Raw genomic sequence first — 112,377 nt, 5'->3', positions numbered from 1 at the left:
CAAATTCAGCGGCCGGGCTTGGTAACCCGAGGTAAATCACTGCGCAACAGTGCCATGCGTTCGCAGGCGCTTTTTTTTCGCCTGCGGTCTGCGTTATGGCGGCTGTGCGTGGGACGTCTTCGGACGTGCCGGTTTCCTTGATTTCCCGGTTTACCAACCTGCGCACAGCTGCCACCCATTCGCTTGGTAACGAATTGTGGCGGCTCTTAAAAATTAAGGAGCTTCACAATGCGCTGTATGGATACGTACAAAATCTGGCTTTTCCCTCAACGCGACTCTCTGTTGCGTAACGCCCCACCATCCACCCTCTCCCACCGCCTCTCCGTGATCGGAGGTGGCCAATGACCGATCCATCAGAGCTGAAAACCATCGGCCTAACACCTGCCATTTACTGCGCAGACCAACCACTCTTCCACGTTACTCGTGGCGTTCCCCTAGGCGATGCATTAGCCATGGCTTCTGACTTTCTGTTTCTTGCCAAAAAGCTGAACGAAGATGCGGCGTACGCCACGGACACCGACCGCCACGCCTGGGCTGCGCATTATTTGACGGCGATGAGCAAGGCGGTGGTTGATGATGCGGTGAAGGTGCTTGGGCGGGGTCGGGGTTCTGCGGCGGCGGCTGAGCGGGCGGCGGATTCGTCTGAGGGGTAGTGGTTGGAAAATGGGGAGTGGGCTGCTTGATGGCGGCGGTAGGTTCAGCATTGATGTTGGCTGGTCTGGCGCTTTCGCGAGCAGGCTCGCTCCCACATTGGGTGTGTGTTTAGTCAGTTGGGGCCCCGAGTTTTTCGGGGCTTTTTCGTGTTGGGGTCAGAGGACGTGTTGGGAGATCAGTTTTGAGATTTCCACCATCGAAGTTCTGCCGGTGAATTCGAATTTCACTTTGCCCAGTGACGAGAAATAGATCTCCAATTCGGAATCCAGGTCGAAAGTGCCGGACGTTTCCACCGAGTACGCCACGATGTTTTTATACGGAAGCGAGGTGAAGTCTTTTTTGCTGCCGGTGAGGCCCTGCACGTTGACGGCGATGATGCGCTTGTTGGTGAACACCACGCCGTCGCGCATGGATTTATAGGAGTCGATGACCTGTTCCCCTTCCAGCAGCAGCGCGCTGACGCGTTCGGCGTATTCTTCGTTTTGCTTGAGTTTGAAGAAGCCCTTGTTGTTGAAATCAATCATGTGTCGCTCCTGTTATTCAATCTGTATCGGTCCTTTGGTCCCGGCATCGCTGTCCGTCCAGTAGTCCTGATTCTGCAGGCTCCGATCGCCCTGGAGGATGAAGAGGATTTTGCCCTGGCGAAACTGTAGCGTGCCGTCGGTACGCTTGGCTTTGACCGGTTTTCCGTTGACCCACACCTGTTCCTTGGCATCGATGCGAACGGTGGCGACGGTCGCGCCGGCATCGTTCTTGGCCACCCATTGCCCGACGTAGGGGGTTGGGGTGCTTGAGCTGTCCGCGGCGGGGTTGCTGAAGCCTGCCTTGGCGTTTTCTGCCTTGCTCTTGTGGATATCGCAGCCTTGGGTTTCGCTGACCTGGGTGCAGCCGGATTGCTCCAGTTGTTTGCGGTATGTGTCGTTGATGGCGTAGGCCGGGGATTGCGCCGCGATCAGGATGACCAGCGCAGGCAGGATGAGTCGGTTCATGTGTGCTCCTTTGCGATCTCGTCGGATGGCATCGTACGTCCACTGTAGCGGGCGGGTGTGCCGCGCTTGTGCCACAAAACATTTCAGACAATGCGCGCCGTGGTCAGTGCTCTTCTAGACTTAACGGGTAGTCGTGGAAAGAACCAAACACGTCGCTTTGGTGCAGTCGAATCAATACCAGCGTGGCAAGCTCCCTTAATGCCCTATAAAAGGTGCGGCAAAGACCGCGCCGGGCACAACAAGATGCCCGCTCAGGGTGCCCTGGCCAACGGCCTGACAATGCCACGATACCGTGACGTGGTGTGAATGCCGCAGCCGACACTTTCGGACGACCGACAACCGCCAGGTTTGTCCGTGACCGTGAGGAATGCTGTATGCCTGATGAGATGTTGCAATTGCCTATGGTCAACAGCGTGCTGGAGCGCCACAAGGGCTCTGCGGGTGCACTGTTGCCGATCCTTCATGAGATTCAGGCCGGTATCGGTTACATCCCCGATGCCGCCATCCCCGAGATTGCCCACGCCCTCAATCAGAGTCAGGCCGAGATTCGCGGCGTGATCAGCTTTTACCATGACTTCCGTATCGCGCCGCCGGCCCGGCATATCCTGCGTCTGTGCCGGGCGGAGTCGTGCAAGAGTCGTGGTGCCGAGCAGTTGGCCGCGCAGTTGCGTGAACGTCTGCAATTGGATGACCACGGCAGCAGCGCCGATGGCAGCATCAGTTTGCGTCCGGTGTATTGCCTTGGTGCTTGTGCTTGTTCGCCGGCCCTGGAGCTTGATGGTCAGGTGCATGCGCGGCTGAGTGCCGAGCGTCTCGATGCCTTGCTCGACGCTTGCCGGGAGGACGTATGAGCCTCTATCTATCCTGTGATTCCCTGGCCCGTGCCGTGGGTGCCGATGCGGTAGCGTCAGCCCTTGCCAGCCAGGACCTGCAACGCACCAGCTCTCGCGGCCTGTACTGGCTGGAACCAATGCTCGAAGTGGACACCGCGCAAGGCCGAATCGGCTTCGGCCCGCTGACTGCTGCCGATGTGCCGTCGGTGCTCGATGCGCTGCAAGGCGAGCCGTCTTCTCATCCGCTGGCCTTGGGGCTTGTAGAAGAGTTGCCTTATCTCAAGTCTCAACAACGTTTGCTGTTCGCCCGCGCCGGCATCACCCGGCCGTTGTCGCTGGACGATTACCGAGCCCACGGCGGTTTCGAGGGTTTAACAAGGGCCGTCACGATTGGCGGCGATGAAACCGCGACTGCGGTGTTCGATTCAGGCCTGCGTGGCCGTGGCGGCGCAGCCTTCCCCGCCGGGATCAAATGGCGCACGGTGCGCGCTACCGAGGCGGCGCAAAAGTACATTGTGTGCAACGCCGACGAAGGCGACTCCGGCACCTTCGCCGACCGTATGTTGATGGAAGGCGACCCCTTCCTGCTGATCGAAGGCATGGCCATTGCCGGCATCACCGTCGGCGCCAGCTACGGTTACATCTATGTGCGCTCGGAATATCCACAGGCCATCGCCACGTTAAATGGGGCGTTGGAGATTGCCCGTTCGAACGGTTACCTCGGCGCCAACGTCGGCGGCAGTGGCTTGGCCTTCGATATGGAAGTGCGCGTCGGGGCCGGTGCTTACATCTGCGGTGAAGAAACCGCGCTGCTGGACTCGCTCGAAGGCAAACGCGGGGTCGTCCGCGCCAAGCCACCAATTCCTGCCTTGAAGGGGCTGTTCGGTCTGCCGACGCTGGTGCACAACGTGCTGACCCTGGCTTCGGTGCCGCTGATTCTGGCCAAGGGTGCGCAGTTCTATCGCGATTACGGTATGGGCCGTTCCCTCGGCACGATGCCTTTCCAACTGGCGGGCAATATTCGTCGTGGCGGCTTGGTGGAACGGGCCTTTGGCCTGACCCTGCGCGAACTGGTGGAAGACTACGGCGGCGGCACCGCCAGTGGCCGACCGCTGAAAGCCGCACAAGTCGGCGGCCCGCTGGGCGCCTGGGTGCCGCCGTCGCAATTCGACACGCCGCTGGATTACGAAGCGTTCGCCGGCATCGGCGCGATGCTCGGTCACGGCGGCGTGGTGGTGGCGGACGACACGCTGGACATGGCCCACATGGCGCGCTTCGCCATGCAGTTTTGCGCCGAGGAATCCTGTGGCAAATGCACGCCGTGCCGCATCGGTTCGACCCGGGGCGTCGAGGTGATCGACCGGTTGCTGGCCGCACCGGACCAGAACGTTCGCGATGAGCAGGTGATCATCCTCAAGGACCTGTGCGACACCCTGCAATACGGTTCGCTGTGCGCCTTGGGCGGCATGGTTTCCTTTCCGGTCGCCAGCGCCCTCAAGTACTTCCCCGCCGACTTCGGTCTGCAATCTTCGGAGGCCGACCAATGATCACGCTCTTCGACCCGAACACCGACATCGATCTGGGCACGCCGGCCCGCGAAAGTTCGGTGCAAGTCACGCTGAACATCGACGGTCGCAGCATCAGCGTGCCCGAAGGCACCTCGGTGATGCGCGCCGCTGCGCTGATGGGCACTACGATTCCGAAACTGTGCGCCACCGACAGCCTGGAAGCCTTCGGTTCTTGCCGCATGTGTCTGGTAGAAATCGACGGCATGCGCGGTTACCCGGCGTCCTGCACCACGCCGGTCAGCGAAGGCATGAGCGTGCACACCCAGACGCCGAAACTCGCGACGCTGCGCCGCAACGTCATGGAGTTGTACATCTCCGATCACCCGCTGGACTGCCTGACCTGCTCGGCCAACGGCAACTGCGAACTGCAAACCGTCGCCGGTCAGGTCGGCCTGCGGGAAGTGCGTTACGGCTATGAAGGCGACAACCATTTGGCCGATGTGAAGGACACGTCCAACCCCTACTTCGACTACGACCCGAGCAAGTGCATCGTCTGCAACCGCTGCGTGCGCGCTTGCGAAGAAACCCAGGGCACGTTTGCCCTGACCATCACCGGACGCGGCTTCGAATCCCGTGTGTCCGCTGCCGGTGGCGATAACTTCCTCGACTCGGAATGCGTGTCCTGCGGCGCCTGCGTGCAAGCCTGCCCTACCGCGACGCTGATGGAAAAAAGCGTGGTCGAACTGGGTCAGCCTGAACGCAGCGTGATCACCACATGTGCCTATTGCGGCGTGGGCTGCTCGTTCCGCGCCGAGATGAAAGGCGACCAACTGGTGCGCATGGTTCCCGACAAAAACGGTCAGGCCAACCACGGCCACTCTTGTGTCAAAGGGCGCTTTGCCTGGGGCTATGCGACCCACCCGGATCGCATCACCAAGCCGATGATCCGCCAGAACATCAACGACCCCTGGCAGGAAGTCAGCTGGGATGAAGCGGTGACTTACGCCGCCAGTGAGTTCCGTCGGTTGCAGCAAAAGTACGGCCGCGATTCCATTGGTGGTATCACCTCCAGCCGCTGCACCAACGAAGAAACCTATCTGGTGCAAAAACTGGTGCGCGCCGCGTTCGGCAACAACAACGTCGACACCTGTGCGCGGGTCTGCCATTCGCCGACCGGCTATGGCTTGAAACAAACCTTGGGCGAGTCCGCCGGCACCCAGAGTTTCGACTCGGTGATGCAGGCCGACGTGATCCTGGTGATGGGCGCCAACCCCAGCGATGCCCACCCGGTATTCGCCTCCCAGCTCAAACGTCGCTTGCGTGAAGGCGCACGGCTGATCGTCATCGACCCACGCCGCATTGATCTGGTGGACTCGGTGCATGCCCGCGCTGAATATCATTTGGCCCTGCGTCCGGGCACCAACGTCGCGATGCTCAACGCCTTGGCCCATGTCATCGTCACTGAAGGCCTGCTCGATCAGGCCTTTATCGACGCTCGTTGCGAGGGCAACGATTTCGCCCGCTGGAGCGAGTTCGTCAGCCGTGCGGAAAACTCGCCGGAAGTGCTGGCCGCCATCTGCGGCGTAGACGCTGCCGACATCCGCGCCGCTGCCCGTCTGTATGCCACCGGCGGCAACGCGGCGATCTACTACGGCCTCGGCGTCACCGAACACAGCCAGGGCAGCACGGCCGTCATGGGCATCGCCAACCTCGCCATGGCCACCGGCAACATCGGTCGCGAAGGCGTAGGCGTGAACCCGCTGCGGGGGCAGAACAACGTTCAGGGTTCCTGCGACATGGGCTCCTTCCCCCACGAGTTGCCCGGTTACCGGCACATTTCCAACGAGGTAGTACGCGCGCAGTTCGAACAGGCGTGGAACGTCACGCTGCAACCCGATCCGGGCCTGCGTATTCCGAACATGTTCGAATCTGCACTGGCCGGCAGTTTCAAAGGCTTGTATTGCCAGGGCGAGGACATCGCCCAGAGCGACCCGAATACCCAGCATGTCACCGCGGCCCTGTCGGCCATGGAATGCGTGGTGGTGCAGGACATTTTCCTCAACGAAACGGCCAAGTTCGCCCACGTATTCCTGCCGGGCGCTTCGTTCCTGGAGAAGGACGGCACGTTCACCAACGCCGAGCGGCGCATTTCGCGGGTACGCAAGGTCATGGATCCCCTGGGCGGCAAAGCCGACTGGGAAGGAACGGTGGCTCTGGCCAACGCCTTGGGTTACCCGATGAACTACAAACATCCGTCAGACATCATGGATGAAATCGCCAGCCTGACGCCGACCTTCACCAACGTCAGCTACGCCGAACTGGATCGCCACGGCAGCCTGCAATGGCCATGCAACGCGGCGGCACCGGACGGTACGCCGACCATGCACATCGAGGAATTCGTGCGCGGCAAGGGGCGCTTCATGCTCACCGGTTATGTGCCCACCGAGGAGAAGGTCAACAGTCGCTATCCGCTGTTGCTGACCACCGGGCGCATCCTCAGCCAGTACAACGTCGGCGCTCAGACACGGCGGACAGAAAACGTCGCCTGGCACGACGAGGATCGATTGGAAATCCACCCGACCGACGCCGAGAGCCGTGGTATCAACGAGGGTGACTGGGTCGGCATCGGCAGCCGCGCCGGGCAGACCGTACTGCGTGCGCGGGTCACCGAACGGGTCGCGCCGGGCGTGGTGTACACCACGTTCCACTTCCCGGAATCGGGGGCCAACGTGATCACCACCGACAACTCCGACTGGGCCACCAACTGTCCGGAGTACAAGGTCACTGCCGTGGAGGTCAGCCGCGTCTACCACCCTTCCGAGTGGCAAAAACGCTATCAGGCCTTCAGTGATGAACAGGACCGTCTGCTCAAGGAACGCCGGCATGCCCGTGGCGCTAAAGCGGAGGTGCGCCGATGAGCACTGAAAACCTGATCAAGATGGCCAACCAGATCGCCCAGTATTTTGCCACTGAACCGGACCAGCAAGCGGCCGTGCTCGGCGTGCGCAATCACATTCAGATGTACTGGACACCCGGCATGCGCATGGAATTGCTGGCCTGGCAGACGGAGCATCAAGGGGCCGACATGCATCCACTGGCGCAGGCGGCGGTCAGTGGGGCGGGCTGGGCGGCTTAGGTTCACACAATCCTTGGCCTGCTGACTGAAACCTGTGGCGAGGGAGCTTGCTCCCGCTGGGCTGCGTAGCAGGCCCCTGTTCTTTGAAGATTAGGGGGCCGCTTCGCGACCCAACGGGGGCAAGCCCCCTCGCCACATTGGTTTCGCGCTGCTGCTCAATCAAGTCGATATAAATCCACAACGTCCTTCAGCTCAGAGCCACTGATTTGATATCGTGCCTGCCATCGCCTGACCTCATCAAAGGCCCACGACGTTGTTAACAGGGAAGATTGAATGCAGTTAATCAGTATCTTGATGTTTTTCGCTGCATCAGCAGGGATGTGGATTTGGGTCGTGAAGAGCCGTGGCCCGTTGAATATCTGGCTCGCGAACCTCGCGGGTGCCGTGGCCAGTTTTATCGTCGGCACTGCGGTGCTGATTCTTTGCTCGAGCTGGTTAACCCCGGACGCCCCCGTCTCGCGAGCCCCGGCCTTTGCGCTTTATACGCTGATGGCATTTTTGGGCGCTCTGATCGGGACCTGGCTCTTGGTATTCACCAAGTGCAACCAGGAACAATCCCCCGCTTATCGACATTTTGCTGCGGCAGCGTGCAGCCTGGTGAGCGCATTGATCACGCTGGTGGTGGCGACCACGATCTTTCCCCTCAAGTGACCCCATCGGGCAATTGATGCAGTTCGGCCACGGCTCTGCGCTATCATCGCCGACCTGTGCGCCAAGAGCCTTGAACCCGGATGCCCGTATCTCTGCCGTTGTCTGACGATTGCAACTCACTGCCACCGGTGCTGGTCGGCCCGCTGTTGCGGCGGCTGGAACCTGCGCGGCTGGTCATGTGGCTCGTGGGCTCCCGGGCGCTGTCGCTGACGTTGCGCCTGCAAGACTGCGCCGACATCCGACTGGATGCCGGACAGTGCACCGTCATCCCGATTGGCACTCACGCGTTTATCCACTTGATCGATGTGCCGCTGGCGACCGCCCTGCCCTGCGACACCGTGATCGAGTACGACCTGTTGATCGACGGGACGGGCATCGCCGACTGGGCCCCGCATTTACTCTACGGCGACGCGCGCTGCCCTAACTTCGTCCTGCGCTCGCGCATTGATCAGTTACTGCATGGCTCCTGCCGTAAACCCCATCACCCGGCCACCGATGGTTTGCTGTGTGTCGACGCTTTATTGGCAACGGAACATGACGCATCGCAGCGGCCGGCGCTGTTGATGATGAGTGGTGATCAGGTTTACGCAGACGATGTGGCGGGACCGATGTTGCGGGCGATCCACGCCTTGATCGAGCGCCTGGGCCTGTTCGAAGAACACCTCGAAGGCGCCGTGGTCAGCGACAGCGCCAAGCTTTATGAGCACCCGGCCAGTTACTACCACCGTGCGGATTTGTTACCGGCGCTTGAGAGCAACGAAACCCTGCGCGAGCGATTTTTCGGTGGCGCGCGCAAGCCGATTTTCACCAGCAGCAGCGCCGACAATCATCTGGTGACGTTCGCTGAAGTGATGGCCATGTATCTGTTGGTGTGGTCGCCGACACCGTGGACGTTGATCGCCCCGCAACCGCCCGCGCTGACGCCTGAAAGACTCAAGCGTTATACCGTTGAGCAAACGCATATCGATGGCTTCAAGGCCGGATTGGGCGGGGTCGCTCGGGCCATGGCACATCTGCCGTGCCTGATGATTTTCGACGACCACGACATTACCGATGACTGGAACCTTTCTGCGCAATGGGAAGAAACGGCCTACGGCCATCCCTTCTCCAAGCGCATCATCGGCAACGCCTTGATCGCCTACATGCTCTGCCAGGGCTGGGGCAACAACCCCGACGCGTTCAGCGACGTACTGGAAAAAACCCGTTTGCTCAGTGTCACCGGGGCCGACCGTTACCTCGACAGTCCGGTGCAGGACGACTTGATCGATGCGCTGTTGAGCTTCCAGCAGTGGCATTACGTGCTGCCGACCACGCCCGCACTGGTGGTGATCGACACCCGCACCCGACGCTGGCGCAGCGAGATGAACCTCAAGCAACCGTCGGGCCTGCTGGACTGGGAAGCCCTCAGCGAACTGCAACAGGAACTGCTCGATCATCCGTCGGCGATCATCGTTTCACCCGCGCCGATCTTCGGCGTCAAACTGATCGAAACCGTGCAGAAAGTCTTCAGCTGGTTCGGTTATCCCCTGCTGGTTGACGCCGAAAACTGGATGGCCCATCGCGGCGCGGCGCAAGTGATCCTGAATATTTTCCGACACTCACGCACGCCGGGTAACTACGTGGTGCTTTCCGGTGATGTGCATTATTCCTTCGTCTACGAAGTGCTGATCCGACACCGCAAGGCCGGCCCGAAAATCTGGCAGATCACCAGTAGCGGCATCAAGAACGAATTCCCGCCGAGGCTGCTCGAATGGTTCGACCGCCTCAACCGCTGGCTCTACTCGCCGCGCTCGCCCCTCAACTGGCTGACCAAACGCCGCCGCATGCGCATCGTCCCGCATATCCCCGAACATGCCGAGGCCGGCGAACGGCTATGGAACTCGGCGGGCATCGGCCAGGTGTACTTCAATGAGAAAGGGCAACCCCAGGATATCTATCAGCACAACTCAAACGGCTCGCCCAAGACCCGGATGGTTGCGCCTGAACATGACGACTGAAACGGCGAGTCACCATGAACCTCACCCGCACGCTGATCATCGGCAACTCCGGCGCCGGCAAAAGCTGGCTGGCGGAACGATTGGCCGCACAACTCAAGGCGCCATGGATCGATCTCGACCTGATTTACTGGGTCTCGGACGAACACAGCATCGCCCGCCCGCACGCCGCGGCACTGGGCATCGCGCGGGTGGCGGCCGATGAAGATGAGTGGGTGATCGAAGGTGTTTATGGCTGGATCGTCAGAGAACTTATCCACAGGGCAACGGCGCTGATCTGGTTGTGTGTGGATGACGACAGCTGTGTGGCCAATATTCGTCAGCGGGAACAAAGACCGGACGATGACGAGTTGCTGAAAGCGTTGCTGGAATGGGCTGGCAGTTATCGGATGCGCGAGGACGCCAGTGGATTTACCGTACACCGGCAATTGTTCGCAACGTTCACGGGTTCAAAAATAAAACTTATGGATCGAGGTGAAATCAGCACTTTTGCGAACGCCGATAGACCATCCCATATCCCCTAATGCCGCAATACTTGTGGGGGCGAGGCTGATGCCTCGACCGTGGATTCACTATCGCGATGGGTGCTCGGAGCCACGACGTACAAGATCTGTGGGAGAAATCGGATTGGGACTACGTCGGTCTCGGAAACGTCTTTTGGTTAGTCGATAGATACTCAGCCTCTATCGCTATCAATGAGGAGAAACCCATGCAAAACGTCAAACACCGGATAAATTGCAAAAACAGTGAAGACATCGCTTGGGCTGAATCCGAAGCAACGGATGAAACAGTTTATCTTCTGAACTCCGCAGCCAACGCTGAACGTCTACTCACGTCGATTGATAACTTTCGTGCTGGGCGAACCAAAGCAAGAAGGTTAGTTACGTTGACGGAGATGCCGATTCTGTAGGCACTGTCGAAGACCTCTTGGAGCTCGGCAGTTCCTACAGGAAACGTGTATCAGGCAATGGTCACGGCCCGACATACCCCTCTGACAATCATCTCCACCTCCCGCTCATCAATCGTCAGCGGCGGAAGCAACCGAATGGTTTTCCCGCGTGTCACGTTGATCAGCAAACCATGATCCCGCGCAGCGATCAGGGTCAAGTCGCGTATCGATTGCTTGAGTTCGATGCCGATCATCAAACCTTGACCACGGATGGCCAGGACGTTCGGATTGTCCGCCAACTCGCTGCGTAATCTGGCGAGCAGACGTTCGCCCTGAAGCCTGGCGTTCTCCAGCAGACCTTGTTCTTCGATGATGTCCAGCACGGTGCAACCCACACGGCAGGCCAGTGGATTGCCACCGAACGTGCTGCCATGACTGCCAGGTGTGAACAGATCGGCGGCTTTGCCCCGGGCCAGGCAGGCACCGATAGGGATGCCATTGCCCAGCCCTTTGGCCAGGGTCATGACGTCCGGGACAATGCCCTCGTGCTGGAAGGCGAACCATTGGCCGGTGCGGCCGATGCCGGTCTGGATTTCGTCGAGCATCATCAGCCACGAGCGCTTGTTGCAGAGTTCGCGCACCGCTTTGAGATAGCCCGGCGGCGCCAGCTGCACACCGCTTTCGCCCTGGATGGGTTCCATCAGGATCGCTACGATTCGTTGGCCGTGGGTTTGTTGAACATCATTCAGAGCGCGGAGATCACCGAACGGAACCTTGACGAAATCCCCCGGCAACTCATTGAATCCCAGGCGCACCGCCGGGCCGTCGCTGGCGGATAACGTGCCCAGCGTCCGACCATGGAAAGCGTTTTCCATGACCACCACCAGCGGTTGCTCGACGCCTTTGTGCCAGCCGTAAAGCCGTGCGAGCTTCAGCGCGGTTTCGTTGGCTTCGGCTCCGGAGTTGTTGAAGAACGCTCGCTCCATGCCGGACAACGTCGTCAGCCGCTGCGCCAACCGTTGTTGCCAATCAATGCTGTAGAGGTTGGACGTGTGCAGCAGTAAACCGGCTTGCTCAGTGATCGCCGATACGATTCGAGGATGGGAGTGGCCAACGTTGGTCACCGCGACACCCGCCACCGCGTCCAGGTATTCACGACCCGCCTCATCCCAAAGGCGCGTGCCCATCCCTTTGCTGAAACTCAGGGCCAGCGGTTGGTAAGTGCTCATCAGGCAGGCGGCGGTCATGGGATCAAGCTCCATCTATGGTCGGTGTTTTTGCAGTATGGTTAGCCACCTGAGCTGGATAAACGCTGTAATACTTCATTAATCTTAAAGCCGAGCTTGATAATGGATTTGTTCCAGGCAATGACCGTTTACGTACGCGTGGTAGAAGCCGGCAGCATGACCGCCGCCGCCCAGCAGTGCGAAATGTCCACGACCATGGTCGGCAATCACCTGCGGGCACTGGAGCAACGCCTGGGTGTGCGCTTGCTCAACCGTACGACACGGCGCCAGCGCCTGACAGAATTCGGCTCGGCCTATTACCAGCGCTGCCTTGAAGTATTGGGGTTGGTGGCCGATTCCGAACGTCTGGCCGAACAGAGTCAGGACGCGCCCAGTGGCACCTTGCGCATCACGGCACCACTGACCTTCGGCACGGAACGGCTCGCGCCGGCCCTTAGCGAGTTTTCACTGCAATGCCCGCAAGTCAAACTGGACGTGGTGCTCACCAACGGGCGCCCTGACCTGCTCGAAAACGGCCTCGATGTCGCATTTCGCCTGGGCGCCATTGAGCCGTCCAACCTGATCGCCCGGCCATTGATCGATTACACGCTGACCATGTGCGCATCACCGCAATACCTGGCACGCCGCTCAACGCCGGAAAAACCCGAAGACCTGCAACATCACGATTGTTTGTCCTTTGCCTACCCGGTCGGGGACGACTGGCAATCGGTGGAAAAACAATGGCGCCTGAGCGGGCCGGAAGGTGAAGTGATGGTGGCCGTCACGGGTCCGATGCTGATCAACAGTTCGGCGGGGTTGCATCAGGCGGCCCGCACCGGGATGGGCATCGTGATGCTGCCCGATGCGCTGGTGGAACAGGACCTGCTCAGCGGAAAACTGGTGGCGTTGATGCAGAGCTATCAATTGCCGAGCCGGCCCATGCACCTGGTGTACGCCCAGGATCGCTATCGGTTACCGAAATTACGCCACTTCGTCGACTTTGCCATGCAGTTGTGGGGCAAACACTAGCCGTGGCAATGCGCCATGAACTAATCTCGACGCCAGGCGAATCAATTGATATCTGTGCGTCAGGGAGAGCGGTGATGGGGGAAGCATCAAATATCACGCCGTTGAAATTCAATGTGTCAGATTTTAGCGAAGACCTGCTCCACACCATTCTGGAACTGGTCAGCGATGGCATTTGGGACTGGAACGCCAACACAGGTTTGGTCTATCGCAACCCAGGTTGGTACAAGATGCTCGGCTACGAGCCTCATTCCCTGGACAACACCGTGTTGACCTGGGAAAACATCATCCACCCTGACGATTACCCCGGCGTCATGGCCGTGTTTGATGACTACCTGAAACAGCGCGCGCCCACCTATCAAGCCGAATATCGCTGCCGCATGCGGGACGGCAGCTACACCTGGATCGAAGACCGCGGCTATGTGCTGTCTCGCAACGCAGACGGCACGGTAGCGCGGATGGTCGGCGCGCACCGCAGCATCGACGATAAACGACGTCTGCTCGAAGAGTTGGAACGCCGCGCTCACTCCCTTGAAGCGATCGTTGAAGAGCGGACCCGCGAGTTGTCGCGGGTCAATCAGCAGCTTCAGATTCAACTCGAAGAAAACCGCAAACTGGCGGAAACCGACACGCTCACCTCCATCGCCAATCGCTACCTGATGGAAAAAAGCCTGCCTCAGGAATGCGAACGAGCCCAACGTTTTCGACGACCGTTGTCATTGATCGCGATGGACATCGACGACTTCAAGATCATCAACGATCACTACGGACATGCCTTGGGTGACGCCGCCATCGTGCAGGTGGTCGAGGGCGTGAAGCACTTCGTGCGCGAAGGTGATCTGCTGGCGCGATGGGGCGGTGACGAGTTCATCATGATCCTTCCCGATACTTCGTTGGCTGACGCCAGACTCTTGGCCGAAAAAATCCGCGAGGGCCTGTCGAGCCTGCCCCCCGTGGGTGCGTTTCAAGTGACCATGAGCTTTGGCGTGGTCCAGCGTTTTGAGGAGGAACAGCAGACCGGGTTGCTGGCTCGGGCTGATCAGGCGCTGTATCGGTCAAAGGTGGCAGGCAAGAATGTGATTTCGGGGTAAACAAAACCCGTTATCGCATTCCACTCACATCCCCGCCTTCACCAGTACCGGTTTCTCCTGATAACGCTCGGGATACAACTGCTTCAACTGCGCCACTTTCGGTAGATCGTTGATCACGATGTACGGATAGGTCGGGTGCTCAGTCAGAAAATCCTGGTGCTCCTCCTCTGCCGGGTAGAAACCGTTGTAGGTTTCCAGCTTGGTCACTATCGGTTTGTTGAACGAATGAGCAGCGTCGAGTTGGGCGATGTAAGCCTGGGCGACGCGTTGCTGTTCGGTGTTCTCCGTGAAAATCGCCGACCGGTATTGAGTGCCGCTGTCGGGGCCCTGGCGGTTCAGTTCGGTGGGGTTGTGGGCTACCGAAAAATAGATCTGCAGCAGCGTCCCGTAACTGACCTGAGCCGGATCGAAAGTGACTTCGACGGACTCCGCGTGGCCGGTATCGCCCTCGCTGACCCGTTCATATTGGGCAGTATTGGCCGCACCGCCGGCGTAACCGGAGACCGCTTTCTTCACGCCTTTAACGTGCTGAAAAACACCTTGGACGCCCCAAAAACATCCGCCGGCAAACACCACTTTTTCGCTGTGGGCCTGGGTCGTTTCATCCAGCGCTGGTGGAGGGATGATGACGGCGTCTTCGGCTCCGAACGAGAATGCCGAGCACTGACTGATAACGCCGGCAGCGGCCATTCCCAACAGGGTGCGGCGCCAGGTGAACAGGGTTTTCATGGAGCAGACTCCTCAACAAATGAAATGACTTCAACCGAACGTAAACGCGTAGGCCGAGACACCCGGATCGAGAAACTCGATGCTGAATGTCCGGTCTGTCACGCCGCCGCTCTGGCGTACCAATTGATACAAACGCTGTGAATTCACACTGCCGCTGCCATCGGGTGCCACATCGGTGCCGTGGGCATCGCCAGGGGCTTTGCCGTCAATGAGCACTTTGAATCGCACCGGTTTACCGTCGGCACCGGGGCCCAGCACCAGGTGCAGATCACGGGCATGGAAGCGATAAACGATGCGACTGGCTGGCGCACTGGAGGTCGCACGCTCTGAACCCACATTCCATTTTCCGTCCAGGCTCCAGTCGTTGAGGGCCAGTTCGGCAGGTGGGCTGTACGCGGCCACTTTGTCCGGCACAAGGCCGGTTTCGGGGACGAAATGCTCCGCCCGCTGGAAACCGACATAGGTTTCCGGTGATTGCACTTCGCTCATGTCCGGCGCGAGTTGAACCCCGGTTGCATCCGCGTTGATCAAACCGTCCGCGACTTTCACCGCGCCCGCTTCACGCAGCAGTTGCTGGATGACCCTTTCCGATTCGGCGTAATCGCCTTCACCAAAGTGGTGATAACGAATGCGCCCCTGAGCATCGGCAAAGTAGTGGGCCGGCCAGTATTCGTTGTTGAAGGCGCGCCAGACTTTGTAGTCGTTATCGATGGCCACCGGATACGTGATGCCCAGGTCCTTCATGGCCTTGGTGACGTTACCGACGTCGCGTTCGAAGGCGAATTCGGGGGCATGAACACCGATCACCACCAATCCCTGATCGCGATACTTCTCGGCCCAGGCTTTCACATACGGCAAGGTGCGCAGGCAGTTGATGCAGGAGTAAGTCCAGAAATCCACCAACACGACTTTGCCCTTCAAGGCTTGCACAGTCAGGGGTGGGGAATTGAGCCATTGCACCGCGCCATCCAGCGGTGGGAGATTGCCTTCAATCGGCAGCGCGCCCGATGCCTTGTCACTCGCTTTCATCGCGCCACCCGCGGCCATCATCGCTCCGCTATTGTTCGGCGACTTGCCGGCCAACCGGCCCACCAGGGCTTGTTCGATCCCGCCGGTGGACGCGGTCGAAACCCGTGCCAGAATCCCGGTGTCCAACCCCAGGGCTATCGCGGCGACACCCGCCAGCATGGCGGCGCCCAGACCGCGCCGAACCCATTCGCCGGCGCCAATCGAGCGCTTCATCGCCGCGAAGACTTTACCGCCGAGCAGCAGCGCCACGGCCAGCGACGTGGCGGCACCGGCCGCGTAAGCCAGCAGCAACAGCGTGGTTTGGATGCTTGCCCCTTGCAGTGCCGCCCCGGTCAGCAACAGGCCCAGAATCGGCCCGGCGCAAGGCGCCCAGAGCAGGCCCGTGGCGACGCCGATCAGGAACGAAGCGCCGGGACGCGGCCGGGCATCGGCGCCAGCGGCTTCCGACAGTCGGCTGCCGGCCGCCACCACTGGCCGTGTCAGACGCTCGGCCAGTTGCGGCAGCAGCAGCGTCAGCCCGAACAGTGCAACGAACAGCAACGCGAGCCAGCGACCGTACTGATTGACTTGCACCACCCAACCGCCGCCCACCGCCGCCAACGTGGCGACCAGGGCGAAGGTCAACGCCATCCCCGCCAACAGCGGCAAGCCACTCTTCATAAACGGCTGCCCGGTTCGAGCGAAGACAAAGGGCAGCACCGGCAGAATGCAGGGGCTGACAATCGTCAGTACGCCACCGAGATAAGCGAGAACCAAAAGCCACATAGCGTCGACCTGCATCAAGTGAGTGAAAGGAAATGCCCATGAATCAAGCCGCCTGTGGCTCGAACGTCAGCGCCAGACCGTTCATGCAATAACGCAGGCCGGTAGGCTTGGGCCCATCATCGAAGACATGCCCCAGATGACCGCCACAGCGCCGGCAGTGGACTTCTTCACGCAGCACGCCAAAGGACCGGTCCTGACGAGTGGCCACCGCTTTGTCCAGGGGCGCCCAGAAGCTCGGCCAACCGGTGCGACTGTCAAACTTGGTATCGGATGAGAACAGCGGCAGATCACAACCGGCGCAGGCGAAAACGCCCTCGCGATGTTCATTGTTCAAGGGGCTGCTGTAAGCCCGCTCGGTGCCCTCTTCCCGCAGGATTTCGTACTGCTCGTCGCTGAGCATGGCGTGCCATTCGCTGTCGCTGTGGGTCACCTCGAATACCTCCGCCGCGCCGGCATCACTGACCAGTGCGGTACTGGCGGCAAATTTTGGCAACACACCGATCACCAAGGCTGCAGCGCCCAGCCCGCCGCCCGCTACAAGAAACTGTCGCCGTGAAAACATGGTCTTCTCCAAAATTCCCGATGCCTGATAAGGAACACAGCCTAGGCTTGGGTTGATCGCCAAATCCTCACGAGCAGTTAAACAATTCGTGATAACTCGGACTGAGGAAAACCCGCACAATGTGCCCATTGCGCTACAAAGGATTGAGCTTTATGGAACAGACCAAACGCGTCCTGGTGGTCGAGGACGACCTGCACATCGCCGACCTTATCTGCCTGCATCTTCGTGATGAGCAGTTCGAGGTGGTGCACTGCGCCGACGGTGACGAAGGCATGCGCCTGTTGCAGCAAGGAAGCTGGGACGCGTTGATCCTCGACCTGATGCTGCCCGGTGTCGACGGCCTGGAAATCTGCCGTCGGGCACGGGCGATGGCCCGCTATACCCCGATCATCATCACCAGTGCACGCTCCAGCGAAATGCACCGGATCCTGGGACTGGAACTCGGCGCCGACGATTACCTCGCCAAACCCTTTTCGATGCTGGAACTGGTCGCCCGGGTCAAAGCGCTGTTGCGCCGGGTCGACGCCATGGCCCGCAACCTGAAGATGGACTCGGGCAGCCTGATGACGGACGGCTTGTCCATCGACCCTATCACCCGTGACGTCTCGCTCGATGGTCGGCGCCTGGACCTGACGCCACGGGAATTCGACCTGCTGTATTTCTTCGTCCGCCAACCCGGCAAAGTCTTCTCGCGCATGGATCTGCTCAACGCGGTCTGGGGTTACAGCCATGAAGGTTACGAACACACGGTGAACACCCACATCAATCGTCTGCGGGCCAAGATCGAAGCCGATCCGGCGCTACCCGCGCGCATCCTCACGGTGTGGGGCCGAGGCTACAAATTCGCCGTCAAGGAGGAGCAGCCATGAGGCTGACCCTGACACAACGTCTGTCCTTGGTGTTCGCCATTCTGTTGCTGGTGTGCTGTGGCACATCGGCCTGGATGCAGGTGCGCTCCAACAAGATGCATGAGCTGGAAGTGGTCCAGGGGCTGTCGCGCGATCTGGCGCAACACATCGCCCATGACACGGTGCTGATGGACAGCAGCGGCCTGATGCCCAATGCCATTCGTGAATTGTTCAGCAAACTCATGCAGGTCAATCCCAGCGTCGAGGTTTACCTGCTGGACACCGAGGGCAAGATTGTCGGAAGCGCCGCACCGGAGGGCCGGATACATCGGGAGCGGATCGATCTGGTTCCCGTCCAGCGCCTGCTCAAAGGCGATGCCCTGCCGATTCTCGGCGATGACCCGCGCAGCGTAGATGGCCGCAAGGTGTTCAGCGCCGCACCGTTGCGGGTCAACGGCCAGCCCGCCGGTTATCTATATGTGGTACTGCTCAGCGAAGAACACGACCGCTTCGCCGAACGCGGCGCCACCAGCGCCGCGCTCAATACCGCCCTGTTGTCCATCGGCCTGGTGGCGTTGCTGTGCCTGATTGCCGGTCTGACGGCATTTGCCCTGATTACCCGACCGCTGCGACGCTTGACCGAAAGAGTCAGTCAGTTCGACATCGACGGCGTGCCCTCTTCACCCCCTCCATCGGAGCCGGTGGAAAAAGCCGCCAGTCACGATGAAATTGCCGTGCTGGACGCCGCCTTCCGGCAGATGCAATCCCGGCTCAGTGAACAGTGGCGCTCGCTGACACGTCAGGACCAGGAGCGCCGCGAACTGGTGGCGAACATTTCCCACGATCTGCGAACACCACTGGCCTCGCTGCATGGATACCTGGAAACCCTGTCGCTCAAGGACGCCACGTTATCCCCCGCCGACCGGCGTCGCTATCTGGGCATCGCCCTGGATCAAAGCCGCAAGGTGGGTGGCCTGGCGCAATCGCTGCTGGAACTGGTCAGGCTGGAACACGGCTTTGTACAACCGGTGCTGGAGCGCTTCTCACTGACCGATCTGGTGCAGGACATTTTTCAGAAATTCGAGCTGACCGCCGAAGCACGCCAGATCGAACTGAAGGCTACTTTCGCCCCAAACGTTTCCGCGGCCTGCGCCGACCTGGGATTGATCGAGCGGGTGCTGACCAACCTGTTCGACAATGCCCTGCGCGATACCCCGCAAGGTGGAGAAATCGAGCTGAGCCTGCGCCCGCAAGGGCCGTTTATCGAAGTCACGGTCAGCGACACCGGCCCCGGTATTGCGGCGCCCTTACGCGAAGGTCTGTTCCTGCGCCCTTTCAACATTGGCGGCGCACGACGCGATGGCGGGTTGGGGCTGCGTATCGTGCACCGGATCCTGCAATTGCACGGTCGCGAGATCCAGTTGATCGACTTACCCGGACGAGGCGCGACCTTCCGCTTCTCCTTGCCGGTGGATCAGCAAACGGCGGAACAATGGGCGGTTCACTCAATGAATCTGAATTCGATGGGGAAATAGCCGAAGTTCCGGCAACGCACCAAAATGCCTTCTCGCAAAAATCATGACCAACTGCCTGTTCATCCGTGACAACTCAGCGTGGGTCCAATAGATTAGGCGACCTGAAAAGGCCCTGTGCTTTCTCGCCTCAATTCAAGTTAAAAGAAGTAGTGAAATTTCAATGTCCGATTCCAACACCGCTGAATCCGTAGTCACCCTGTCGTCCAAAGCGGAATACGAAAACTCCATCAATCTTTCACAGCACGTGCCACAGGCCAAGACCATCAGCGAGATGGTCCTGGACGCTTTCCAATCCACCCGGGAAAGCGACCAGATCCGCGAGCTGCGCGCCGCGATTCGCCAGGCACATGACAGCTTCGACGACGATAAAGCCTATGAACTGATGGGTGAACTCAAGCAGTTGAAAGACGCGGAAGCGTCTGACATCGCGGCTCTCGAAGACCTGAGCAGCAAATTCCCGATCAGCCGGATTCTCTCCAGCTTCAAGGATGACCCGGCGTTTCAGGAAATCGTCTACGGCCTCGCGCTGAAAGTGCTGAACCAGACTCACCAGGCCATCAGCAACCCGAGCAGTGGCAAAAGCAAAGTGGCTCGCGCCAAGAAAGATCTCGAAGTGTTCACCATCAGCAAGGACGGCATAAACGTCACCCTGCCGCTGCGCACCCCGCGCTCAAGCCTGAACGTCGACCGCAAGGCGCTGGAATTCCTCGGCTTTACCTTCGTCGGCGAAGGTGAGGACGCAGTGATTGAAAGCGAGACGTTCCTGGATAACGCCGGCGTCGAACAAGCGGTCAACCGCAAGAACATCATCACCGCATTGCAGCAGCAAACCGCGTTCGACGGCTACAGCATCGCCGCGCAGTAACACGCGTCACCCCAAAGCCCCGCCGCTTGCAGCGGGGCTTTTTATAGCCTGCAAAAATCAGGAAATCGAAGGATGCAGCGCCGCGATCATGTCCACTTCCACCGGCGCGTTTTTCGGCAATTGGTAAACACCCACCGTTGTCCGCGTATGTTTGCCGGCATCGCCCAACACATGGGTGAAGACATCCGAGGCGCCGTTGGCCACCTCACTGAGGTCGACGAAATCGAACGTGGATTTCACATAAACGGTGACACGAAGCAGTGCCTTGACGTTATCCAGTGAACCAACGGCCTCGCGGATCAATGCCAGACCGCGTATCGCGCTGATGCTCGCGGCCTCTTGCGCATCGGCCAGATTGAGCTCCAGGCCCACCCGGCCCGGGTACTGGATTTTGCCGTTCATGCGCGGCACCAGGCCACTGACATACAGCTCATCGTCATGCCGAAGCAGTGGCGCGTAATGCCCCCCGGCCGCGTTCTCGTCGTAGATATCGAAGCCGTGCTCTTTCGCCATCTCGAGGAAACGTTCGTCGCGGGTTATTTGCTTAATCATCACTTGTTCCTCTTGATCCACCATGCAAACGCGATTTTGATGGTAGAGACAGACGCTTCTCTTGATCAGGGCAAGTTCGTATAGAATCCAGCGAACTTTACTGCCAGGGAGACCAGTAAAATGCAGGCTCAGCGCGCTGTGATCGCCGCCATCGAGTTCCAGCAGGGAGTGCCGCTGGTGCAGCAGATTGTCGATCAGCTGTCCGAGGCAATCCGCCAGGGAGGCCTGCCGCACGGGGCCAAGTTGCCGCCGATTCGCGAGCTCTCCGAGTTGATGAACGTCGGAAAATCCACCGTTGTGGACGCCCTCGACCGATTGCGGGCCAAGGGGCTGGTGGTCTCACGCCAGGGCTCGGGACATTACGTCCACCGGGCAAGCACCCAGCCCCCAACCGCTATTGCCCCGGATCTGCAACCGCAAGACACCCTCAGCCGTGTCCGCCGTGCGATTCTTTTGGATAACGGCGCGCTACGTCCCGGCTGTGGATTTCTGCCCGGTTCCTGGCTGCCCGCCGAAGATCTGCTCAAAGCCGTGCGCGGCACCCTTCGCGCGACATCGCTGCGCATGGGCGAATACGGTGAGGTCGGTGGTTATCGGCCGCTGCGCGAGGCATTGCGGGTCAAGTTATCGGGCTTTGGCATCGAAGTGCCGGTGGAACAAATCATCACCACCGCCAATACCATGCAGGCCATCGACCAACTGATGCGCCTGTTGATAAAACCCGGCGATACGGTGCTGCTCGACGATCCGTGCTACTTCAACCTGCACACCAATCTGGCGTTGCACGGCGCCAAGGTCATCACCGTTCCCCGCGATTGCAACGGGCTGGATCTGGAGGCGTTCGAGCACAGGCTGATCGCCCATCGCCCTGTGCTCTACATGACCAACAGCACCCTGCATAACCCGACCGGGCACTCGTTTTCGGCGGCGCAGGTGTATCGCCTGCTGGAGTTGAGTCACCGCTACGGTTTGCACATTGTTGAAGATGACCTGTATGGCGATCTCCAGCAACGACGCACCCCGCGCCTGGCTGCGAGCGGGCTGGACAATGTCAGTTACGTGTCCGGTTTCTCCAAGACCCTGACCGCCAACAGCCGGGTCAGCTACGCCGTGTTGTCACCGCAACTGGCGGCCCGGATGATCAACCTGAAGATGAGCATCGGCGGCGTGACCTCGGAACTGGCGGAACAGATCATCTGCACCATGCTCAGCAATGGCAGCTACGCCAAACACATCCGGCGCACGGTGGATCGCTTGTATGAATCGAGCAGTCGCGTGGCGCGCTGGCTGGTGGAGGCTGGGTGCTCGGTGTCGTCGGTGCCGGGTGAAGGGCTGTTCATCTGGGCTCGTTTGCCCAACGGGTTGAATGCCGAAACCCTTGCCGACAAAGGCCTCAAGAATGATCTGGTGCTGGCGCCCGGGGCTATGTTGAGCAAAGCGGCCGACGCCAATGGTTTTCTGCGTTTCAATGTTGCGCATAGCGATGATCCGCAGGTGCGGGAGCGGTTTTTCCGGTTGCTTGATAGATGAGGTTCCCGACAGACCGAGGTGCGGCCTTCGCGAGCAGGCTCGCTCCCACATTGGACCGCGTTTCCCCAGCTGGAATGCGGTCTAGTGTGGGAGCGAGCCTGCTCGCGAAGGGGGCGACACGGACCAAAAGAAGCCCCCAACAAAAAGCCCCGCACTTCTCTCGAAGGCGGGGCTTTTGTTTACAGCATCCGACGCTTAAGGCGCGTACGTCAGCAGCAGCTCGGTCGGCACTTTGAAGTCCAGGGACATCATCACGCTCAACGCGGTAATGGTGAAGATCGAGAACACGAACAGCTTACGTGCCCAGACCGTGTCATCCACTGCCTTGTAACCGGTCCAGGCCATGTACAACCAGTACATGCCCATGGCCGCGGCGACGGCGAGGTAGCTCATGCCGGCGTAGCCGCTGAAGGTCAGCATCAAGGTCGCCACGAGGAAAGCCAGGATGTAGATCAGGATGTGCTTCTTGGCCACCTGAATCCCGCGCTTCACTGGCAGCACCGGAATCGATGCGGCCAGGTAATCGTTGAAGCGGAAAATCGCGATGGCGTAGGAATGCGGCATCTGCCACAGGCTGAACATCACCAGCAACGTCAGTGCGGCCATGTCGAAGCTGTTGGTCACAGCGACGTAGCCAATCACCGGCGGCATGGCGCCCGACAGACTGCCCACCAGCGTGCCGTGAACCGACTTGCGCTTGAGGTACAGGCTGTAGAAGCCGACGTAGATGACGAAACCGATCACTGCGAACAGCGCGGCCAACGGGTTGGCCACCTTGTACAACAACGCAACGCCGGCAACACCCAGGACGGTCGCAAAGGCCAGTGCCAGTTTCAGGGAGATCAAGCCCTGGACCAGCACCCGGTTCTTGGTGCGCTCCATCTTCAGGTCGATGTCGCGGTCGATGCAGTTGTTGAACACGCAACCGGAAGCCACCACCAGGGACGTGCCGATCATGGCGGCCAGGAAAATGGCCAGATCGACATGCCCTTTCGAGGCCAGGAAAAATCCGCCCGCCACAGAAAGCACGTTACCGAAAATGATCCCCGGTTTGGTGATTTGGATAAAGTGCTTAAAGGACATCCGGACTTTCCTCAGTGCGCCATCATGACGGTGTGGATGCTGAACATGATCCACAGCGACAGGCCTACCAACAGGACGATTACCAGTGCAGCGAAGACAAACGCGATCACGTTGTTACGCTGGGCAGCGGAGCGGTCCAGGTGGAGGAAGTACACCAGGTGCACGAGCACCTGGATCACTGCGAAGGCCAGTACGATCCACAGGGTCATGGCTTTCGGCAGCGACGGGTACATCACCAGGCCGAAAGGAATGATCGTCAGGATCACAGACAGGATGAAGCCGATGGCGTAGGACTTGACGCTGCCGTGGCTGTCGTCGTGGCCGTGGCCATCGTGGGAGTGTGCGTTAGCCATTACAGGGTCCCCATCAGGTAAACAACGGTGAATACGCAGATCCACACCACGTCCAGGAAGTGCCAGAACAGGCTCAGGCAGCTCAGACGGGTCTTGTTGGTCGCCGTCAGGCCGTTTTTCTGCACCTGATACATCATGATCGCCATCCAGATCAGACCGCTGGTCACGTGCAGACCGTGGGTACCGACCAGGGTGAAGAACCCGGACAGGAAGCCGCTGCGGTTAGGACCGTAGCCTTCGGAGATCAGCATGTGGAACTCGTTGATCTCCATGCCGATGAAGCCCAGGCCGAACAGGAAGGTGATGGCCAACCAGCCCAATACCGCCTTCTTGTTGCCCTTGAACAACGCCAGCATGGCGAAGCCGTAGGTGATCGAACTGAACAACAGGCAGGCGGTTTCGCCCAGCACGTATGGCAGCTCGAAGATGTCGTGGCCCGACGGGCCACCCGCTACGTTGTTAACCAGTACCGCGTACACCGCGAAGATCGACGCAAACAGAATGCAGTCGGTCATCAGGTAGAGCCAGAAACCGAATACGGTCATCTCGCCCGAGTCGTGGTGATGGTCATCGTGCCCATGTCCATCGACATGGGTGTGTCCAGCATTGGTCACTAAGTTCGACATGGTTTAAGCCTGTTCCAACGAGGTTTCAACACGGGTGGCAGTGGCCGGGATTTTCCCTGCGGCTACCAGACGTTTGCGCTGCTCGGCTTCGGTGCGCTCGATCACGTCGACCGGCACCATGTAGCCCTGGTCATCACGGGCAGCGTGGATCACGAAGTAGATCACGGCGCCGGCGAGGCCGAAGATGGCCATCCACCAGATGTGCCAGATCATCGCGAAACCGAACACGGTCAACAGAGCACCCATGACCAGGCCGGTCGCGGTGTTGTTTGGCATGTGGATCGGCTCGTACTTGACCGGAGTCTGGTACGCAGTACCGTCTTCCTTGGCTTCAGTGAACGGGTCGATGCAGTCGGCTTTTGGCAGTACGGCAAAGTTGTAGAACGGTGGTGGCGACGAGGTCGACCATTCCAGCGTGTGGGCATTCCACGGGTCACCGTGTTCGCACATGTTTTCCGGCTTGTTACGGTCACGAACACTGACGTACAGCTGGATCAACTGGCAGGCAATACCACAGGCGATCATGACCGCACCGAACATTGCAACGTACAGGTACGGCACCCACTCAGGGTTGGTGGTGGCGTTCAGACGACGGGTCATGCCCATGAAGCCCAATGCATAGAGCGGCATGAACGCGACGAAGAAGCCCGAGATCCAGAACCAGAACGCTGCCTTGCCCCAACCTTCGTGCAGCTTGAAGCCGAACGCTTTAGGGAAGTAGAAGCCGAAACCAGCGATGTAGCCGAACACGGCGCCGCCGATGATCACGTTGTGGAAGTGAGCAATTACAAACAGGCTGTTGTGCAGAACGAAGTCAGCACCCGGAATGGCCAGCAGTACGCCGGTCATGCCGCCGATGGCGAAGGTCACCATGAAGCCCAGGGTCCACAGAACCTGGCTGGTCATGCGCAGACGGCCCTGGTAGATGGTGAACAGCCAGTTGAATAGCTTCACCCCCGTCGGGATCGAGATCAGCATCGTCGCCAGACCGAAGAAGGCGTTGACGTTGGCACCCGAACCCATGGTGAAGAAGTGGTGCAGCCAAACCATGAAGCCCAGGATCGAGATCGCGCCCGAGGCGTAGATCATCGAGTGGTGGCCGAACAGTTTCTTGCCGGAGAACGCCGAGATGACTTCGGAGAAGATCCCGAACGCCGGCAGAATCAGGATGTAAACCTCGGGGTGACCCCACGCCCAGAACAGGTTGACGTACATCATCGGATTGCCACCAAGTTCATTGGTGAAAATGTGGAAATCCATGTAACGGTCAAGTGTCAGCAAAGCCAGGGTAGCGGTCAGGATCGGGAAGGAAGCGACGATCAGCACGTTGGCCCACGTGCAGGTCCAGGTGAAGATCGGCATGTCCATCAGTTTCATGCCCGGGGTACGCATTTTCAGCACGGTGGCCAGGAAGTTGACCCCGGTCAGCGTCGTACCTAGCCCGGATAGCTGTAGCGCCCAGATGTAGTAGTCCACACCCACGCCAGGGCTGTAGCCCAGTTCCGACAGCGGTGGATACGCAACCCAACCGGTACGGGCGAATTCGCCGACACCCAGCGACACGTTCACCAGCACGACGCCAGACATCAGCAGCCAGAAGCTCAGGGAGTTCAGGAACGGGTAGGCAACGTCACGCGCGCCGATCTGCAGCGGCACTGCAAGGTTCATCAGGCCGGTGAAGAATGGCATCGCCATGAAGATGATCATGATCACACCGTGAGCGGTGAAGATCTGGTCATAGTGTTCAGGCGGCAGGTAGCCAGGCGAACCCTCGGTGGACATGGCCAACTGGGTACGCATCATGATGGCGTCGGCAAAACCGCGCAGCAGCATGACCATGGCGACGATGATGTACATCACGCCGATTTTCTTATGGTCGACCGAAGTCAGCCACTCGGACCACAGGTAGGTCCACTTCTTGAAATAGGTGATTGCAGCGAATACGCCCAGACCGCCGAGGGCGATCATGGCGATGGTCACCATCACGATCGGCTCGTGGAACGGGACCGCTTCCCAACTTAATTTACCAAACATCGTTTACTCCTCTGCCCCGGCAGCTGAATGCGAACTCATGTCCATCCCTTCCATCTGGGCCACTTCTTTCTCTTTCTTCTCGTGGTCCACTTTCGGACCCGGTTTCATGCCTTCGTACTTGTCGACGATGGTCTGGAACAGGTTCGGCGTGAACGAGGAGTAGAGCGCTACTGGATTGTTCTGGCTTGGTTTGGAAAGGGCTTCGTATTCAGCTTTTTCAAGCTGTTTAGGTGCCTTCTTGACATCACTGACCCAGGCATCGAAGTCCGCCTGAGAGGTGGCGATTGCTTTGAACTTCATGCCGGTGAAACCCGCGCCGCTGTAGTTGGCGGAGATCCCGTCGAATTCAGCATTCTGGTTGGCGATCAGGTGCAGCTTGGTCTGCATGCCCGCCATCGCGTAGATCTGACCGCCCAGGCCCGGAATGAAGAACGAGTTCATCACGGTGTCGGAGGTGATCTGGAAGTTGATTGGCGTGTTGGCCGGGAAGACGATCTTGTTGACCGTGGCAATGCCTTGTTCCGGGTAGATGAACAGCCACTTCCAGTCCATCGACACCACTTGGATGGTGATCGGCTTGACGTCGGATTCCAGAGGTTTGTACGGATCCAGAGCGTGGGTCGACTTGTAGGTGACGTAACCCAGGGCAATGATGATCAGGACTGGAATGGCCCACACCGCGATTTCAATCTTGGTGGAGTGCGACCACTTCGGCGTGTAGACGGCGTCAGTGTTGGAGGCGCGATATTTCCAGGCGAACAGGAAGGTCATGACGATGACCGGTACCACGACAAGAAGCATCAGCAGCGTTGCGGTGATGATCAGGTTTCGCTCGTCCAGGCCAACCTGGCCCTTGGGATCGAGCAAGGTCATGTTGCAGCCTGACAGCAACAATGTGCCAATCAGCGGCAATAAGCCTAGTAGTCTGGGGTACCTGTTTTTACTCATCTCACGACCTCTAAAGCAGCTTGCGCAATGCAGTTGGGTTTTGATCGCCAACACTTCACCCTGCCAAGGGTTGGCATTTTTCTTGGATTGAATAAGGGCCGCCCGTCGCGCGTCAGACGCTGCTCGACAAATCCTGGGACAGCGGTAAGTTCTTATTCGAATTCGTGGTCAAAGGCCTTGTTACAGACCAATTCCATTTGGTGCGGATAGTTGGAAGGCTCCGACACCTGGGAGTCGCATGAGGCGTTCAAGCCTCTCGACGCCCTACTTTCTGCTCATGCTGAGCAGTGCCGGGAATTCAGTGCGGGCGATTGTAGATATGTAACGATTCATAAACCATGTCTCATCCCGAAATAATTTTTATCCATTCCAGCAACAATCATTAACGGATTTCGCAAAAGTCCGGCATGGTATCGAAATCTATTCTCAACAAAAACACCAAAATTAGTAGGTCTACCTTGCGCAGTTCAGACAGCTTCGGGGCTGCTGCGCCCTCCCACGACACTGCTCAACCCCCTATGAGACAAGGGCTAGGGCAATTCGCCAGCCCCTGTTAAAACTGCCTGTTCCTGCATTGCCGGGGTCAGATGATGAGCCGCCGCAACAGTCCAATTTTGTTGCCCGACCCCATGCCAATTCAGCCCCTTGAAATGCCTTGCGACACTCGCGCTGTGACAACATGTCGCACACGTGTCGCACCCTTGCTTGTCGCGCATCACGGTCTTTTTACCTGGCCTCTGAAAATGCAAAACGCCCCGGCCCCCTCAACGAGGGCCGGGGCGTTTTCATGGACTACCCAGCAGTGCGGCGAAGCGCCTCAGCGCAGCGCTTTACGGTTACGCGAGGTGAGCAACGGCACCAGAATCACGATCAGCACGAACGCCACCAGCGCCCATTGTGCCAGCGACAGACCGAGGATCGGCGGGTACGGCGTGGAGCAGAAGCCATCCACCTGGAAGCCCAGCGGGAAGATCTTCGCCAGCGGCAGACCATCGACAATCGGCTGCAGCACATCGATGCCGCAGCTGACCGCCGGGTAGAACTGGGTGTAGACGTGATGCCCGGCCACCGCTGTGCCTGCCAGGGCACTGATGACCACCAGCGTCTCGAACACGGTAATGCTGCGACGGGTGCGCGTGGCCGCGCCGATGAAGGCAAACACCGCGATAAACAACAACGCGTAGCGCTGGAGAATGCACAGCGGGCATGGCGCCTCGCCCAACACAATTTGCATGTACAGCGCGCCGCCGATCAGCGCCAGGCAGATGATGCCCAGTAACACCAGATAGCGCCGTTCGCGCCCCAATCGCATTGTTTCCTCGCTCATCGCGTTTCCCTTTTAGATAGCAGTTGCCGCCAGTCTACACGCAGGCTCCGACGTTTGAGAGCCTGGCGCGTGCCGGTGGATTTGGGGGAATAAACGATAAGCCGGTTAAGAAGGGATTAACTTTTCTAACTGTAATCAACAATTGAGACCGTGGTGCGGCCATTCGCGAGCAGGCTCGCACACAGTTGACCGCATTCCCCTGAGAGAACTCGGTCAAGTGTGGGAGCGAGCCTGCTCGCGAAGCAGGCGACTCGGTCTCCCGAGTCGCCCCAATGAATTACTCCAACGCCGAAGCCGGCCCGAAGAACTCATAACGGCTCTGCTTCTCCGGAACCCCCAACGCCTTGAGGTGGCGCTTGATCGCCGCCATGAACCCTTTCGGCCCCAGGAAATAAGCATCCAGGTCACGCTGCTCGGGCAGCCACTCGCCCAGTTGCTCCCGGCTCAACAACCCGACCTTGTCCGCTGCCGGACTCACACCATCATCTTCGGCGTAGCAATAGAAGCGCTTGAGTTGCGGATGACGCTCAGCCATCCCGTCGATCCAGTCACGGAAGGCATGCACGCTGCCGTTGCGCGCGCAGTGGATAAAATGCACCGGGCGCTCAGTGGCCAACGCGGCTTCGAGCATCGCCAGTGTCGGAGTAATGCCGACACCGCCGCTGATCAGCACCAGCGGCTTATCGCTGGCCGTCAGGGTGAATTCACCGGATGGCGGGAACAACTGGATGCTCGACCCGACATGCAACTGATCGTGCAAATGGTTGGACGCCCGCCCACCGGTTTCACGCTTGACGCTGATGCGGTACTCGCCTTTGTTGGCCAGCGCCGACAGTGAGTAGTTGCGACGGATCTCTTCGCCGTCGAGGATCAGTTTCATGCCGATGTACTGGCCAGGCTCTGCCTCAAGAATCGGGCCTTTGTCAGCAGGTTCGAAGTAGAACGAGGTGATTTCCGCGCTTTCTTCAACCTTGGCCGTGACGATGAATTCCCGCGCCCCGCGCCAGCCACCGGGCGCCTGTTCTTTCTGATCGTAGATACTGGTTTCGGCACCGATCAGAATCTCGGCGAGTTGCCCATAAGCCGCACCCCAGGCCGCGATGACTTCAGGGGTGGCGATTTCTTCGCCCAGTACCTCGGCGATGGCACGCAGCAGGCAGGTGCCGACAATCGGGTAGTGTTCCGGCAGGATCTGCAGGGCCACGTGCTTGTTGATGATCTTGGCCACCAGGTCGCCCAACTGGTCGAGCTGGTCGATGTGCCGTGCGTACATCAACACACCGTTGGCCAGCGCGCGCGGCTGATCACCGCTGGCCTGGTGGGCCTGGTTGAACAGCGGGCGGACTTCCGGGTATTCGGAGAGCATCATGCGATAGAAGTGAGTAATCAGCGCTTCGCCGCCGCTTTCCAGCAACGGTACGGTGGATTTGACGATGGCACGGTCTTGAACGCTAAGCATAAGGACGACTCCGGAGCTTGATGTGTATTTCCTTAGACTTATCAGTTTCCATGCCAAGTAATAAAACCATGTAAATCAATAGGTTGAAAACATAGTAGTCATATCGACACACGCTGATTTATAGTCATGTCGACTACACGGAGTCACTATGACTGCAAAATCTCTGCTCACCGCCCTGCTGCCCCTGGTCTCTGACCTGTCCCGCGAACTGCCCGAAGGCGAGCGTTATCGACGCTTGCTCGAAGCCATGCGCGCCCTGCTCCCCTGCGATGCCGCAGCCCTGCTGCGCCTTGATGGCGAATGGTTGGTGCCGCTGGCCGTCGACGGCTTGAGCACGGACACCCTGGGCCGGCGCTTTAAAATCAGCGAGCACCCACGATTCGAGGCCTTGCTCAGCAGTCACGGCCCGACCCGCTTCGCCGCCGACAGCGACTTGCCCGACCCTTACGACGGACTGGTCGAGGGTCTCGACGATCATCTGGAAGTCCATGACTGCATGGGTTGCCCGCTGTTTATCGACGAGCGCCCATGGGGCTTGTTGACCCTCGACGCCCTCGACCCGGAGCAATTCGAGCCGATCGAACTGGATGCCCTGCAAGCCTTTGCCAGCCTCGCTGCGGCCACGGTCAACGCCGCCGAGCGCATCGAACGCCTGGCCAACCGCGTCGAAGACGAACACCAGCGCGCCGAGGTTTACCGTCAGGCCAGCGGCCAGCAGAACCGCGAGATGATCGGCCAGAGCAAGACCCACAAACGCCTGGTGGAAGAGATCAACCTGGTGGGCGGCAGCGACCTGACCGTACTGATCACCGGCGAAACCGGGGTCGGCAAGGAACTGGTCGCGCAGGCGATTCACGCCGCTTCTGCCCGCGCCGACAAACCGATCATCAGCCTCAACTGCGCGGCGCTGCCGGACACTCTCGTGGAGAGCGAATTGTTTGGTCATGTGCGTGGCGCGTTCACCGGCGCGATGAATGATCGTCGCGGCAAGTTCGAACTGGCCAATGGCGGCACCCTGTTTCTCGATGAGGTCGGTGAGCTGTCGCTGACGGTACAAGCCAAGCTGCTGCGCGTTCTGCAAAGCGGTCAGTTGCAACGCCTGGGTTCGGACAAGGAACACACGGTTGACGTGCGCCTGATCGCGGCGACCAACCGCGACCTGGCCGAAGAAGTGCGCAACGGTCGCTACCGTGCCGACTTCTACCATCGCTTGAGCGTTTACCCGTTGCTGGTCCCGGCACTGCGCGATCGCGGGCGGGATGTATTGCTGCTCAGCGGCTTCTTCCTGGAACAAAACCGTTCGCGCATGGGCCTCAACAGTCTGCGTTTGAACAGCGATGCGCAGGCTGCCTTGCTGGCCTATAGCTGGCCGGGGAACGTGCGAGAGCTGGAGCATTTGATTGGTCGCAGCGCGCTTAAAGCGTTGGGTAATTGCAAAGATCGGCCGAAGATTCTCAGCTTGAGTGCGGCGGACCTGGAGTTGCCTACTGGCGGTGATGAGGTGCTTACCGAACAACCCGTCGTCAGCGCCGTGACATTGGTGGCCGGTGATCTGCGTGAAGCCACGGAGAATTATCAGCGGCAATTGATCAGCGCTTGCCTGGAGCGGCATCACAACAACTGGGCGAGCGCGGCGCGTGAGCTGGGGCTGGACCGGGCGAATCTTGGGCGCATGGCCAAGCGATTGGGGATGAAGTGACGGCCCCTTCGCGAGCAGGCTCGCTCCCACACTGGACCGCGTCGTACGCCGATCAAATGTGGGAGCCAGCCTGCTCGCGAAGGCGGCAAACGGTTCATCCGAATTTCTAAAGCCTGCCCGCTACAAGTCGATAACCCGATATCGATAGTTTTTGGCAATCCCGCGATCGCCCATCACCTTTTTCCAGAAGGTACATATGTCTTCCAACAAAGCCCGCGCAGATTCACTTTCGCTTCTGCTGTTTACCTTGCGCAGCGGCAAGCTGATGGCGATCAACCTGCTCAAAGTCAGCGAAATCATTCCTTGCCCGCCGCTGACCCGGCTGCCGGAGTCGCATCCCCACGTCAAAGGCATCGCCACCCTGCGCGGTGCTTCGTTGTCGGTGATCGACCTGAGCCGTGCCATCGGCGAGCGCCCGCTGGAAGACCCGAACGGTGGCTGCCTGATCGTCACCGACGTCAGCCGCTCCAAGCAGGGCCTGCATGTTCAGGCCGTGAGCAAGATCGTCCACTGCCTGACCACCGACATCCGTCCGCCACCCTTTGGTTCCGGCGGTGTGCGTTCGTACATCACCGGCGTAACCTCGGTCGACGGCACGCTGGTGCAAGTGCTGGACATCGAAAAAGTCATCCACGGCATCGCCCCGGCACAGATCGAAACGGCCCCGACCGAGCTGAGCATGGAAGACGCCGAAGTCCTGGGCAGCGCGCGCATTCTGGTGGTCGATGACAGCCAGGTCGCCCTGCAACAATCCGTGCACACCCTGCGCAACCTCGGCCTGCAATGCCACACCGCCCGTAGCGCCAAGGAAGCCATCGACTGCCTGCTCGACCTGCAAGGCACGGCCCAGCAGATCAACCTGATCGTCTCGGACATCGAAATGTCGGAGATGGACGGCTACGCCTTCACCCGCACCCTGCGCGAAACACCGGACTTCTCGCACCTGTACGTGCTGCTGCACACCTCCCTGGACAGTGCGATGAACAGCGAAAAAGCGCGTCTGGCCGGGGCTAACGCGGTGCTGACCAAGTTCTCTTCACCTGAACTGACCAAATGCCTGATCGAGGCGGCCAGGGCTGTCGCTGAACAAGGTCATTAAGAGGTGGCCGAGGACTTTTGCTATTTGATGCGGCGCAACCTCGCCGAGGCTGTGCCGACGATCACCTGGCCTGAAGGCATCGTCCTCAGCCAATACCGCCCTGAATTGGCAGCAGCCGTCCATCACTTGATGGAATTGGGTTATCAGGAAGGTGGTGGCCGCGTGCCGGCGCTGGAGGTGTGGCAACAGCGCTTTGAAACTGACCCGGAATACGATCCCGCCCTGTGTTTCATTGCGCTGGATGCCGACGGTATCGCTGGTGTGTGCCAGTGCTGGACCAGCGCCTACATCAAGAACCTGGCGGTCCACCCGCGCGCGCAACGCCTCGGGCTGGGCCGCGCCTTGTTGCTGCAGGCGTTTCACGTATTTCAGCAACGTCGGGAAGGGTTTGTTGATTTGAAGGTGCTGGAAGACAACCTTCGGGCACTGCGGCTGTATGAAAGTGCCGGGATGTATGTGGTCCGCCGGGAACCGGTTCCAGCCTGATACACCGCCTTCGTCGGAACGCCGCCCGGAGCAGGCTCGCTCCCACACTTGATCTGCGTACAACATGGATCCCCTGTGGGAGCGAGCCTGCTCGCGAAGGCGTCAGCATTAACAATATCAACCCTTCAGGCATACTCGGCCAATCAAGCCAACGGATGCCCGAACCATGAAAGCCGCACCCCTGATCGCCCTCTGTCTCACCGCCCTCGCCTCCCAGGCCCACGCCTCCAGCCCCGACGCCTGGGCCGCCTACGACAAAGCCGTCCTCACCAGCTGCACCAAAGCCAGCGGCCTGAAAAACGCCAAGCCCGTCGGCACCCCTGCACAATTCGATGACCGGGTCGACTACACCGCCCTCCTGCTGCAAGGCCAATACCCGCAAAAACACATGAAAGGCCAGCAAGGCACCGAGCTGTGCCTCTACAACAAGAAGACAAAAACCGCCTACGTGACCGAATGGGACTCCATTCGCCCGACCGCCAAGGCCCAGTGAGTGGCGCATAACTTGCTTCATCGCTGCCCAGTGCGGTGACATTCTGTCGCCGTTTCCTGCCCTCACATGCGGCCCGGCGATCAATGAATACAAGGTTTTCCTGCGTAGGTTGCGGCAAGTGCTGCAACGACCACCACGTCCCCCTGACCCTGGCGGAAGCCCGCATGTGGGCGGGCGATGGCGGTCAAGTGATCGTGCTGGTCGAGGGTTTTCTGGGTAACGGCCTGGGCCTGCCGGTGCAGCAACGCGAACACGCCGAACGCCGTTCGGTGGTGGTTCGAAGCGGCGCGTCCGAGGCGCACGTGGCAATCACCTTTGCCGCCTATAACGTCGGTCCCTGCCGGAATCTTGACGAAGACAACCGCTGCGGCATCTACGAGCGCCGACCGCTGGTGTGCCGCATCTACCCGGCGGAAATCAACCCGCACATCCTGCTGAACACAGCGACCAAGGATTGCCCGCCCGAATCATGGGAACAGGGCCCGGATCTGATCATCGGCGGTCAATTGGTCGATCAGGAGCTGGCGCAGTTGATCCAGCGTTCTCGTCAGGCGGATCGCGATGACATTCAGGCCAAGGACGCTATTTGCGCGTTGCTGGGGATTCGCACGACTGCGCTGAAGGGTGACGGGTTTACCGCTTATCTGCCGGACATGAACGCGTTTGCCACGGTCATTGATCAGGTGTCAGCGCAACCACTGGCGGCGCCGGAGAGTGACTGGCTGTTTCATGTGTCGGGGGATGACATTGCCGGGCAAGTGCAGGCGGCGGGTGCGCAACTGGTGACTGAAGCACCGGTGAACTATGCGTTTATTTCGTTGCGGGCGGCTTGATCCAAGGGATTAGTTGCCTGTGATGACCCCTTCGCGAGCAAGCCCGCTCCCACATTTGATCTCCATCTGACACAGATTTTGTGTATGTCGACGATCCACTGTGGGAGCGGGCTTGCTCGCGAAAGCGGTAGATCAGGCACCGCAGAAACTGAAACTCAGCGCTTGCCCATCGAACGACGAGTACCCGGAGGTGCCGCCCCAGGTGTCTTGGTATGGCCATTCTTCGCGCCATTCTTGTACCAAGGCTGACTGGCGTTCTTCGCGGCCGCCAGATCACCCGGTTTGAACGGGAACTTGAACGCCGGGATTGCGGCTTTGGTTTCGCTGTCTGCGCTGGAGTCGACGCTGTCTGGCAGGTCTGCCTGGTCGTCGCTCAAAGCGTCGGCAACCGGCGGTTGTGTCGGGGAAGTCATGAAAGCTCCGGGTGATGCACATAGAGTCGGGCCCGGTCAGCGAGCCGCGAAAGGCGGCAGTATACCTGTGTCTAGAGCTGCAAGCTTCACACCGCGCGTGAGTCCGTCGGGTTTGTGCTGGCGAACCCATCGCCGCTGAATCTCAAACTGACAGCCCCGTCAGTTAGCAGTCACCTTCCTGACGGGCTGACAGGGTTATAAAGAAGGGTATAAACCTGAAATACCCCAACCTCTCAGCCCGGCGCCCCACTCGCATGCGAATTCAGAAAAAACCCGCCTTGATCGCAGGTCTGCTAATTGCCTTGGCAGCGCTGGGCACCTGGTACCTCGTCAAGCCTGCCACGACCAAACTCGCCGCCCCGACCGCCATCCCGGTGCGCGTGGTCAACGTCGTTGAGAAAGACGTGCCGCGTTATGTCAGCGGTATCGGGTCGGTGTTGTCCTTGCACAGCGTAGTGGTGCGCCCGCAGATCGACGGCATCCTCACCAAAATCATGGTCAAGGAAGGCCAACTGGTGAACAAAGGTGACCTGTTGGCCACCATCGACGACCGCTCGATCCGTGCCAGCCTCGATCAGGCCCGCGCTCAACTGGGAGAAAACCAGGCGCAGTTGCAAGTGGCACTGATCAATCTCAAGCGTTACAAATTGCTGAGTGTTGATGACGGCGTATCCAAGCAGACCTACGACCAACAACAAGCGCTGGTCAATCAGCTCAAGGCCACCGCCCAGGGCAACCAGGCTTCAATCGACGCCGCTCAGGTGCAACTCTCCTACACACAGATTCACTCGCCGGTCACCGGGCGCGTCGGTATTCGTACAGTGGATGAAGGCAACTTCCTGCGCATGACCGACGCCCAGGGCCTGTTCACCGTGACGCAGATCGACCCCATCGCCGTCGAGTTTTCCCTGCCGCAGCACATGTTGCCGACCCTGCAAGGGCTGATCGGCGACCCGCAACGCGCCCAAGTGAAAGCCTACATTGGCGCCGACACCGACGGTGAAACCGGCAACTTGCTGGGCGAAGGTCACTTGACCCTGATCGACAACCAGATCAACGCCAACACCGGGACCATCCGCGCCAAGGCCGAATTCAGCAACGCCGGGCAGAAACTTTGGCCGGGCCTGCTGGTGACGGTAAAAATTCAAACAGCCCTGGAGAAAGATGCACTGGTGGTACCGCCCACCGTCGTACAACGCGGCCTCGATCAACACTTCGTGTATCGGGTCAACGGCGACAAAGTGGAAACCGTGACCGTGCAGGTGGTTGCCCAAGGCAGCGGTCAGGACATCATCAAAGGCGTGAAACCGGGCGACGTGCTGGTCAGTGATGGCCAGTCACGGCTCAAACCGGGGTCGACCGTGCAGGTCATGACCGAGCCGCCGCAAGTGGTGCAATCGGAGCCGAAGCCATGAAGGGCCACGGCTCGGTCTCTGCCTGGTGCATCGATCACCCGGTCGCCACCATCCTGCTGACCTTTGCGCTGGTGCTGCTCGGCGCCATCGCTTTCCCGCGCCTGCCGATTGCGCCGTTGCCGGAAGCCGAATTCCCGACCATTCAGGTGGCCGCGCAATTGCCCGGTGCCAGCCCGGAAACCATGGCGTCGTCGGTGGCCACGCCGCTTGAAGTGCAATTCAGCGCCATCCCCGGCGTGACCCAGATGACGTCGAGCAGCGCCTTGGGTTCGACCAACCTGACCCTGCAGTTCACCCTCGACAAAAGCATCGACACCGCCGCCCAGGAAGTCCAGGCCGCGATCAACACCGCCGCCGGCAAGCTGCCCAAAGACATGCCGACGCTGCCGACCTGGCGCAAGGTCAACCCGGCCGACAGCCCGGTGCTGATCCTCAGCGTCAACTCCACGCAAATGCCCGGCACTGAACTCAGCGACCTGGTGGAAACCCTGCTCTCGCGTCAGATCAGTCAGATCGATGGCGTAGGCCAAATCAACATCACCGGTCAGCAACGTCCGGCGATTCGCGTTCAAGCCTCGGCGGACAAACTCGCGGCTATCGGCCTGACGCTGGCGGACATTCGCCTGGCGATCCAGAACACCAGCCTCAACCTGGCCAAAGGTGCGCTGTACGGTGAGTCGAGCATTTCCACGCTGTCGACCAACGACCAGTTGTTTCACCCTGAGGAATACAGCCAACTCATCGTTTCCTACAAGGACGGCGCCCCGGTTCATCTGCGGGATGTCGCCAAAGTCGTCAACGGTTCGGAAGATGCCTACGTTCAGGCCTGGGCCGGCGATAAACCCGGGGTGAACCTGGTGATCTCCCGGCAACCGGGCGCGAACATCGTCGAGACCGTGGATCGCATTCAAGCCGCGTTGCCGGCGCTTGAAGCCATGCTCCCCGCCTCAGTGCAGGTCAAGGTGCTGGTCGACCGCACCCAGACCATTCGCGCGTCTTTGCACGAAGTGGAAATCACCCTGTTGATCGCGATCATGCTGGTGGTCGCGGTGATGGCGCTGTTCCTGCGCCAATGGTCAGCGACGATGATTGTGTCCGCGGTGCTGGGCGTGTCCCTGACCGCCAGTTTCGCCCTGATGTACATCATGGGCTTCAGCCTGAACAACCTGACCCTGGTGGCGATTGTGGTGGCCGTGGGGTTTGTGGTCGACGATGCGATTGTGGTGGTGGAGAACATTCACCGACACCTTGAGACCGGTGACGGTATGCGCGAAGCGGCGATCAAGGGTGCGGGCGAGATTGGTTTTACCGTGGTCTCGATCAGTTTCTCGCTGGTGGCGGCGTTCATTCCGCTGCTGTTCATGGGCGGCGTGGTCGGGCGGCTGTTCAAGGAGTTCGCCTTGACCGCCACTTCAACCATCATGATTTCGGTGGTGGTGTCGCTGACCCTGGCGCCGACGCTGGCCGCGCTGTTCATGCGTGCGCCGGTGCATCACGCCCACAGCAAACCGACGTTCGGCGAACGCTTGGTGGCCGGCTATGAAAAACTGCTGCGCCGCGCCCTCGCCCATCAGAAATTGATGATAGGTGTGTTCGGTCTTTCCCTGTGCCTGGCCATCGTCGGTTACATCTTCATTCCGAAAGGTTTCTTCCCGGTACAGGACACCGGTTTTGTCCTCGGTACGACCGAAGCTGCCGCCGATATTTCCTATGGCGACATGGTGAAAAAACACCTGGCGATGGCCGAAATCGTCGCGGCGGATCCCGCAGTTGCAGCGTTTTCCCACTCTGTCGGGGTGTCGGGCAGTAACCAGACCATCGCCAACGGTCGCTTCTGGATCTCCCTGAAAAAACGCGGCGACCGCGACGTTTCGGCCAGCCAGTTCATCGACCGGATTCGCCCGCAACTGATGAAGGTCCCGGGCATCGTGCTGTACCTGCGCGCCGGGCAAGACATCAACCTCAGCTCTGGCCCGAGCCGCGCACAGTACCAATACGTACTCAAGAGCAACGATGGCGCGACCCTCAGCACCTGGACCCAGCGGCTGACGGAAAAACTGCGCAGCAACCCGGCGTTCCGCGACATTTCCAACGACCTGCAACTGGGCGGCAGCATCACCCACATCAGCATCGACCGCAGCGCCGCGGCGCGTTTCGGCCTGACCGCCAGTGATGTCGACGAAGCGCTGTACGATGCGTTTGGCCAGCGCCAGGTCAATGAATTCCAGACCCAGATCAACCAGTACAACGTGATTCTGGAGCTGGACACCAAGCAACGCGGCAAGGCCGAAAGCCTGAATTACTTCTACCTGCGCTCGCCCCTGAGCGGGGAAATGGTGCCGCTGTCAGCGCTGGCCAAATTTGACGCGCCCACGGTCGGCCCGTTGTCCATCGCCCACGACGGCATGTTCCCGGCCGCTAACTTGTCGTTCAACCTGGCGCCCGGCGTCGCACTGGGCGATGCAGTGATCATGCTCAACCAGGCCAAGGCCGACATCGGCATGCCAGCGGCCATGAGCGGCAACTTCCAGGGCGCGGCCCAGGCGTTCCAGAGTTCGCTGGCCAGCCAGCCGTGGCTGATTCTGGCGGCGCTGGTGGCGGTGTACATCATTCTCGGCGTGCTCTACGAGAGCTTCGTCCATCCGCTGACCATCATCTCGACACTGCCATCGGCGGGGCTCGGGGCGGTGATCATGTTGTGGATCTGCGGCCAGGACTTTTCGATCATGGCGTTGATCGGGCTGGTGCTACTGATCGGCATCGTGAAGAAGAACGGCATCCTGATGATCGACTTCGCGCTGGACGCCCAGCGCAACCGTGGCTTGCCGCCGGAAGAAGCAATTTTCCAGGCCTGTATCACGCGGTTCCGGCCGATCATCATGACCACCCTCGCCGCCCTGCTCGGCGCGCTGCCGCTGATGCTCGGCTACGGCACCGGCGCCGAACTGCGCCAGCCATTGGGTATCGCGGTAGTCGGCGGCTTGCTGGTGAGCCAGGCGCTGACGCTGTTCACCACTCCGGTCATATACTTGTGGCTTGAGCGGCTATTTCACAGGCCCAAACCTTCGCCCGTACCGGCGTTGGCGACCACAGACTGAGGCGGGGTCATGCGCGTTCTGATTATCGAAGACGAAGAAAAAACCGCGGACTATTTGCACCGCGGCCTGACGGAACAGGGTTACACCGTGGACGTGGCGCGCGAAGGCGTTGAAGGCCTGCACCTGGCGCTGGAAAGTGACTACGCGGTGATCGTCCTCGACGTCATGCTGCCGGGCCTCGACGGCTTCGGCGTGCTGCGCGCCTTGCGTGCGCGCAAGCAAACCCCGGTGATCATGCTCACCGCCCGCGAGCGCGTCGAAGATCGCATCAAAGGCTTGCGCGACGGCGCTGACGATTACCTCGGCAAGCCGTTTTCCTTCCTTGAACTGGTGGCGCGCCTGCAAGCGTTGACCCGGCGCAGCGGCGGTCACGAACCGGTGCAAGTGAGCATCGCCGACCTGTGGATAGATTTGATCAGCCGCAAAGCGACCCGCGCCGGCACACGCCTGGACCTGACCGCCAAAGAGTTTTCTCTGCTCAGCGTGTTGGCCCGTCGGCAAGGCGAAATCCTCTCGAAAACCGCGATTGCCGAGATGGTCTGGGACATCAATTTCGACAGCGACGCCAACGTCGTCGAAGTCGCGATCAAGCGTCTGCGGGCCAAGCTCGACGGGCCGTTCGACGAAAAACTGCTGCACACGATTCGTGGCATGGGTTATGTGCTGGAGAGCCGTGGTGTCCAGTAACTCCATCGCACTGCGCCTGAGCGGGATGTTTACGCTGGTGGCGCTGCTGGTGTTTTTGTTGATCGGCTGGGCGTTGTATCAGCAGGTCGACAAGGGCCTGGGCCTGCTGCCCGAAGCCGAGCTGGATGCGCGCTACAGCGTGCTCGAATCCACCGTCGGCCGGTACGGCACGCCCGAGCATTGGGTGAAGATCAACAACAAGCTCAAGCTGCTGGGCGAGGAAGACAAGCGCATCAGTTTCTGGATTATCAGCGGCGATGCGCACTACGAATATGGCAACCCGACGCCGCAGATTCGCGCCTTCGCCGAAGGGCCACTGGGCATGCGCGACTTGCAGCTGCCGGATCATCCTTATCCGCTGAAAGTGCTGGTGAGCCAGTTCCCGGCCAAGGATCAACGCCCCCCGCTGCGCTTCATGATCGGCATCGACACCGAGACGTTTTTCGAGACGCAGCATCACCTGCTGATCGCGCTGATCAGCCTGGCGATTGTCGGCGTGTTGCTGGCGTCTGCGCTGGGGTATTGGGTGGCGCGCATCGGTCTCAAACCCTTGATCAAGTTGTCCCAGGAAGCCCAGCGGCTAGCCCCGCCGCTGCGTTCCGGGCGCTTGCGTTTATCGTCGTTGCCGCCAGAGTTGAATCAGTTCGTCAATTCGTTCAACTCCACGCTGGAGCGGGTCGAGCAGGCGTATTCGCGGCTGGAGTCGTTCAACGCCGACGTCGCCCATGAACTCCGTTCGCCGCTGACCAACCTGATCGGCCAGACCCAGGTCGCGCTGACACGCGGGCGCTCCGCCGAGCACTATTTTGAAGTGCTGCAATCGAACCTCGAAGAACTGGAACGGCTGCGCTCGATCATCAACGACATGCTGTTCCTCGCCAGCGCGGATCAGGGCAGCAAGGCCACCAAACTGACGTCCACGTCGCTCGCCGATGAAGTGGCGACGACGCTGGAGTACCTGGATTTCATTCTTGAGGATGCGCATGTTCAGGTGCAGGTCAGCGGCGATGCGCAGGTGCGGATCGAGATCGCGCATCTGCGTCGGGCGTTGATCAATTTGCTGAGCAACGCGGTGCAGCACACCGAACCCGGGCAAGTGATTCAGGTGCGAATCGAGGTTGAGGAACATCAGGTGAGCATTGGTGTGGCCAACCCTGGATCGCCGATTGCCAGCGAGCATTTACCGCGGTTGTTTGAACGCTTTTATCGGGTGGATGCGTCGCGCAGCAACAGCGGAAACAACCATGGATTGGGACTGGCGATCGTCAAGGCGATTGCGCTGATGCATGGCGGCGATGTGTTTGTGCGCAGCGACCACGGCATGAATACCTTCGGCATTCACCTCCCCGTTTAGACCATCCTCCCTCGCCACAGAAACCCACTCCTCCATGAATCACTGTTGCTTCTGGCGCAACAGTCCTTTCTTCGATTGGCTCTGTTTCCTATCGGCCAAGATCCTTATCTTTGCCCGCACCAAACAGCACTTGCCAAGCAAGAAGGTTTAAAAGATGTCCAACATTACGGGTATTGCCAGCGCTTTCGTTTTGTCCTCATTGTTTCTGTCTCCGTTCGCAATCGCGGAAGAGTCGCAGACGTTCGTCGCGCAAAATGCCGCACGCGCCGCCGCCTACGATCAGTATCAGAGCGACATGACGGCCAAGGCTCAAGACGCCGCGCAAACCCCTCAAGCGTCCACTTCTGCCACCCGGCAACGGGTTGAGAAAGACAGCTGATTCATCGAACTACAGTTTCCCTCGACACTTTTCATCGGCTCTTCCCTTTGAAAAGTTGTCTTCAAAGCCGCTGCTATCAGCGGCTTTTTTTCATTGGGACTGGCGCAAGTGCGTTCCCGCCCAATGTCTTCTAAGCTTGAATAAGTAAAGGCCAGCGTGTTTTGCTGGCCTTTTTTATGCTCTTCAAGCAGACAGCCGCCCAATGCCAGTGAGCCACCCCCAACACCTTTCAGGCAAGACCGGTCGACCTGAGCTCATGGTGATGCTTGGCAGCTTGCTGACGGTGATCGCGATTCTCAGCATCGTCGCGTTTCTGCTGATCCGCGAACATGCCAACGCCCAGCAGGCCGCTACCCGCAGCGCAACCACCATCGCGCAGTTGATCGACGCTGATGTGCTGCGCACCGTTGAGCTTTACGATTTGACCCTGCAGGGCTTGATTGCCGCCTCGCAGCGCGAAGACCTGAAACAGGTTTCCCCACAGATTCGCCATCTGGTGCTGTTCGATCGCTCCACCACCGCGCGCTTCAAGGGCGACATTCTGTTGTTGGACAAGCACGGGGAAGTGCTCGCCGATTCATCGCTGATCGAGCCCAAACCCGGCAACTTCGCGGACCGCGACTATTTTCTCGCCCATGCGTTTAACAGCGACACCGGCATGTTCATCAGCCGGCCGTTCAAGCCGCGCTGCGACTGCGACGACAGCGAGGAATGGCGGATCAGCTTCAGCCGACGCATCTCCTCGTCGACTGGCGAGTTTCTCGGCGTCGCCGTGGCATCGATGCGCCTCGCGTACTTCGAACAATTGTTCAACAGCCTGGACATTGGCAACGACAGCACCCTGAGCATCATCAATGACGACGGCATTCTGCTCGCGCAAAAGCCACATCTGATCAACGACCCCGTCGGCAAGAATTTCGCCAATCGGCCCAATGTCATGCGCATCCTGCGTGAAGGCGCGGGCAGTTTCGACAGCGTGTCGAGCGTCGATCATCTACAACGCCTGTACACCTTTTCCAGGGTCGGCAACCTGCCGTTGACGGTCATCGTCGCCCTCTCCGGCAACGAAGTGTTCGCGACCTGGAAACGTACGGCGATTGTCATCAGCGGTGCCACTGGCGTGCTGTGCATCGGCCTGCTCTGGCTGACCTGGTTGCTGTGCCGCGAGCTACGCCTGCGCCATCACGCCGAACAGGAACTGGCGCTGTTGGCCGCCACCGATGCCCTGACCGGTGTCGCCAACCGCCGGACCCTGGATCAGACCCTGCGCCATGAGTGGTTTCGCGCTCAACGCTCGGGTAAGCCGCTGTCGGTGCTGATGGTCGATGCAGACCATTTCAAGGCGTTCAACGATCGCCATGGCCATCAGGGTGGCGATGACGCGTTGCGGGCCGTGGCCAAGGTGATTTGCGCCAATGTACGGCGGCCCGGGGACCTGGTGGCGCGGTATGGCGGTGAGGAGTTTTCGGTGATCCTCGCGGAAACGGACAACGCGGGCGCACGGCAGATTGCTGAAAAAATCCGCGTGGCGGTGGAGCAGATGCCGTTGGTGGCGGGCGCTGAAACACCGATTACTGTCAGTATCGGGATCAGTACCTGGACGACGGAAAAGGAAATCAGTCTGGAGCAATTGCTGTTTATGGCGGACAAGGCGCTGTATCAGGCCAAGGAAGGTGGGCGCAATCGAGTGGTGGCTGCGCAGTGAGTCCTTCTTTGTGGCGACTGGCCCCTTCGCGAGCAGGCTCGCTCCCACATTGGAATGCGACCAACTGTGGGAGCGAGCCTGCTCGCGAAGGGGCCCGCTTGACCACCACATAATTTGAGGCATAAAAAAAGGCCACCCGAAGGCAGCCTTTAAAAACTAGAGAGGTTTTTTGCTTACACGGCCGCGACGGGACGCATGTAAGAGATCGGTGCAGTGCTGGCGTCTTCGAAAGTCACGACTTCCCAAGCATCTGTCTGCTCAATCAACTTGCGCAGCAGCTGGTTGTTCAATGCATGTCCGGACTTGAAGCCCTTGAACTCACCAATCAGGCTATTGCCCAGCAGGTAGAGGTCACCAATTGCATCGAGGATCTTGTGCTTCACGAATTCGTCTTCATAACGAAGGCCGTCTTCGTTCAGTACACCATCCGCGTCGACCACAATAGCGTTTTCAACACTGCCGCCGAGTGCGAGGTTGTGCTTGCGCAGGTACTCGATGTCACTCATGAAACCAAAGGTACGGGCGCGGCTGACTTCTTTTACGAACGAAGTGCTGGAAAAATCCACGCTTGCACTTTGTGTGCGGTCACGGAAAACCGGGTGATCGAAATCGATCTCGAAGCTCACCTTGAAACCTTCGAAAGGGACGAAAGTGGCGCGCTTGTCGCCATCTTCCACTGTCACTTCCCGCAGGATCCGGATGAACTTCTTGGCTGCGTCCTGTTCTTCCAGGCCGGCCGACTGAATCAGGAATACGAAAGGTCCAGCGCTACCATCCATGATCGGTACTTCGGACGCGGAGAGCTCGACGTAGGCGTTATCGATGCCCAGGCCAGCCATGGCCGAGAGCAAGTGCTCCACCGTGTCCACTTTGACGTCACCGTTAACCAGTGTGGTCGACATAGTGGTTTCGCCAACGTTTTCTGCGCGAGCAGGAATCTGCACCACAGGATCGAGGTCAGCACGACAAAACACGATGCCGGTGTCGATAGGCGCGGGCTTGAGGGTCAGGTATACCTTCTCCCCGGAGTGCAGGCCTACACCTGTGGCACGGATAATATTTTTCAGTGTGCGTTGTTTAATCATGGCTTGGGCCGCTTCAGCGCAAATTGCGAACTGGTATCAACAAAGGCTGGCGATGATAGCAGACCAGACCTTTGCTGAACACCAATCAACTTCATAGCCCTGATACATTCCATCAATCAGCCTGACGACGCAGGAAAGCCGGGATGTCCAGGTAGTCCAGATCATCTTGCGGATTCATCTTCGCGGCAGTCGCAGCACCGGCCTGAGCCTGGTTGCGCATGACGGTCGGACGGTCCAGGTCACGGTAGTTCACCGCTGGCTGTTCCTGACGAGCGGGCGCCGATTGTTGCGGCTGGGAGGCCATCGAGGTGTGAACGGTGTTGTCGATGACCTTCACAGGCTTCTCGATTTTCGCGCCCAGACCGGTAGCAACTACAGTCACGTGCAACTCGTCGCGCATGTCCGGATCGATAACGGTACCGACCTTGACCATGGCGTGCTCGGAAGCGAAGGCTTCGATGATGCTACCCACGTCGGAGTACTCACCCAGGGACAGGTCAGGACCGGCGGTGATGTTCACCAGGATGCCGCGTGCACCTTGCAGGTTCACGTCTTCGAGCAACGGGTTGCGAATGGCCGCTTCGGTGGCCTCACGTGCACGGTTCGGACCGCTGGCGCAGCCAGTGCCCATCATCGCCATGCCCATTTCGCTCATCACGGTACGGACGTCGGCAAAGTCGACGTTGATCATGCCAGGACGCTTGATGATGTCGGAGATACCGCGAACGGCACCGGCCAGTACATCGTCAGCCTTGGCGAATGCGGACAGCAGGCTTGCGTCCTTGCCAAGAATGGTCAGCAGTTTCTCGTTGGGAATGGTGATCAACGAGTCGACGCTTTCAGACAGCAGACGGATGCCTTCGTCGGCGATCTGCATGCGCTTGCGACCTTCGAACGGGAACGGACGAGTCACCACCGCAACGGTGAGGATCCCCATTTCCTTGGCCACTTCGGCAATGATTGGTGCCGCACCGGTACCGGTACCGCCGCCCATGCCAGTGGTGATGAACACCATGTTGGTGCCCTGCAGGACTTCGGCAATGCGCTCACGGTCTTCGAGAGCGGCCTGACGACCTACTTCAGGGTTGGCGCCGGCGCCCAGACCTTTGGTCACACCGGTACCCAGTTGCAGGATGGTCCGCGCGCCGATGGATTTCAGCGCCTGGGCATCAGTGTTGGCGCAGATGAATTCAACGCCTTCAATGTTGCTCTTGACCATGTGGTTGACAGCGTTGCCGCCGCCTCCGCCAACACCGATAACTTTAATAACCGGGCTTGCGGGGATGTTGTCTACGAGTTCGAACATTTTCCCTCTCCTTTACGTTCTCTAGTTTTTTCGCCTACTGCGTGTATCTACAACGGTGCTGCGATAAATCTTTAGAAGTTGCCTTGTACCCAGCTCTTGATGCGATCGAGCAAGGCGGCTTTCGGTTCTTCATTGCTGTAGCTGTCGCGGCTGCTGATGCCCGAGAACGAAATCCCGTCGGACTGCTTTTGCAGGCCGTACATCAACAGGCCAACGCCGGTGGAATAAATCGGGTTGCGGACCACATCGTCCAGGCCCTTGACGCCATGCGGCACGCCCAGGCGGACCGGCATATGGAAGATTTCCTCGGCCAATTCGGTGGCGCCTTCCATTTTCGACGTACCGCCGGTCAGCACGATGCCGGCCGGGATCAGGTCTTCGTAGCCGCTGCGACGCAGCTCGGCCTGGATCAGCGTGAACAGCTCGTCGTAACGCGGCTCTACCACTTCGGCCAGGGCCTGGCGGGACAGCTCGCGCGGTGGACGGTCGCCAACGCTTGGCACCTTGATGGTTTCACCGGCACCGGCCAGTTTGGCCAGGGCGCAGGCGTAGCGAATCTTGATTTCTTCGGCGTACTGGGTCGGAGTGCGCAACGCCATGGCGATGTCGTTGGTCACCTGGTCGCCCGCAATCGGGATCACCGCGGTGTGGCGGATCGCGCCTTCGGTGAAGATGGCGATGTCGGTGGTACCGCCGCCGATGTCCACCAGGCACACGCCCAGCTCTTTCTCGTCGTCGGTCAGGACCGAGTAGGCCGAGGCCAGTTGCTCGAGAATGATGTCGTCGATTTCCAGGCCGCAGCGGCGCACGCATTTTTCAATGTTCTGTGCGGCGTTGACGGCGCAGGTGACCACGTGAACCTTGGCTTCCAGACGCACGCCGGACATGCCCAGTGGCTCACGAACGCCTTCCTGGTTATCGATCACGTAATCCTGCGGCAGGGTGTGCAGCACGCGCTGGTCAGCCGGGATCGCCACAGCCTGGGCAGCGTCGAGGACGCGCTCAAGGTCGGCCGAGCTGACTTCACGATCACGAATCGCCACGATGCCGTGGGAGTTCAGGCTGCGGATGTGATTGCCGGCCACGCCGACAAACGCCGAATGAATGCGGCAACCGGCCATCAGCTGCGCTTCTTCGATAGCGCGCTGGATCGACTGAACGGTGGACTCGATGTTCACCACCACGCCTTTCTTCAGGCCACGGGACGGATGGGTACCGATCCCGACGATTTCCAGCGTGCCGTCGTCCGCAACCTCGCCGACCAGCGCCACCACCTTGGAGGTGCCGATATCGAGACCGACGATCATTTTGCCGCTTTGCACGTTTGCCATGGGTCCTGCCTCTTCTTAATTCTTCGCGACAGCGGGTTGGGCTGTCGTGGGCGCTACAGGTTCCCGCCAGCCAACAGCGAGGCCGTTGGCGTAGCGCAGATCGATGCGCGCAATGTTCGTAATCTGTTCTTTAAGCGTCTTGTCGTAGATGGCAATGAAACGGCGCATCTTCTCCACCAGGTTGCCGCGTCCCAGCAGCAGTTCGATTCCCGGGCCGGCACTGCCGGCGCCGGTGGTCAGGAACCAGCTGCCGCGTTCACGCAATTCCAGGCGTGCAATCGAGAAACCCAATGGCCTGAGCATCTGGCTCAGCACCTGGTATTGCTGCATCACTTGCTGCTGGGCCCGTTGTGGGCCGAACAGCTGTGGCAAGTGTTCGTAGTTCGCCAGCTCACGCGGGGTGAACGCCTGGCCCTGGTTGTTCAACAGCGATTCATCGCCCCAACGGGCCACCGGCAGTTGTTCTTCCAGGCGGATCACCACTTGATCCGGCCACACCCGACGCACTTCGGCGTGGGCAATCCATGGCATCGTCTCAAGCTCGGTGCGCATGCTCTCAAGGTCAATGGTGAAGAAGCTCGACGCCACGTACGGGGCGATCCGCTGCTGCACGGCTTGCTGGCTGATGTAACTCAAATCACCCTGCACGTTGATCTTGGTGATCGGCCGGTCGGCGTACGGCAGCAAACGCTGCGCGCCTTCGTAAGTGCCAAACCCCAGTGCAACCAACAGCACCGGCCAGAACAACGCTTTGAGAAAACCAAAATTGGCTTTCGGCAGGCGCATCGACATCGGCTCTTTGGCCACCATTCGGCTGGCACCCCGTGGCACCGGCTTGCGGCCGGGTGCGGGTGGAGGCTGATGTCTTAGCTGCGCGCCTTGCATGGTCTTAACCTCTAACCTCGAAACTGGCTGCCAGAATCGCTAGAACCAGTTGCTGGAAATCCAGGCCGGCGGCACGGGCCGCCATCGGCACCAGGCTGTGATCGGTCATGCCCGGCGCGGTGTTCACTTCCAGGAACCAGAACTGCCCGTCGGCGTCCTGCATCACGTCTGCCCTGCCCCAACCGGCGATACCCAGCGCCTCGCAGGCTTTCGCCGTGAGGTCCATGAGTTCCTTTTCCTTGGTGCTGTCGAGCCCGCACGGAATGCGGTACTGGGTATCGTTGGCGATGTACTTGGCGTCGTAGTCGTAGAAGCTGTGCGTCGTGCCCAGGGCAATCGGAGGCAACACCTGGTCACGCAGGGTGGCGATGGTGAACTCCGGACCGTGAATCCATTGCTCGACCAACACTTGCGAATCGTAGGTACTGGCCGCTTTCCAGGCGTCGATCAACTCGGACGCGGAACTCACTTTGGCCATACCGATACTTGAACCTTCATGCGCCGGTTTGACGATCAAAGGGAAGCCCAGTTCCGTCGCTGCCGAAATACAATCAGCCTCGCTGCTCAAGACGGCGTGACGCGGTGTCGGAATACCCAGGCTGTGCCAGACCTGCTTGGTGCGCAGTTTGTCCATGGCCAGCGCCGACGCCAGAATGCCGCTGCCGGTGTACGGAATGCCCAGGCATTCGAGCAGGCCCTGCATGCTGCCGTCTTCACCGCCACGACCGTGGAGAATGATGAAGGCGCGGTCGATCTTTTCGTTGAGCAAACGCTGCAACAGGTCGTCGCCGACGTCGAGGCCGAACGCGTCCACACCGGCACTTTGCAGTGCAGCGAGGACCGCGTTACCGGACTTCAGCGAAACCTCACGCTCGGCACTCTTGCCGCCGAACAGCACGGCGACGCGGCCGAAGTCTTTCGGCGCGACGGTGGAGACGAGGTTGGCATAAGCAGCAGTCATTTCAACTTCCCCACGGCAGGTGCAGCAACGGCACCGGCGAACAACGGACTGTTCAACAGTTTTGGCGCGAGACCGCCGATATCACCGGCGCCCTGGCACAGCAGGATGTCGCCGGCACGCAGCAGCGGCTTGACCAGCGGCGCGAGGTCGACACCGCGCTCGATGTAGATCGGGTCCAGCTGACCGCGCTGGCGGATGCTGTTGCACAACTTGCGGCTGTCCGCGCCCGGAATCGGCTCTTCGCCGGCCGGATACACTTCCATCAGCAGCAGCACGTTGGCATCGGCCAGTACATTGACGAAATCGTCGTACAGGTCGCGGGTGCGGCTGTAACGGTGCGGCTGGTAAACCATCACCAGACGGCGCTCCGGCCAGCCACCGCGTACGGCCTTGATCACGGCAGCGACTTCGGTCGGGTGGTGACCGTAGTCGTCGACCAGCATCACGTTGCCGCCTTCGACCGGCAGTTCGCCGTAGACCTGGAAGCGTCGGCCAACACCCTGGAACCCGGACAGGCCCTGGACGATGGCTTCATCGCTGACACCCTCGTCAGAGGCGATGCAGATGGTCGCCAGCGCGTTCAATACGTTGTGGTTGCCCGGCATGTTCACCGAGACATCCAACGGCTCGCGCTCAGGGCGCAGCACGGTGAAGAAGGTCTGCATGCCCTGTTGACGCACATTGATCGCGCGCACATCGCAGTCATCGCCGAAGCCGTACGTGACGGTCGGGCGCTTGACCAGCGGAAGGATTTCACGCACCACCGGATCGTCCAGGCACACCACGGCCAGACCGTAGAACGGCAGGTTGTGGAGGAACTCGACGAAGGTTTTCTTCAGTTTGTTGAAGTCACCGTCGTAGGTCGCCATGTGATCGGCGTCGATGTTGGTGACCACGGCCACCAGCGGCTGCAAGTGCAGGAAACTGGCATCGCTTTCGTCGGCTTCGGCGATCAGGTAACGGCTGGTGCCAAGCTGGGCATTGGTGCCCGCGGCATTCAGGCGGCCACCGATGACGAACGTCGGGTCCAGGCCACCGGCCGCGAACACCGAAGCGATCAGGCTGGTGGTGGTGGTTTTACCGTGGGTACCGGCGACGGCAATACCGTGGCGGTAGCGCATCAGCTCGGCCAGCATCTCGGCACGTGGTACCACCGGAATACGGCGTTCCAGCGCAGTCGCGACTTCCGGGTTGGAGGTGTTGACGGCGCTCGACACCACCAGCACATCGGCAGCGGCAGCGTTTTCGGCGCGGTGACCGATAAAGATCTGCGCGCCGAAAGATTCCAGGCGCTCGGTGACCGGCGACGCCTTCAGGTCGGAACCGGACACGTCATAGCCCAGGTTCAACAACACCTCGGCAATCCCGCACATGCCCACGCCGCCGATACCGACGAAGTGGATTTTACGGATGCGGCGCATTTCCGGTTGCGGCATGGCTTTCTGATTCTCAACCATGGGCCACCTCCAGGCAGGTATCGACCACGTTACGGGTGGCATCGGGTTTGGCCAGGCGGCGTGCCGCGGTAGCCATATCGTTGAGTCGTTGTGGTTGCATCAGGACCTCTGTCAGGCGAGCGGCAAGATCCGCTGCGCCAGTCGTTCTTTGCGGCATCAGGAAGGCAGCGCCTTCACGGGCCAAATAATCGGCGTTGCGGGTCTGGTGATCGTCGATCGCGTGGGGCAAAGGCACCAGCATCGAGGGCAGACCGGCGGCGGCCAGTTCACTGATGGTCAGCGCGCCTGCGCGGCACACCACCAGGTCGGCCCAGCCATAGGCTTGGGCCATGTCTTTGATGAAAGGCTGCACTTGCGCCTCGACGCCAGCCGCGCGATAGCGCTCTGCAGTCACTTCATCGTGGTCTTTACCGGCCTGATGAAACACTTCCGGACGCAGGTCGGGGGCGACTTGCGACAAGGCTTCAGGCAGCAATTTGTTCAACGGTTCTGCGCCCAGGCTACCGCCCAGGATCAGCAAACGCGCCTTGCGACCGGCCAGGGCGGGTCGTGCCGTTTCGAGGAACAGCTCGGTGCGCACCGGGTTACCGGTGGTCCGACGGCTGTCCGACAGGGTAAAGGTGTCGGGGAACGCTTCACAGACTCGGGCGGCCAACGGCACCAGCAACCGATTGGCGGTACCGGCCACGGCGTTCTGTTCGTGAACGATCACCGGCACACCGGCCAGTTTGGCGGCAACACCACCAGGCCCGGTCACGTAACCACCGAAGCCGACCACGCACACTGGCCGCAACTGACGAATGATCGCCCGCGCCTGCCAGACGGATTTGAGCAACATGAACGGTGCCTTGAGCAGGGACAATTTGCCCTTGCCGCGCAAGCCGCTGGCGTTGATCCGATGCAGCTCGATACCGGCCATCGGCACCAGGTCGTTCTCGATACCACGCGGCGTTCCGAGCCAATGCACGGTGTAACCGCGGGCCTGGAATTCGCGAGCGCAAGCCAGTGCCGGGAACACGTGGCCCCCGGTGCCGCCCGCCATAATCAATACGTTAGCGCCCATGGGGTGGCTCCTCGGCGAAGTCACTCTCATGGAACTCCATCTCTTCACTGCCGAGGTGAGTTCGACTCTCCCACTCGATACGCAGCAACAAGCCGAGACAGGCACCGCAAATCACCAACGAACTGCCGCCGTAACTGAGGAACGGCAGGGTCAGGCCTTTGGTCGGCAGCAGGCCGACGTTCACACCGATGTTGATCAGGAACTGACCAATCCACAGGAACGACAGGCCGTACGCGATGTAAGCGGCGAAGAACTGCTTGGCCTTCTCGGCCCAATAACCGATGTACATGCCACGAATACAGACAAACACGAACAGTGCCACGGTGCACAACGAGCCCACGGCGCCCAGCTCTTCAGCCAGCACCGAGAACACGAAGTCCGTGTGGGCTTCCGGCAGGTAGAACTGTTTCTGCACGCTGTTGCCCAGGCCAACGCCCAGCCATTCGCCGCGACCAAACGCGATCAATGCCTGAGACAACTGATAGCCGGCGCCGAACTGGTCGGCCCATGGGTCGGCAAAGTTGGTCAGACGCGCCATACGATACGGCTGCACTTGAATCAACAGCACCACTGCCGCGACGGCCAGAACCACCATCAAGGAAAACCGGAACAGCCCCACCCCGCCCAGGAACAACATCGCCGCCGCTGCCCCCATCATCACGACGGTGGCACCGAAGTCCGGTTCCATCAGCAACAGGCCGGCCATTGGCAGCAGCACGATGAACGGCTTGAAGAAGCCCATCCAGCTTTCTCGCACTTCTTTCTGGCGACGCACCAGATAGCCGGCGAGGTAGATCACCACGAACACCTTGGCGATCTCGGAAGGCTGAACGTTGAAGAAGCTGAACCCGATCCAGCGCATCGAACCGTTCACTTCACGGCCGATCCCCGGAATGATCACCATCACCAGCAAACCGAATGCACCCAGCAGCATCAGCCAGCCCAAGCGTTGCCAGGTGGCGATCGGGATCATCATGGTGATGACGCAGGCACCCAGACCCAGAACGATATAGATAAGGTGGCGGATCATGTAATACAGGGCACTGCCCGATTGCACCGCGGCGACTTCGGTCGAGGCCGATGCAATCATGACCAGCCCCAGGCCGATCAAGGCCAGGCAACCGGCGAGCATCGGGAAGTCGAGGTCGACCCCGCGCCCGGTGATGATCGGCGATGGATAAGGCTTGATGATGTTCATCAGGCTCATGCCAATTCCTCCACAGCGCGGACGAACTGGTGACCACGATCTTCGTAATTTTTAAACATGTCGAAACTGGCGCAGGCCGGTGACAGCAGCACCACGTCACCGGGGTGGGCTGCTGCGCGGCATTGCTCCACGGCTTCGAGCAGCGAACCGGCGCGGATCAGCGGCACAGCATCGCCGATGGCCTGGCCGATCTTGTCGGAGTCACGGCCCATCAGGATCACGGCGCGGCAGTTGGCAGCCACCGGATCACGCAGGTCATTGAACTCGGCACCCTTGCCGTCGCCACCGGCGATCAGCACGATCTTGCCGTCGATGTCCGCGCCCAAACCTTCGATGGCCGCCAGCGCGGCACCGACGTTGGTGGCCTTGGAATCGTTGTAGTAGCCGACGCCGTCCAGATCACGCACCCATTGGCAGCGATGCTCGAGGCCGGCAAAGCTGCGCAGGGCCGTGAGCATGGCGTCGAATGGCAGACCGACAGCATGGCCCAGCGCCAATGCCGCCAGGGCGTTGGACTGGTTGTGGGCGCCACGAATTTTCAACTCGCGCACCGGCATCAGGTTCTGGAATTCGAAGGCCAGGTATTTCTCGCCCTCTTCTTCACGGATACCGAAGGCCTTGAAATCAGGTTTGCTCAAACCGAAGGTCCAGCACGGCTGGCCCTCGCCCATCAACGGACGGCTCAGGGCGTCCTGACGGTTGACCACAAACTGTCTGGCGCCACGGAAGATCCGGTGCTTGGCCAGATGATAGGCCGGCAGACCGCTGTAACGGTCCATGTGGTCTTCGCTGACATTGAGCACAGTCGCCACTTCGGCGTTCAGTTGATCGGTGGTTTCCAGCTGGAAACTCGACAGCTCCATCACGTACAGCTCGATGTCATCGCCCAGCAGGTCCAGCGCCGGCGTGCCGAGGTTGCCGCCGACAGCCACACGTTTGCCCGCCGCGACCGCCATCTCGCCGACCAGGGTGGTGACGGTGCTTTTCGCGTTGGAACCGCTGATGGCGACAATCGGCGCCTTCGCGTTACGCGCGAACAGCTCGATGTCACCGGACAATTTCACGCCACGGGTGGCGGCAGCCTGCAGGGCCGGGGTCGCCAGTGCCAGGCCGGGGCTCACGTAGAGCTCGTCGGCACGGCACAGGAACTCGACGTCCAGCTCGCCACAACGCACTTCCACGTGCGGATAGTCACGCTCGAGCGTGGCCAGTTCCGGTGGATTTTCCCGCGTATCGGCCACGGCAAACGACGTGCCCCGGTTCGCCAGGAAGCGAACCAGGGACATGCCGCTCTTGCCGAGGCCGACAACGATGCGGAAGTGGTCAGAAGCGATCAGAGACACGAGTTCCTACCTCAGCTTCAGGGTGGCAAGGCCGACCAGTACGAGTATCACGGTGATGATCCAGAAACGGACGATCACGCGTGGCTCAGGCCAGCCCTTGAGTTCAAAGTGGTGGTGAATCGGTGCCATGCGGAACACGCGGCGACCGGTCATCTTGAAAGAAGCCACCTGGATGACCACCGACAGGGTCTCCATCACGAACACGCCGCCCATGATGAACAGGACGATTTCCTGACGGACGATCACCGCGATAGTGCCCAGTGCCGCGCCGAGCGCCAGTGCGCCGACGTCGCCCATGAACACCTGGGCCGGATAGGTGTTGAACCAGAGGAAGCCGAGGCCCGCACCGATCAGCGCGCCGCAGAACACGATCAGTTCACCCGCGCCCGGTACATAAGGAATCAGCAGGTATTCAGCGAATTTCACGTTACCCGACAGGTAGCAGAAGATCCCCAGACCGCCGCCGACCATCACGGTCGGCATGATTGCCAGGCCATCAAGGCCGTCAGTCAGGTTGACCGCGTTGCTCGAGCCGACGATCACGAAGTAGGTCAGGACGATAAAGCCTGCACCCAGCGGAATGCTGTAATCCTTGAGCATCGGCAGGATCAGGGTGGTTTCCACCGGGGTGGCGGCGGTCATATAAAGGAAGATCGCAGCGCCCAGGCCGAACACCGACTGCCAGAAGTACTTCCAGCGACTCGGCAAGCCACGGGAGTTCTTCTCGATCACTTTGCGATAATCGTCGACCCAGCCAATGGCACCGAACAGCAAAGTTACCAGCAGCACCGTCCAGACATAACGGTTGCTCAGGTCAGCCCAGAGCAAGGTGCTGACGCCGATGGACGACAGAATCAGCGCGCCGCCCATGGTCGGTGTACCCGACTTGGACAAGTGCGACTGTGGACCGTCGTTGCGAACGGATTGACCGATCTGACGGTTCTGCAAAGTGCGGATCATCCACGGGCCATAGCACAGCGACAGGACCAGCGCGGTCAGCACACCGAGAATCCCGCGCAGGGTCAGGTACTGAAAGACCGCGAAGCCTTTGTAGAACTGTTGCAGATACTCCGCTAGCAGCAGCAGCATTAATGTTTCTCCAGACTGGACCCGCACAAAGCGGCGACGATGTTTTCCATCGCAGCGCTGCGCGAGCCCTTGATCAAAATGGTGGTGTTGGTGTCTTGCTCGGCGCCCAGGGCCTTGATCAGTTCAGCCTGAGTGCTGAAGTGAAAGGCCTGTGGACCGAAAGCGTTGACGGCGTGAGCCATCATCGGTCCGACGGCATACAGCGCGGATACTTTGCCGCGGGCGTATTCACCCACATCGCGGTGCCCCTGCTCCGCCCAATCGCCCAACTCGCCGATATCCCCGAGCACCAGGACGGTGCGGCCGGAAAAGCCGGCGAGTATATCAACGGCGGCGCACATGGAGGTCGGGTTTGCGTTGTACGTGTCATCAATCACGCGCATGCCGTTGGTGGCCAATTGCGCGACGGTGCGGCCCTTGACCGGTTGCACGGCGCCCAGGCCCGTGGCAATGCCGAACAGCGACACGCCCAAGGCATGCGCGGCAGCGGCAGCGGCCATGGCGTTGGCGACGTTATGCGTGCCGAGCAGGTTCAGTTGAACCCGCTCAACACCTTCAGGCGTGTGCAGGTTGAACGCCGGGCAACCGCGAGCGTCGCGGTCCAGGTCGCTGGCGTAGAAATCGGCGCTGAGGTTGCTCAGGGCGAACGTCAGCACTTTGCGACCGGCCGCGCGGGTCTTCCAGATTTCAAAAGCCTTGTCGTCGAGATTAAGAACGGCGATGCCATCGGCCTCGAGCCCTTCGATAATTTCGCCTTTGGCTTCAACGATTTTTTCCGGCCCGCCAAACTCGCCCACGTGCGCAGTCCCTGCGTTGTTGAGGATGGCCACGTGGGGTTTGGTCATGCCCACGGTGTAGGCAATTTCGCCCAGGCGCGAAGCACCGAGTTCGATCACGGCGGCGGTGTGTTCCGGCGCGAGTTCGAGCAAGGTCAGCGGCACGCCGAGGTCGTTGTTCAGGTTGCCACGGGTCGCCAGCACCGGACCGCGCGTGCGCAGGATGCTCGCGAGCATTTCCTTGACCGTGGTCTTGCCGCTGGAACCGGTGATGGCTGCGACCGGGTGGGTGAACGCCGCACGGTTCAGCGCGCCCAGTTGCCCGAGCGCCTGACGGGTGTCATTGACCAGCAGTTGTGGCAACGCGCTGTCGGCGACTTCACGCTCGACCAGTGCGGCTACGGCGCCATTGTTGGCCACGTCGTTCAGGTAGTCATGACCGTCGAAACGCGGGCCGGTCAGGGCAATAAACAGCTGGCCGGGCTTGATCGCACGGCTGTCGATGCTGACGCCATCGAACGTGGCATCGGCAACGAGCAGTTGGCCATTCAATGCGCCGGTCAGTTCGCTCAGTTTCAAGGCTTTAAGCATGAGCCACCTCCCATGCGGTCAGGGCATGATCGGCCTCGACCAGATCGGAGAAGTCGTGACGCTCGCCGTTGATTTCCTGATAGTCCTCGTGACCTTTGCCGGCCAGGACAATCACGTCATCCGCCGAAGCACCAGCGATCAACTGGGCAATCGCCTGGCCACGGCCGGCCACGAACGTCACTTTATCCACAGCCGTGAAGCCGGCGCGGATGTCATCGAAGATCACTGACGGGTCTTCGGTGCGCGGGTTGTCATCGGTGACCAGTACGCCGTCGGCCAGACGCTCGACCACTTCGGCCATCAGCGGACGCTTGCCGCGATCACGATCACCGCCGCAGCCGAACAGGCACAGCAAGCGACCCTTGGCGTGTGGACGCAGGGCCATCAATACTTTTTCCAGCGCATCCGGGGTGTGGGCGTAATCGACCACCACCAGCGGCTGAGTACCGCCACCGAGGCGCTGCATACGACCGGCCGGGCCTTCGAGCTTCGGCAGGACGTTGAGGATTTCGTCCAGCGCATAATCCAGACCGAGCAACGCGCCGACTGCGGCCAGCACGTTGCTCAGGTTGAAGCGACCGAGCAAGGTGCTGCGCAAATGGTGCTCGCCCTGCGGCGTCACCAATGTGGCGCGCACGCCTTCGTCGTCGAATTGCGCTTCCCGGCAAAACAGGTAGGCGCTGCTGTCTTCGAGGCTGTAGGTGATCAAACGCGACTCACGCTTTTCGGCGGCCAGTTGCCGGCCAAAGTCGTCGTCGAGATTCACCACCCGGCACTTCAAATCGTTCCAGGCAAACAGCTTGGCCTTGGCTTCGCCGTAGGCCTGCATGGTGCCGTGGTAATCAAGGTGATCGCGGGACAGGTTGGTCATCACCGCCACATCAAACGCCAGCGCTGTGACGCGGCCCTGATCCAGGCCATGGGACGAGACTTCCATGGCGACCGCTTTGGCGCCGGCCTTTTTCAGGTCGGCCAGGGTCGCTTGCACGGCGATTGGATTCGGCGTGGTGTGCAGGCCGCTTTCCAGCGCGCCGTAGAAACCGGAGCCCAACGTGCCGACGATGCCGCAGTGTTGGCCAAGCAGATCAAGCGCCTGGGCAACCAATTGGGTCACGCTGGTTTTGCCGTTGGTGCCGGTCACGCCCACCAGGTTCAAGTGACGGCTCGGGTCGCCATAAAAGCGCCCGGCGATGTCCGACAGCTGTGCGGCCAGGCCTTTGACCGGAATCATCGGCACGTCGGTGATCGGCAATACGGTCGAGCCTTCGACTTCATACGCCACAGCGGCAGCGCCGCGTTGCAGCGCGTCGGCGATGTGGGCACGACCGTCGAAACGCCCGCCAGGGACAGCGAGAAACAAGTCGCCAGCGCGCACGTTGCGGCTGTCGAGAGCCAATTCGCGGATCAACAGATCGCGGCCAGCGTGGGCGAAAATTTTATTCAGACTTAGAGACATCAGCCGCGCCCTCCATTGGCTTTCAGCGGAACAACGGGGGTGGCGTTCGCGGTTTGCGTCGGCGGCAGGTTGTCCGGCGTGATGTTCATCAGGCGCAGCGTCCCGGACATCACTTTGCTGAACACCGGCGCCGAGACCAGACCACCGAAGTAACCGGCCTTGGTCGGTTCATCGATCACCACGACGATGGCGTAACGCGGATCGCTCATCGGGCCGAAGCCGGCGAACAGCGAGCGGTAAGAGTTCTCGGCGTAGCCCTTGGTGCCCACCGACGTTTTACGTGCAGTACCCGACTTGCCGGCCACGTGGTACGCCGGCACCTGTGCACGGAACACACCGCGCGGCGCTTCGATTACCTGGGTCAGCATGCCTTGCATGGTTTTTGCGACGGCTTCCGGCAGCACTTGCGTGGTCTGCGGCGGCGTGTCGGTTTTGATCAGGGTCAGCGGTGCGAGGCGACCGTTGTTGGCCAGCGCCGAGAAGGCGTGTACCAACTGGATCGCGGTCACGGAAATACCGTAGCCGTAGGACAGCGTGGCGGTTTCTGCCTTGCGCCATTCGCGGTAGTTCGGCAGGTTGCCGACGCGTTCGCCCGGGAAGCCGAGGCCGGTGTCCTGGCCGAGACCGACTTTTTGCGCCAGACGGAAAATGGTTTCGCCGCCGATATCGAACGCGACCTTACTCATGCCGACGTTACTGGAATTGATCAGAATCCCGGTCAGGTCGAGCACCGGGCCTTCGGTCTTCGATACGTCCTTGATGGTGTATTTGCCGATCTGCAAGGAGCCTGGGTACACCTCGACGGTATCGCTCGGTTTCCAGCGGCCGGTTTCAATCGCGGCGCTCATCGAGATCGCCTTCATGGTCGAACCTGGTTCGAACACGTCGATCATCGCGCGGTTACGCATCATCGCCGGTTGCAAGTTGCGACGGTTGTTGGGGTTGTAAGTCGGCTGGTTGACCATGGCGAGGATCTCGCCGGTCTTCACGTCCATGATCACCAGGCTGCCGGCCTTCGCGCCGTTCTCGATGATCGCGTTACGCAGTTCGCGGTTGGCCAGGTATTGCAGGCGCAGGTCAATGGACAACGCCAAGGGCTTGCCGGCCTTGGCGTTTTTGGTGACCTGGACATCCTTGATCAGCCTTCCGCGCCGGTCCTTGATGACCTGACGCTTGCCGGCGACCCCGGCGAGCCATTCGTCATAAGCCAGTTCGACACCTTCACGACCGTGGTCATCGATGTCGGTAAATCCGACCATGTGCGCGGTCACTTCACCGGCCGGGTAGAAACGCCGAAACTCTTCAATGCCGTAGACGCCCGGCACTTTCAGGTCGAGCACCGACTGGCCCTGCTCGGGGGTCAGCCCGCGCACCAGGTAAATGAATTCTTTGTTGGCCTGGGCTTCGAGACGTTCAGCCAGGGCTTTCGGGTCCTGACCCAGCGCCGCCGCCAGTGCCGGCCACTTTTCCTTGGCCGTTTGCATTTCCTTGGCGTTGGCCCACAGCGTGGTGACCGGCGTACTCACGGCCAAAGGCTCGCCGTTACGGTCGGTGATCAGACCACGGTGAGCCGGGATAGGAATATGACGAACACTGCGCGCATCGCCCTGACCTTTAAGGAAGGCACGGTCGATGACTTGCAGGTCGATGATGCGCCAGGAAATCGCCGCGACCATGATGCCGAGCAACCCCAGTACCACGCGGAAACGCCATGGGAACATTGCCCCTTCGAGTTTCATCATGGCGTCACCATCTGCACTTCAGCGGCGCCAGGAATGCGCATCTTCAGCTGTTCGGTGGCCAGCACTTCGATACGGCTGTGGGCGGTCCAGGTACTTTGCTCGAGAATCAGGCGGCCCCACTCGGCCTGCGCCTTGTCGCGCACGCTCAACTCGTTGTACAGCGAGTTCAACAGTTGACGGTTCCAGTGGGCGCTGTACGACACGCCGATCGCCGAAACGAGCACGGCCACAAACAGCAGCAGCATGAAAAAGCTGCCGCCGGGCAGTGGCTTGGCGAAAAGCTTGCTCACCGCAGCTTCTCCGCCACGCGCATGACGGCGCTACGGGAACGTGGGTTGGCTTTGAGTTCGGCCTCGGAGGCGGACTGCGCTTTGCCATGGATCTTGATGATCGGTTCGAAGGCGACGTGACGTACCGGCAAGTTGCGCGGCAGATTGTCGGCTTCACCTTTAACCAGTTTGCGCATGAACAGTTTGACGATGCGGTCTTCCAGCGAGTGGAAGCTGATAACGACCAGGCGGCCGCCGACTTCCAGGCATTCCAAAGCCGCTTCGAGGCCGGCTTCCAGATCGCCCAATTCGTTGTTGACGTGAATGCGCAGGCCCTGGAACGCACGGGTCGCCGGGTTCTTGCCCTTTTCCCATGCCGGATTGGCGACTTTCAGGACTTCGGCCAGGTCGGCGGTGCGTTCGAACGGCTTGATGTCGCGGCGCTCGGCCACGGCACGGGCCATACGACCGGAGAAACGTTCTTCGCCGTACTCTTTGAACACACGAGCGATTTCTTCCACCGGCGCGGTGTTGACGAACTCGGCAGCGCTGATCCCGCGGGACGGGTCCATGCGCATGTCCAGCGGGCCGTCATTGAGGAAACTGAAGCCACGCTCAGGGTCGTCGAGCTGCGGCGAAGACACGCCGAGGTCGAGCAAAACGCCGCTGACCTTGCCGGCCAGACTGCGGTCGGCGACTTCCGAACCGAGCTCGGCAAAGCTGCGCTGCACAACGACAAAGCGGCCGTCTTCGGCCGCTAGCGTCTGCCCGGTGGCAATGGCTTGAGGATCCTTGTCAAATCCGAGCAACCGGCCATCAGGACCCAGCTGACTCAAGATCAGCCGGCTGTGACCGCCGCGCCCGAACGTACCGTCCAGATAGCAGCCATCAGGACGTACGGCGAGAGCCTCGACGGCTTCGTCAAGCAGTACGGTGATGTGGTTAAAGCCGCTATCAATAGTCACAGGATCAAATCACGCAGTTCATCAGGCATGGCGCCCGGTTGTTGAATAGCAGCCAGGTCAGCGGCAGAAACCGCATCCCAGGCATCCTCGTCCCATAATTGGAACTTGTTCAGTTGGCCTACCAACATCGCGCGCTTATCCAACTTGGCATATTCACGAAGACGCGGTGGAACCAGAAAACGACCACTGCCATCGAGCTCGAGGTCGACGGCATTACCAATCAGTAAGCGTTGCAGGCGGCGGTTCTCTTCGCGAAGCGAAGGCAGTGCGCGCAGTTTGGTTTCAATAATTTCCCACTCATCGAGCGGGTAAACACACAAACATGGATCAACGGCATCGATTGTGACGATTAACTGACCGGAACTACGCGAAACGAGCTCGTCACGGTACCGGCTCGGCATGGCGAGACGGCCCTTTGCATCGAGACTGATAGCGTTAGCTCCGCGAAACACGTCAGCGTTTCTCCAAATTTTAGCGTTTTACGCTCAAAAAACCCACTTCATGCCACTTTCCGCCACTTGCGCACACTATAGGAATGCGGCCACCGCACCGTCAAGGCGCGGATTAAAGGAAAACCCTTACAGAACTGAGATTTAGGAGCACAGAAGGAGGTGTTACGGGAATCTGACGTGTCATTCCACTCAATAACTTGAATCAGCACGGATGGCTGCGCTCGAAAGTTAAAGTAGTTTGTTAAGAGTAAGATTTTTTTGGTATTACGAGAGGGCTTCTGCTGATGATTCTGAACGGAGGGAAACTGCCATCACTGGCGCCCTGTTCAACGATTCAAACAGGGAGGGGAAAAAGGTGGAGAGTCGATCTGTAAGCCGGGTTCTGTCTTGAACAGTCATTCGTCTACGATGGCCATCACTGGACATCTTTAGCAACCTACCCGGTCCCAGCGCGGGCCACGCCTTGGGACCCTATTTGGTCTTGCTCCAAGTGGGGTTTACCTAGCCACGAACTGTTGCCAGACGTGCGGTGCGCTCTTACCGCACCTTTTCACCCTTACCGGCGCCGAAGCGCTTAGGCGGTTATTTTCTGTGGCACTTTCCGTAGGCTCACGCCTCCCAGGCATTACCTGGCACTTCGCCCTATGGAGCCCGGACTTTCCTCCCCCCCCTAATTTTCATAGAGGGCAGCGACTGTCCGATCGACTCTCCGCCGCGAAGGTTAACGGCAGAGCGGCCGAAGAACAAGCGCTAAACGCCTTTCGCCGCTCCTGCACGTCGGGTTTTACTCGCCCTTCTGCTTATCCAGTGCGACCTGATACAGCACATTCTTGCGCTCGCCGGTGATTTGCGCCGCCAAGGCTGCCGCACGCTTGAGCGGCATCTCCTCCAGCAACAGGTCAAGGATGCGCATCGCTTCGCTGCTGACGGCGTCCTCGGTCTCGGGCGCAGCCCAGCCAGCCACCAGCACCACACACTCGCCGCGCTGCTGATTGCTGTCCGACTCGACGAACTCGCGCAACTCGGCCAATGGCAGGCCTTTAAGGGTTTCAAAAGTTTTGGTGATTTCCCGAGCCAGCAACGCCTGGCGCTCCCCACCGAACACCAACTCCATGTCCTGCAGGCATTCCAGGATGCGGTGCGGCGCTTCGTAGAAAATCAGCGTGCGTGGTTCTTCCTTTACCAGCTCGAGACGAGCGCGACGACCGACAGCCTTGGCCGGCAGGAAGCCCTCAAAAATAAACCGGTCGGATGGCAAACCCGCCGCCGACAGCGCGGCGATCAATGCGCAGGCTCCCGGCACCGGCACCACATTGATCCCCGCAGCACGGGCCTGACGCACCAGGTGATAACCGGGATCGGAAATCAGTGGCGTACCGGCATCCGAAATCAACGCCACGTCATCGCCTGCCAACAGACGCGTGATAAAGCGGCTACCTTCATCCCGCTCGTTGTGCTCGTGACAGGCGGCCAACGGTGTCGGGATGCCAAAATGCTGCATCAAACGCTGGGAGTGACGCGTGTCTTCGGCAGCAATCAACGCGACGTCGCGCAGGATCTTCAGTGCACGCGCACTGATGTCGTCCAGGTTGCCGATGGGCGTCGCCACCACATAAAGCGAGCCAGCAGCGGAATTCAAAGCACCTGGAGCAGTCAAAGCGCACACCTCATGATCGGTAAAAGGCGACATTGTAGCGCGTAGTGGCGCTTGCGATACGCCTGGCCCCTGCCGGGTTTCGACGGCATTTGTGCAGTGCTGCAACATTTACACGAGCTAAATTGATCGATTCACGCCAGTAACATCGCGCCCCGGCCAGTGCTTGGGTACAATTCCACGCTAATTTGATCGAGTAACAGGAACATTACATGATCGCTTGCCTGCGGCTGTTCACTGCCCTCTGCCTCGCTGCCTTGCTGGCGGCTTGCGCCAGCTCGCCCTCTTCCAGCCTTGGCGAACTTCCACGGACCCCGGATGCCAGCATCGAGCAATTGCTCGAGCAGGCGAATCAAAGCAAAGATCCGGAAAAAGCCGCCCTGTTGCGCCTGAGCGCAGCAGACGTGGCCTACCGCCAAGGGAATGCCGGCCAGTCCGCGCAAATCCTGCAGTTGGTTCCGGTCGAGCAACTCAAGCCAGGCCCACAAGTCTTCGCCAGCACGCTGGCGGCGGAACTGGCGATGGTGCGCAACCAACCCAAAGCGGCGCTGACTGCCTTGAGCCATCCGAGCCTGCAACACCTGAGTGAATTGCCCGTCGAGCAACAGGTTCGCACCGGCACTGTTCACGCCCGCGCCCTTGAAGCCGATGGCCAGACGCTGGCCGCCGCACGGGAGCGTATTTTCATCGCGCCAATGCTGAGCGGTGAAGCGGCCAGCAAAAACCACGAAGCGATCTGGACCCTGATCGCCTCGCTGCCTACCGAGCAACTGCAACCCACCACCTCCGACGATCTCGGCGGCTGGATGAGCCTGGCGCTGGCGGTGAAATCGGCTGGCACGCTGGAACAACAGCAAGCCGCGATTGATAACTGGCGCGCGCAAAACCCTAAACACCCCGCCGCCGTTCATCTGCCGCAGGCACTGACCAACCTCAAGGAACTGGCCAGCCAGCCCCTGAGCAAGATCGCCCTGCTGCTGCCACAGGATGGTCCGCTGGCCTCGGTCGGCAAAGCGCTGCGTGAAGGCTTCATGGCGGCTCACTACCAGGCGCAACAAGCCGGGCAGAAGCCACCGGCCATCGAGTTTTATGACAGCTCGAAGCTGACGTCGATGGACGAGTTCTATCGCAAGGCCCAGGCCGATGGCGTGCAACTGGTGGTTGGCCCGCTGGAAAAACCGCTAGTCAAACAACTCAGCTCGCGTCCGCAACTGCCCATCACGACGTTGGCGCTGAACTACAGCGAAGGCGAACAAGGCCCGGCTCAACTATTCCAGTTTGGCCTCGCTGCTGAAGACGAAGCCCGCGAAGTGTCCCGCCGTGCTCGTGCCGACGGCCTGCATCGCGCCGCGATCATGGTGCCGAAAGGCGAATGGGGCGATCGTGTACTGCGCGCATTCAGCCAGGACTGGCAAGCCAACGGTGGCACCATCGTCGCCACCGAACGCGTAGACCAACCGGTTCAACTGGCCCAGCAGATTGCTGACATGTTCCAGCTGCGCCAGAGCGAAGGCCGCGCGAAAAGCCTGCAAAGCACCGTTGGCTCGCAGGTAGCAGCGCAGCCTTCGCGTCGTCAGGACATCGAGTTCATCTTCCTGGCCGCGACACCGCAACAGGCCCAGCAGATCAAACCGACCCTGAACTTCCAGTACGCAGGCGATGTGCCGGTTTACGCCACTTCCCACGTGTTCAGCGCAAGTGGCGACGTCAACCAGTACAACGACATGAACGGCATTCGCTTCTGCGAAACCCCATGGTTGCTGGACGCCAATGATCCACTGCGCAAACAAGTGACGGCGCAATGGCCACAAGCCGGCGGCAGCCTCGGTCGCCTGTACGCCATGGGCGTCGATGCCTACCGCCTGGCGCCACGCCTGGGCCAACTCAAGGCCTTGCCGGACAGCCGCATCTCGGGCCAATCGGGTAGCCTGGGCATGACTCAGAACCAACGCGTCGTGCGCCAGTTGCCATGGGCCCAGTTCGTCAACGGTCAGGTTCAACGCCTGCCGGACACCCCGAACTGATGCCTGACAGGTCACGCCGGCAAAGCGGTCAAGATGCCGAGCGCCATGCGCTCGAGCATCTTCAACAACACGGTCTGCGCCTGCTGGCGCAGAACTGGTTGTGTAAACGCGGCGAGCTTGATCTGGTCATGCTTGATGGCGATACAGTAGTATTCGTTGAAGTTCGCTACAGAAAAAACACCCAATGGGGTGGCGCGCTCGATAGCATCGATGAGCGCAAACGGCAGAAACTGATTTTCGCCGCGCAATATTTTCTTCAGCGCGAGTCGCGTTGGGCCAATTCCCCTTGCCGTTTCGACGTGGTTGCCATCGACAGCAACCTTGATCAGTTGAACTGGATTCAGAATGCCTTCGACAGCTGATCGCTTGCGCCCCGAACCGGACACCTACACCCAACACTTTTGCTCTTTGCTTTGCGGGCTGCACATTCATGTGCCGAGTAGCCGCGCTAATTAAGGTCACACAGATGGACATGCAATCCCGAATTCGCCAGCTTTTTCAGGCCAGTATCGACACCAAGCAAATGGCGATGGACGTACTTGCACCGCACATCGAGCAAGCCAGCCAAGTGATGGTCAACGCCCTGCTCAATGAGGGCAAAATGCTTTCCTGCGGCAACGGCGGTTCCGCCGGCGACGCCCAGCACTTTTCGTCGGAGCTGCTCAACCGTTTCGAGCGTGAACGCCCGAGCCTGCCAGCCATCGCGCTGACCACCGACAGCTCGACCATCACCTCGATCGCCAATGACTACAGCTACAACGAAATCTTCTCCAAACAGATCCGCGCCCTCGGCCAGCCAGGCGACGTATTGCTGGCGATTTCCACCAGTGGCAACTCGGCAAACATAATTCAGGCGATCCAGGCCGCACATGATCGCGAAATGATTGTCGTAGCATTGACCGGTCGCGATGGCGGCGGCATGGCGTCGCTGCTTTTGCCCGAGGATGTCGAGATTCGCGTACCGGCCAATGTCACCGCACGTATTCAGGAAGTCCACCTGCTGGCGATCCATTGCCTTTGCGATCTGATCGACAGCCAACTGTTCGGGAGTGAAGAATGACCCCTAATCGCCTAGGCCTGATGGCCTTGACCCTGTGCCTGATCGGCATCAGCGGCTGCACCTCGGTGGTTAACGCCAGCCGTGAAGCGCCGATTGAAGATGACCGTGGCACGCGCACCTTCGGCAGCAAGATCGACGACTCCCTGATCGATACCAAAGTCGGGGTCAACGTGGCCAAGGCCGACCCGGCCCTGGACAAGGATTCGCACATTGTCGTCACCAGCTTCAACGGTGTGGTGCTGCTCGCCGGGCAGACGCCTCGTGAAGACCTCAAGGCCAAGGCCGAGCAGGCCGCTGCCGCTGTGCAACGGGTAAAAACCGTGCACAACGAATTGCAGATCCTGCCGCCCTCCTCGCTGCTGGCTCGCCAGAATGACGCGTGGCTGACCACCAAGATCAAGACCCAGATGCTCGCAGATGCCAACATTCCCGGTTCGCGCATCAAGGTGGTGACCGAGAACGGTATCGTCTACTTGCTGGGCCTGCTGACCAAACAGGAAGCCACTCAGGCAACCAACCTGGTACAAGGCGTTTCCGGCGTGCAGAAGATTGTGAAGCTGTTTGAGTACATCGACTGATACCCAAACCGCAGGCACAAAAAAGGCGATCCATCCGGATCGCCTTTTTTATTACTTCACCACTTTCAAACTGGGTCGCCCGCTGGGACGCGGCGGCTCGCTGTCGGGTGGCGGAATATCATCATCCGGCTCGATCTCTTCCTCGTCTTCCATAGGCGATTCCAGATCGAACACCATGCCCTGACCGTTCTCCCGGGCGTAAATACCCAGGATCGATGCGATAGGCACGTACAGGGTGTGCGGCACGCCACCAAAGCGCCCTTCGAAGCTGACCGCCTCATTGTCCATGTGCAAATGACGCACGGCTTGTGGCGACACGTTCAAGACGATTTGCCCGTCACTGGCAAAACCCTGAGGCACCTGCACCGACGGATATTCCGAATTGACCAGCATGTGCGGGGTGCAATCGTTGTCCACAATCCACTCGTAGAGCGCGCGGACCAGATAAGGTCGACTGGAGTTCATAGCGGCTCCTTAAGCCTTAGCGCATATCGCGTTCGACACCAGACAGACTTGCCTGGAAAGCCTCACGCGCAAACGAGCGCTCCATATAATCAAGCAGCGGCTTGGCAGGCCGCGGCAGTTCAATACCCAAAATCGGCAAGCGCCAGAGTATGGGTAGTAGGCAGCAATCCACCAGACTTTGTTCCTCGCTGAGGAAAAACGGCTTGTCGGCGAACAACGGCGACACGCCCGTCAGGCTCTCGCGTAGCTCTTTACGAGCGACGACGCGGGCTGCTTCCTTGGTCTTCGAATCCAGGATCAGATCCACCAGGCCACACCAGTCGCGCTGAATACGATGAATCAGCAGACGGCTGTTGGCACGCGCCACAGGATAAACCGGCAGTAACGGCGGGTGCGGGTAACGCTCATCCAGATATTCCATCACCACGGTCGACTCCCACAACGCCAGGTCACGATCGACCAGGGTGGGCAGGCTTCCGTAAGGGTTCACCTCAATCAGTTTAGGCGGCTGGCGACCAGCTTCCACGTAAATGATCTCGGCGCTGACACCCTTCTCTGCAAGTACGATACGCACTCGGTGGGAATAGTGGTCGGCGGGGTCGGAGTAACAGGCCAACCGATTGGTCACGCCCATGGCGGTCCTCCTCGCTTGTTGAAATTATCGAAAGCGGAAAAACGAGCGCGCCCAGAGGACGCCTCCCGTAACGCCTGGATCACCCAGACTCGTTACACCTTCAGAGGCGCCCTTGGGCGCGCGCGATTAACAGCAACTGCTTGAATCTTTATCAGTGCACATCTTTCCAGTATTCGCGCTTGAGCAGATAAGCGAACACGAAGAAGAACGCCAGGTACAGCAAGACGTAAGTACCAATGCGCTGATGTTGCAACTTAACCGGGTTAGCCGAGTAAGCCAGGAAGGTTACCAGATTCTTGACCTTCTCATCGAACTGCTCTTCGGTCAGGGCTCCGGTTTTCGGCACGATGGTCATTTGATCACAGGCTTCGTGAGTCAAAGGCGTACCAGTCAGCGGGTCATATTGCTTCTTGCCGTCTTCGACGATCTGAACCTGCTTGCAACCGATAACCTGACGGCCTTGCAGGCCCGCCAGGACATTAGGCATGCCGACGTTCGGGAAGACCTTGTTGTTCACGCCCCACGGACGCGACGGATCTTCGTAGAACGACTTCAGGTAGCCATAGAGCCAGTCAGTACCGCGAACACGAGCCACCAGCGTCAGGTCAGGCGGCGCCGCGCCGAACCAGGCCTTGGCGTCTGCCGGCTGCATGCCGATGCTCATGTGGTCGCCAATCTTGGCGCCAGTGAACACCAGGTTCGACAGCATCAGATCATGGGGAATACCCAGGTCATCGGCAACGCGCTCATAGCGCTGGAACTTGGCGCTGTGGCAGCCCATGCAATAGTTGGCAAAGGTACGTGCACCATCTTGCATGGCAGCCTTGTCGGAAACGTCGATGTCGACCTTTTCCAGCTCAGGACCACCGTGTTCAGCCGCGAAGGACAGGACAGGCAAAGCAGCAAAAATCAGCGCTAAAAATAACTTTTTCATCAGCCAGTCACCCTTTCCGGAACCGGTTTGGTCTTCTCGAGCCTGGTGTAGAACGGCATCAGAATGAAGTAGGCGAAGTACAGGAAGGTACATACCTGCGACAGCAACGTCCGCTCAGGAGTCGGGGCCAACACGCCCAGCACACCCAGAATCACGAACGAAATGCAGAACACCCACAGCCAGGCCTTGCTCAGCCAGCCTTTGTAGCGCATCGACTTGACGGGGCTACGGTCCAGCCACGGCAGGACGAACAGCATGGCAATCGACGCACCCATGGCGATAACACCCATGAGCTTGTCCGGGATGGCCCGCAAAATTGCGTAGAACGGAGTGAAGTACCAGACCGGAGCGATGTGCTCTGGGGTCTTGAAGGCGTTCGCCACTTCGAAGTTCGGCTTCTCGAGGAAGTAACCGCCCATTTCCGGGAAGAAGAACACGATCGAGCAGAAGATGAACAGGAACACCACCACGCCGACGATATCTTTCACGGTGTAGTACGGGTGGAAGGCAATGCCGTCCAGCGGTACGCCGTTTTCGTCCTTGTGTTTCTTGATGTCCACGCCGTCCGGGTTGTTCGAACCGACTTCGTGCAATGCCAGAACGTGCAGCACCACCAGACCGAGGATCACGATCGGCAACGCAACAACGTGCAGGGCGAAGAAGCGGTTCAGGGTAATACCGGAAATCAGGTAGTCACCACGGATCCACTGGGTCAGGTCGTTACCGATGACCGGGATCGCACCGAACAGCGAGATGATCACCTGGGCACCCCAGTAGGACATCTGGCCCCACGGCAGCAGGTAGCCCATGAAGGCTTCAGCCATCAGCGCCAGGTAGATCAGCATGCCAAAGACCCACACCAGCTCACGCGGCTTCTGGTACGAACCGTAGAGCAAGCCACGGAACATGTGCAGATAAACCACGATGAAGAACGCCGAAGCGCCGGTGGAGTGCAGCAGACGCAGGATCGAGCCGTACTCGACGTCGCGCATGATGTATTCGACGGAAGCAAATGCCTCTTCTGCCGACGGGGTGTAGCTCATGGTCAACCAGACACCTGTAACGATCTGGTTAACCAGAACGAGCAGCGCCAGGGAACCAAAGAAGTAGAAGAAGTTGAAGTTCTTCGGGGCGTAGTACTTGCTGAGATGGTCTTCCCACATTTTGGTCGCGGGAAAGCGCGCATCAACCCAATCCATGAACTTGCTCATCACGCTTTCTCCGTATCGACGCCAATGACAATGATGTCGTTGGTCTCATAGGAATGCGGGGGAACTGGCAGGTTCAAAGGCGCAGGTTGCGACTTGTAGACGCGGCCAGCCAGATCGTAGTGGGAACCGTGGCACGGGCAGAAATAGCCGCCCACCCAGTCCTTGCCCAGATCAGCAGGTGCCACTTCGGGACGGAAGGTCGGCGAGCAACCCAGGTGCGTGCAGATACCGATCAGCAGCAGAATTTCTGGCTTGATCGAACGCAGTTCCGGATCGACATACGTAGGTTGCGTGGAGTTCTTGGAATCCGGATCGGAGAGCTGGCCCTCGATCTTCTTCAGATTCCCCAGGATTTCCTCGGTACGGCGGACAATGAATACCGGCTGGCCGCGCCACTCAGCAATCATCTGCTGGCCTGGCTCGATTTTGCTGACATTCACTTTCACCGGTGCACCTGCGGCTTTCGCCTTGGCACTGGGAAACCATGACCCCACGAACGGGACCGCAGCCCCCACCGCTCCTGCAGCACCCACCACGGATGTGGCTGCTACCAAGAAGCGACGCCGGCCTGCATTCACGCCGTCATTGCTCATTCAGTCCTCTCCCATCAGCTTTTGTGGCCTGTTAAATCAGGCATCTACTAAGTAAATCTATGTACTTATAAAAATTTTGCCGAATGGTAATGAAAAGCCCCAATTCTGACAAGGTAATTACCCAAGGGCTCCACTGCCAAGCCTTGCAGTATAGGGGCTCTACGGCTGTGGCAAGTTGTCACAGCGCAATTCTTTGATAAATCGCACGCATAAAAAAACGCCCAGCTCCGTGAGGAGGCTGGGCGTTCTTTTTTGAACGTGAAAGCGAATTAACGCTTCGAGTACTGCGGACGCTTACGCGCTTTACGCAGACCGACTTTCTTACGTTCAACTTCACGAGCATCGCGAGTAACGAAGCCAGCTTTGCGCAGAGCGCCACGCAGGGTTTCGTCGTACTGCATCAGTGCGCGAGTGATACCGTGGCGGATTGCGCCAGCTTGACCACTTACACCACCGCCGATCACGGTGACGTAGATGTCGAACTTCTCGACAGTCTCAGTCAATTCCAGCGGCTGACGAACTACCATGCGGGCAGTTTCGCGGCCGAAGAAATTATCCAGCGAACGGTTGTTGATGGAGATGTTACCAGTACCCGGACGCAGGAAAACGCGTGCGGTTGCGGTCTTGCGACGGCCAGTGCCGTAATTTTGAGTCGCCGACATAATGAACTATTCCGTTAAAACTTCAGTTCTTGGGGCTGCTGAGCAGTATGAGGGTGTACAGCGCCCGCATAGACTTTCAGCTTACGATACATGTCGCGACCCAGCGGGTTCTTAGGCAGCATGCCTTTGACCGCGGTCTCGATCACGCGCTCAGGGGCTTTAGCGATCAGCTTTTCGAAGTTGATCGACTTGATGCCGCCCGGGAAACCGGAGTGGGAGTAGTAGATCTTGTCGGTGGTTTTAGCACCAGTCACACGAATCTGCTCGGCATTGATAACGACGATGTAGTCGCCGGTGTCAACGTGAGGAGTGTACTCAGCTTTATGCTTGCCACGCAGACGGCTCGCGATTTCGGTGGCCAGACGACCCAGGGTCTGACCTGCAGCGTCGACGACAAACCAGTCGTGCTGTACTGTTTCCGGTTTAGCAGTAAAAGTTTTCATTCTTTATAGCCTCAGGGGCCGCCCTGTAAATTAGACGGCGGATCTTACTGAATAGTGCGTACTTTGACAAGTCAAAGGCAGCCGGATACAGACGCTTTCGGGGGCTCGGGTCGGCGCGTCCGTTCAACGGCAAGATTCTTCGGCGGCGGCGCATCACTTCCACTGCAGAAAGAGGTGCGCAATTATGCAGATTGCGAAAAATAATTCAACCTGCTTTTATGATTGTTTTGCCCAAGGAGTACCTGATGGACTATCGCCAGCTAGGCAGAACCAATCTGAACGTGAGCGCCATCTGCCTCGGAACCATGACCTGGGGCGAGCAAAACAGCGAGGCTGAAGCCTTCGCGCAGATTGAACGGGCCAAAAGTGCCGGGATCAATTTCATCGACACCGCCGAAATGTACCCGGTGCCGCCCAAGGCCGAAACCTACGCCACCACCGAGCGTTACATCGGCAATTACTTCAAAAGTCGCGGCGATCGCGCCGACTGGATCCTCGCCAGCAAGATCGCCGGCCCCGGCAACACCATCGACTACATCCGCGACAAAAACCTGCGCCACAACCGCCAGCACATCACCGAAGCCGTGGATGCGAGCCTGAAACGCCTGCAAACCGACTACATCGACCTCTATCAACTGCACTGGCCGGAACGCAGCACCAATTTCTTCGGACAGCTGGGCTACAAGCACAAGAGCGAAGCCAACCTCACGCCGCTGGAAGACACCCTCGAAGCGCTGGACGAGCAGGTCAAGGCCGGCAAGATTCGCCACATCGGCCTGTCCAATGAAACCCCGTGGGGCACCATGCGCTTCCTCGCCCTGGCCGAAGCCCGTGGCTGGCCGCGCGCCGTGTCGATCCAGAACCCGTACAACCTGCTCAACCGCAGCTTCGAAGTCGGCCTGGCAGAAATTGCCATTCGCGAACAATGCGGCTTGCTCGCTTATTCGCCGCTGGCGTTCGGTTTCTTGTCGGGCAAGTACGAAGGTGGCGCCCGCCCACCAAAAGGCCGCCTGAGCCTCTACAGCCGCTTCAGCCGCTATTTCAACCCACAGTCTGAAGCAGCGTGCAGCCGCTATGTGGCACTGGCCCGTGAACACGGACTGGACCCGGCGCAGATGGCGCTGGCTTTTGTCACCCAGCAACCGTTCGTCACCAGCAACATCATTGGTGCGACGACGATGGAGCAGCTTGAAAGCAATTTAGCGAGCTTCGAACTGAAACTGTCGGATGAAGTGCTGGAGGGGATTGAGGCGATTCACAAGGATCACCCTAACCCGGCCCCTTGATTGATCCTTAAAACCAATCGCGGGCCAGCCACGCTCCCACAGGTTCAGTTATTCCTGTGGGAGCGTGGCTTGCCCGCGATGGCGTCAGTTCAGTCAATGCAGATCAAAGCGACCGAGCAATAATCTCCTTCATGATTTCGTTGGTGCCGGCATAGATCCGCTGCACCCGCGCATCCGCCCACGCCCGGGCAATCGGGTATTCCCACATAAAGCCGTAGCCGCCATGCAACTGCACGCACTCGTCGAGCACCTTGCATTGCAGGTCCGTGCCCCAATACTTGGCCATCGCCGCCGTCGGCACGTCCAGCTTGCCTTGCAGGTGCAACTCCAGACAGCGATCGACGAAGACCCGGCCGATCTGAATCTCGGTCGCCATCTCCGCCAGTTTGAAGCGCGTGTTCTGGAAATCGGCAATCGCCTTGCCGAACGCCTTGCGCTCGCGGGTGTAGTCCAGCGTCCATTGCAGCGCAGCTTCTGCCGACGCCAGCCCGCCGATAGCCACGGTGAGGCGCTCTTGCGGCAATTCCTGCATCAGGTAAGCAAAGCCCATCCCGGCTTGTCCCAGCAGGTTTTCCTTGGGTACCCGAACGTCCTGGAAGAACAGTTCCGACGTGTCCTGGGCCTTCATCCCGACCTTTTCCAGACGCTTGCCCTTGTCGAAACCGAGTGTATCGGCCTCGACCAGAAACAGACTGGTGCCCTTGGCGCCAGCCTTGGGATCGGTCTTGGCCACGACAATCACCAGGTCCGCCAGAAAGCCGTTGGTGATGAAGGTTTTCGAACCGTTGATGACGTACTCGTCGCCCTCCAGCACCGCCGTGGTTTTCACCCCTTGCAGGTCGGAACCGGCCCCCGGCTCGGTCATGGCGATCGCCGTAACCATCTCGCCGGACACCAGTTTCGGCAGGTACTTGTGCTTCAGCGCCTCACTGCCGTAATGCAGGATGTATGGCGCCACAATGTCCGAATGCAGGGAGAAACCGATCCCGGTCAGCCCCAGGCGCCCGACCTCTTCGATCACCACCGCGCTGTACAAAAAGTCTGCGCCCAATCCGCCGTATTCCTCCGGCAGATGCGAACACAACATCCCCGCCTCCCCTGCCTTGTTCCAGAGTTTGCGGTCGATATAGCCTTGTTTTTCCCACTGTGCGTGAAACGGAACAGCCTCTTTCTCGAGGAACGTTCGCACGCTATCGCGGAAAAGTTCGTGCTCGGAACTGAACAAGGTTCTGGGGATCATGCGGCACCTGTCGTTATTGTTAGAGGAATGGGCCCAGAGAGACTAAGCCTCACATCCGACACAGGACACTGGACACATCAGACAAAAAATAAGACGATCCAGCCGTTTGATGACCACTTTCCCTTATAAAAATAAAGTTGAATTATGTCTAAGCAAGTCTCCACGCCCCTGCGGCGCGTCAGCATCCTGGCGATCGACCGGGTTTTCGCTTCCACCCTCCTGCAAGCCAAAGATTTTTTCCATCTGGCCAGCCTGCGCTATGGAAAACAGCTGGGCCAGGGCCTGACGCCGGCGTTTGAAACCCGGCTGGTCAGCCCCGACGGCAAACCGGTGAACAGCTTCAGCGATGTGATCATCCCGGTAGACGGCGGCCTGGAAAACGCCGACATCATCATCCTCCCCGCCTTCTGGGACGACTTCGAGACGCTCTGCCAACGCTACCCACAGGTCCTGCCGTGGCTGCGCGAGCAACATGCCCGCGGTGCGGTGTTGTGTGGCGAGGCGACCGGGGTGTTCTGGCTCGCCGAGGCCGGCCTGCTCAATGGCAAGGAAGCGACCACGTACTGGCGCTTCTTCAACGCGTTCGCCGAGCGCTACCCGCAGGTTCAGCTGAATCAGGACAAGCACCTGACCGACGCCGACAACCTGTATTGCGCCGGCGGCACCACGTCGGCCTGCGACCTCTACATCTACCTGATCGAGCGCTTCTGCGGCGCCAACGTTTCGCAGGCCGTGGCGCGGGATATCCTCTACGAAGTCCAGCGCAGCTATTCCCCGGGACGGATAGGTTTTGGCGGCCAGAAGCTGCACCAGGACGTAATCATCCTGCAGATCCAGCACTGGCTCGAAGAGCACTTCGCCGATAAATTCCGCTTCGAAGACGTGGCCCGCGAGCACGGCATGAGCATCCGCAACTTCATGCGCCGCTTCCAGACCGCGACCGGCGACAAGCCGCTGCATTACCTGCAACGCCTGCGCATCGAAACCGCCAAGGGCCTGCTGTCCGGCAGCCGCAAGAGCATCAAGACCATCAGTTATGAGGTCGGTTACGACGATGCAAGCTTCTTTGCTCGGTTGTTCCGCCAGCACACTGAGTTGTCGCCGAACCAGTATCGACAGCAGTTTCAGCAGGCTGCCTAAACCTTAGATCCCATCACAATCCAATTGTGGGAGCGAGCCTGCTCGCGAAGTGGCCGGCACAGTCAACATTGATGTCGCCTGACACTCTGCCTTCGCGAGCAGGCTCGCTCCCACAGGGATTGTGGTGAGCCAAAAGAGGCGCATAAAAAAGGGCCTGCATTTGCAGGCCCTTTTTTTGTTTCCGAATCGTCCTACGGCTTATGCGCCCGGGACAGGAATTCGTGCGACTGCATCTCCAGCAGACGGCTGAGCGTGCGCTGGAACTCGAAGTTAAGGCGACCGCCGGTGTAGAGATCTTTGAGCTCGACTTCGGCAGAAATGATCAGCTTGACGTTACGGTCGTAGAACTCGTCGACCATGTTGATAAAGCGACGGGCGATGTCGTCGGTGGTGACGCTCATCTGCTCGACACCGCTGAGCAGCACGGCGTGGAAGATCTTGCCCAGTTCGATGTAATCGTTCTGGCTGCGCGGGCCGTCGCACAGTTCGCGGAAGTCGAACCAGGCCACGTCATCGCACGTACGTACCGCACGGACGGCGCGATTCTCAATCATCAGCACGTCGTTCTCGACCGCTGCCGTGCATTCCGGCGTCAGCGCACGGAAGCTCTTGCGCAAGCTTTCCTGAGCGGCTTCGTCCAGTGGGAAGTGGAACAGTTCCGCTTGCTCAAGGTGACGCAGACGGTAATCGACGCCACTGTCGACGTTGACGATGTCGGTGTTCTGCTTGATCAGCGCGATGGCTGGCAGGAAGCGCGCGCGTTGCAGGCCGTCCTTGTACAGGCCGTCCGGCACGATGTTCGAGGTCGCGACCAGGGTCACGCCGTTCTTGAACAGCTCTTCCATCAGCGTGCCGAGAATCATCGCGTCGGTGATGTCGGAGACGAAGAATTCATCGAAGCAGATTACACGCGACTCGTCGGAAAAACGCTTGGCGATGATGGTCAGCGGGTTCTTCTCGCCGCCGAGGGTCTTCATCTCTTCGTGCACACGCTTCATGAAGCGGTGGAAGTGAGTCCGGGTCTTTTCCTTGAACGGCAGCGCTTCGAAGAAGGTGTCGACCAGGTAAGTCTTGCCGCGACCCACGCCGCCCCAGAAGTACAGGCCCTTGACCGGCGCCTGCTCTTTCTTGCCAAACAGTTTGCCGAATAGGCCCGGCTTGCTCTGCGAGGCCGCGACCAGATCGTCGTACAGGCGCTGCAAATGGCGCACGGCAGTTTCCTGCGCGGCGTCATGGAAGAATTCCGGGCGCTTCAGATCAGCTTGATATCGTTCTAGGGGCGTCATAATTCGTTAGCAAGGCAACAAAAACGGGCCGTCACTGTAGCGACGGCCCGGGGGAATGGCAATCGGCCCTTGGTCGGGTCGAGCCGCTGATTTATTCCTGAACCGGCGTCAACGCAACGCGCAGGACGTCGATGGCGACGTCACGCGCGGCGCTGTCGGCGAATGCCGGGCTGTCTGCCACGCACTCGCCTTCCAGCCAGACGCTGAAGCTCAGGTCTTCGCTGCGCACGTCCAGAGGCTGGCCCGCTTGCAGTTGCTTGGTCACCTGGCCTGCGGTTTTGCCGTCGGCGAAGTTGCGCGACAACAGCAGTTGCTCGCCATCGGCCGCCAGCAAACGGAAGCGGAAACTGCCGTCGTCTTCGCGGAAGCTGACAAAACGTGCAGCTTTCGCGGCTTTTTTCTTGGTGGTGGCGGCGACTTGAGTCTGGGCCACGAAAGAACGCAGGCCGACCGCTTCACGCAATTCGTTGAGGAACGGCGTCGCTACTGCACGGGCCTTTTTGGCACCCACTTGCAGCATGTCTTCCAGGTCCGCCGGGCGTTCGATCAACTGGTGATAACGCTCGCGGGACTCGCCCAGTTCGCTGTCCAGCAATTGGAACAGACGATTCTTCGCCTCACCCCAACCCAGACCCTGCAACAGTTCGCTGCGGAATTCGTCGGCCTGAGCCGGCGTAGCAAACGCCTGGAACAAGGTAAACAAGTGCGAATTGTCCGGGTCCTTGGCTTCGCCCGGCGCGCGCGAATCGGTGACGATCCGCGAAATGGCGTCCTTCATCTCTTTGGCGCTGCTGAACAACGGAATGGTGTTGTCGTAGCTCTTCGACATCTTGCGACCGTCGAGGCCTGGCAGCGTGGCAACGCTTTCTTCGATCAGCGCTTCAGGCATGGTGAAGAATTCTTTGCCCTGACCAAACAGGTGGTTGAAGCGTTGGCCGATGTCGCGGGCCATTTCCACGTGCTGGATCTGGTCACGACCGACCGGCACCTTGTGCGCGTTGAACATCAGAATGTCCGCCGCCATCAGCACCGGGTAGCTGTACAAGCCCATGGTGATGCCGGCGTCCGGGTCTTCGCCGGTCTCGACGTTCTTGTCCACCGAAGCCTTGTAGGCATGGGCGCGGTTGAGCAGGCCCTTGGCGGCAACGCAGGTCAGCAGCCAGGTCAGCTCGGGGATTTCCGGGATGTCGGACTGGCGATAGAACGTCACGCGGTCCACATCCAGGCCACCGGCCAGCCAGGTCGCGGCGATTTCCAGACGCGAGCGCTGGATGCGCAGCGGGTCATCGCATTTGATCAGGGCGTGGTAGTCGGCCAGGAAGTAGAACGAATCGGCATTGCTGTCACGGCTGGCGACGATCGCCGGGCGGATGGCGCCGGCGTAGTTGCCCAGGTGCGGCGTGCCGGTGGTGGTGATGCCGGTGAGGATACGGGTACGAGTCGTCATGGGTAATCGCTTGTCAGACTGCAATCAATTCGAAAGACGCGGCAGGATCAGATCCTTGAGATCGGTCAGCTTGCCATGGAAAAAGTGTCCGCATTCTGCCACTTTCAGCAGCTCATGGGGACGCTCGAGTTTTTCGGACCAGTCGTAGACGGCTTGCGGGTCGATCACTTCGTCGGTTTCCGGTTGGATCAGGGTCAACTGGCCCTGATGCGGCAGTTGATCCTGATCGCCCAGCCGCATGACTGCCGGTGCGACCATGAACACATGTTTCAGCTGTTCACCGTTGGCTTCCAGGCGTCCACCGAGACTGGCGGCAACAAAACCGCCGAACGAGAAACCGAACAGGGTCAGTGGCAAATCTGGATGTTTGGCCCGCAGCCATTCGGCCGCGGCTTGAGCATCGTCGACTTCACCGGTGCCCATGTCGTGGGTGCCTTCGCTGGCACCGACGCCACGGTAGTTGAAACGCAAAGTAATCAAACCGGCGTCACGCGCAGTACGCTGTAAGGTCGAGACCACTTTGTTGAGCATGGTGCCGCCCTGCACCGGGTTCGGATGGCAGATCAGCGCAATGCCGCGCGGCTGCTCATTATCAAGATAAAGGGCTTCCAGTTGACCCACCGGGCCTTCAATCACTACAGGGGTTTCGCGCATAAGCAAGGAAGGAACTCCGTGACCTCGAATCGGGTCGACTCGTCTAGCAAATTGTCTGTGCCAATCTATTGCGAGTGAATCGCGGTATACAGCGCAGGTTCGAGCCGTTAACGTAAAGCAAAGCCGTTTATAGAGGAAGGACTCGTGGAACACTCGCTCTTAGTTTGGTTGTTACCGACTCTTGCCCTGGTTGTGGGTGTCGCCATTGGATTCCTGATCGCTCGCCTGGTGCCGAATGCCGCGCCGAGCAGCACGCAACGTCAGCTGGACGACATTCAGGAACGTTTCGACAGTTATCAGAATGAGGTGGTGACCCACTTCAACAGCACTGCCACCCTGGTCAAGAAGCTGACTCAGAGCTATCAGGAAGTGCAGGATCACCTCGCCGAGGGCGCCAACCGCCTGGCCCTGGACGAGCAGACTCGCCAACGCCTGCTGGCCTCGCTGCACGCCGATGCGGCAGTGGCCCCACGTGAACGCTTGACGCCGCCGCGCAACCAGGAGCCGCCTCGCGACTACGCACCCAAATCCCCGAACGCGCCGGGCATGCTCGATGAGCATTACGGCCTGAAGAAGTAATCAGGTTTCGCGCAGTATAAAAGCCCTCGGACGAGTGATTGTCCGGGGGCTTTTTTGTTGCTGTCGGTTTTGTGTCTGTTCTGGCCCCTTCGCGAGCAGGCTCGCTCCCACAGTTGATCGCGTTCCTCCTGTGGGAGCGAGCCTGCTCGCGAAGAGGTCAGAACGGCGGACACAAAAAAGCCCGCCCGATCTGTTGAGGATCGGGCGGGCTCTTTTTTTACGCCTGGGGTTCAGTCAGGTTGGTAAAGGTAAAACGGGTATTACTGAGGATACTGCTGACCCGGAATCGCTTTCAAGTTGACTTCAACGCGACGGTTCTGTGCCCGACCATTGGTATCACCGTTGCTGGCAATCGGGTTATCCGGGCCGGCACCGCGAGCCGAGAGGTTGGCACCGCTCACGCCTTGCGACGTCAGGTAAGTCGCCACGCTCTGCGCACGACGCTGGGACAGGTCCATGTTGTGCTGACGCGCACCGGTGCTGTCGGTGTAGCCGACGATTTCGATCTGGTTCTGGTTGAACTCCTTGAGCGAGCCCGCCAGATTGTTCAGCGGCTGATAGAAGCTTGGGGCGATGTTCGCCGAATCGGTGGCAAACGTGATGTTGCCTGGCATGATCAGCTTGATCTGGTCGCCCTGGCGCTGCACTTCAACCCCGGTGTTGGCCATGCTGGCGCGCAGTTTTTTCTCTTGCTGGTCGGCGTAGTAACCGTAACCGGCGGCGGAAGCACCCACCACCGCTGCGCCGATCAGCGCACCCTTGCCACGGTTATCGTGGTTGATTGCGGCACCGGCCAAAGCACCTGCCAAGGCACCGAGACCGCCGTATTTAGCGGTTTTGCTCATGCCTTCGGAGCCGGTATCAGCCTGCCCCTGCGGCTGGCCGTTGTAAGGGTTGGGCGAAGCACAGCCCGACAGCAAAGCCACTGCGGTAGCGACAATAATCAAAGGACGCATGGTGAACATTAAGAGCTCCTACTTTTTGCATTCTGTGGTGCAACGGACTTAAGCATTGGACCTTTGCGGGCGTTGGATCGTCGCGCCGGTCAAAAATTCCCTGTGTTACAAATCAGGCCCGCACGAACGGGTTCTCGCGCATTTCATCACCCAGACGCGTGTCCGGACCATGCCCGGTGACCACGGTCGCCTCTTCGTCGAGGGTATACAGCCGCTGCTTGATCGACCGCACGATGGTCGCCTGGTCGCCGCCCCACAAATCCGTGCGCCCTACCCCGCGCCGAAACAGCGTATCACCGGCGATCAACAGCTTAGCCTCTGAAAACCAGAAGCTCATGGAACCTGGCGTATGCCCCGGCGTGTGGATCGCCACACCGCAACCGCAGGCCAGTTCTTCGTCATCGGCCAGCCAACGATCCGGCGATGGCACCGGCGTGTAAGGCACACCGAACATCTGGCATTGCATCTCCAGGTTGTCCCAGAGGAACTGATCTTCCTTGTGCAGGTGCAAGGTCGCGCCGGTTTTCTCCTTCAACTGACCGGAGGCCAGGAAGTGATCAAGGTGCGCGTGGGTATGGATGATGCTGACCACCTTCAAGCCCAAGGCATCGAGGCGCGCCAGGATCAATTCATGATTGCCCCCCGGGTCAACGACGATCGCTTTTTTGCTGATCGGGTCACCGATGATGGTGCAGTTGCACTGCAACGGACCGACGGGGAAGGTTTCGCGAATGAGGCTCGGTTGTGGGGGCATCGGGTCATGCTCGGAAATCAGGGATAGGCAATTCTGTCACAAAACCGCAGCGGTCTTTTTGCAGGTCGGGTCAATCTTGCAAACACTATCCCAGCAGCCCGAATTCTTTCGCACGCGCCACCGCTTGTGTACGCCGCTCAACCCCGAGCTTGCTGTTGATGTGACTGGCGTGGGTCTTGACCGTGTGCAGCGAGATGAACAGTTGATCGCTGATTTGCTGGTTCGAACAACCTTGGGCAATCAGTCGCAGCACCGCCAGTTCACGGGCGCTCAGCTGTTCTGCGCCCGCACATGACTCCACGGCCGGGCGCACGGCCACGATCGGTAATTGTTCAGCAAGGTTCTGCGAAAAAGCAGTCTGGGGACAGAGTTGAAGTTGCCCGCGCAGCCACTCCGGATGTTCAGCGAGCAACCCGTCGAACGGTTGCACGACGCCGCCGGCGGCAGCTTCCAGCGCCTGAGCCAGCGCCTTGCGGGCCTCGGGCTCGCGTCCGCTGGTCAACAACAAGGTCACTTTTTGAGTCAGCGCCATTGCACAGAGCAATTGCCGTCCGGTTTGCTGTCCATGTTCAAGCAACGCATTCAACCGGCCCTCGGCGAGCATCGGTTGCCCTTGAATGACTTCCAGCAACGCCTGCTGTAATTCGATATGCAGCGGCAGCTGTGGATGAAACTCCGGCGGCGCTGCTGCGTGTTCGCCGTTGTAGGTCTGGCCCAGACGCGCCAGCCAGGCTTCGGCCAGGTCGGTGCGCCCCTGGGCCAGCCAGAGTTCGCATTTGACCAGAGTGATCATCGCCAGATAGTAAATCGGCGGCACGTCCCAGATGTGCATCAGCCGCTCGGCTTCGGCCAGCTCGGCGAAGGCTTTGGCGAACTCGCCGCTGTTGCCCTCAATCCGGGCGATCACGCAATGGCCGAGCAACACGCTGATATCGCGACAGGCCCGTGCTTCACTCAAACCGGCTTGCAAGCGTGCCCGCGCGACCTGCGGTTGCAGCTGCATGGCCAGCAGGAAACCCTCATACATGGTCAAGCGGGCGCGTACGGCATAAAGCCGTTGTGGGGATAGCCCTTGCAAGCGTTGCAGGCCCTGACGGACTTCTTGCAGCGAACGCAGGATTTCCCCGCGCGCTTGCAGCACACGGGCACGGTCGTAATGGGCCAATGCTTCAAACAACGGATTGCCGACCCGCTGCGCCAGTTCAAGCGACTCTCGGTTCAAATTGCGTGCACGCCACAAATCACCGTCGGCGATGGCCAGGTTGGACAAGGTCGACAAGCACATCAACCGTTGCCCGTAGCGTTTGGCCGGCAGGCTCTGCAGCGCTTCAGTGCAATAAAGAAGCGTCAGGTCGCGGTTGCCGCGCCCGCGAGCGATGATGCCGCTCAGGGCCAGCCACTGCGCCAGCATCGACTTCTGCGCGGTGGCCGAAGGGGCCGGCAGGAAGCGGCTCAAATGCGCTGCCAGTTCCTCGGCGGCGTCCAGTTGACAGGCCAGCCCCAACGCCCAGCTGTAGAGCACGATCAACCTTGGGGTGCTGATCAGCAAACTGTCGGGCAGGTCCATTTTCCAGCGCAGCAACATACCGACGTTCTGTTCGGCGAGCAGTTGTTCTTCGGAGAGGTTTTGCACCAGGTTGGCCGCAACGTCCAGATGCCCTGCACGCAACGCCTGTTCCACCGCCTCATCGAGCAGCCCCTGTGCATTGAACCAGCGACATGCGCGCAAATGCAGGCTGGCCGCAGGCACTATCGTCTGCGCGGTGGGACGGGTGCGCAGCAGGTCGGAAAACAGATGGTGATAGCGATACCAGTGGCCGTGCTCGTCCAGCGGCACCAGGAACACTTGATGTGCCTGGAGGAAACGCAGGATTTCGGCACTGTCATGAGCTTCGCGAACCGCGTCGCAAAGTTCGCTGCAAAAACGTTCCTGAGGTGCCGTGTCGTAAAGGAACTGCTGTACTTCAGCCGGTAGGCAATCGATGACTTCTTCAAGCAGGTAATCACGAATCAGCCCTTCCCCACCGTGCAGCGACTGCGGCAATGCCCCGTCAGTGCCCGCCTCGGAGGCCGCCAGCAACCAGAATCGCAGCCCCGCGACCCAGCCTTCACTGCGTTGAATCAGGCTTTCCAGTGCCTCGCCACGCAATGAACTGCTGTGGCGATCAAGCAACGTGAGGGCTTCATCGTGGGTCAGTCGCAGGTCCTGCTCATGCAGTTCGAGCAGTTGGCGCGACAGGCGCAACCGGGCGAGGTGCCAGTCCGGGCGCTGCCGACTGGTGACCATGACCAGCAAGCCATCGGGCAAATGATTGAGGAAAAACTGCAGGCAACGATCGAGCACCGGGCCTTGCGCAAGATGGTAATCATCGAGCACCAGCAGCAAAGGCGTACTCGTCGACAGGTGAACGGCCAACTCGTCCAGCAACCCGTCCAGCCATTCTTCAAAAGCGAACGGCTGATGGCGCTGGCGCATTTTCAGTAGCCCCAGCGCCTGGCTGCCCAGTGTAGGAAAGTAATCCTGGAGCCCCTCGAGCAACCGCTCAAGGAACCGCCCCGGGTCGCTGTCTCGAGGACTCAACCCCAGCCAGAGGCTTTGCCAATGAGGCGGCAAGCCCTGACAGAACTCCACCGCCAATGAACTCTTGCCGAACCCGGCGGGTGCGCTGACCAGCAACAGCCTGCCACCGAGACCGGCACTCAGGCGCTCGCATAAACGAGGACGCAGCACATGGCCGTCGGGCAACGGGGGCCGAAAAAAGCGCCCGTCCAATGCGGCGATGGAAACGCTTGCGGGGCCCGGGGGTGGGGACAGATCAGTCATGGCCGGCTCTTGTTTGAATTGCGGATGGCGGCGTTGCAGATGTCCGCAGACTAGCGGTAAACGGATAGGGAATGAAGGTTATTGCTACAAATGGCTACAAAAAGTCTACAAGCAGAAGCGGCCGGGTCCGCGATACAGTTTTCCCTGGAGACCGGGTTGCCCCGTTCGCGAGCAGGCTCGCTCCCACATTCCACCGCATTCTTTCTGAAAGCACTGGGTTAAATGTGGGAGCGAGCCTGCTCGCGAACGGGGCCATAAAAGGCACCGAGTATTCATTGACCAAATGCCAGACAAAAAAACGCCCCGAACCAGTCGGGGCGTTTTCGAGGATGCGGCCTCTGCTCAGTACAGGTTAACGAACCCCGTCCTGACGCAGTGCTGCCGGTGTGAAGTCACTGGTGGTGGCGGTGAAGCCGAAGTCATACGCCTGCTTCTCTTCGTTCTTCATACCCAGCGCCAGGTAACGGCCCGATTGCAGGTCGTACAAGGTTTCCAGGGTGTACCACGGCACTTGCACGTTGTAGTACTGCTGGGAGTGAGCTTCCGCCACACGCCACAGCTGGTTACGACCGTCGTAGTGATCGATCACGGCGGCTTGCCAGGTGTCTTCGTCGATGTAGAAGTCACGTTTGGCGTAGATGTGACGCTGACCTTCCTTCAGGGTAGCCACGATGTGCCAGACACGGCGCAGCTCGTAACGGGTCAGGTCCTGGTTGATGTGACCAGCCTTGATGATGTCGGCGTACTTGAGGTTCGGCGAGTCGAGCTTGTAGCTGTCGGAGGCGATGTACATCTCTTTCTTGCCTTCGAGCTTCCAGTCGTAGCGATCCGGTGCACCGTTGAACATGTCCAGGTTGTCGGAGGTACGCAGGCCATCCGCCGCGGTACCTGGCCCGTCATAGGACACTTGTGGTGCACGACGCACACGACGCTGACCGGCGTTGTAGACCCACGCCGAACGCGGCTCCTTCACTTGGTCGAGGGTTTCGTGCACCAGCAGTACGCCACCGGCCAGACGTGCCGGCGCGGTCACTTTCTGCTTGAAGTAGAACAGGATGTTGCCCGGGTTTTTCGGGTCGTAGTCCTTCATCTTGTCGCGGAACACGAACTGGTCCTGGAAGTACACCAGGCTGAACGAGCCATTCGGCTGTGGCGTGGCCTGGGTCACCAGGCGGGTCACGCTACCACCGCGATAGCGGGTGATGTGGTTCCAGATGACTTCAACGCCGCTTTTCGGAATCGGGAACGGTACGGCAGTTTCGAAGTTTTCCAGGCCGTTGCCGCCGGACACGAGGGTCGTCGTGGTGGCGTTTTTCTTGATGGCGGCGAACACGTCATCCGGCACGGTGGAACCGCGATGGGACGGGTAAACCGGCATCTTGAAGGTTTCCGGGTAGCGCTTGAACATCGCGTACTGGCCCGGGGCAAGTTTCTCTTTGTACTGGTCGACGTTCTGCGCGGTGATAGTGAACAGCGGCTTTTCACTGGCAAACGGGTCAGACAGGAAACCCTTGCTGTCGACCGTGCCGGCGTTTTTCGGCATGGGTTTCCAGGCCGGAATCGAACCGTCGGCGTTGCCCGCCATCTCGGCACCCATCGGCGTCAGGCTCTTGCCCAGTTTGTCGGCTTCGGCCGCAGGGACCGCCGCCATCACGCTGGTCGCCAGCAGCGAAAGCCCCAGAACACCGGCGTGGAACAGACTTTTTGTTATTTTCATATGTGTGTTCGTCCTGAATAAACAGTGCTTAGAAGTTCACGCCGACGCTGAGCGCAACAAAGTCGCGGTCATCTACGGTGGTGTACTTGCCGTCGAAGAAGTTGGTGTAGGCCAGGCTCGCGGTGTAGGTGTTCTGGTATTCGGCATCGACGCCCAGGCTCACTGCTTTACGACCTTCCTCGAAGTTGCCGCCAGGGCCTGGCGAGTAACCGTTCACGTCGTGGGACCAGGCCACGTTCGGCTTGAGGTTCACGCCGGCGAACACGTCGTTGTATTCCCAGATTGCACGACCGCGGTAGCCCCACGAAGTCGCCGTAGTGAAGCCGTCGTTGTCGCAGTTGCGGCTGCGGTTGTTGGTGGCAGCGCCTGGACCGGCCCCGTTGATGGTGCTGGTGTTGAGTGCAACACAAGTGTCCGTGGCGCCAGAGGCAGGCAGACTGCCCGGACCGTAGACCGGGTCGCGGCCATAACGAACGTCGGAGGTACTTTCCAGGCCACCGACATGGGTCACGCCCACTTCACCGACCAGTGTAAGGCGGCTGGCGCCCATGACTTGATCGAAGAAGTGCGTCAGGGTGGTCTGGAACTGGGTGACCTCTTTACGACGATAACCGTTCAGGTCAGTGCCCGGTGCGGCGGACAGCAACGAAGCGTTGGTCAGCGGATTGTTCGCATTGCCATTGCCCAAAGGACGAATGCCGGCGAACAGAATGTCGGTGGAGTTCAACTGCACCGGTGCGTTCGGACGGTAGCTGATCTCACCGCTCCACGCCGTACCGGTAGGCAGGGTGGTGGAGAAGCTCAAGCCGTAGAGGCGAATGTCTTCAGGGTATTCGATGAAGTATTTCGAGTTACCCGCGACCAGCAACGGCCCCAGCGCCTGGAACGGGCCTGGCAATGCCGCCACGCCGTTGTAGACCGACTGTGGCGCACCCGTGGCGCTGAAAATTGGCGCACGGCTGTGGTAGTTCATGAAGTAGGCACCGAACTCGGTGTCCAGCGGGTCGAACATGTACTTGAAGGACGCGCCCCATTGGCCGCTGTCGCGTGCATCACGATCGCCGCCACGCTGGACCAGAACACCTTCTTCGTTGACGTTCACGCCATTGGCTGCCAACGGGCCCAGCGCAATGGCTGGAATCGTCGAGCGCTTGTTCAGCACGCGCAGGTTGTTGTCGCAACCGTCGGCGACGATGTCTGGCTGAGAGAAGAACGTGCCGCAGTTATCGACAACGGTCTGGTCCCATTCCAGCTGGTAGAACGCTTCGGCCGAGAGGTTTTCGGTCAGGCTCTGGGACACGTAGAACATGTTGACCGGGATCAGGCCTTCCTTGATCTCGGCACCCGGACGACGGAACGCGGACACGTCAATCGGGTTGATCGAGTTGATGCCGCCGCCGATGAAGGTACTTTCACCCCAGCTCACGACCTGCTTGCCCAGACGCACGGAGCCCGGCTGATCGGCAATGGCGTAGTTATGGTAGACGAAGGCGTCGAGGATTTGCCCGCCGGAGGACTTGGCGCCCTCTTTGCGACCGTCGTTTTCGACGTTCTTGTATTCCAGATTGGTATCTTGCAGTGCGAAGTCGTACCAGTATTTGCCCCGGACAAACACGCCGGTATCGCCGTATTTCAATTCAAGGTCATGGATGCCCTTGAAGATCTTCGAGAACGCTTGCCCGCTCTTGAAGTTCAAGTGACCGTCATCGGAGGTCTGGGACAGGCCATGCCCGCCGTTGTTGACGCCGATCAGGTTCTTGTTCGGCTGTTGGGTCGAGACACTCATACCCAGGGACAGCGACGAGTCGAACTGACCTTCGATTTCACCAACGTTGAAACTGACGCCGAATGCAGGCCCGGCGAGCGAAGAGGCGAGACTGACCGCCAGGGGCAATTTCGCCCGGCGCCAGAACTTGTTTACTGATGTCATCGACGCTACTCCATGTGCATTATTGTTATGGCAGTGAGTACTTCTAAAAACGTTGTGGGTGACGGGGAGCCAAGGCGTCCCGAAGTCACTCCAAAATTGCATCGCCCCGTTTTGTGCGTTTGCTCCGTTCTTAAAAATCCTTGAGCGGACTATAGCCAGCAGGTAGTAGAGCTTGATCCCTCTAAAGTGTGATTTGCAGCTGCCGGCCACTCTGGAACAGTCCTTTCGCCAGTCCGACACATGTCGGCACGGCAAGGATGGCTGAAAATTCGGATTACACAAGCCAAGCGCTTGCTTGGTGGGGCTGGCGTGCCCTTTCGGGCACACCAGAGGACGCTTAAAGCGTCGAGAGGAACGCGCTGTTGTTGGCCTGCCATTCAGTGATGTCGAGGCGGATACGCTTCTTGTCGAGCTTGCCGACACTGGTCTTGGGAATTTCAGTAACAAGGGCAATCTGGCTAGGAATTGCCCACTTGCTCAGGTGCCCCAATTCCACGAATGGCTTGAGGTGTTCCTTGAGTTCCCGGGCCCCGATCTCATGCCCTTCGCGAAGCACCAGCAGGGCGAACGGGCGCTCGCCCCACTGCGGATCGGCGATGCCCACCACTGCTACTTCGCGTACCGCCACGTGGCGACTGATCAAGTCTTCGAGGTCCAGGGACGAGATCCACTCGCCACCGGTCTTGATCACGTCCTTGATGCGGTCACGGATGTCGATTACGCCCATGGCGTCCAGCGTCGCCACGTCGCCGGTATGCAGCCAGCCTCCGGACCAGAGCTCGGCGCCCTTCTGGGGTTCGTTGAAATAGCCTTCGGTAAGCCATGGCGCACGCAGCACGAGCTCGCCCTGGGTCTCACCATCGGCGGGCAGGAAATTGCCGTCTGTGTCGACGATCGCCGCCTCCACCAAGGGCCCCGGCACGCCGGCCTTGATGCGATAGGTGGTGCGTTCGTCTTCGCTGCCGGCCATTAATTCATCATTGAGGTGAGCACACGACACCAGCGGCCCGGTTTCCGACATGCCGTAAGCCGCCGTCAACTGGATGCCCTTGGCCTTGGCCGCTTCGTACAGCGTGCGGTTCAGCGCACTGCCGCCGATGACGATTTTCCAGCCGCCGAAATCCGTGCCTTGCGCCGCTTTGGCGTTGAGGATCATTTGCAAAATGGTCGGTACGCAGTGGGAAAAGGTGACCTTCTCCTTGCGCCACAGCTCCACCAGGTATTCCGGGTCATAACGGCCGGGATACACCTGCTTGAGCCCGAGCATGGTCGCCACATACGGCAACCCCCAGGCATGCACATGGAACATCGGGGTGATCGGCATGTACACGTCACTGGTCCCCAACAGGCGCACGCTGTCGATGGAACCCATGATGGTCGACACGCCCATGGTGTGCAGGACCAGTTGCCGGTGGGTGAAATACACACCCTTTGGATTACCGGTGGTACCGGTGGTGTAGAACGTGGTCGCGACGGAGTTTTCGTCGAAGTCCTGGAAGTCGTATTGCGCACTGGCTGCCGCCAGCAGCTGCTCGTACTCGCCGATCAGGTTCGGCAGGTCGGCGGTTTTTTCCGGCAGGTCGGTCAGCAGCAGGGTTTTCTCGACCGTGGTCAGGTGCCCGGCAATTGCCTGGTAAAGCCCCACGAACTCGCTGTTGACCAGCACAAAGCGGTCCTCGGCGTGGTTCATGGTGTAGAGGATCTGCTCCGGCGACAGGCGCACGTTGATGGTGTGAATCACCGCGCCGATCATCGGAATGGCGAACATGCATTCCAGGTAGCGATGGCTGTCCCAGTCCATCACCGCCACGGTATCCCCGGCCTTGACCCCGGCGGCCGTCAGCACATTGGCCAGCCGCGCGACCCGTTCAATCAGGGTCGGATAGCTGTAGCGCAACTGGTCGCGGTAAATGATCTCGCGGGTTTTCTCATAACGAGCGCCGGACATCAGCAGTCGCTTGATCAGCAGCGGATACTGGTAAGCGCCTTCGGCTGGGGGGATAACGCGAGTCTGCAACATATGAATCCCTTTTCTGGCTGCACGGTGTTGGCTGAATGAAAGCACTTTAGTGCCCTTCAATGTCAGCCAAATCAGCCAAAGGAATGATTTGCAGAGCCGTACAAATGCTAGCTTTGCGCCAGCATTTGCAGGATATCGAGGATCAACCCGCTATCAATGCATCTCGGTGAACGCGAGTTTCACGCCGATGGCGATCAGCACCACGCCCATGGTGCGGTCAAACCAGTGGCCCATGCGGGCGAATCCGGCGCGCACACGCTGTTGGCTGAACAGCCGCGCCACCAGGCAAAACCACAACGCCGTCGCCGCCGCCAGATAAACCCCGTAACCGGCTTGCACCGCCAGCGGCGTATGCGGGTTGATGACCACGGTGAACAACGACAGGAAGAACAGCGTGGCTTTCGGGTTCAGGCCGTTGGTCACGAAACCGGAGGTGAAGGCGCCACGGGCGGTGCGCTCGCCGGCTTCCTTGTGCAAGTTGTCATCGACAGCCTTGGCCGGTTGCGCGCGCAGGGCCTTGTAGCCGATGTACAGCAGGTACGCGGCGGCGGCCCATTTGAGCGCGTTGAACAGCACGATCGATTGGGACACGATCAAGCCAATGCCGAGCAGCGAATAGCCGACGTGCAGGAAAATGGCGGTGCCGACGCCCAGCGCCGTCCAGGTGCCGGCGCGCCGACCGTGGGTCACGCTTTCACGCACCACCACGGCAAAGTCCGGGCCGGGGCTGGCCACGGCGAGCAAGTGAATCAGGGCAACGGTCAAGAACTCTGTCCAGTACATGGGGGCTCCTTTGGGGCAATCGAAAGAAAAAAATCTGTAGCGAACTATTCATCTGTGGCGAGGGGGCTTGCCCCCGTTCGGCTGCGCAGCAGTCGTAAACCTGTCCACTCACCGGTGCCGGAAAAAGGGCCGCTACGCGACCCAACGGGGGCAAGCCCCCTCGCCACAGGTTTGAGCCAGCCCTGCCAATGGGTAACCATTTGTTTCATCTGGTAGGCTCGGCAGATTACGCCTTCAGTTCAATGCACAAAAGGTACAGTTGATGACGAACTCTCGCCGCGCCGTTTTCCTCGACCACCCGTCCCTGGACCTCGGCGACCTCGACCTCAGTCCGCTGCGTGATTGCTTTGATGACTTGCAGCTGTTTGCGCAAACCCTGCCAGAACAAGTGATCGAGCGCCTCAAAGGCGCCACGGTGGCCATCAGCAACAAGATCCTGATCAACGCCGACGCCATCGCCGCCAGCCCCGACCTGAAGCTGATCCTGATCACTGCCACCGGCACCAACAACGTCGATCTCGCCGCCGCCCGCGCCCATGGCGTTACCGTTTGCAACTGCCAGGGTTACGGCACGCCGTCGGTGGCGCAGCACACGATCATGTTGCTGCTTAACCTCGCGACACGCCTGGCCGACTATCAAAAAGCCGTGGGCGAAGGTCGCTGGCAGCAGGCGAAACAGTTCTGCCTGCTCGATTACCCGATTGTCGAACTGGAAGGTAAAACGCTCGGTTTACTCGGCCATGGCGAACTCGGCGGAGCCGTCGCACGGCTGGCCGAAGCGTTCGGTATGCGCGTGCTACTGGGTCAGATCCCGGGGCGCCCTGCCCGGCCAGATCGTTTGCCACTGGATCAATTGCTGCCGCAGATTGACGCCCTCACCCTGCACTGCCCGCTCAACGAACACACCCGCCACTTCATCGGCGCCCGTGAACTGGCTTCGATGAAACCCGGCGCCTTTGTGGTCAATACCGCGCGCGGTGGATTGATCGATGAACAAGCACTGGCCGATGCCCTGCGCAACGGTCATCTGGGCGGCGCCGCCACGGATGTGCTGAGCGTCGAGCCACCGACCGCAGGCAATCCTTTGCTGGCTGCTGACATCCCACGGTTGATCGTGACCCCGCACAACGCCTGGGGCAGTCGCGAAGCACGGCAGCGAATCGTGGGGCAGTTGACCGAAAACGCGCAGGCATTCTTCAGCGGTACAGCGCTACGGGTCGTCAGTTGATAAACTGCCGCACTTTTTTTCAAGGAGCAGAGTATGGATCCGCGCAGTGAAGTACTGCTTCGTCAGCCCGAGTTATTCCAGGGGTCGGTGTTGTTGGCCGGTTTGCCCGCCGACGATCTGCTGGGCCGACTGCCCGCTGCCCACGGTTGGTGCTGGCATGCCGGCGACCAGGCCGCGCTGAACGCCCGTTTCGCCGAGCGCAGCCATTTTGGCGTGGACGCCCCCGAGCGAGAGTTTGAAACCGCCGTGGTGTTTTTGCCCAAGTCCAAGGACCTGACCGACTACATCCTCAACGCCCTCGCCTCGCGCCTAGCCGGTCGCGAGCTGTATCTGGTCGGTGAAAAACGCAGCGGCATCGAAGGCGCCGCCAAACAACTGAACCCGTTCGGCAAGCCACGCAAGCTCGACAGTGCCCGTCATTGCCAACTCTGGCTCGTCACCGTGGCCAACGCGCCAGAAGCCAAGTCACTGGAAAGCCTGGCACAGACCTACGAATTGCCACTGGCCGAAGGGCCATTGAAAGTCATCAGCCTGCCTGGGGTGTTCAGCCACGGTCGACTGGATCGCGGCAGCGCACTGCTGCTGGAGCATCTGGACAAGCTGCCGAGCGGCCACTTGCTGGACTTCGGTTGTGGCGCGGGCGTTTTGGGCGCCGCGGTGAAGCGTCGTTATCCGCACAATCAGGTCACCTTGCTCGACGTCGATGCGTTCGCCGCCGCCAGCAGTCGCCTGACCCTGGCTGCCAACGGTCTGGAAGCCGACGTGATTACCGGTGACGGGATCGACGCTGCACCGATGGGTTTGAGTGCGATTTTGAGCAACCCGCCGTTCCATGTCGGCGTTCATACCGATTATTTCGCCACTGAGAACTTGCTGCGAAAAGCAGCCAAACATCTGAAAAACGGCGGCGAACTGCGCTTGGTCGCCAACAGTTTCCTGAAGTACCAGCCGCTGATCGAAGAGCACCTCGGCGTGTGCGCAATCAAGGCCGAGGGACAGGGTTTTCGAATCTACCGGGCCAAACGCGGCTGACAAATAAGTGCTTGCCTAACGGATTTTGCCTAGGCAGAATCCGCTCCGTCCTAGGGGAGTAGTCTCCCACGAGCGCCATGCTCGTCCGGCATACGTCAACATACTTGGTCCTCAGACCATGGCGTATGCGACCCAAGCGTCCGCATCAGACGGTTCGCAGGGTTTGACAAGACCTATGACACGAACACCTTACCCGGGGCGGGAAGGCTGTACGTGTCATAGCCGTGTCGACCCGCCCCTTAGGAAAAACCCTGATGATGCTGGATTCACTTCTCGTTCCTACCGCAATCGTTGCCTTGGCCGAAATCGGCGACAAGACGCAACTGCTCGCGCTCATTCTCGCTGCCCGCTTCCGCAAGCCATGGCCGATCATCGCCGGCATCGTCGCCGCGACCCTGGCCAACCACGCGGCCGCCGGTGCGGTCGGTGCCTGGTTCGGCAGCTTCTTCTCGAATGCGACATTGCACTGGATCCTGGCTGCCAGCTTCACCGCGACTGCGTTGTGGACCCTGGTGCCGGACAAGATGGACGACGACGTCAGCACCGCACGCAAGTTCGGGCCTTTCCTGACCACGTTGATTGCGTTCTTCCTGGCGGAAATGGGTGACAAGACCCAGGTCGCCACCGTGATGCTGGCGGCGCAATACCCGGATCTGTGGCTGGTCATCATCGGCACCACCGCCGGCATGCTGATTGCCAACGTGCCGGTGGTACTGGCCGGTAACTTTGCGGCGGACAAACTGCCATTGACCCTGATCCGTCGACTGGCGGCGTCGGCGTTCTTCATCCTGGCAATTGTTGCGGTGTACAAGGCGATGCAGAGCAGCGGTTGGGTTTAACCCGGTAGACCGCGTTATCGTTCTTCGCGAGCAGGCTCGCTCCCACACTGGATTTGTGATCGACACTAACCCTTGTGGGAGCGAGCCTGCTCGCGAAGAGGCCCTCACCGGCGATACAAAAACCTCAGGATTTACGCGCGTTCTCATACAACGGCATCACCTTCGGAATCGCCCCTTGCAACGCCGCGGTCCGACTGCTGGAAGACGGGTGAGTGCTGAGAAACTCCGGTGGCGCCCCCTCGTCAGCCTTGCTCATTTTCTCCCACAGAGTGATCGCCGCATTCGGGTTGTAACCCGCACGCGCTGCCAGCTCCAGGCCGATCAGGTCGGCTTCGTTTTCATTGGTACGGCTGTTGGGCAAGGTCATCAACAGGTTTACGCCGTTATTTCCCACCTCGACAATCGACGCCGGTGCACCTGCCGCTATCGCCACTTGCTGCGCGATATTCAATCCATAGGATTTGGAGAGCGCTTCACGGCCGTGCTCGCGCAAGGCGTGGGCGATTTCATGCCCCATCACCGCGGCGAGTTCGTCGTCAGTCAGTTGCAGCTTGTCGATCAGCCCGGTGTACACAATGATCTTGCCGCCAGGACCGCAGTTGGCGTTCAGGTCATCGCTCTTGATCAGATTGACCTCCCACTGCCATTGCGCCGCATCCGGGCGAAACGTTGGCGCCTGGGCAATAAGTCGATCGGCAATCGCCTGTACGCGCGCGGCTTCGGTACTGGTCTTGTCGAGGATGTTTTTGCTGCTCGCATCCCCCAGGGTCTGCTTGTAATCCTGCGCGTAGGCTTGATTGACCTGTGCGCTCGACAACAATGTGGTCATGTGTTGCTGGCGAACGACACCCACTTCACCCGCACTGGTCGTGTTGACGGTCTCACAGCCGTTAAGTAGCAAGGCCGAGCTCAACACGCACGCCACCAGAGACTTGTTCATCACCGCACTCCTGTAAAGCCGTTACCCGACTCGGGACGACGGCAGTAGCAAAAAATTCATACAGCACTGACTGCCCTGCCGCACAAAGGTTCGGCACCTTTCTGATTGCGACACGGGCACGTCCAAAACAGTCATTTGGCCTACCCCCGCTCATGGCTGTCCGCCCCGCTGCCGATACACCAGCGCAGACGTCCTCTTGCGTGCGGAGCACCCATGAAATTCAAGTCGATCCAGTTTTCCGTGGCCGCCCTCGCCGGCGCCATCGTTCTCAGCGTAGTCGCAGCGTTAGTGCTGTACGCGCTATTTTCCGGCGCACGAACGCAAGACATGGTCCAGCAACGGACCCAGGCACAATTCGAGCAAGTCATCGAGCAGCGCCTGACGTCCCTGGCGCAAACCCAGGTCAGCCAGATCCAGCGTGAACTCGAAGCGCCGCTGCTGATTGCCGGCGGACTGGTGCGGGTCAACGCCCTGATCGGCACGCCGGGGCCCGATGGCCAGCCGCAGCTGAATGTGAGCCGCGAGCAGTTGATCAGCCTGATCAAGGAAAACGTCGCCAAGAACCCGAAGATCCTCGGCACTTACATCGGCTGGGAAAAGAACGCCCTCGACCACAACGATGCCGCCTACGTCGACACCAAAGTGACCGGCATCGACGCCAGCAACGGACGCTTCCTGCCGTGGTGGTTCCGCAACGATGACGGCACCCTCGGCCTGGACAAACTGGTGGACGTCGACGACCAGAAAACCCTGTCCACCGGCGTGCGCGCCAGCGAGTACTACCTGTGCTCCAAGGAAACCAAAAAATCCTGCGTGATCGATCCGGCGCCCTACAAGGTCGGCGACAAAATCGTCATGCTCGCCTCCTTTATTGAACCGATCATGCTCAATGGCGCCTTCCAGGGCATCGTCGGCGCGGACCTGTCGGTGAACTTCATTCAGGAAATGCTCCTCGGCGCGAACCAGAAACTGTACAGCGGCGCAGGGGAAATGGCCTTGATCGGCGGTAACGGCCGGATCGTCGCCTACACCAAAGACCCGAGCAAATTCGGCGAGAAGGTCAGCGACATCCTCGACAGCCAGCAGATCGCCAACATGAGCAATCTCAAGCGCGGCGAAGTGACCTACACCGTTGACAAGGCCCACGACCGGATCGAGCTGTACCTGCCGTTCGGTATCGGCCAGACCGACGCGCGCTGGACCCTGATGCTGCAATTGCCGCTGAACGCGGTGATGGCCGACCTGCAAAAACTCCAGGGCGACCTCAACGCCCAACGCAAATCCGACACCTTCGGCATGGCCATGGTCGGCTTGTTGATCGCCGGTATCGGCTTGCTGGTGATCTGGCTGGTGGGCCACGGCATTGCCCGGCCGCTCAAGCAAATGGTGGCGATGCTCGACGACATTGCCAAAGGCGAAGGCGACCTGACGCGCCGCCTGACCAGTGATCGCGCTGACGAACTGGGCTCGATTGCCAAAGGCTTCAACACGTTCCTCGCCAAGTTGCAGGCGATGATCACCCAGGTCGTGACGTCGGTGCAGAGTGTCAGCGATTCGTCGGAACACACCGCCGACATCGCCATCCGCACCAACATCGGCGTGCAGAAGCAAATGGCCGAGATCGATCAGGTGGCCACGGCGGTGCATGAAATGACCGCCACCGCCCAGGACGTGGCGCGCAACGCAACCCAGGCCGCGCAAGCCGCCAGCCATGCCGACCAGGCAGCGGCGCAGGGCATGCAGATCGTGCGGGACACCTCGAATTCGATTGGCGTGCTGGCCGTGGAAATCGGCAAGGCTGTAGGTGTGGTGCAAACCCTGGCCAAGGACAGCGAAAACATCAACGCGATCCTCACGGCCATTCGCGGGATCGCCGAGCAGACCAACCTGCTGGCCCTGAACGCGGCCATCGAAGCGGCCCGCGCCGGTGAACAGGGCCGTGGTTTTGCGGTGGTGGCCGATGAGGTGCGCAACCTGGCGCAGAAAACCCAGAAGGCCACCGAAGAAATCCAGACCATGATCCAGCAACTGCAACAAGGCACCCGCGACGTGGTACGGGTCATGGAAGACAGCCAGAACCGCACGGACGAAAGCGTGCAGCACGCGGCGAAAGCCGCCGAGGCGCTGGAGACGATTACTCAGGCGGTGTCGGTGATCAACGACATGAACACGCAAATTGCCAGTGCGGCCGAGGAGCAGAGCGCGGTGGCGGATGACATCAACCGTAATGTGATCAACATTGGGCAAGTGGCCAATGAAGTGGCGGGCGGCGCGGATGAATCGAGCGCGGCGAGTGCGGACCTGACCAAGCTGGCTGAACAGCAGCGGCGGTTGATCAATCAGTTCAAGGTTTGATCCGAAGGCCCCATCGCGAGCAGGCTCGCACAGGAGATTTGTGAACGACACAGATCCAATGTGGGAGCGAGCCTGCTCGCGAAGAAGCCAGCCCAGACAACGCATCAACCCGGGGTCAGGCACTCCGGCGCATTCAGCTTCGGATCATTCACCAGGTTCGCCAACACCCGCTCGCGCAATGCCGCCGGTTCACTGGCAAGCAAGGCCTGCAAGGTATGCAACGGCGTCTCGGGATCGAGCCACGCCGCCTGCCCCGCCTCGTCCAGAATCAACGGCCGACGCTGACTCGCCGCCGGCTGCGTGATCACCGCCGTGCTCAGCCATACCTGCTCCTGCACCGGGTACGCTTCCCAGATCGCGGCAAAAAACAGCGACGAACCCTCCCCCGGCGTCAGCCAGTAAGGGCGCTTGCGCGTGGTCCCGCGCCATTCATAGAAACCGTTGGCCGGCAGCAGGCAGCGACGCTCACGAAAGGCCTGGCGAAACATCGGTTGCTCGGCAACCGTTTCCGCCCGGGCATGGGCCGGGGTGCGGGACAGGTCGGTCAGCCACGGTGGCGTCAGGCCCCAGCGGGCGCGGGCCAGCTCACGCTGGCCGTCTGCACCGGCACGCAGCATCAACACCGAATCGTTGGGGGAAATATTCCACTGGGCCTGCTGATCGGCGGGGAAACCGGGCAGGGCCGCGAAGGCGGGGTTCCAGCGAAACAGGGCATAACGTCCACACATGGGGCAACACGACTCTGAATAAAACGAACGCCAGCCTAACAGACCAGCGTGCCGGGAAAGCTTTCCGGTTCATCGCCGGGCAGCGGCAGCGCGGCATTGTACGCGGTGATCAGCTCACGGGCGTATTCGGCCTGGTCGTTATCCACCGACAAACCCAACAGGCCGAAGATCGGCAGCTCACCGGTGCCGCCGAGCAAATCGCGCCCCACCAGATGCGCCTCGACGCCCTCGCTGGCCAGCATGCTTTGCAGTAACTCGCCTTCCATCAGGTTTTCTGGCTCGTAGATTCGCTGCATCGGGTGCCCCTTTCATTCGTTTTCACTGTGAACTTCGAGCATCCATTCCTGACCGTCGGTCTGCAGGACAAACGTTATTGGCCGACAACACACCGGACAATCCTCGATATAGGTCTGATCGCCTCCGGACAAATCCAGTACCGCCTCTGCTTCTTCACCACAATACGGACATTCGTAGCGCTCGGTTTCCAGCATCGCGGTCTCCCAGGTGACTTGTGCGTATAATCGCCGGTCTATTTGCAGGGCTATTTTTGTCTGGCTATTTTTTCAGACCGTGCCCCGCCGGTTTTTGATCAAAACCTTTACTTACCCTAGCCGTTTCTAACAAGAGAGCATGATGGGCGAATTCGATGCCATCCGACCTTACAACGACAGCGAAGTCCCAGCGGTACTGGACAGGTTGCTTGGTGACAAGGCGTTTCTAGATATCCTCATCCACTTCCGCTTCCCGCGTTTTGCCGGTGCTTTCGGCTGGATGCTCAAACCTCTTATAGCTCATCGGCTGCGCCGCGAGTTCGCGGGCGTGCATTCGGTGGCCACGTTGCAGGACAAGGTCGAGATGTACGTCGACCACACCATCGAACGCGCCACAGACGGTGTCACCTACACCGGCGTCGAGCAATTCAAGTCCGGCAGCGCCTACCTGTTCATCGCCAACCACCGCGACATCGTGATGGACCCGGCCTTCGTCAACTACGCCGTGTACCACGCCGGCCTGCCGACACCGCGCATTGCCATTGGCGACAACCTGCTGCAAAAGCCTTTCGTCAGCGACCTGATGCGCCTGAACAAGAGTTTCATCGTGCACCGTTCGATCACCGGTCGGCGCGAGAAGATGGCGGCTTATCAACTGTTGTCGGCCTACATCAACCACTCGATCCGCAACGATTGCGCGTCGATCTGGATCGCCCAGGCTGAAGGCCGGGCGAAGGACGGCGACGACCGTACCGAGTCGGCCATCCTCAAGATGTTCCACATGAGCCGCAAGGACGAGCCGTTCGGCGAAGTCATTCAATCGCTGAATCTCACCCCGGTGTCGATCAGCTACGAATACGACCCGTGCGATCAGGCCAAGGCACGAGAATTGTTCATCCGCGCCACCACCGGCAGCTACACCAAAGTGCCGGGCGAGGACGATGTGAGCATTGCCAAGGGCATCACCGGCTACAAGGGCCGGGTCCACGTGAACTTCGCCGCGCCGATCACCGAGCTGTTCGAAGACACCAAGCTATTGGCGGTCGAGATGGACAAGCAAATCCTCGGTGGCTATCGCCTGTTCCCGGTGCATTACCTGGCCTACGCCCAATGGAAAGACGCCGACCCGCAATTGCAGGTGCCCAAGGCGTCTGAAGTATTTGCGGCCGACGAACTGGCCAAGGCGCAGGAAGAATGGAACAAGCGCCTGGAGGGCTGCCCCGAGGAACATCGTCCGTTCCTGGTGCTGCAATATGCGACGCCGGTGCGCAATCAGTACCGGGTGAAGGCCGGGTTGCCGCTGTAAGGCTTCAGACTGGATACGACAACGGCGCCCTAGGGCGCTGTTTTCATTGCTGCAGTCTTTGCTGTCAGACCCGCGTGCTGATCCACGACACCAGCAACGCCAGCCCCAGGCAGGCGAAACCGAAGCGATAGAAAAAGCGGTTCATGCGCAAGGTCGCCCAGTCCAGGGTCGGTTCGACGTTGGGCTGGCTCTGGCGCTGGGACACGATACTGGCCATGGCGCGTTGTTCGCGGCGACGAGTGGCGTGCAGCAGCCAACTGCCGGGGAAGGCCAGCAGCAGGGCCAGCAGATTGACCAGTTTGGCGGGATGGGCGGTAAACAGCGTCATCAAATGCAGCGACATCACGGACCTCAAACAAAACAGGTGTGGCAGGCGCCGAACCGACGACTGCGGCGCGGATTCTACCGAATGCCTCCCCTCCTGCACCCGCTTTACGACAAATAACTGACCATTTGGCAGATTCCTGACCTGAGTCACAGCTTCGTCATCTGAATCCGTCAGTCTCCCGCCCCACGAAAACAGACACGGATATCGTCATGCTTCACGCTGAAAACCAGGATCGCCTGTACCTCATTGCCCCGAGCGACGAACAACAAAACCTTGTGGGAAGCCTCGCCTTCAATGTTCAGGACCGTCACTGGCTGGTGTATTGCGCACTGGGCGGGCATCAACATGCGGATTTGCCTGAGACGGATTTGCTGACCGGGGTGAGTGTGCTGGACTTCTACTGCGAAGCTGCCTGACACCCCCACATTTCCTGTGGGTGTACACCTGAATGAAAAAGCCCGGGGCCATTGCTGGCTCCGGGCTTTTTTGGTTTCAGCGAACGTTTATTCGCCGAGAACCTGACCTACAGTCGGATCCTTGAACAGACGCGTCAACGCATCGCTCAACACGTCACTGACCAGTTTGGTGTTGGTTTCCTGGTTCGGCGCCATGCCGAAACGCTGGTCCAGCGATGCACCGTAACGGCCGCTGTAACGACGATTGGCGTTCTGCACATCGGAGCGGAAGGTCGCGCCGATGGTCGCTTCGGTCACGTACATGCCTTCTTTAGGCGACTGATATTTCAGCTCGGCCAGGGTCACGGTGATTTGCGGGGCGTTCGGTGCATTGTTGGTCGGGGTAAAGCCCAGCAACCGCACGGCCGCTTCGGCCTGCGCCTGCAGCTTCGGCAGAATCTGCGCGCCCTGCACGGTGATCGCGCTGGTTTCCGGGTACAGGCCGCCGCGCGTGCCCAGCGTTGGCGACGGACGACCGTCGACCACACGCACCACCACTGGCTGGCCATGGCCGACCGGCGCCAGCTGAGTCGTCAGCTTGGGCTCAGGGTTCAGTTGTTGCGGGCTGTGGGCGCAGCCGACAAGGGTCAAACTGGTCACAGTGATCAAACCGAACAACAGGCGTTGCAACATGCGCTTCTCTCCAGAATCAGGCACAAACAGGCCCGCAGTATAGCGGTGGGCCACTGCGGCGAACCAGTGGCCTTCAATCAATACTGAAATGTCTGACAAACCCTTGGGAAAGCGGTTCCTGTCACACAGCTGTCATCGCCCATACACTGGCACGTAACGGCTAGTGGGCACACTTCACTGCAGCCCCCCATCAGGTACTTCGCCATGCGCTACCTCATCTCATTGTTCGCGCCACGCCCGCTGCACCGTTGCTTTGCCCTGCTCGACAGCAATGGTCATTGCCAGGCGTTCAAGCAGTGCAGCCTCCAGCCGATGGGCGATAGCTGGGTCGAAATCGAAGAAATCCGTCTCAACTGGTTGCATCAACCTCTGCCCCCTAGCGCCCGCGTCAGCACCCGCCAGCCACGCGCACGGGTGCAACATCTGTTGACCACCTGACCGAACGCCTAATAAAAGTCATTAAACACGTCCATTTCCCTGCGTTTCTTAGATACAATCTCCCCCCGATTATAAGGACGTCTCCTGATCGGGCCTCGCAGCATCGTCAATGCCTTGGTATTGACACCCCGCACCGCCCACAGAGAGCCGCCCACACAGATCGAGTGAAGCTGGCGCGCTTGCTGTTCCCTGAGCAAAAACCCTGCTTTTCGCGAATCTGCAGAGCTGTCATTACGCTCGGTCACTGAGCTGTTTGCCCGTTTTGTCAGTCATGTACCCCATGACGGCAATCCATCCGGGCACGGTGCCAGGCTGGGACAGCCCTTTTTTGAGGTTCACGTCTTCAAAAGAGCGTGAAAAAAACGGGTTTTCACAACTTCACAAGAGTGTGGCGAGCAAATGAATAGTTTTGCGTCTGAACATGCACCATTAGCGTCTGAAACAGCCCAACGACACAGGACCGAGCGTTCCTCGAATACCGGAGCCTGAAGCCTGTCCGCTACGGATTTGGTTGCACAAATGGATGTATCGACCATAAGTCGAATTGCCAGTCGCGCGTTCAAATGAGTTCATAGACCTCATTGACCCGGCCGGTAGCGTCCGTCGAAGTTGCAAAAAATTGCGAAGATTCGGACATGGCAATACTGGCCATGGGTACCTGGGGCATCACTGACACGCCCCTGAACGCCTGGCCGCCATGCCGACAATTTGGTGCTGCAGATTTTGGAGACGCGTTAAATGGCGCATAACGAAGCAGTCGACGTAGTACTGGTTGGGGCCGGCATCATGAGTGCCACCCTGGCGGTATTGCTCAAAGAGCTCGACCCCGCGATCAAGCTGGAAGTCGTCGAGCTGATGGATTCCGGTGCTGCGGAGAGTTCCAACCCGTGGAACAACGCCGGTACCGGTCACGCCGGGCTGTGTGAGCTCAACTACACGCCACAGGCTGCCGATGGCACCGTCGACATCAAGAAAGCCGTGCACATCAACACTCAGTTCGAAGTGTCGAAGCAGTTCTGGTCCTACCTGACCAAGAAAGGCACGTTCGGTTCTTGCAAGTCGTTCATCAGCCCGGTGCCGCACCTGAGTTTCGTGCAAGGCGACGGTGGCGTGTCCTTCCTCAAGGAACGCTTCAAGGTGCTGAGCAAGCACCACGCCTTCGCGGACATGGAATACACCGAAGACAAAGCCAAGATGGCCGACTGGATGCCGCTGATGATGCCGGGCCGTCCCGCCGACGAAGTCGTCGCGGCAACCCGCGTGATGAATGGCACAGACGTCAACTTCGGCGCCTTGACCAATCAACTGCTCAAGCACCTGACCAGCGCGCCCGACGCACAGGTCAAGTACTGCAAGCGCGTGACTGGCCTGAAGCGCAATAACGGCGGCTGGACTGTCAGCATCAAGGACGTCAACAGCGGCAACACCCGTGACGTCGACGCCAAATTCGTCTTCCTCGGCGCTGGCGGCGCGGCATTGCCGCTGCTGCAGGCTTCGGGTATCGAAGAAAGCAAAGGCTTCGGCGGCTTCCCGATCAGTGGCCAGTGGCTGCGTTGCGATAACCCGGAAGTGGTCAAGCACCACCAGGCCAAGGTGTACAGCCAGGCTGCCGTGGGTTCGCCACCGATGTCCGTGCCGCACCTGGACACCCGTGTCGTCGATGGCAGCAAGTCCCTGTTGTTCGGACCTTACGCCGGGTTCACCACCAAGTTCCTCAAGCACGGCTCCTTCATGGACCTGCCGATGTCGGTTCGCGCCGGCAACATCGGCCCGATGTTGGCCGTGGCGAAAAACAACATGGACCTGACCAAGTACCTGGTCAGCGAAGTGATGCAATCGATGGAGCAGCGTCTGGAATCCCTGCGTCGCTTCTACCCTGAAGCGAAAGCCGAAGACTGGCGCCTGGAAGTGGCCGGCCAACGAGTGCAGATCATCAAGAAAGACCCGAAAAAGGGCGGCGTCCTGCAATTCGGTACCGAACTGGTCGCGGCCAAGGACGGTTCCCTTGCGGCCCTGCTTGGTGCTTCCCCGGGTGCTTCGGTGACGGTTTCGATCATGCTTGAGCTGATCGAAAAATGCTTCCCGAGCAAAGCGTCCGGTGAGTGGGCGGCCAAACTGGCCGAAATCTTCCCGGCTCGTGAAAAGGTCCTGGAAACCGACGCGGCGCTGTATCGCAAGATCAATGCGCACAACAACATCGCGCTGGAACTGGTTGAAGCCAGTAACGAGACCGAAAGCTACGCTTGATTCGGCCCCATAAAAAACGCCCCGTTCTCAGTGAGAGCGGGGCGTTTTTTTTATGGCCGGTGAAACAACCATTGTGGCGAGGGAGCTTGCTCCCTCGCCACAAGTACCGGGCTAGCCGCGGGCCTTGGCGATCAGCTCGATGTATTCGGCCGCATTGCGCTGATCCTTGATCAGGGCGACGAAGTCATTGCCGTGCTCATCCTTGCCGTCCAGGTCCAGGCCGGCTTCGACGAAGAACGTCAGAAAACGCTCGAAGTCATCGATGCGCAGGCCGCGGTAGGCCTTGATCAGCTTGTGCAGCGACGGCGAAGTGGCGTCGACTGGCTCGAAATCGAGGAACAACTTGATCTGCTCGTCGCCGATCTCGTCACCAATCACTTGTTTCTTATCTTTACGCATTGCCGACTCCAGCTCGCAGACATTACACAGGGCGGGCAGTTTACCCCTCCCTTGACGCCGGGCTCAACGCGCGCGAGCGGCACCGGTGTGCAAATCTGCCCAGACATGGCCGTTGGCATAACTGAGGAACTGGCAATACACCGTGTCATTGCGCAACAAGTCGATCACCACGCGGTACTGCGCCATCGGGTAAAACAACGTCAGGGTTTTGCTTTTGTCGTCGTAGACCGGTTTTTTCAGGCTTTTGCTTTCGCCATCGAAGTTGACCAGTACCTGGCTGATGGTCGCGCCCTTGTTCAAGGATTTGCCCTTGAGGCGGATCAGCACCGGTGACGTGACGGGAATGGGCTGTTGATTGGACTGGCGCTGGCTGCCCACCACTACCGAATACTCGGTGACCTGCAGGAGTTGTTGCTGCTCGGGCTCGGCGTCGCGCAGGGTCAGGTCATCGGGTGGCAGAAACTGTGCGTGCATCGGCGCCGGGGCAGCCGCCAGTGGCAGGCTGAGGGTCAGCAACAGGGCGGCGCAGCTGCGGATCAAAAGGCTCATGACGGGCTCCGAAGACGAGGCCGGGGACTTTATCACGGACTTATGAAAATACTTCTGTGGACGCCATCCAATAATGTAGGAGCGAGCCTGCTCGCGCCCACAGGGGTGAACATCAGTCGAACTGCGCGCGCATCCACGCCTGATACTCAGCCACACCCGGCTCACCTTCACGGGGCGCCCAGTGAGCCAGCTCACCTTCACCCACCGGGCGATAAGGGCCGGCCTTGCATTCGAACATCAAGCTGTCGGCTTCCAGCACCACCAATCCATGGAATACGCCGATGGGCAGGTCCACACCGACACAATCGCCGCCGGCCTGCAGGATTTGCTTTTTCACCACCGTGCCGGACTCGTCGAAGATCAACACCCCCAGCCGCCCTTTGAGGACCAGCAAGGTTTCAGCCTTGTTTTCAGCCAAATGCCGGTGAGGCGGGATGTAGGTCTCGGGCTGCAAACCCACGACCATCCGATGACAGGCGTCGTCCATCTGATGGAAGTTGTGATGCTGACGCCCACGAGGATTAGCCGCAGCTTTCTCGGCCAGCTCTGTGAACAGGGTTTGATCAAGAAAGCTCGGCGTGGTCATACAATTACATTCCTTTAACAGCAAAGATCCCGTTAGCGTTACGCCAGTAGCCTTTGTAGTCCATGCCGTAACCGAAGATGTAGCGGTCGATGCACGGCAGGCCGACGAAATCGGCTTTCAGGTCCGGGCGAGCCTTGCGGTCGTGGTCCTTGTCGATCAGCACGGCGGTGTGCACTTTGCGCGCGCCGGCATGTTTGCAGAAGTCGATGATTGCGCCCAGGGTGTGACCTTCATCGAGAATGTCGTCGATGATCAGGACGTCACGGTCGATGAACGACACTTCCGGCTTGGCTTTCCAGAACAGGTCGCCGCCGCTGGTTTCGTTGCGATAACGAGTGGCGTGCAGGTAGGACGCTTCCAGTGGGAAGTTCAGATAGGTCAGCAGCTTGCCGGAGAAAATCAGGCCGCCGTTCATCACACAGAACACTACCGGGTTGGAATCCGCCAGTTGATCGTTGATTTGTGCACCGACGCGGGCGATGGCCGCCTCGACTTCAGCTTCGGTGTACAGGCAGTCAGCCTCTCGCATGATTTGACGGATATGCTCGAGATCAGCGGACATGGCGCTCTCCAAGGGGGGTGGCGGACAGGAAAAGCGGGCAAAGGTACGCATCCCGCCCGGCCAGATCAAGCGTTTGTGGACTAACGTACTGTATGTCTATAGGACAACACCCTCGGATAGATTAATCTAGGTCGGTTTTTTTGCCCGCCGCCGGAGCCTTTCCCATGCCCATCCTCGAGATCCGCCACCCGCTGATCCGTCATAAACTTGGCCTGATGCGCCGTGCAGACATCAGCACGAAGAATTTCCGTGAGCTCGCTCAGGAAGTCGGCGCCCTGCTGACCTATGAAGCCACCAAAGACCTGCCGCTGGAAGCCTACGATATCGAAGGCTGGTGCGGCACCGTGTCGGTCGAGAAAATCGCCGGCAAGAAGATTACTGTAGTCCCGATTCTGCGCGCCGGTATCGGCATGCTCGAAGGCGTGCTGAGCCTGATCCCGGGCGCCAAGGTCAGCGCCGTCGGCGTGGCCCGCAACGAACAAACCCTGCAGGCCCACACCTACCTGGAAAAACTGGTCCCGGAAATCAACGAGCGCCTGGCGATGATCATCGACCCGATGCTCGCCACGGGCAGCTCCATGGTCGCCACCATCGACCTGCTGAAAAAGGCCGGTTGCCGCGACATCCGCGCCATGGTGCTGGTCGCCGCGCCGGAAGGCATCGCCGCCGTGGAGAAGGCTCACCCGGACGTGACCATCTACACCGCCTCCATTGATGAAAAACTGAACGAACACGGCTACATCATCCCGGGCTTGGGCGATGCCGGTGACAAGATCTTCGGCACCAAGCAGAAGGACGCTTGAGCATGCAGCAAGAGTTCAACGATCCGCTCTGGCGCACGGTGCTGTCGGGTGCACAGATGCTGTTCGTGGCCTTCGGCGCCCTGGTGTTGATGCCGCTGATTACCGGCCTCGACCCGAACGTCGCGCTCTTCACTGCGGGCCTGGGGACGATTCTGTTTCAGATCGTCACCGGGCGTCAGGTGCCGGTGTTCCTGGCGTCGAGCTTTGCCTTCATTACCCCGATCATTCTCGCCAAGGGCCAGTTCGGCCTCGCGGCGACCATGGGCGGCGTAATGGCGGCCGGTTTCGTCTACACCTTCCTCGGCCTGGCCGTGAAGATCAAAGGCACCGGGTTCATCGACCGTCTGCTGCCGCCGGTGGTGATTGGTCCGGTGATCATCTCCATTGGCCTGGCCATGGCGCCAATTGCTGCCAACATGGCAATGGGCAAGGCCGGCGACGGCACTGAGCTGATTCATTACCAGACGGCGATGCTGATCTCGATGCCTGCGCTGCTGACCACCCTGATCGTCGCGGTGTTCGGCAAAGGCATTTTCCGCCTGGTGCCGATCATTTCCGGCGTGCTGGTCGGTTTTGCCATGGCCTTCTATTTCGGTGTCGTCGATACCGCGAAGATCGCCGCTGCCCCGTGGTTCGCCATTCCGCACTTCACCGCGCCGGAGTTCAACTGGCAGGCGATTCTGTTCATCGTTCCGGTCGCCCTGGCTCCAGCCATCGAGCACATCGGTGGCGTGATTGCCGTGGGTAGCGTGACCGGTCGCGATTACCTGAAAAAGCCCGGCCTGCACCGCACCCTGCTCGGCGATGGCATTGCCACCACCGCAGCCGGCCTGTTCGGCGGCCCACCCAACACCACCTACGCCGAAGTGACGGGCGCGGTGATGCTGACCAAGAACTACAATCCGAAAATCATGACCTGGGCGGCGATTTTCGCCATCAGCCTGGCGTTCGTCGGCAAGTTCGGCGCGCTTCTGCAAAGCATTCCGGTGCCGGTGATGGGTGGGATTCTGTGCCTGTTGTTCGGTTCGATCGCGGCGGTGGGCATGAACACGCTGATTCGCCACAAGATCGACCTGGGCGAAGCACGCAATCTGGTGATTGTGTCGGTGACCCTGGTGTTCGGGATTGGCGGTGTGCTGGTCGGTACCGGGACTGGCCCGGACGACTTCGGCCTCAAAGGCATCGCGCTGTGCGCGGTGGTGGCGATTGCGCTGAACCTGTTGCTGCCGGGGAATGACAGCTGGAAGCACAAGAAGGCGGATGAGCCTCTGTTGTAAGGCTTAAGTTCTTGGTTGCCTGATAGATAGCTTTCGCGAGCAGGCTCGCTCCCACATTTGATCTTCAGTGCTCACAAATAGTGTGTTCACAGAAAATCCACTGTGGGAGCGAGCCTGCTCGCGAAGCTTTTAAAGGGCCAACGGCGCTCTTTCGCACAGTGCACTCAACGCCCGCGCCCATTGCGGGTCATCGTTCAGGCATGGCACCAGCACCAACTCCTCCCCTCCCGCTTCGCGAAATTGTTCCAGCCCGCGATCACCGATCTCCTCCAGCGTCTCGATGCAATCGGCAACAAACGCCGGGCACATCACCAGAATCTTCTTCACACCACTCTTGGCCAGTTCATCGAGCCGCGCTTCGGTGTAGGGTTCGATCCATTTGGCTCGCCCCAGACGCGACTGAAACGACACCGACCATTTGCCGTCTGGCAAACCCATGCGCTTGGCGAACTCCGACGCCGTGCGCAGACATTGCGCGCGATAGCAGGTGGCTAATACCGCTGGCGAAGCGTTCTTGCAGCAATCCTCATTCTTGAAGCAATGCTTCCCCGTCGGATCGAGCTTGGTCAGGTGCCGCTCCGGTAAACCGTGGAAGCTCAGCAACAAGTGATCGTAATCCTGCTGCAGATGAGGCTTCGCGCTGGCGACCAATGCGTCGAGGTATTCCGGCTGATCGTAGAACGGCTGCAGAATCGACAGCTGGATATCGAGTCCTTTGTCACGCAGCACACGCTTGGCTTCTTCGATCACCGTCGTGGTGGTGCTGTCAGCGAACTGTGGATACAGCGGCGCCATGGTGATTCTTTTGTGGCCCTGAGCGGCCAGCTGCACCAGTTTCGTTTCAATCGACGGCTCGCCGTAACGCATCGCCAACTCGACCGGACCGTGGGCCCACTGCGTCGTCATGGCCTGTTGCAGGCGACGGCTGAGCACCACCAGGGGCGAGCCCTCCTGCCACCAGATCGATGCGTAGGCGTGGGCTGACTGCTCCGGGCGTTTGATCAGGATCAGCGACACCAGCAAGCGTCGCACCGGCCATGGCAGGTCGATCACATACGGGTCCATCAGAAATTGATTGAGGTAGCTGCGCACATCCGCCACCGAGGTGGAGGCCGGTGAACCCAGGTTAACCAGAAGCAATGCGTGATCGGTCATGCAACGTCCTATTTCAAAGGCGGCTGGACAGATCGTCCAGGGCCGCGCGCAAATCGGTGAACTGGAAAGTGAAACCCGCGTCCAGCGCGCGAACCGGCAGGGCCTTCTGCCCACCCAGCAACAACAATGACAACTCGCCAAGCCCCACTTTCAACGCCAGGGCCGGCATCGGCATGAACGCCGGGCGGTGCAGCACGCTGCCCAGCGTCTTGGCAAATTCGCGATTGCGCACCGGTTTTGGCGCGCAGGCATTATAAGGACCGCTGGCGTCATTCTGATGCAGAAGAAAATCAATCAGGGCGATTTGATCGTTGATATGAATCCACGGCATCCACTGCCGACCATTGCCGATCGGCCCGCCCAGCCCCAGTTTGAACGGCAGCAACAGCCGCGACAAAAAGCCGCCCTCGGCCGACAACACCAACCCGGTTCGAATCAGTACGACACGAAGTCCCAAGGCCTCGGCACGCTGGGCGGTCTCTTCCCAGGCAACGCACAACTGACTGGCGAAATCATCGATGACAGGGGGCGATGCCTCGGTCAGTTCACGCTCCCCCCCATCGCCATACCAGCCCACCGCAGAACCGGAGATCAACAGCGAAGGTTTTTGCTCGCGTTTCTCGAGCCACGCCAGCAGCGTTTCCGTCAGGGTGATGCGGCTGCTCCAGAGCAACGCCTTGCGCTTGTGTGTCCATGGCCGATCGGCAATCGGTGCTCCCGCCAGATTGATAATGGCGTCCAGTGGAACTTGGTCGAGGTCCTCGAGCCGGGCAATTCCCCTGACTTGAGTGCCGCAGATTTTTGCGACTTTTTCAGGCTTGCGACTCCAGACCGTCAGGCTGTGCCCCTGACTCAACCAGTGTCTGCAGAGCTGACGTCCTATCAAACCAGTACCGCCGGTCAGCAATATGTGCATGACTTCTTCCTCGCGTGGCGTTTAACCCTGATCACTAGTCTATTTTTATAAGCAGGGATCTTTGGTATCGGGCAGGCTCTGTGTTTAACCATAGGCCAAGCTGTCAGATCGAGAACGCTAAAAGTTATACCAAAAAACAATATTGTACAGGTTTGAACCACGGCGTAGTCTGTACAGAAAGGTAAACGAGGCCCCTATGACTGTACCTATCGCAATCATCGGCACCGGCATCGCCGGGCTCTCAGCCGCGCAAGCCCTGACAGATACAGGGCATGTCGTGCAACTTTTTGATAAAAGCCGCGGCAGTGGCGGACGTATGTCGAGCAAGCGCAGTGATGCGGGTGCCCTGGACATGGGCGCGCAATATTTCACTGCCCGCGACCGGCGCTTCGTCACCGAGGTCCAGCGTTGGCAAGCCAACGGCTGGGTCGCCGAATGGACGCCGCAGCTCTACACCTATCACGGTGGCCAGCTCAACCTGTCGCCGGACGAACAGACGCGCTGGGTCGGCACGCCGCGCATGAGCGCCATCACCCGTGGCCTGCTCGGCGACCTGGAAGTGCAGTTCGCCTGCCGGATCACCGAGGTCTATCGCGGCGAAGAACACTGGCACCTGCAGGATGCCGACGGTTTCACTCACGGTCCGTTCAGTCATGTGGTGATCGCCACGCCAGCACCTCAGGCCACCGCATTGCTGGCCGCGGCGTCGAAGCTGGCCGGAGCCGCCGCCGGGGTGAAAATGGACCCGACCTGGGCCGTCGCCCTCGCATTCGAAACGCCGTTGGAAACGCCCATGGAAGGCTGCTTCGTCCAAGACAGCCCGCTCGACTGGCTGGCCCGCAACCGCAGCAAACCAGGACGCGACAACACCTTGGACACGTGGGTATTGCACGCGACCAGCGCCTGGAGCCGGCAACACATCGACCTGTCCAAGGAAGCGGTGATCGAGCAACTGCACGGTGCATTCGCTGAACTGCTGCACGATTCCATGCCTGCCCCGAGTTTCAGCCTCGCCCATCGCTGGCTCTATGCCCGCCCCGCCAGCAGCCACGAATGGGGCGCACTCGCCGATGCCGATCTGGGCCTGTATGTGTGCGGCGACTGGTGCCTTTCCGGGCGTGTCGAAGGCGCCTGGCTGAGCGGCCAGGAAGCTGCTCGCCGGTTGCATGAACATTTGCAGTGAACCGCATCAATCCCGGCAAATTGCTGCTGTCGAAGTGGACAGCAGCCCATCCGCAACACCGCGAAAAACACTTTCTGGTGACCGAGGTATTCCGCGACGAGGGAGGCACGGTGCTGGACGTCGAGCTACAGGCGGTGCTGACCAAGCGCAGTGAGCGCCTCGATTGGCGAACCCTCAAGAACGGCGACATCTGGCAATTGGGCTGGAAGTAGAACCACAAAACTTGTACAAACAATTTGACTTGTACACCTTTGAATCTATGATGAAGATTATGTTGTACAGAGAACAAACTCTGTACAAGTTTAGATTCGAGGTGCCTCGATGGGCGATCAGTCAGCGACCCGACCAAAAATCGCTATCAGCGCCTGCCTGATGGGCGCCGAGGTTCGCTACAACGGCGGGCACAAGGCCTCACGGTTGTGCACTGACACGCTCACTGACTATTTCGAATTCGTTGCGGTATGCCCGGAAGTCGCCATTGGCCTCGGCATCCCCCGGGAGCCGATCCGCCTGGTGGGCGACCCGCAACATCCGCAAGCGGTCGGCAGCGTTCACGCCGAGCTTAATGTCACCCGGGCGCTCACCGAGTACGGCCAGATAATGGCGGGTCAGTTGAGCGACATTTGCGGCTACATCTTCATGCAAAAATCCCCTTCCTGCGGCCTGGAACGGGTCAAGGTCTATCAAGCCAACGGTGCACCGGTGAAGGGTGGCGGACGCGGCCTCTATTCCCAGGCGTTCTGCGCACTGCACCCTGACCTGCCGGTTGAAGAAGACGGTCGGCTAAACGACCCGGTGTTGAGGGAAAACTTCCTCACGCGCGTGTTTGCCTACAGCGCCTGGCAGCAACTGCTGCAAAAAGGCCTGACCCGCCGCGATCTCACCGAATTCCACTCGCGCTATAAATACCTGCTGATGGCGCATAACCCGGTGCAATACAAAGCCCTGGGCAATCTGCTGGGCAACATGGGCCAGTCCGATCCTGATGAACTCGGCCCGCGCTATTTCAGCGAACTGATGGCGGCCTTGAAAAAATGCGCCACGCGGCGCACCCACACCAACGTCCTGCAACACATCAGCGGCTACCTCAAGCAGGCCATCAGCCCTGAAGACAAACAGGAAATGCAGCACGTCATCAGCCAATACCGCCAAGGCATCGTGCCGCTGGTGGT

At 59.8% G+C, this 112,377-nt stretch carries 108 protein-coding genes, 1 other RNA gene, 1 pseudogene and 1 riboswitch (1 of these 111 running past the window's edge); of the genes and pseudogenes, 47 read left to right on the top strand and 63 right to left on the bottom strand.

The window, feature by feature from the left end; all coding sequences use genetic code 11:
* Window positions 1-341 precede the first annotated feature (341 nt).
* Entirely contained in the window at window positions 342-653 is a 312-nt protein-coding gene (locus tag ACWKV5_RS21350; RefSeq protein ID WP_483842880.1) for a DUF3077 domain-containing protein, read from the top strand.
* A gap of 156 nt (window positions 654-809) precedes the next feature.
* Here the strand turns inward: ACWKV5_RS21350 and ACWKV5_RS21345 are convergent, their stop codons facing one another.
* Window positions 810-1,178 (bottom strand): PH domain-containing protein, encoded by a 369-nt coding sequence (locus ACWKV5_RS21345; RefSeq protein WP_046026649.1) that lies wholly within the window; start codon window positions 1,176-1,178, stop codon window positions 810-812.
* A 12-nt stretch (window positions 1,179-1,190) separates the two neighbouring features.
* Window positions 1,191-1,643 carry a hypothetical protein gene (locus ACWKV5_RS21340; RefSeq protein WP_483842879.1) on the bottom strand — a complete coding sequence of 151 codons (453 nt, stop codon included), beginning with the start codon at window positions 1,641-1,643 and terminating at the stop codon, window positions 1,191-1,193.
* 374 nt (window positions 1,644-2,017) lie between these two features.
* On the opposite strand from ACWKV5_RS21340, the gene ACWKV5_RS21335 reads away from it, so the two are divergent.
* From ACWKV5_RS21335 to ACWKV5_RS21300, 8 genes are all read left to right on the top strand, one after another.
* The gene (locus tag ACWKV5_RS21335) at window positions 2,018-2,494 is read left to right on the top strand and encodes a formate dehydrogenase subunit gamma (RefSeq protein ID WP_483842878.1); all 477 of its coding nucleotides are present in this window, start codon (window positions 2,018-2,020) and stop codon (window positions 2,492-2,494) included.
* Window positions 2,491-4,023 carry a formate dehydrogenase beta subunit gene (locus tag ACWKV5_RS21330; protein WP_483842877.1) on the top strand — a complete coding sequence of 511 codons (1,533 nt, stop codon included), beginning with the start codon at window positions 2,491-2,493 and terminating at the stop codon, window positions 4,021-4,023. The genes ACWKV5_RS21335 and ACWKV5_RS21330 overlap by 4 nt, the downstream gene beginning before the upstream one ends.
* The gene (gene fdhF / locus ACWKV5_RS21325) at window positions 4,020-6,902 is read left to right on the top strand and encodes a formate dehydrogenase subunit alpha (RefSeq protein WP_483842876.1); all 2,883 of its coding nucleotides are present in this window, start codon (window positions 4,020-4,022) and stop codon (window positions 6,900-6,902) included. Before ACWKV5_RS21330 ends, fdhF begins: the two co-directional genes overlap by 4 nt.
* The gene (locus tag ACWKV5_RS21320; protein WP_483842875.1) at window positions 6,899-7,120 is read left to right on the top strand and encodes a formate dehydrogenase subunit delta; all 222 of its coding nucleotides are present in this window, start codon (window positions 6,899-6,901) and stop codon (window positions 7,118-7,120) included. Before fdhF ends, ACWKV5_RS21320 begins: the two co-directional genes overlap by 4 nt.
* A 273-nt stretch (window positions 7,121-7,393) precedes the next feature.
* Entirely contained in the window at window positions 7,394-7,771 is a 378-nt protein-coding gene (locus ACWKV5_RS21315; RefSeq protein WP_483842874.1) for a hypothetical protein, read from the top strand.
* 80 nt (window positions 7,772-7,851) lie between these two features.
* On the top strand, window positions 7,852-9,768 hold the full coding sequence (locus ACWKV5_RS21310) for an alkaline phosphatase D family protein (RefSeq protein WP_483842873.1): 1,917 nt from the start codon (window positions 7,852-7,854) through the stop codon (window positions 9,766-9,768).
* A gap of 14 nt (window positions 9,769-9,782) precedes the next feature.
* Window positions 9,783-10,289: a P-loop NTPase family protein gene (locus ACWKV5_RS21305; RefSeq protein WP_483842872.1), complete on the top strand. Its 507-nt coding sequence runs from the start codon at window positions 9,783-9,785 to the stop codon at window positions 10,287-10,289.
* 185 nt (window positions 10,290-10,474) lie between these two features.
* A complete protein-coding gene (locus ACWKV5_RS21300; protein ID WP_483842871.1) occupies window positions 10,475-10,675 on the top strand; it encodes a type II toxin-antitoxin system Phd/YefM family antitoxin in 201 nt (66 codons plus the stop codon).
* A gap of 50 nt (window positions 10,676-10,725) precedes the next feature.
* Here the strand turns inward: ACWKV5_RS21300 and ACWKV5_RS21295 are convergent, their stop codons facing one another.
* Window positions 10,726-11,901: an acetylornithine/succinylornithine family transaminase gene (locus tag ACWKV5_RS21295; RefSeq protein ID WP_483842870.1), complete on the bottom strand. Its 1,176-nt coding sequence runs from the start codon at window positions 11,899-11,901 to the stop codon at window positions 10,726-10,728.
* A gap of 102 nt (window positions 11,902-12,003) precedes the next feature.
* On the opposite strand from ACWKV5_RS21295, the gene ACWKV5_RS21290 reads away from it, so the two are divergent.
* Complete coding sequence (locus ACWKV5_RS21290; protein ID WP_483842869.1) at window positions 12,004-12,909, top strand: LysR family transcriptional regulator; 906 nt, start codon at window positions 12,004-12,006, stop codon at window positions 12,907-12,909.
* Between the two features lie 74 nt (window positions 12,910-12,983).
* On the top strand, window positions 12,984-13,997 hold the full coding sequence (locus ACWKV5_RS21285) for a sensor domain-containing diguanylate cyclase (protein WP_483842868.1): 1,014 nt from the start codon (window positions 12,984-12,986) through the stop codon (window positions 13,995-13,997).
* Between the two features lie 24 nt (window positions 13,998-14,021).
* On the opposite strand, the gene msrA is transcribed toward ACWKV5_RS21285, so the two are convergent.
* From msrA to msrB, 3 genes are read right to left on the bottom strand one after another with little or no spacing between them, the layout of a single operon-like run.
* Window positions 14,022-14,726: a peptide-methionine (S)-S-oxide reductase MsrA gene (msrA, locus tag ACWKV5_RS21280; protein ID WP_483842867.1), complete on the bottom strand. Its 705-nt coding sequence runs from the start codon at window positions 14,724-14,726 to the stop codon at window positions 14,022-14,024.
* Window positions 14,727-14,756: 30 nt separating this feature from the next.
* Entirely contained in the window at window positions 14,757-16,520 is a 1,764-nt protein-coding gene (locus ACWKV5_RS21275) for a cytochrome c biogenesis protein DipZ (protein WP_483842866.1), read from the bottom strand.
* Window positions 16,521-16,563: 43 nt separating this feature from the next.
* A complete protein-coding gene (gene msrB / locus ACWKV5_RS21270; protein ID WP_483842865.1) occupies window positions 16,564-17,082 on the bottom strand; it encodes a peptide-methionine (R)-S-oxide reductase MsrB in 519 nt (172 codons plus the stop codon).
* 152 nt (window positions 17,083-17,234) lie between these two features.
* On the opposite strand from msrB, the gene ACWKV5_RS21265 reads away from it, so the two are divergent.
* The 3 genes from ACWKV5_RS21265 (at window position 17,235) to ACWKV5_RS21255 (ending at window position 20,330) form a co-directional block, all read left to right on the top strand.
* On the top strand, window positions 17,235-17,951 hold the full coding sequence (locus ACWKV5_RS21265) for a response regulator transcription factor (protein ID WP_123435046.1): 717 nt from the start codon (window positions 17,235-17,237) through the stop codon (window positions 17,949-17,951).
* Window positions 17,948-19,465, top strand: a complete 1,518-nt coding sequence (locus tag ACWKV5_RS21260) for a sensor histidine kinase (protein ID WP_483842864.1) — start codon at window positions 17,948-17,950, stop codon at window positions 19,463-19,465. The genes ACWKV5_RS21265 and ACWKV5_RS21260 overlap by 4 nt, the downstream gene beginning before the upstream one ends.
* Before the next feature lie 160 nt (window positions 19,466-19,625).
* On the top strand, window positions 19,626-20,330 hold the full coding sequence (locus ACWKV5_RS21255; protein WP_483842863.1) for a hypothetical protein: 705 nt from the start codon (window positions 19,626-19,628) through the stop codon (window positions 20,328-20,330).
* Window positions 20,331-20,387: 57 nt separating this feature from the next.
* Here the strand turns inward: ACWKV5_RS21255 and ACWKV5_RS21250 are convergent, their stop codons facing one another.
* On the bottom strand, window positions 20,388-20,882 hold the full coding sequence (locus ACWKV5_RS21250; RefSeq protein ID WP_483842862.1) for a RidA family protein: 495 nt from the start codon (window positions 20,880-20,882) through the stop codon (window positions 20,388-20,390).
* Between the two features lie 120 nt (window positions 20,883-21,002).
* On the opposite strand from ACWKV5_RS21250, the gene ACWKV5_RS21245 reads away from it, so the two are divergent.
* Complete coding sequence (locus ACWKV5_RS21245; RefSeq protein WP_483842861.1) at window positions 21,003-22,412, top strand: aminotransferase-like domain-containing protein; 1,410 nt, start codon at window positions 21,003-21,005, stop codon at window positions 22,410-22,412.
* 195 nt (window positions 22,413-22,607) lie between these two features.
* Here ACWKV5_RS21245 and cyoE read toward each other — a convergent pair whose 3' ends face one another.
* From cyoE to hmpA, 7 genes are all read right to left on the bottom strand, one after another.
* A complete protein-coding gene (gene cyoE, locus ACWKV5_RS21240) occupies window positions 22,608-23,495 on the bottom strand; it encodes a heme o synthase (RefSeq protein ID WP_027922713.1) in 888 nt (295 codons plus the stop codon).
* 11 nt (window positions 23,496-23,506) lie between these two features.
* Window positions 23,507-23,848 carry a cytochrome o ubiquinol oxidase subunit IV gene (cyoD, locus tag ACWKV5_RS21235; protein ID WP_027922712.1) on the bottom strand — a complete coding sequence of 114 codons (342 nt, stop codon included), beginning with the start codon at window positions 23,846-23,848 and terminating at the stop codon, window positions 23,507-23,509.
* On the bottom strand, window positions 23,848-24,474 hold the full coding sequence (locus ACWKV5_RS21230; protein WP_027922711.1) for a cytochrome o ubiquinol oxidase subunit III: 627 nt from the start codon (window positions 24,472-24,474) through the stop codon (window positions 23,848-23,850). Before ACWKV5_RS21230 ends, cyoD begins: the two co-directional genes overlap by 1 nt.
* A 3-nt stretch (window positions 24,475-24,477) precedes the next feature.
* On the bottom strand, window positions 24,478-26,508 hold the full coding sequence (gene cyoB / locus ACWKV5_RS21225; protein WP_483842860.1) for a cytochrome o ubiquinol oxidase subunit I: 2,031 nt from the start codon (window positions 26,506-26,508) through the stop codon (window positions 24,478-24,480).
* A gap of 3 nt (window positions 26,509-26,511) precedes the next feature.
* The gene (gene cyoA / locus ACWKV5_RS21220) at window positions 26,512-27,456 is read right to left on the bottom strand and encodes a ubiquinol oxidase subunit II (protein WP_027922709.1); all 945 of its coding nucleotides are present in this window, start codon (window positions 27,454-27,456) and stop codon (window positions 26,512-26,514) included.
* Between the two features lie 817 nt (window positions 27,457-28,273).
* The gene (locus tag ACWKV5_RS21215) at window positions 28,274-28,783 is read right to left on the bottom strand and encodes a disulfide bond formation protein B (RefSeq protein WP_123435056.1); all 510 of its coding nucleotides are present in this window, start codon (window positions 28,781-28,783) and stop codon (window positions 28,274-28,276) included.
* Between the two features lie 277 nt (window positions 28,784-29,060).
* Entirely contained in the window at window positions 29,061-30,242 is a 1,182-nt protein-coding gene (gene hmpA / locus ACWKV5_RS21210; protein WP_483842859.1) for an NO-inducible flavohemoprotein, read from the bottom strand.
* Window positions 30,243-30,390: 148 nt separating this feature from the next.
* Here hmpA and norR point away from each other — a divergent pair, with 148 nt between their 5' ends.
* The 5 genes from norR to ACWKV5_RS21185 all read left to right on the top strand — a co-directional run bounded on the left by norR (window position 30,391) and on the right by ACWKV5_RS21185 (window position 34,852).
* Window positions 30,391-31,941, top strand: a complete 1,551-nt coding sequence (gene norR / locus ACWKV5_RS21205) for a nitric oxide reductase transcriptional regulator NorR (protein ID WP_483842858.1) — start codon at window positions 30,391-30,393, stop codon at window positions 31,939-31,941.
* Window positions 31,942-32,137: 196 nt separating this feature from the next.
* Entirely contained in the window at window positions 32,138-33,040 is a 903-nt protein-coding gene (locus ACWKV5_RS21200) for a chemotaxis protein CheV (protein WP_140668481.1), read from the top strand.
* A gap of 27 nt (window positions 33,041-33,067) precedes the next feature.
* Complete coding sequence (locus ACWKV5_RS21195; protein ID WP_483842857.1) at window positions 33,068-33,526, top strand: GNAT family N-acetyltransferase; 459 nt, start codon at window positions 33,068-33,070, stop codon at window positions 33,524-33,526.
* 166 nt (window positions 33,527-33,692) lie between these two features.
* Window positions 33,693-34,019: a hypothetical protein gene (locus ACWKV5_RS21190; protein ID WP_483842856.1), complete on the top strand. Its 327-nt coding sequence runs from the start codon at window positions 33,693-33,695 to the stop codon at window positions 34,017-34,019.
* 83 nt (window positions 34,020-34,102) lie between these two features.
* Window positions 34,103-34,852 carry a YkgJ family cysteine cluster protein gene (locus ACWKV5_RS21185; RefSeq protein ID WP_483842855.1) on the top strand — a complete coding sequence of 250 codons (750 nt, stop codon included), beginning with the start codon at window positions 34,103-34,105 and terminating at the stop codon, window positions 34,850-34,852.
* A 155-nt stretch (window positions 34,853-35,007) separates the two neighbouring features.
* Here ACWKV5_RS21185 and ACWKV5_RS21180 read toward each other — a convergent pair whose 3' ends face one another.
* Window positions 35,008-35,265, bottom strand: a complete 258-nt coding sequence (locus ACWKV5_RS21180; RefSeq protein WP_007943495.1) for a hypothetical protein — start codon at window positions 35,263-35,265, stop codon at window positions 35,008-35,010.
* A 254-nt stretch (window positions 35,266-35,519) separates the two neighbouring features.
* Between ACWKV5_RS21180 and ACWKV5_RS21175 the strand changes: the two genes are divergently transcribed.
* The 6 genes from ACWKV5_RS21175 to ACWKV5_RS21150 all read left to right on the top strand — a co-directional run bounded on the left by ACWKV5_RS21175 (window position 35,520) and on the right by ACWKV5_RS21150 (window position 43,903).
* A complete protein-coding gene (locus ACWKV5_RS21175; protein ID WP_483842854.1) occupies window positions 35,520-36,680 on the top strand; it encodes an efflux RND transporter periplasmic adaptor subunit in 1,161 nt (386 codons plus the stop codon).
* A complete protein-coding gene (locus ACWKV5_RS21170; protein ID WP_483842853.1) occupies window positions 36,677-39,778 on the top strand; it encodes a multidrug efflux RND transporter permease subunit in 3,102 nt (1,033 codons plus the stop codon). The genes ACWKV5_RS21175 and ACWKV5_RS21170 overlap by 4 nt, the downstream gene beginning before the upstream one ends.
* Before the next feature lie 9 nt (window positions 39,779-39,787).
* On the top strand, window positions 39,788-40,465 hold the full coding sequence (locus ACWKV5_RS21165; RefSeq protein WP_427630013.1) for a heavy metal response regulator transcription factor: 678 nt from the start codon (window positions 39,788-39,790) through the stop codon (window positions 40,463-40,465).
* Entirely contained in the window at window positions 40,455-41,819 is a 1,365-nt protein-coding gene (locus ACWKV5_RS21160; protein WP_483842852.1) for a heavy metal sensor histidine kinase, read from the top strand. Before ACWKV5_RS21165 ends, ACWKV5_RS21160 begins: the two co-directional genes overlap by 11 nt.
* Before the next feature lie 154 nt (window positions 41,820-41,973).
* Window positions 41,974-42,198: a hypothetical protein gene (locus ACWKV5_RS21155; protein ID WP_483842851.1), complete on the top strand. Its 225-nt coding sequence runs from the start codon at window positions 41,974-41,976 to the stop codon at window positions 42,196-42,198.
* A gap of 256 nt (window positions 42,199-42,454) precedes the next feature.
* Entirely contained in the window at window positions 42,455-43,903 is a 1,449-nt protein-coding gene (locus ACWKV5_RS21150; protein ID WP_483842850.1) for a sensor domain-containing diguanylate cyclase, read from the top strand.
* A 173-nt stretch (window positions 43,904-44,076) separates the two neighbouring features.
* Here the strand turns inward: ACWKV5_RS21150 and lpxC are convergent, their stop codons facing one another.
* From lpxC to rsmI, 18 genes are all read right to left on the bottom strand, one after another.
* Complete coding sequence (lpxC, locus tag ACWKV5_RS21145; RefSeq protein WP_008060300.1) at window positions 44,077-44,988, bottom strand: UDP-3-O-acyl-N-acetylglucosamine deacetylase; 912 nt, start codon at window positions 44,986-44,988, stop codon at window positions 44,077-44,079.
* A gap of 112 nt (window positions 44,989-45,100) precedes the next feature.
* The gene (ftsZ, locus tag ACWKV5_RS21140; RefSeq protein ID WP_007943486.1) at window positions 45,101-46,294 is read right to left on the bottom strand and encodes a cell division protein FtsZ; all 1,194 of its coding nucleotides are present in this window, start codon (window positions 46,292-46,294) and stop codon (window positions 45,101-45,103) included.
* A 71-nt stretch (window positions 46,295-46,365) separates the two neighbouring features.
* A complete protein-coding gene (gene ftsA / locus ACWKV5_RS21135) occupies window positions 46,366-47,625 on the bottom strand; it encodes a cell division protein FtsA (RefSeq protein ID WP_123435068.1) in 1,260 nt (419 codons plus the stop codon).
* Between the two features lie 15 nt (window positions 47,626-47,640).
* Window positions 47,641-48,510 carry a cell division protein FtsQ/DivIB gene (locus ACWKV5_RS21130; protein ID WP_027922694.1) on the bottom strand — a complete coding sequence of 290 codons (870 nt, stop codon included), beginning with the start codon at window positions 48,508-48,510 and terminating at the stop codon, window positions 47,641-47,643.
* Window positions 48,511-48,514: 4 nt separating this feature from the next.
* On the bottom strand, window positions 48,515-49,471 hold the full coding sequence (locus tag ACWKV5_RS21125) for a D-alanine--D-alanine ligase (RefSeq protein ID WP_483842849.1): 957 nt from the start codon (window positions 49,469-49,471) through the stop codon (window positions 48,515-48,517).
* The gene (gene murC / locus ACWKV5_RS21120) at window positions 49,468-50,928 is read right to left on the bottom strand and encodes a UDP-N-acetylmuramate--L-alanine ligase (protein WP_483842848.1); all 1,461 of its coding nucleotides are present in this window, start codon (window positions 50,926-50,928) and stop codon (window positions 49,468-49,470) included. The genes ACWKV5_RS21125 and murC overlap by 4 nt, the downstream gene beginning before the upstream one ends.
* Window positions 50,921-51,991, bottom strand: a complete 1,071-nt coding sequence (gene murG, locus ACWKV5_RS21115) for an undecaprenyldiphospho-muramoylpentapeptide beta-N-acetylglucosaminyltransferase (protein WP_483842847.1) — start codon at window positions 51,989-51,991, stop codon at window positions 50,921-50,923. Before murG ends, murC begins: the two co-directional genes overlap by 8 nt.
* Window positions 51,981-53,198 (bottom strand): putative lipid II flippase FtsW, encoded by a 1,218-nt coding sequence (ftsW, locus tag ACWKV5_RS21110; protein WP_483842846.1) that lies wholly within the window; start codon window positions 53,196-53,198, stop codon window positions 51,981-51,983. The genes murG and ftsW overlap by 11 nt, the downstream gene beginning before the upstream one ends.
* Window positions 53,195-54,541 carry a UDP-N-acetylmuramoyl-L-alanine--D-glutamate ligase gene (gene murD / locus ACWKV5_RS21105; protein ID WP_483842845.1) on the bottom strand — a complete coding sequence of 449 codons (1,347 nt, stop codon included), beginning with the start codon at window positions 54,539-54,541 and terminating at the stop codon, window positions 53,195-53,197. Before murD ends, ftsW begins: the two co-directional genes overlap by 4 nt.
* A gap of 6 nt (window positions 54,542-54,547) precedes the next feature.
* Window positions 54,548-55,630: a phospho-N-acetylmuramoyl-pentapeptide-transferase gene (gene mraY, locus ACWKV5_RS21100; RefSeq protein ID WP_123435073.1), complete on the bottom strand. Its 1,083-nt coding sequence runs from the start codon at window positions 55,628-55,630 to the stop codon at window positions 54,548-54,550.
* A complete protein-coding gene (locus ACWKV5_RS21095; protein WP_483842844.1) occupies window positions 55,630-56,997 on the bottom strand; it encodes a UDP-N-acetylmuramoyl-tripeptide--D-alanyl-D-alanine ligase in 1,368 nt (455 codons plus the stop codon). Before ACWKV5_RS21095 ends, mraY begins: the two co-directional genes overlap by 1 nt.
* On the bottom strand, window positions 56,990-58,453 hold the full coding sequence (locus ACWKV5_RS21090) for a UDP-N-acetylmuramoyl-L-alanyl-D-glutamate--2,6-diaminopimelate ligase (RefSeq protein WP_483842843.1): 1,464 nt from the start codon (window positions 58,451-58,453) through the stop codon (window positions 56,990-56,992). The genes ACWKV5_RS21095 and ACWKV5_RS21090 overlap by 8 nt, the downstream gene beginning before the upstream one ends.
* Window positions 58,453-60,192 carry a peptidoglycan D,D-transpeptidase FtsI family protein gene (locus tag ACWKV5_RS21085; RefSeq protein ID WP_193560087.1) on the bottom strand — a complete coding sequence of 580 codons (1,740 nt, stop codon included), beginning with the start codon at window positions 60,190-60,192 and terminating at the stop codon, window positions 58,453-58,455. Before ACWKV5_RS21085 ends, ACWKV5_RS21090 begins: the two co-directional genes overlap by 1 nt.
* Window positions 60,192-60,485, bottom strand: coding sequence for a cell division protein FtsL (ftsL, locus tag ACWKV5_RS21080; RefSeq protein ID WP_027922684.1), 294 nt, complete (start codon window positions 60,483-60,485; stop codon window positions 60,192-60,194). The genes ACWKV5_RS21085 and ftsL overlap by 1 nt, the downstream gene beginning before the upstream one ends.
* Window positions 60,482-61,429, bottom strand: coding sequence for a 16S rRNA (cytosine(1402)-N(4))-methyltransferase RsmH (rsmH, locus tag ACWKV5_RS21075; protein WP_483842842.1), 948 nt, complete (start codon window positions 61,427-61,429; stop codon window positions 60,482-60,484). Before rsmH ends, ftsL begins: the two co-directional genes overlap by 4 nt.
* Window positions 61,426-61,881 carry a division/cell wall cluster transcriptional repressor MraZ gene (gene mraZ / locus ACWKV5_RS21070; RefSeq protein WP_008147486.1) on the bottom strand — a complete coding sequence of 152 codons (456 nt, stop codon included), beginning with the start codon at window positions 61,879-61,881 and terminating at the stop codon, window positions 61,426-61,428. The genes rsmH and mraZ overlap by 4 nt, the downstream gene beginning before the upstream one ends.
* A 355-nt stretch (window positions 61,882-62,236) precedes the next feature.
* An RNA gene (gene rnpB, locus ACWKV5_RS21065) (RNase P RNA component class A) lies at window positions 62,237-62,590 on the bottom strand.
* A gap of 75 nt (window positions 62,591-62,665) precedes the next feature.
* Window positions 62,666-63,571 (bottom strand): 16S rRNA (cytidine(1402)-2'-O)-methyltransferase, encoded by a 906-nt coding sequence (gene rsmI, locus ACWKV5_RS21060; RefSeq protein WP_483842841.1) that lies wholly within the window; start codon window positions 63,569-63,571, stop codon window positions 62,666-62,668.
* 176 nt (window positions 63,572-63,747) lie between these two features.
* Between rsmI and ACWKV5_RS21055 the strand changes: the two genes are divergently transcribed.
* The 4 genes from ACWKV5_RS21055 (at window position 63,748) to ACWKV5_RS21040 (ending at window position 67,197) form a co-directional block, all read left to right on the top strand.
* Window positions 63,748-65,559, top strand: a complete 1,812-nt coding sequence (locus ACWKV5_RS21055) for a penicillin-binding protein activator (protein ID WP_483842840.1) — start codon at window positions 63,748-63,750, stop codon at window positions 65,557-65,559.
* Window positions 65,559-65,921, top strand: a complete 363-nt coding sequence (locus tag ACWKV5_RS21050; RefSeq protein ID WP_483842923.1) for a YraN family protein — start codon at window positions 65,559-65,561, stop codon at window positions 65,919-65,921. Before ACWKV5_RS21055 ends, ACWKV5_RS21050 begins: the two co-directional genes overlap by 1 nt.
* Before the next feature lie 104 nt (window positions 65,922-66,025).
* The gene (locus ACWKV5_RS21045) at window positions 66,026-66,619 is read left to right on the top strand and encodes a phosphoheptose isomerase (protein ID WP_008025961.1); all 594 of its coding nucleotides are present in this window, start codon (window positions 66,026-66,028) and stop codon (window positions 66,617-66,619) included.
* Window positions 66,616-67,197: a BON domain-containing protein gene (locus ACWKV5_RS21040; RefSeq protein ID WP_123435079.1), complete on the top strand. Its 582-nt coding sequence runs from the start codon at window positions 66,616-66,618 to the stop codon at window positions 67,195-67,197. Before ACWKV5_RS21045 ends, ACWKV5_RS21040 begins: the two co-directional genes overlap by 4 nt.
* Window positions 67,198-67,248: 51 nt before the next feature.
* Here the strand turns inward: ACWKV5_RS21040 and ACWKV5_RS21035 are convergent, their stop codons facing one another.
* The 7 genes from ACWKV5_RS21035 to rplM all read right to left on the bottom strand — a co-directional run bounded on the left by ACWKV5_RS21035 (window position 67,249) and on the right by rplM (window position 72,139).
* The gene (locus ACWKV5_RS21035) at window positions 67,249-67,662 is read right to left on the bottom strand and encodes a ClpXP protease specificity-enhancing factor (protein ID WP_007943725.1); all 414 of its coding nucleotides are present in this window, start codon (window positions 67,660-67,662) and stop codon (window positions 67,249-67,251) included.
* 16 nt (window positions 67,663-67,678) lie between these two features.
* A complete protein-coding gene (locus ACWKV5_RS21030) occupies window positions 67,679-68,296 on the bottom strand; it encodes a glutathione S-transferase N-terminal domain-containing protein (protein WP_027922678.1) in 618 nt (205 codons plus the stop codon).
* A gap of 151 nt (window positions 68,297-68,447) precedes the next feature.
* Window positions 68,448-69,230 carry a cytochrome c1 gene (locus ACWKV5_RS21025; protein ID WP_483842839.1) on the bottom strand — a complete coding sequence of 261 codons (783 nt, stop codon included), beginning with the start codon at window positions 69,228-69,230 and terminating at the stop codon, window positions 68,448-68,450.
* Window positions 69,230-70,441 carry a cytochrome b gene (locus ACWKV5_RS21020; protein WP_483842838.1) on the bottom strand — a complete coding sequence of 404 codons (1,212 nt, stop codon included), beginning with the start codon at window positions 70,439-70,441 and terminating at the stop codon, window positions 69,230-69,232. The genes ACWKV5_RS21025 and ACWKV5_RS21020 overlap by 1 nt, the downstream gene beginning before the upstream one ends.
* On the bottom strand, window positions 70,441-71,034 hold the full coding sequence (gene petA, locus ACWKV5_RS21015; RefSeq protein ID WP_046026711.1) for a ubiquinol-cytochrome c reductase iron-sulfur subunit: 594 nt from the start codon (window positions 71,032-71,034) through the stop codon (window positions 70,441-70,443). The genes ACWKV5_RS21020 and petA overlap by 1 nt, the downstream gene beginning before the upstream one ends.
* Before the next feature lie 269 nt (window positions 71,035-71,303).
* A complete protein-coding gene (rpsI, locus tag ACWKV5_RS21010) occupies window positions 71,304-71,696 on the bottom strand; it encodes a 30S ribosomal protein S9 (RefSeq protein WP_002555064.1) in 393 nt (130 codons plus the stop codon).
* Between the two features lie 14 nt (window positions 71,697-71,710).
* Complete coding sequence (gene rplM, locus ACWKV5_RS21005; RefSeq protein ID WP_046048262.1) at window positions 71,711-72,139, bottom strand: 50S ribosomal protein L13; 429 nt, start codon at window positions 72,137-72,139, stop codon at window positions 71,711-71,713.
* Window positions 72,140-72,384: 245 nt separating this feature from the next.
* Between rplM and ACWKV5_RS21000 the strand changes: the two genes are divergently transcribed.
* Window positions 72,385-73,425, top strand: coding sequence for an NADP(H)-dependent aldo-keto reductase (locus ACWKV5_RS21000; protein ID WP_140668506.1), 1,041 nt, complete (start codon window positions 72,385-72,387; stop codon window positions 73,423-73,425).
* A gap of 103 nt (window positions 73,426-73,528) precedes the next feature.
* On the opposite strand, the gene ACWKV5_RS20995 is transcribed toward ACWKV5_RS21000, so the two are convergent.
* Window positions 73,529-74,665 carry an acyl-CoA dehydrogenase family protein gene (locus tag ACWKV5_RS20995; protein WP_483842837.1) on the bottom strand — a complete coding sequence of 379 codons (1,137 nt, stop codon included), beginning with the start codon at window positions 74,663-74,665 and terminating at the stop codon, window positions 73,529-73,531.
* A gap of 243 nt (window positions 74,666-74,908) precedes the next feature.
* Between ACWKV5_RS20995 and ACWKV5_RS20990 the strand changes: the two genes are divergently transcribed.
* Window positions 74,909-75,805: a GlxA family transcriptional regulator gene (locus tag ACWKV5_RS20990; protein WP_483842922.1), complete on the top strand. Its 897-nt coding sequence runs from the start codon at window positions 74,909-74,911 to the stop codon at window positions 75,803-75,805.
* Between the two features lie 191 nt (window positions 75,806-75,996).
* Here ACWKV5_RS20990 and zapE read toward each other — a convergent pair whose 3' ends face one another.
* The 3 genes from zapE to ACWKV5_RS20975 form a co-directional block, all read right to left on the bottom strand.
* Window positions 75,997-77,091, bottom strand: a complete 1,095-nt coding sequence (gene zapE / locus ACWKV5_RS20985; RefSeq protein ID WP_483842836.1) for a cell division protein ZapE — start codon at window positions 77,089-77,091, stop codon at window positions 75,997-75,999.
* A 91-nt stretch (window positions 77,092-77,182) separates the two neighbouring features.
* Window positions 77,183-78,538, bottom strand: coding sequence for a tryptophan--tRNA ligase (locus tag ACWKV5_RS20980; protein WP_483842835.1), 1,356 nt, complete (start codon window positions 78,536-78,538; stop codon window positions 77,183-77,185).
* A gap of 24 nt (window positions 78,539-78,562) precedes the next feature.
* A complete protein-coding gene (locus ACWKV5_RS20975) occupies window positions 78,563-79,192 on the bottom strand; it encodes an alpha/beta hydrolase (RefSeq protein WP_483842834.1) in 630 nt (209 codons plus the stop codon).
* A 144-nt stretch (window positions 79,193-79,336) separates the two neighbouring features.
* Between ACWKV5_RS20975 and ACWKV5_RS20970 the strand changes: the two genes are divergently transcribed.
* On the top strand, window positions 79,337-79,771 hold the full coding sequence (locus tag ACWKV5_RS20970) for a Z-ring associated ZapG family protein (RefSeq protein ID WP_123435090.1): 435 nt from the start codon (window positions 79,337-79,339) through the stop codon (window positions 79,769-79,771).
* Window positions 79,772-80,031: 260 nt separating this feature from the next.
* Here the strand turns inward: ACWKV5_RS20970 and ACWKV5_RS20965 are convergent, their stop codons facing one another.
* From ACWKV5_RS20965 to ACWKV5_RS20935, 7 genes are all read right to left on the bottom strand, one after another.
* The gene (locus ACWKV5_RS20965; protein WP_483842833.1) at window positions 80,032-80,736 is read right to left on the bottom strand and encodes a YiaD family glycine zipper/OmpA-like lipoprotein; all 705 of its coding nucleotides are present in this window, start codon (window positions 80,734-80,736) and stop codon (window positions 80,032-80,034) included.
* A gap of 103 nt (window positions 80,737-80,839) precedes the next feature.
* Window positions 80,840-81,481, bottom strand: coding sequence for an MBL fold metallo-hydrolase (locus ACWKV5_RS20960; RefSeq protein WP_483842832.1), 642 nt, complete (start codon window positions 81,479-81,481; stop codon window positions 80,840-80,842).
* 85 nt (window positions 81,482-81,566) lie between these two features.
* Window positions 81,567-84,305 (bottom strand): winged helix-turn-helix domain-containing protein, encoded by a 2,739-nt coding sequence (locus tag ACWKV5_RS20955; RefSeq protein WP_483842831.1) that lies wholly within the window; start codon window positions 84,303-84,305, stop codon window positions 81,567-81,569.
* Window positions 84,306-84,657: 352 nt separating this feature from the next.
* Window positions 84,658-86,022, bottom strand: coding sequence for a DUF1329 domain-containing protein (locus tag ACWKV5_RS20950; RefSeq protein WP_483842830.1), 1,365 nt, complete (start codon window positions 86,020-86,022; stop codon window positions 84,658-84,660).
* A 28-nt stretch (window positions 86,023-86,050) separates the two neighbouring features.
* Window positions 86,051-87,952 carry a DUF1302 domain-containing protein gene (locus tag ACWKV5_RS20945; RefSeq protein ID WP_483842829.1) on the bottom strand — a complete coding sequence of 634 codons (1,902 nt, stop codon included), beginning with the start codon at window positions 87,950-87,952 and terminating at the stop codon, window positions 86,051-86,053.
* Window positions 87,953-88,289: 337 nt separating this feature from the next.
* Window positions 88,290-89,972, bottom strand: a complete 1,683-nt coding sequence (locus ACWKV5_RS20940) for a fatty acid--CoA ligase (RefSeq protein WP_483842828.1) — start codon at window positions 89,970-89,972, stop codon at window positions 88,290-88,292.
* Window positions 89,973-90,125: 153 nt separating this feature from the next.
* Window positions 90,126-90,755 (bottom strand): LysE family translocator, encoded by a 630-nt coding sequence (locus tag ACWKV5_RS20935; protein WP_109787839.1) that lies wholly within the window; start codon window positions 90,753-90,755, stop codon window positions 90,126-90,128.
* A 262-nt stretch (window positions 90,756-91,017) separates the two neighbouring features.
* Here ACWKV5_RS20935 and ACWKV5_RS20930 point away from each other — a divergent pair, with 262 nt between their 5' ends.
* The 3 genes from ACWKV5_RS20930 (at window position 91,018) to ACWKV5_RS20920 (ending at window position 93,854) form a co-directional block, all read left to right on the top strand.
* A complete protein-coding gene (locus ACWKV5_RS20930) occupies window positions 91,018-91,983 on the top strand; it encodes a 2-hydroxyacid dehydrogenase (protein ID WP_483842827.1) in 966 nt (321 codons plus the stop codon).
* A 33-nt stretch (window positions 91,984-92,016) separates the two neighbouring features.
* Window positions 92,017-93,015 (top strand): methyltransferase, encoded by a 999-nt coding sequence (locus ACWKV5_RS20925; protein ID WP_483842826.1) that lies wholly within the window; start codon window positions 92,017-92,019, stop codon window positions 93,013-93,015.
* Window positions 93,016-93,055: 40 nt separating this feature from the next.
* Window positions 93,056-93,180, top strand: a riboswitch (yybP-ykoY riboswitch).
* Between the two features lie 92 nt (window positions 93,181-93,272).
* Window positions 93,273-93,854 carry a TMEM165/GDT1 family protein gene (locus ACWKV5_RS20920; protein ID WP_027925988.1) on the top strand — a complete coding sequence of 194 codons (582 nt, stop codon included), beginning with the start codon at window positions 93,273-93,275 and terminating at the stop codon, window positions 93,852-93,854.
* Window positions 93,855-93,978: 124 nt separating this feature from the next.
* Here the strand turns inward: ACWKV5_RS20920 and ACWKV5_RS20915 are convergent, their stop codons facing one another.
* Window positions 93,979-94,794: a M48 family metallopeptidase gene (locus ACWKV5_RS20915; protein WP_483842825.1), complete on the bottom strand. Its 816-nt coding sequence runs from the start codon at window positions 94,792-94,794 to the stop codon at window positions 93,979-93,981.
* Between the two features lie 213 nt (window positions 94,795-95,007).
* Between ACWKV5_RS20915 and ACWKV5_RS20910 the strand changes: the two are divergent.
* Together ACWKV5_RS20910 and ACWKV5_RS20905 are read left to right on the top strand one after the other, a co-directional pair.
* Window positions 95,008-96,294, top strand: a pseudogene (locus ACWKV5_RS20910) (methyl-accepting chemotaxis protein); the annotation flags it as partial.
* Between the two features lie 12 nt (window positions 96,295-96,306).
* Window positions 96,307-97,149, top strand: a complete 843-nt coding sequence (locus tag ACWKV5_RS20905; RefSeq protein ID WP_371916729.1) for a methyl-accepting chemotaxis protein — start codon at window positions 96,307-96,309, stop codon at window positions 97,147-97,149.
* Between the two features lie 104 nt (window positions 97,150-97,253).
* Here the strand turns inward: ACWKV5_RS20905 and ACWKV5_RS20900 are convergent, their stop codons facing one another.
* Genes ACWKV5_RS20900 through ACWKV5_RS20890 form a run of 3 tightly spaced genes read right to left on the bottom strand, consistent with a single transcriptional unit; the run spans window position 97,254 to window position 98,368 of the window.
* Window positions 97,254-97,877: an SOS response-associated peptidase gene (locus ACWKV5_RS20900; protein WP_027925985.1), complete on the bottom strand. Its 624-nt coding sequence runs from the start codon at window positions 97,875-97,877 to the stop codon at window positions 97,254-97,256.
* Between the two features lie 35 nt (window positions 97,878-97,912).
* On the bottom strand, window positions 97,913-98,173 hold the full coding sequence (locus ACWKV5_RS20895; protein ID WP_123435102.1) for a putative signal transducing protein: 261 nt from the start codon (window positions 98,171-98,173) through the stop codon (window positions 97,913-97,915).
* A 12-nt stretch (window positions 98,174-98,185) separates the two neighbouring features.
* Window positions 98,186-98,368 carry a CPXCG motif-containing cysteine-rich protein gene (locus tag ACWKV5_RS20890; protein WP_007947091.1) on the bottom strand — a complete coding sequence of 61 codons (183 nt, stop codon included), beginning with the start codon at window positions 98,366-98,368 and terminating at the stop codon, window positions 98,186-98,188.
* A 142-nt stretch (window positions 98,369-98,510) separates the two neighbouring features.
* On the opposite strand from ACWKV5_RS20890, the gene ACWKV5_RS20885 reads away from it, so the two are divergent.
* On the top strand, window positions 98,511-99,674 hold the full coding sequence (locus ACWKV5_RS20885) for a 1-acyl-sn-glycerol-3-phosphate acyltransferase (protein WP_483842824.1): 1,164 nt from the start codon (window positions 98,511-98,513) through the stop codon (window positions 99,672-99,674).
* A gap of 64 nt (window positions 99,675-99,738) precedes the next feature.
* Here ACWKV5_RS20885 and ACWKV5_RS20880 read toward each other — a convergent pair whose 3' ends face one another.
* Complete coding sequence (locus ACWKV5_RS20880) at window positions 99,739-100,017, bottom strand: hypothetical protein (protein ID WP_123435105.1); 279 nt, start codon at window positions 100,015-100,017, stop codon at window positions 99,739-99,741.
* 194 nt (window positions 100,018-100,211) lie between these two features.
* Here ACWKV5_RS20880 and ACWKV5_RS20875 point away from each other — a divergent pair, with 194 nt between their 5' ends.
* The gene (locus ACWKV5_RS20875) at window positions 100,212-100,418 is read left to right on the top strand and encodes a hypothetical protein (RefSeq protein ID WP_483842823.1); all 207 of its coding nucleotides are present in this window, start codon (window positions 100,212-100,214) and stop codon (window positions 100,416-100,418) included.
* A gap of 87 nt (window positions 100,419-100,505) precedes the next feature.
* Here ACWKV5_RS20875 and ACWKV5_RS20870 read toward each other — a convergent pair whose 3' ends face one another.
* On the bottom strand, window positions 100,506-101,090 hold the full coding sequence (locus tag ACWKV5_RS20870; RefSeq protein WP_027925980.1) for a YajG family lipoprotein: 585 nt from the start codon (window positions 101,088-101,090) through the stop codon (window positions 100,506-100,508).
* 204 nt (window positions 101,091-101,294) lie between these two features.
* On the opposite strand from ACWKV5_RS20870, the gene ACWKV5_RS20865 reads away from it, so the two are divergent.
* Entirely contained in the window at window positions 101,295-101,528 is a 234-nt protein-coding gene (locus ACWKV5_RS20865) for a hypothetical protein (RefSeq protein ID WP_027925979.1), read from the top strand.
* A 738-nt stretch (window positions 101,529-102,266) separates the two neighbouring features.
* Entirely contained in the window at window positions 102,267-103,775 is a 1,509-nt protein-coding gene (gene mqo, locus ACWKV5_RS20860; protein WP_483842822.1) for a malate dehydrogenase (quinone), read from the top strand.
* Window positions 103,776-103,886: 111 nt separating this feature from the next.
* Here the strand turns inward: mqo and ACWKV5_RS20855 are convergent, their stop codons facing one another.
* The 4 genes from ACWKV5_RS20855 to ACWKV5_RS20840 all read right to left on the bottom strand — a co-directional run bounded on the left by ACWKV5_RS20855 (window position 103,887) and on the right by ACWKV5_RS20840 (window position 105,871).
* Window positions 103,887-104,174, bottom strand: coding sequence for a PA4642 family protein (locus ACWKV5_RS20855; RefSeq protein WP_090180157.1), 288 nt, complete (start codon window positions 104,172-104,174; stop codon window positions 103,887-103,889).
* A 63-nt stretch (window positions 104,175-104,237) separates the two neighbouring features.
* On the bottom strand, window positions 104,238-104,723 hold the full coding sequence (locus ACWKV5_RS20850; RefSeq protein WP_483842821.1) for a hypothetical protein: 486 nt from the start codon (window positions 104,721-104,723) through the stop codon (window positions 104,238-104,240).
* Between the two features lie 112 nt (window positions 104,724-104,835).
* Complete coding sequence (locus ACWKV5_RS20845; protein WP_483842820.1) at window positions 104,836-105,309, bottom strand: WbuC family cupin fold metalloprotein; 474 nt, start codon at window positions 105,307-105,309, stop codon at window positions 104,836-104,838.
* A 4-nt stretch (window positions 105,310-105,313) separates the two neighbouring features.
* Window positions 105,314-105,871 carry a hypoxanthine-guanine phosphoribosyltransferase gene (locus ACWKV5_RS20840; protein WP_483842819.1) on the bottom strand — a complete coding sequence of 186 codons (558 nt, stop codon included), beginning with the start codon at window positions 105,869-105,871 and terminating at the stop codon, window positions 105,314-105,316.
* 164 nt (window positions 105,872-106,035) lie between these two features.
* Here ACWKV5_RS20840 and upp point away from each other — a divergent pair, with 164 nt between their 5' ends.
* Together upp and ACWKV5_RS20830 are read left to right on the top strand one after the other, a co-directional pair.
* On the top strand, window positions 106,036-106,674 hold the full coding sequence (upp, locus tag ACWKV5_RS20835) for a uracil phosphoribosyltransferase (RefSeq protein ID WP_027925972.1): 639 nt from the start codon (window positions 106,036-106,038) through the stop codon (window positions 106,672-106,674).
* A gap of 2 nt (window positions 106,675-106,676) precedes the next feature.
* Complete coding sequence (locus ACWKV5_RS20830) at window positions 106,677-107,951, top strand: uracil-xanthine permease family protein (RefSeq protein ID WP_483842818.1); 1,275 nt, start codon at window positions 106,677-106,679, stop codon at window positions 107,949-107,951.
* A 129-nt stretch (window positions 107,952-108,080) separates the two neighbouring features.
* Here ACWKV5_RS20830 and hemH read toward each other — a convergent pair whose 3' ends face one another.
* Both hemH and ACWKV5_RS20820 read right to left on the bottom strand, forming a co-directional pair.
* Entirely contained in the window at window positions 108,081-109,106 is a 1,026-nt protein-coding gene (gene hemH / locus ACWKV5_RS20825) for a ferrochelatase (protein WP_483842817.1), read from the bottom strand.
* 13 nt (window positions 109,107-109,119) lie between these two features.
* Window positions 109,120-110,022, bottom strand: coding sequence for a TIGR01777 family oxidoreductase (locus ACWKV5_RS20820; protein WP_483842816.1), 903 nt, complete (start codon window positions 110,020-110,022; stop codon window positions 109,120-109,122).
* Between the two features lie 196 nt (window positions 110,023-110,218).
* On the opposite strand from ACWKV5_RS20820, the gene ACWKV5_RS20815 reads away from it, so the two are divergent.
* From ACWKV5_RS20815 to ACWKV5_RS20805, 3 genes are all read left to right on the top strand, one after another.
* Window positions 110,219-111,205 carry an NAD(P)/FAD-dependent oxidoreductase gene (locus tag ACWKV5_RS20815; RefSeq protein ID WP_483842815.1) on the top strand — a complete coding sequence of 329 codons (987 nt, stop codon included), beginning with the start codon at window positions 110,219-110,221 and terminating at the stop codon, window positions 111,203-111,205.
* Entirely contained in the window at window positions 111,202-111,417 is a 216-nt protein-coding gene (locus ACWKV5_RS20810; protein WP_483842814.1) for a TIGR02450 family Trp-rich protein, read from the top strand. Before ACWKV5_RS20815 ends, ACWKV5_RS20810 begins: the two co-directional genes overlap by 4 nt.
* A 109-nt stretch (window positions 111,418-111,526) precedes the next feature.
* Window positions 111,527-112,377, top strand: the 5' portion of a protein-coding gene (locus ACWKV5_RS20805) for a YbgA family protein (protein ID WP_483842813.1). 112 nt of this gene lie beyond the right edge of the window; the window shows 851 of its 963 coding nt (coding positions 1-851); the start codon lies at window positions 111,527-111,529; its stop codon lies beyond the right edge, outside the window.

The organism is Pseudomonas oplopanacis, from assembly GCF_057128725.1.
This window is presented reverse-complemented; position numbering and strand designations above follow the sequence as displayed.

Excerpts from the sequence above, each read along its gene's own strand:
- ACWKV5_RS21350 (WP_483842880.1), top strand. The coding sequence starts at position 342 with ATGACCGATCCATCAGAGCTGAAAACCATCGGCCTAACACCTGCCATT.
- ACWKV5_RS21345 (WP_046026649.1), bottom strand. The coding sequence starts at position 1,178 with ATGATTGATTTCAACAACAAGGGCTTCTTCAAACTCAAGCAAAACGAA.
- ACWKV5_RS21340 (WP_483842879.1), bottom strand. The coding sequence starts at position 1,643 with ATGAACCGACTCATCCTGCCTGCGCTGGTCATCCTGATCGCGGCGCAA.
- ACWKV5_RS21335 (WP_483842878.1), top strand. The coding sequence starts at position 2,018 with ATGCCTGATGAGATGTTGCAATTGCCTATGGTCAACAGCGTGCTGGAG.
- ACWKV5_RS21330 (WP_483842877.1), top strand. The coding sequence starts at position 2,491 with ATGAGCCTCTATCTATCCTGTGATTCCCTGGCCCGTGCCGTGGGTGCC.
- fdhF (WP_483842876.1), top strand. The coding sequence starts at position 4,020 with ATGATCACGCTCTTCGACCCGAACACCGACATCGATCTGGGCACGCCG.
- ACWKV5_RS21320 (WP_483842875.1), top strand. The coding sequence starts at position 6,899 with ATGAGCACTGAAAACCTGATCAAGATGGCCAACCAGATCGCCCAGTAT.
- ACWKV5_RS21315 (WP_483842874.1), top strand. The coding sequence starts at position 7,394 with ATGCAGTTAATCAGTATCTTGATGTTTTTCGCTGCATCAGCAGGGATG.
- ACWKV5_RS21310 (WP_483842873.1), top strand. The coding sequence starts at position 7,852 with ATGCCCGTATCTCTGCCGTTGTCTGACGATTGCAACTCACTGCCACCG.
- ACWKV5_RS21305 (WP_483842872.1), top strand. The coding sequence starts at position 9,783 with ATGAACCTCACCCGCACGCTGATCATCGGCAACTCCGGCGCCGGCAAA.
- ACWKV5_RS21300 (WP_483842871.1), top strand. The coding sequence starts at position 10,475 with ATGCAAAACGTCAAACACCGGATAAATTGCAAAAACAGTGAAGACATC.
- ACWKV5_RS21295 (WP_483842870.1), bottom strand. The coding sequence starts at position 11,901 with ATGACCGCCGCCTGCCTGATGAGCACTTACCAACCGCTGGCCCTGAGT.
- ACWKV5_RS21290 (WP_483842869.1), top strand. The coding sequence starts at position 12,004 with ATGGATTTGTTCCAGGCAATGACCGTTTACGTACGCGTGGTAGAAGCC.
- ACWKV5_RS21285 (WP_483842868.1), top strand. The coding sequence starts at position 12,984 with ATGGGGGAAGCATCAAATATCACGCCGTTGAAATTCAATGTGTCAGAT.
- msrA (WP_483842867.1), bottom strand. The coding sequence starts at position 14,726 with ATGAAAACCCTGTTCACCTGGCGCCGCACCCTGTTGGGAATGGCCGCT.
- ACWKV5_RS21275 (WP_483842866.1), bottom strand. The coding sequence starts at position 16,520 with ATGTGGCTTTTGGTTCTCGCTTATCTCGGTGGCGTACTGACGATTGTC.
- msrB (WP_483842865.1), bottom strand. The coding sequence starts at position 17,082 with ATGTTTTCACGGCGACAGTTTCTTGTAGCGGGCGGCGGGCTGGGCGCT.
- ACWKV5_RS21265 (WP_123435046.1), top strand. The coding sequence starts at position 17,235 with ATGGAACAGACCAAACGCGTCCTGGTGGTCGAGGACGACCTGCACATC.
- ACWKV5_RS21260 (WP_483842864.1), top strand. The coding sequence starts at position 17,948 with ATGAGGCTGACCCTGACACAACGTCTGTCCTTGGTGTTCGCCATTCTG.
- ACWKV5_RS21255 (WP_483842863.1), top strand. The coding sequence starts at position 19,626 with ATGTCCGATTCCAACACCGCTGAATCCGTAGTCACCCTGTCGTCCAAA.
- ACWKV5_RS21250 (WP_483842862.1), bottom strand. The coding sequence starts at position 20,882 with ATGATTAAGCAAATAACCCGCGACGAACGTTTCCTCGAGATGGCGAAA.
- ACWKV5_RS21245 (WP_483842861.1), top strand. The coding sequence starts at position 21,003 with ATGCAGGCTCAGCGCGCTGTGATCGCCGCCATCGAGTTCCAGCAGGGA.
- cyoE (WP_027922713.1), bottom strand. The coding sequence starts at position 23,495 with ATGTCCTTTAAGCACTTTATCCAAATCACCAAACCGGGGATCATTTTC.
- cyoD (WP_027922712.1), bottom strand. The coding sequence starts at position 23,848 with ATGGCTAACGCACACTCCCACGATGGCCACGGCCACGACGACAGCCAC.
- ACWKV5_RS21230 (WP_027922711.1), bottom strand. The coding sequence starts at position 24,474 with ATGTCGAACTTAGTGACCAATGCTGGACACACCCATGTCGATGGACAT.
- cyoB (WP_483842860.1), bottom strand. The coding sequence starts at position 26,508 with ATGTTTGGTAAATTAAGTTGGGAAGCGGTCCCGTTCCACGAGCCGATC.
- cyoA (WP_027922709.1), bottom strand. The coding sequence starts at position 27,456 with ATGAGTAAAAACAGGTACCCCAGACTACTAGGCTTATTGCCGCTGATT.
- ACWKV5_RS21215 (WP_123435056.1), bottom strand. The coding sequence starts at position 28,783 with ATGAGCGAGGAAACAATGCGATTGGGGCGCGAACGGCGCTATCTGGTG.
- hmpA (WP_483842859.1), bottom strand. The coding sequence starts at position 30,242 with ATGCTTAGCGTTCAAGACCGTGCCATCGTCAAATCCACCGTACCGTTG.
- norR (WP_483842858.1), top strand. The coding sequence starts at position 30,391 with ATGACTGCAAAATCTCTGCTCACCGCCCTGCTGCCCCTGGTCTCTGAC.
- ACWKV5_RS21200 (WP_140668481.1), top strand. The coding sequence starts at position 32,138 with ATGTCTTCCAACAAAGCCCGCGCAGATTCACTTTCGCTTCTGCTGTTT.
- ACWKV5_RS21195 (WP_483842857.1), top strand. The coding sequence starts at position 33,068 with ATGCGGCGCAACCTCGCCGAGGCTGTGCCGACGATCACCTGGCCTGAA.
- ACWKV5_RS21190 (WP_483842856.1), top strand. The coding sequence starts at position 33,693 with ATGAAAGCCGCACCCCTGATCGCCCTCTGTCTCACCGCCCTCGCCTCC.
- ACWKV5_RS21185 (WP_483842855.1), top strand. The coding sequence starts at position 34,103 with ATGAATACAAGGTTTTCCTGCGTAGGTTGCGGCAAGTGCTGCAACGAC.
- ACWKV5_RS21180 (WP_007943495.1), bottom strand. The coding sequence starts at position 35,265 with ATGACTTCCCCGACACAACCGCCGGTTGCCGACGCTTTGAGCGACGAC.
- ACWKV5_RS21175 (WP_483842854.1), top strand. The coding sequence starts at position 35,520 with ATGCGAATTCAGAAAAAACCCGCCTTGATCGCAGGTCTGCTAATTGCC.
- ACWKV5_RS21170 (WP_483842853.1), top strand. The coding sequence starts at position 36,677 with ATGAAGGGCCACGGCTCGGTCTCTGCCTGGTGCATCGATCACCCGGTC.
- ACWKV5_RS21165 (WP_427630013.1), top strand. The coding sequence starts at position 39,788 with ATGCGCGTTCTGATTATCGAAGACGAAGAAAAAACCGCGGACTATTTG.
- ACWKV5_RS21155 (WP_483842851.1), top strand. The coding sequence starts at position 41,974 with ATGTCCAACATTACGGGTATTGCCAGCGCTTTCGTTTTGTCCTCATTG.
- ACWKV5_RS21150 (WP_483842850.1), top strand. The coding sequence starts at position 42,455 with ATGGTGATGCTTGGCAGCTTGCTGACGGTGATCGCGATTCTCAGCATC.
- lpxC (WP_008060300.1), bottom strand. The coding sequence starts at position 44,988 with ATGATTAAACAACGCACACTGAAAAATATTATCCGTGCCACAGGTGTA.
- ftsZ (WP_007943486.1), bottom strand. The coding sequence starts at position 46,294 with ATGTTCGAACTCGTAGACAACATCCCCGCAAGCCCGGTTATTAAAGTT.
- ftsA (WP_123435068.1), bottom strand. The coding sequence starts at position 47,625 with ATGGCAAACGTGCAAAGCGGCAAAATGATCGTCGGTCTCGATATCGGC.
- ACWKV5_RS21130 (WP_027922694.1), bottom strand. The coding sequence starts at position 48,510 with ATGCAAGGCGCGCAGCTAAGACATCAGCCTCCACCCGCACCCGGCCGC.
- ACWKV5_RS21125 (WP_483842849.1), bottom strand. The coding sequence starts at position 49,471 with ATGACTGCTGCTTATGCCAACCTCGTCTCCACCGTCGCGCCGAAAGAC.
- murC (WP_483842848.1), bottom strand. The coding sequence starts at position 50,928 with ATGGTTGAGAATCAGAAAGCCATGCCGCAACCGGAAATGCGCCGCATC.
- murG (WP_483842847.1), bottom strand. The coding sequence starts at position 51,991 with ATGGGCGCTAACGTATTGATTATGGCGGGCGGCACCGGGGGCCACGTG.
- ftsW (WP_483842846.1), bottom strand. The coding sequence starts at position 53,198 with ATGAGCCTGATGAACATCATCAAGCCTTATCCATCGCCGATCATCACC.
- mraY (WP_123435073.1), bottom strand. The coding sequence starts at position 55,630 with ATGCTGCTGCTGCTAGCGGAGTATCTGCAACAGTTCTACAAAGGCTTC.
- ACWKV5_RS21095 (WP_483842844.1), bottom strand. The coding sequence starts at position 56,997 with ATGCTTAAAGCCTTGAAACTGAGCGAACTGACCGGCGCATTGAATGGC.
- ACWKV5_RS21090 (WP_483842843.1), bottom strand. The coding sequence starts at position 58,453 with ATGTCTCTAAGTCTGAATAAAATTTTCGCCCACGCTGGCCGCGATCTG.
- ACWKV5_RS21085 (WP_193560087.1), bottom strand. The coding sequence starts at position 60,192 with ATGAAACTCGAAGGGGCAATGTTCCCATGGCGTTTCCGCGTGGTACTG.
- rsmI (WP_483842841.1), bottom strand. The coding sequence starts at position 63,571 with ATGTCGCCTTTTACCGATCATGAGGTGTGCGCTTTGACTGCTCCAGGT.
- ACWKV5_RS21055 (WP_483842840.1), top strand. The coding sequence starts at position 63,748 with ATGATCGCTTGCCTGCGGCTGTTCACTGCCCTCTGCCTCGCTGCCTTG.
- ACWKV5_RS21050 (WP_483842923.1), top strand. The coding sequence starts at position 65,559 with ATGCCTGACAGGTCACGCCGGCAAAGCGGTCAAGATGCCGAGCGCCAT.
- ACWKV5_RS21045 (WP_008025961.1), top strand. The coding sequence starts at position 66,026 with ATGGACATGCAATCCCGAATTCGCCAGCTTTTTCAGGCCAGTATCGAC.
- ACWKV5_RS21040 (WP_123435079.1), top strand. The coding sequence starts at position 66,616 with ATGACCCCTAATCGCCTAGGCCTGATGGCCTTGACCCTGTGCCTGATC.
- ACWKV5_RS21035 (WP_007943725.1), bottom strand. The coding sequence starts at position 67,662 with ATGAACTCCAGTCGACCTTATCTGGTCCGCGCGCTCTACGAGTGGATT.
- ACWKV5_RS21030 (WP_027922678.1), bottom strand. The coding sequence starts at position 68,296 with ATGGGCGTGACCAATCGGTTGGCCTGTTACTCCGACCCCGCCGACCAC.
- ACWKV5_RS21025 (WP_483842839.1), bottom strand. The coding sequence starts at position 69,230 with ATGAAAAAGTTATTTTTAGCGCTGATTTTTGCTGCTTTGCCTGTCCTG.
- ACWKV5_RS21020 (WP_483842838.1), bottom strand. The coding sequence starts at position 70,441 with ATGAGCAAGTTCATGGATTGGGTTGATGCGCGCTTTCCCGCGACCAAA.
- petA (WP_046026711.1), bottom strand. The coding sequence starts at position 71,034 with ATGAGCAATGACGGCGTGAATGCAGGCCGGCGTCGCTTCTTGGTAGCA.
- rpsI (WP_002555064.1), bottom strand. The coding sequence starts at position 71,696 with ATGTCGGCGACTCAAAATTACGGCACTGGCCGTCGCAAGACCGCAACC.
- rplM (WP_046048262.1), bottom strand. The coding sequence starts at position 72,139 with ATGAAAACTTTTACTGCTAAACCGGAAACAGTACAGCACGACTGGTTT.
- ACWKV5_RS21000 (WP_140668506.1), top strand. The coding sequence starts at position 72,385 with ATGGACTATCGCCAGCTAGGCAGAACCAATCTGAACGTGAGCGCCATC.
- ACWKV5_RS20995 (WP_483842837.1), bottom strand. The coding sequence starts at position 74,665 with ATGATCCCCAGAACCTTGTTCAGTTCCGAGCACGAACTTTTCCGCGAT.
- zapE (WP_483842836.1), bottom strand. The coding sequence starts at position 77,091 with ATGACGCCCCTAGAACGATATCAAGCTGATCTGAAGCGCCCGGAATTC.
- ACWKV5_RS20980 (WP_483842835.1), bottom strand. The coding sequence starts at position 78,538 with ATGACGACTCGTACCCGTATCCTCACCGGCATCACCACCACCGGCACG.
- ACWKV5_RS20975 (WP_483842834.1), bottom strand. The coding sequence starts at position 79,192 with ATGCGCGAAACCCCTGTAGTGATTGAAGGCCCGGTGGGTCAACTGGAA.
- ACWKV5_RS20965 (WP_483842833.1), bottom strand. The coding sequence starts at position 80,736 with ATGTTCACCATGCGTCCTTTGATTATTGTCGCTACCGCAGTGGCTTTG.
- ACWKV5_RS20960 (WP_483842832.1), bottom strand. The coding sequence starts at position 81,481 with ATGCCCCCACAACCGAGCCTCATTCGCGAAACCTTCCCCGTCGGTCCG.
- ACWKV5_RS20955 (WP_483842831.1), bottom strand. The coding sequence starts at position 84,305 with ATGACTGATCTGTCCCCACCCCCGGGCCCCGCAAGCGTTTCCATCGCC.
- ACWKV5_RS20950 (WP_483842830.1), bottom strand. The coding sequence starts at position 86,022 with ATGAAAATAACAAAAAGTCTGTTCCACGCCGGTGTTCTGGGGCTTTCG.
- ACWKV5_RS20945 (WP_483842829.1), bottom strand. The coding sequence starts at position 87,952 with ATGACATCAGTAAACAAGTTCTGGCGCCGGGCGAAATTGCCCCTGGCG.
- ACWKV5_RS20940 (WP_483842828.1), bottom strand. The coding sequence starts at position 89,972 with ATGTTGCAGACTCGCGTTATCCCCCCAGCCGAAGGCGCTTACCAGTAT.
- ACWKV5_RS20935 (WP_109787839.1), bottom strand. The coding sequence starts at position 90,755 with ATGTACTGGACAGAGTTCTTGACCGTTGCCCTGATTCACTTGCTCGCC.
- ACWKV5_RS20930 (WP_483842827.1), top strand. The coding sequence starts at position 91,018 with ATGACGAACTCTCGCCGCGCCGTTTTCCTCGACCACCCGTCCCTGGAC.
- ACWKV5_RS20925 (WP_483842826.1), top strand. The coding sequence starts at position 92,017 with ATGGATCCGCGCAGTGAAGTACTGCTTCGTCAGCCCGAGTTATTCCAG.
- ACWKV5_RS20920 (WP_027925988.1), top strand. The coding sequence starts at position 93,273 with ATGCTGGATTCACTTCTCGTTCCTACCGCAATCGTTGCCTTGGCCGAA.
- ACWKV5_RS20915 (WP_483842825.1), bottom strand. The coding sequence starts at position 94,794 with ATGAACAAGTCTCTGGTGGCGTGCGTGTTGAGCTCGGCCTTGCTACTT.
- ACWKV5_RS20905 (WP_371916729.1), top strand. The coding sequence starts at position 96,307 with ATGATCACCCAGGTCGTGACGTCGGTGCAGAGTGTCAGCGATTCGTCG.
- ACWKV5_RS20900 (WP_027925985.1), bottom strand. The coding sequence starts at position 97,877 with ATGTGTGGACGTTATGCCCTGTTTCGCTGGAACCCCGCCTTCGCGGCC.
- ACWKV5_RS20895 (WP_123435102.1), bottom strand. The coding sequence starts at position 98,173 with ATGCAGCGAATCTACGAGCCAGAAAACCTGATGGAAGGCGAGTTACTG.
- ACWKV5_RS20890 (WP_007947091.1), bottom strand. The coding sequence starts at position 98,368 with ATGCTGGAAACCGAGCGCTACGAATGTCCGTATTGTGGTGAAGAAGCA.
- ACWKV5_RS20885 (WP_483842824.1), top strand. The coding sequence starts at position 98,511 with ATGGGCGAATTCGATGCCATCCGACCTTACAACGACAGCGAAGTCCCA.
- ACWKV5_RS20880 (WP_123435105.1), bottom strand. The coding sequence starts at position 100,017 with ATGTCGCTGCATTTGATGACGCTGTTTACCGCCCATCCCGCCAAACTG.
- ACWKV5_RS20875 (WP_483842823.1), top strand. The coding sequence starts at position 100,212 with ATGCTTCACGCTGAAAACCAGGATCGCCTGTACCTCATTGCCCCGAGC.
- ACWKV5_RS20870 (WP_027925980.1), bottom strand. The coding sequence starts at position 101,090 with ATGTTGCAACGCCTGTTGTTCGGTTTGATCACTGTGACCAGTTTGACC.
- ACWKV5_RS20865 (WP_027925979.1), top strand. The coding sequence starts at position 101,295 with ATGCGCTACCTCATCTCATTGTTCGCGCCACGCCCGCTGCACCGTTGC.
- mqo (WP_483842822.1), top strand. The coding sequence starts at position 102,267 with ATGGCGCATAACGAAGCAGTCGACGTAGTACTGGTTGGGGCCGGCATC.
- ACWKV5_RS20855 (WP_090180157.1), bottom strand. The coding sequence starts at position 104,174 with ATGCGTAAAGATAAGAAACAAGTGATTGGTGACGAGATCGGCGACGAG.
- ACWKV5_RS20850 (WP_483842821.1), bottom strand. The coding sequence starts at position 104,723 with ATGAGCCTTTTGATCCGCAGCTGCGCCGCCCTGTTGCTGACCCTCAGC.
- ACWKV5_RS20845 (WP_483842820.1), bottom strand. The coding sequence starts at position 105,309 with ATGACCACGCCGAGCTTTCTTGATCAAACCCTGTTCACAGAGCTGGCC.
- ACWKV5_RS20840 (WP_483842819.1), bottom strand. The coding sequence starts at position 105,871 with ATGTCCGCTGATCTCGAGCATATCCGTCAAATCATGCGAGAGGCTGAC.
- upp (WP_027925972.1), top strand. The coding sequence starts at position 106,036 with ATGCCCATCCTCGAGATCCGCCACCCGCTGATCCGTCATAAACTTGGC.
- ACWKV5_RS20830 (WP_483842818.1), top strand. The coding sequence starts at position 106,677 with ATGCAGCAAGAGTTCAACGATCCGCTCTGGCGCACGGTGCTGTCGGGT.
- hemH (WP_483842817.1), bottom strand. The coding sequence starts at position 109,106 with ATGACCGATCACGCATTGCTTCTGGTTAACCTGGGTTCACCGGCCTCC.
- ACWKV5_RS20820 (WP_483842816.1), bottom strand. The coding sequence starts at position 110,022 with ATGCACATATTGCTGACCGGCGGTACTGGTTTGATAGGACGTCAGCTC.
- ACWKV5_RS20815 (WP_483842815.1), top strand. The coding sequence starts at position 110,219 with ATGACTGTACCTATCGCAATCATCGGCACCGGCATCGCCGGGCTCTCA.